The sequence below is a fragment of the Candidatus Thiodiazotropha sp. AKAK2 genome (assembly GCF_058244685.1).
Window position 1 is genome coordinate 230,685 of the sequence record NZ_JBSYOP010000033.1, and the last position, 115,343, is coordinate 346,027.

Below are 115,343 nucleotides of genomic sequence, written 5' to 3' on the forward strand. Positions count from 1 at the left end.
TAAAACCATTCTGGAGATGAGTCTACGACCGGTTTTTCTTCAGGATGACGTTTACAGTATCAAGGTCTTTGATGCCTCAGGTGCACTGCTCTCCCATATGAATAAGAAGGTGGTTGAAAAGAGTAGCAACTTAACCCAGTTCAGCGCACCAGCAATCTATATCATTGAAAATATTGAAATCACCGATTACCCAGACCAACTGCAGGAGACCAATACTGAAAATACCAAGAGTATGGGCAATGTGATTTTAACCCTAAGTAAAACCAGGCTTAATCAAAACAAAACCAGCATCATAAGAAATACCATTATCATGCTGGTAGTGGGTCTGGTTATAACCGCTTTTTTCTCACTTGCACTCAGTCGCTCGGTAATCAATCCGATTGCACGATTGACCCAGGCTGTTTCACGCATGCGTGACGGCGACCTGTCTGCGCGTGTACCTGAGATATCAAAAGGTGAAATCCGCAGCCTTGAGGAAGGCTTCAATGCGATGACCAGCCGGATTCTGCATTCTCACGAAACCATGCAGCAACAGATCAATCAGGCCACAGCAGAGCTTACTGAGACCATGGAGGCTATTGAGATACAGAATGTGGAACTGGATCTGGCAAAAAAACGCGCCCTATCCGCCAGCAAGGCAAAATCAGAATTCCTGGCAAACATGAGTCATGAAATCCGTACACCGATGAATGGCGTACTGGGTTTTACCAATCTTTTGTTGAAAACAGACTTATCTCAACAGCAACGTGACCTGGTCAGCACAATATCCAAATCCGCCATCAACCTGCTCGATATCATCAATGAAATCCTCGACTACTCAAAACTGGAATATGGCAAGCTTGAGCCGGAAACCGCTCCCTTCAATGTAAGAGAGTGCTTTGAGGATCCTACTGTTCTGCTATCACCATCGGCTCATGACAAAGGACTTGAACTGGTATTGTTAGTCTATTCGGACGTACCGAAAACACTGATTGGAGACGAGCCAAGAATACGGCAAATTCTGGTCAATCTGATCAGTAATGCCATTAAGTTCACTCATCAAGGTGAAGTTGTCATACGCGTAATGATTGATGCTGAAACCAACAGTCGATGTGTTTTGAAGTTTTCCATTACCGATACCGGTATAGGGATCGATAATAAAGCACAAAACATGCTGTTCGAATCATTCCAACAGGCTGACTCATCCACCAGTAGAATGTATGGAGGAACAGGACTTGGCCTGAGTATCTGTAAAAAACTGGCTCAATCAATGAATGGTGACATTGAACTATTCAGTAGTATTGGTAAAGGTGCCAACTTCATCGTCTCAATCCCCTTGCCAAAACCCGCCAACAGCAGCCTGAATAAGGAACAAGCATTTGGCTTTCATAAACGCGCCATACTGATCGACAACCATCGACTCTCTTATCTGGCCCTCAAACACACCTTGGAGTCCTATCAGATAGAGGTGATCGACGGGCAGTTTCCTATAGATTGCACGGCTGACATTCAATTGATTGTGCTTGGCTTCTCACATACGGAAATCACCTCAGGTATTGCAGAATTTGAAATTCAACGCCTGAAATCCCGCTGCAAGATACCGTTACTTACATTTCTCAGTGCTTCGGAACGAACCGTGATCGAACAGTTTCAGTCATTGAGTAATGACACCTACCTATCAAAACCCTTCAGCACCAGTAAACTTGAAGAGAACCTGAGGACCATTTTTGCCACCAAAGCGCAGCAACCGGACTTTCTCACTAAACAGAGTGCCGACACCGCTCAACCAAGCCTGGAAAACTATAATATTCTTGTAGTCGATGATAACGATATCAACCTTAAACTGATCAGTACATTAATGAGAGGCAAAGGCGCAATTGTTACAGAGGCCTATGATGGTTTAAGCGCCATTTCAAAAACACAAAACAACCGCTACGATTTGATACTGATGGATATTCATATGCCGAAGATGAAAGGCACAGAGGCCGCAGAGATCATTCGGCGAAATGAACAGGGCTCGAACCACACCCCGATCATTGCATTGACTGCAGACGCTGTACCGGCGACTCGAAATCAGATAGCGGAGTCCGGCATGGATGGTTATCTGCTGAAACCGATTGATGAACCCCAAATGTGGTCCGTAATCAATAATATATTTTCACAGGATTCCACAGATTCAATGATCGTATCTCAGCAGCAAATGTCTGAGTCTGTTATGTCGTTCGGTGAGCTGCCGGTCAGGGATATGGATAAACTGCTGGCAATAACCGGTGGTGATCAAAAACTTGCCGATGAGATGTTCAAGCAACTCTGCCTGGAACTGCCTCAACAGCTTTTAGCTATCAAAAAACTCATCGATCTATCTGACTGGAATAATCTCAAAGAGCTTTCCCATAAAATTCATGGTTCCACCTCTTCATGTGGCGTGCCGGCACTTGACTATAGAGTCAAAGCGTTTGAAAAGGTGTGTAAACAGGAGGACACCGATCAGCTCCTTGTCAGTTATATACAGTTGGAGCATGAGATTGAAAGGCTACTGAAATTTGAGGTTGGTGATGCCGTCTGAAGCAGCGATTGGGATTTTCGATTCAGGCATCGGCGGTTTATCAGTTCTGCAACATGTCCGCTCTCTGCTACCGAATGAGAATCTGGTCTATGTCTCAGATCGGGCTCACCTGCCCTATGGCGAGAAAGACAAGCACTACATTCTTCGACGAAGCCGGGTAATCACACAATTTCTGATTTCACAAAATGTTAAAGCGGTTGTTATCGCCTGCAATACCGCAACGGCTGCAGCCGTCAAGGATCTGCGTGAGACTTACAGGTTACCGATTATCGGCATGGAACCAGGCGTGAAACCGGCAATATCGCTGAGCCAAAGTGGGATGGTGGGTGTATTGGCCACCCATGGCACACTTAACAGCCATAAGTTTAAAGCCCTGCTGCAGCAGCATGCGGATGGTTCGGAAATCATCATCTGTCCCTGTCATGGCTGGGTAGAGGCCATTGAACGAAATGGGCATGATCACCAGACAACCCGGCGAATTGTCTCTCAACAGTTACAACCGATTCTCGAGCGTGGTGTTGATACCCTGGTGCTGGGCTGTACCCACTATCCATTTGTGAAACAGATGATTGCCGAAGAAGCCGGAGCCGGTATATCCATCATCGATACCGGACCTGCCGTAGCTAAACAACTCCAACGGCAACTGTCCACACACGATCTGTTGACTGAGGCAGCTGAGCCCGGTCGTGAGGAGTTCTGGTGCAGCGCGCCTCCCGAGCAGACTCAGAAACGGATCGAGCGCCTGCTAAAGGTTCCCGTTGACGTGCAATTACTGCCCGAACTGGACTAGGATCTCTCAATCCGGCCGCTGCAAGTGAATGACCCGCCCTTCAGGCCGGTTGCGTCGTTTCAAAGCACCCGTTCGTAGAGCCGCGATCCACGCTCCACAATCGTTCTGAATTCCCGGGGTATAGGCAGCTCTTCAGGCTCCACTGCCGCCAGCATATTCTTCAGATGAACACCCAAACCGGTATCCCCATCCATCACCAGATGGCGTTGAAAAAACAGTGTATCGGGATCCTCCCTGCCTGCGATCAACAACAGATAGTCGTAAACAGAGCCGGTAATCGTCAAATCGGCCGGCTGGCCTCCCGCTTCTGCGAGTCTGCCATTCCGCATGGTCAACGCATAATTCAGCGCTGCATCACTGACCTTGATCTGCACGACCTTTGCTTCGAGAAAATCAAGCTCACCCTCTGCGAGCTGTGCGCGGAATACCCGGTTGAGTAAGGTACTCAATATCAAACCATGGGCTTTAACGGGCAAAATCTTCAACGGCAGTGTCAAAGCTTTTGGCATCAATGGGCGTCTGGATACGGCATACATGGCAAAGAGCCTCATCAGTAAAAATTGATCTTTTCCTTAAACAGGCCAATGAGATTGGTATTAGCAGGCACGGCCTAACCGCAGTATCATATCAGCAGTTCATTGAATGTGCGAAAATCCGGACCATGCCAAGCCAAGCATTATCACCCTTTAATCCCGACAATTCAGACAGTTATGCAGCCTGGCGGGATGCAAAACTGAAGCACTATCCAAGCTCATTGGAGTCGTTGATCGTGGAGATCGGTGACCCACGGAATATCACCCAGGCGGAGCATGACAGACTCCAGCAGCTTTGCCGCAAGTCGAATATGGCAATCTGGGCAGGACTTTCCGGGCATGATGCGGACAAACAGATCATTCGGCAGCTGGGCAGTCGTTTCGGCCTGCAGCGACTGGATCACAATATGTGTGCCGACAATGACGCCATCACCTCATTGACCGTGCAGTCTGATGCCCTTCATAGAGGCTACATCCCCTACTCAGATCGACCGATCGCCTGGCACACTGATGGCTACTACAACGACCTGCAACACCAGATCCACGGACTGCTGCTGCATTGTGTAAATCCTGCCACAAAGGGCGGAGAGAACGACCTGCTGGATCATGAGATCGTGTTCATTCGTATCATGGATGAAAACCCGGACTACATCCGGGCATTGATGCATCCGCAGGCGATGACGATACCAGCCAATGTGGTTGATGATGAAGAGATCAGGCCAGCCCGCAGTGGCCCTGTCTTCGCCATCTATCCCGATGGTCATCTGCACATGCGCTATACGGATCGAAGTCGCAGTATCGCCTGGCGTGAGGATGCCTGTTTGAGTGAAGCGGTCAGCTTCCTGAAATCGATCCTGCACACCCCATCGGAGTGGCACTTCAGGGGTAAACTGATGGCGGGTCAGGGATTGATCTGTAATAACGTCTTACATACCAGAAGCGGGTTCGAAGATGGGGACGCTCCCCGGTTGATCTACCGGGCACGCTATTTCGACCGACTTCATGGCTGTGAACCCAGGCTGAGTAACAGCGCACAACCGAGTGTCACTGCCGGCTAAACCCATCAAGCGTGCAATATTGAAGGTAATTTGATCGGGACTCAGCTATCGTTGTGCAGATCGATGACACTTCTGTCCGCCATCTCACTCTGGGATTTGGCGCCATCGTTACGCAACAGTTCCAGCTGCTCCAGATAGGTGTCACTCACATCCCCGGTGACATAATCGCCACTGAATACCGACGTATCAAATCGATCGATATCGGTTTTGCCTTTCTTCATCACCGCATCGATCAGATCCTGTAGATCCTGATAAATCATGCGATCGGCACCTATGATCTCCTGCACCTCTTCAATGGTACGGTTGTGTGCAACCAGTTCACTCGCAGAGGGCATATCGATGCCATATACATTGGGGTAGATCACCGGTGGTGCGGCAGAGGCAAAATAGACCTTTCTGGCCCCGGCGTCCCTTGCCATCTGCACAATCTGTTGAGAGGTGGTGCCACGCACCACGGAATCATCCACCAGCAGAACATTCTTACCTTTGAATTCCAGATCGATGGCATTCAGTTTCTGCCTGACCGACTTTTTACGCACAGTCTGACCAGGCATGATAAAGGTACGACCGATATAGCGGTTTTTGATGAAACCTTCCGTATAGCGCACCTTCAGCTCATTGGCCAGGGTCAATGCCGCCGTTCGGCTGGTATCGGGTATTGGAATCACCACATCCACATCGTGATCCGGCCACTCCCTGAGTATTTTCTTGGCCAATTTTTTGCCCATTCTGGAACGGGCTTTGTGTACAAACACATTGTCGATAATGGAGTCGGGACGGGCAAAGTAGACAAATTCAAAGATACAGGGGGATTTGACCGTATTGGCAGCACACTGCTGGGCGTAGAACTGCCCCTCTTTGCTGATGAAAATCGCCTCACCCGGCTCCAGATCCCGTACCCGTTCAAATCCCAAGGCATCCAGGGCAACGCTTTCAGAAGCGATCATGTACTCCGTACCCTGATCCGTTTCCCGCTTGCCATAGACAATCGGACGTATGGCGTAGGGATCACGAAAGCCGATCAAACCGACACCAGGGATCATCGCAACCGCCGCATAACCACCCCGACAGCGACGATGCACACCGGCAACCGCCTTGAAGATATCTTCAGGCGCGATACGCAGTTTGTTCTGCATCTGCAGTTCATGAGCGAAGATGTTGAGCAGGATCTCGGAATCTGACGAGGTATTGATATGACGCAGATCCTCGACGAACAGATCCCTTGTCAGTTCTTTGGCATTGGTGAGATTGCCATTGTGCGCCAGGGTAATGCCATAGGGTGAGTTGACGTAGAAGGGCTGGGCTTCTGCTGATGAACTACACCCGGCGGTGGGGTATCGGGCATGCCCAAGTCCCATATTGCCTTTCAGCCGCAGCATATGACGGGTATGAAACACGTCACGGGCGAGTCCATTTGCCTTGCGCAAATAGAGCTTGCCCTTATGGCAGGTCACGATACCTGCAGCATCCTGACCTCTATGTTGTAGCACCAATAATGCATCATAAAGGGATTGATTGACCGGTGTCTTACCGACAATACCCACGATACCGCACATGTTCAGTTCTCCAGGGTCTGCATGGGAGCCAACATTGGCCGGGACAGATTATTGAGTCCTTGGCCAGCGTAATTTCCCAAACCATTCATTTCGACCAATCCCTGTCACTCAATAGTGGAAGTTATCAGCAATGTCGCTGGGCAGAAAGCCTTTCAACCAAAGCGCCATCTCCTGAAAATAGGGAATCAGGCGCGATTCACTCCACCACGGATCATTCGGAAACGGTGTCAGACCGGCCAACAGGACCAGAATTGCCACCATGACCGCACCACGGGCCACTCCAAAGAAAATACCGATCATCCGATCGGTACCGCTCAATCCGGTAGAAGCAACCAATACTTTCATGAAGTGGTTGATAATCGCACCGAGGATCAGGATACCGATCAGAATAAGCCCGAAGGCCACACCAAGCCGTATCGAGGGCACATCGATCCAGGGAGTCAGTTCCACGGCGAGGGGACGAAAGAAGAGCCAGGCGATTGTGAATGCAGCGATCCAGGTGGCGAGAGACAACGCCTCCTGCACAAAACCTCTGATCAGGCTGATGATAGCCGAGAGCGCAATGATGGCGATAATCAGAATGTCGATCCAGAGCATACCGCTACCCCGTCGGGCAATCGAGTGATGACCTTGAGAGGCCAGCATAACCCTGAAAAAGATAGCCCGGAATAAATCCGGGCCAATCTTAATCAAATTTGGTGGAGCCAGGCGGGATCGAACCGCCGACCTCAACACTGCCAGTGTTGCGCTCTCCCAGCTGAGCTATGGCCCCAGAAAGGCGGGCATGTTAGGGGATAATCTCCCGCTTGTCCACTGATTTTTTTCACATCTTCAGCAGATTTTTCGATGCAAACCCCAGCCAATTAACTGACAGAGGTTTTTGCAGCTTCTCCCGCTGTGATCAGCCCCTTGGCACAGGGCAAAATCTCTCGACAAACCAATTTTAATCAGAACCTGCCTGAAGCCACAATTGTGAGCGATCTGGTCATACAACTATTTACCGCCGCCTTTCTCAATTTTTGCCCAGGAGTCCCGCAGGGTGATCACCCGGTTGAAGACCATCGGCTGGCGACCCGCTTCAACACTGTCGAGTATGAAATAGCCTTCCCGCTCAAACTGATAGGCCTGTTCAACCTCTGCATCGGCGAGCACAGGCTCGAAATAGCACTCAGTCAGGGTGCGCAATGAGTCCGGATTCAGGTTATCGGTAAAGCGGCCACCCTCTTCAACCTTATCGGCATTCGCCTGCTTGAAAAGTCTGTCGTAAAGTCGAACCTCACCCTTCACGCCATGCTTGGCGGAGACCCAGTGTATGACCCCGCGAACCTTACGCCCTTCGGGATTTTTCCCAAGAGTATCAGGATCATAGCTACAGCGAAGCTCAACAATGTCACCCTGATTGTTTTTTACCACCTCTTCGCATTTGATCACATAGGCATTTCTCAACCGCACCTCGCCGCCGGTTACCAGACGCTTGAACTTCTTGTTCGCCTGCTCACGGAAATCGGCCTGATCGATAATGATCTCCCGACTGAAGGGGATCTGGCGAACCCCCATCGACTCATCCTTGGGATGGTTGGCCGCTTCCAGCATCTCCTGCTGATCTTGCGGATAGTTCTCGATCACCAGTTTCAGTGGATGCATCACGGCCATACGCCTGGGCGCACGGGCATCCAGGTCCTCACGGATACAGGTCTCCAGCATGCCAATCTCGACCAGTCCGTCGGATTTGGTGATGCCGATGCGTCGACAGAACTCACGGACTGAGGCAGCGCTGTACCCTCGACGCTTCATCCCGGCAATTGTCGGCATGCGTGGGTCATCCCAGCCTTCCACAAAGCCCTCATCCACCAGCTGGGTCAGCTTTCGCTTACTCAATACCGTGTATTCAAGATTGAGTCGTGAGAACTCGATCTGCTGGGGATGAGATGGAATGGTGATGTTATCCAGCACCCAGTCATACAGGGGACGATGATCCTCAAATTCCAGGGTACAAAGGGAGTGGGTAATCCCCTCAAGGGCATCTGAAACCGGATGGGTGTAGTCATACATGGGATAGATGCACCAGGCTTCACCTGTCTGGTGATGAATCACCCCATGACGGATCCGGTAGAGGGTCGGATCCCGCATATTCATATTCGGCGAAGCCATGTCGATTTTAGCCCGCAGCACCCGCTCTCCATCAGCAAAATCACCGGCTTTCATGCGCGCAAACAGATCCAGGTTCTCCTCCACGGAGCGGCTCCGATAGGGACTCTCCTGGCCTGGCTCTTTCAAGGAGCCCCGGTAGGCGCGCATCTGCTCCCCGTCCAGGTCACAAACATAGGCCTTGCCAGCCTTGATCAGCTCTACCGCGAAATCGTAGAGTTGTTGAAAATAGTCTGAGGCATAGAAGAGACGGTCCTGCCAGTCGTATCCCAGCCAGCGTACATCCTGCTGAATACTTTCGACAAACTCCATATTCTCCTTATGCGGATTGGTGTCATCGAAGCGCAGATTGCAATGCCCCTGGTAATCCCTGGCAATGCCGAAATTGAGCACAATCGACTTGGCATGGCCGATGTGCAGATAGCCGTTGGGCTCCGGTGGAAAACGGGTGTGCACCCGACCATCGTGCTTGCCCTGCTCGATATCCTGGTCGATGATCTGTCGAATGAAGTTCGTCGGTGTGTTGTCGCTCTGATCCAGTTCGCTCATTACTTTGGCTTCTTGCAAGTGTTTTCTCTACGAAATATCGCTCTGGTAGTGCCTTTGCCTAACCGGCAGCCGCTTCACGCTGAGTGATATAGTCCAGGGCTTTATCGATGCGTCTCAGACAGGCCTCTTTGCCAACCAGGTAGAGGGTTGTGTCGATGCCTGGCGATGCCGCCCGGCCCACCACGGCCACCCGGAGTGGCTGGGCAACCTTCCCCATCTTCAATTCCAACGCCTCTGAGACCTGCTCCACGACCCCATGCAGCGCCGCTTCCTGCCAATCTTCCAACTCGGACAGGGCATCGCGCATCCGTTGCAGCGGCTCTCTGGCCACACCCCGCAGATGCTTTTTCGCAGCCTTCTCTTCGAACTCATCGTAATCCTGATAGCAGAATGCACTCATCTCCGCCATCTCTACCAGAGTACGGGCCCGCTCCTGGTGCGCCTCTGCGACCTTTGTCAGGTCAGGGCCCTGGGCGGGATCGATGCCCAGATCCCCCATATGGGGACTCAGTAGATGGGCGATGCGTTTCGCATCATCCTGCTTGATGTAGTGCTGATTCAACCACAGCAACTTTTCGGTATTGAAACTGGATGCCGCCTTGTTGACCCCATCGATATCAAACAACTCTATCATCTCGTCGATGGAAAAGATCTCCTGATCCCCATGGGACCACCCCAGGCGCACCAGATAATTGAGCAATGCCTCAGGCAGGTAACCATCCTCCCGATACTGCATCACGCTGACAGCGCCATGGCGTTTCGAGAGCCGCGCGCCGTCATCCCCCAATATCATCGGTACATGCCCATATTTGGGGGGCTCAGCATTCAGCGCCTTGAGGATATTGATCTGTCTGGGGGTATTGTTCAGGTGGTCGTCACCGCGGATCACATGGCTGATCTGCATATCGAGATCGTCAACCACTACCGTCAGATTGTAGGTGGGGGAGCCATCGGTTCGACGGATGATGAGATCGTCCAGCTCCTCATTGTTGAAACTGACCCGACCGCGTACCAGGTCATCAACCAACACCACACCACTATCCGGATTGCGGAAGCGGATTACATGGGGTTCATCGGGACTGACATCATGATTCCGGCAATGGCCATCGTATCTGGGTTTCTCCTTACGATTCATCGCCGCTTCCCGCAAATCATCGAGACGCTCACGGCTGCAGTTACAGCGATAGGCCAATCCCTTCGACAGCAGCTGTTCAATCACCTCATGATAGCGGTCGAACCGTTTGGTCTGATAAAAAGGGCCTTCGTCGTACTCCAGCCCCAGCCAGGTCATCCCTTCCAAAATGGCATTCACCGACTCGGCGGTGGAGCGCTCAAGGTCTGTGTCCTCAATACGCAGGACGAATTTACCCCCATGCTTACGTGCATAGAGCCAGGAAAACAGTGCGGTACGAGCACCGCCCACATGTAGATAGCCGGTTGGGCTGGGAGCAAAACGGGTACGAACAGTCATGATCCGGTGGTTTCATCCAGTTGCAGCAAATCGGAAATTCTAACAGACCAGGACTGAATCGTAAGCTTAAACCGTGGAGAATGCCGAATTTGTATAATTTTTGGACAATTGACGTCAAGTGGCTGTAGATCTAGAATGCGTCACCACGTCGGGCGCATAGCTCAGCTGGGAGAGCGCTGCAGTCACATTGCAGAGGTCACAGGTTCGATCCCTGTTGCGCCCACCAACTATTTCCAAAGTGAATTCAGCCTGGCTTACAGATACAACATCAGGCCAGTCGTGTGTTTATTCAGCAGACGCCTTCAATAATCGGCTGCAATTTCCTTCAAAATCTCAGCCGCACTCCAACGTACCCTTTCATCAGTATCATTCAGCTGGTTCTCAAGGTAGTGTATTGATGCTGTGTCACCAATTTCACCCAGTGCTGCCACGACGTTAATTCGAATCTCCGCACTGCTGTCAGACAACAGTGGCGCCAACAGATAAATACCTTGTTCATTTTCAACATCTGCGATGGCCCATACAGCCGTTATTCTCACATGATTGTCAGAATCATAGAGTGCAGGCTCCAGATAGCCAATCTCAGTGTCATGACTCAGCATCGCGAGTGACTCAACAGCGGCCACTCTGACGCGCGGGTCAGGATCATATAGGGCTTGCATAAGATCTGTGATGGCATCATGACTCTTATATTCGCCAATTGCATAAACTGAAGCAAGACGCCGGGTTGGATCACTATGGCTTAATAAGCGTTTTAACTCTTCAATCGTATTATCATCAGGTGTCTTTTCTTCTACCAGTATCTCTATCGATTCATAATCAACGCCAATCATTTCTTCTGTAGGATACCGGCTGACGATAGCCGATGAGTCAGATGCTTCAGGAGTGGAAGCAGTTTGCAATTGAGTTATTTCTGATAAAACAGTTTTCTCTACAGTGGTCTTAAAAATTTCTTGTTCTGTAGCCTGATCAGTCCCAACTTCTATTTTGTTACTCTGAGAATTGTAAAACCAAGAAGCAGCACCAAGTGAAAACAGTATCAATAGGAGAGTTTGAGTTACGTTCATTGTGGTTTTGTTCACCTAGCAACACCCTCCCTGACGGGAGGGGTTCGGGTTAATAATAACTATTCAACAATAAAGCAGCTTTCAACAGCGGATTTATTCCCACTCTCCGCCCTGACAAGAATCTCAAACTTATATTCACCCTCCTCTGACAGTGTGAAAAAATTCATATCGGATACGGTCCACTGTGTCAGATTACCAGGAATGATACTGGTTGATTTGTAATCGGTATCATCGATCTCGACAACAACCTCGTAGTAACGCACCTCAACATTACCACCCTTTCCCAGCCAGGCATGTGAATCAACTACAGGTGCCCAGGCGAGGGTTACAGGCGCAGTCACAACAGGTAGCAGCTCTACGTCACAATCCTCAGCCGCCGGCACACCATTAATGGTCACGTTATTTGGTGCAGCGGGAATGACATGTGACAGAAAGACCTCGTTTTCTCGTTCCTCCCCATCCAGAGTGACACCCTCTATCTCATAGATACCTTCCGGGAATCTTTTAAAGAAATTCGTAGGGTCCAACTCATCAAATGTCGGTTCAGCACTCTCGAAAAAGAGCTCTGTGATTCCCTGTCGTTTGAGGCGCCCGTTAGCCCGTACCGACATCATGCGACGATCATATGGATCCTCAATTTGAAGGCGTTTCCACTCATCACCGTCAACCTTGCCGTGAATACCCAAATCACCATCGGTGTCGTTTAGCTCGAAAAAAAGCTCAGCTTCATCAAATGGCACATCGTCACCGGCAATGGTGTGAGTTGACGCTAGAATAAAGCCTGCAGTAACAAGGTATAGGGGTAGTGTTACTTGCTTCATCTGATATTCTCCTCTGTTGTTAATTGATATTTTCATGCTCCATGCATAAGATATTTTCTACTCTCGATCTGAAGTTAGGCTGATGGAAAACTGAAATTTGACTGAATTTAATTAACTTTCGCTCCTCTGTTGTCGAAAACTTTTATTAGGAAGCCACATATGAAAATCACCCTCCTGCTCCTCATCGGACTTTCAATTTTTACAAGTCACGCTCTAGCAATCAGTAAAAGTGATGTAAGAAAGATCGTCGAGGGAGCCTATCCTGGTGCGAGAATTACTGAAGTTGAAAAAGAAACCTATAAGGGAGAGAAGGTCTATGAAGTCGACTTTGTGCACGAAGGGAAGAGACTTGAAGCCATCATTGAGCTTGATGGCACGATACTCAAAGTCGACATCGACGATTGAAAAGCTATTGAGCCGGCGACTATGCATGCCATTTCAATAATGATAGAGAATAGCTGGCCAAACCACTGATTAATGCGTCGATCAGCGGCGCTTTTTGTTTTTATAAAAGATTGTTTTTGTTATGCTCTATCTATTCGAATAACACCCCCATACAATAAGAATCGGACAACTGCTGATCCAATACCAGCTAGAGACACAGGCCTACCAGCCACATAGTTCCTGGAGAGTTTATTTCATCTATCTGAAGATAACCTGAGGAATGAGCATTGCGGCGACTACTTCCGTACACGATTTTTACCTGCCTTTTCCATCTATCACCGGCTACTGCCGAAAATAGTGGCCAGCTTTACAGTGACATTGAAATTGGCATCGAATTCAACGTATTAGATGGATTAAGCCTTGGCACAGACGACCTGAACAATAAACTTTTAGAGCAGGACAGGGAAATCGAGTTTGACTTGGAATACCGCCATGATGATCAGTTCAGTCTATTCTTCACTGGCGCGCTGATTGATGAAAGCGAAATTATAAAAAACGCAGACATTAAAACCAACCACTCAGGATTGGAGTTCAGAGAGATCGGCATTGCCTACTTGTTCGGTGATGTCATTGATTCTGAATTAAAACTCGGTCGTGTCGAATATGAGAGTATCAGCCACTGGTGGTCCTGGTGGGATGACGAATTGGATCTCATCAGTCTCCAGATGTGGTATGAAGACCTCGAGGCATTTGTTGCCATAGCTGAGCAGCAGGTGGTGGAATCCACCGATGAAGATTTTATCGATCCTGAAATGGATGAGATTCAACGACTGGTCCTTAGTATGAGTTGGGAGCTCTTCGATGGACAGATTCTTAACTTTTATTACCTCAAACAGAATGATAACTCATCAACACATCACATCGGTGACTCTGAGGAGTTTTCAAGAATTGATGAAGAGGACGCAGACCTGACCTGGCAGGGACTCAGTTATGTTGCAGATATCGAAATTGAGTTGATTGGAGAGATTGATTTAGAGCTGCACTACGCTGAGATACACGGCAGATCGACACTTTATGAGTTTGAAGAGCTCTCCGCAGATGTTATCGAGGTCAGCGAACTGAAGCGTGAAGATGTTGATGCATCCGCCAGCGGCTACTTGCTACGCTGGACGCCCTACGTATATGACCAGTTATCGTTGATCATTGCCGGCGCCCGAGGCTCTGGCGATGCAAACCTGGACGATCGAGACAACAAATCATACCGCCAGACAGGATTGCAAGGTGACTTTGAATCCTATGGTGAACTGTTTCAGCCGGAATTATCCAACCTTAAAGTTGACATGATCGGCCTACAATGGCGGTTTGCTGAGGATATGGCAGTAGATTTAATGCGATTTGACTACAAGCAGGAGGTGTTGTCCGATGAGATACGCAATGCCAGTATTGAAGTGGAGCCTTCCGGTAACAGTCGACATCTAGGTACAGAGCTGGATCTTATCCTCAGCATAGAGCATGAAGAAACCCTCGAACTGTTTTTCACTTACGCCAAATTCAAGCCTGGCAGAGCATTTGCCGAGTACCCTGAAAAACACCTTGATTTTATTGGCATCGACTTTGTCTATAAATTTCACTAATTACTGTCAATACGTTTATCTATCAGCTGCTGAAGTTTACCAGCGAGCCGTTATTCCACTACCAGCGGTACGCCAGAGATCGTAATCATAAAAATACTCTGGTTATCAAGATCCAGGCTAATATCAAGTTTCAGAATTCTGGCCAATGCATAGACCAATGTCAGCCCCAGGCCAGAATGACTGGTTTCACCTTGTGATTTATTCTTACGCCAGAAACGATCTTTCATGTGTACGATATCCTCTGGCCTCAAGTCTGTCGCCATATTCTTGACCTTGATAACCAAGTTCTCACTGTGAATTTCCACGCTCAATTCGATCTCCGCCTCTTCTGGACTGTAGCTGATCGCATTGACAAAAATATTGCTGAGTATCATCGAAAATTTTTCGCGATCTGTGGAGATGATCAGACCATCAGGAATATGTTTGACCAGCTTCTTGCCAAAACCATAATCATTAATCGCCATCTGCCAAACTGAGTCGCAAATGGCCGACAGTTTGATCTCTTCGGGATCACTATGTAATAGGCCAGCGTCCGATCTTGCCAATTCGAGCATTGTGATAACAACCTTCTCCATCTGGTTGGATATCTCTCCCACATCCTTGAAGAACTTGATGAGTTGCTGCCTGTCTTCCGGCATCATCTGTGCAACTTCTGAAAGAGTCCTCAGTTCAGAGAGTGGGGTACGTAACTCATGAGCAACATTGGATGAAAAACGCTTTTCCCGCTCAAAAGCAGATTGCAGTCTCTGCAGAAGATGATTTAACTGGTCAACAATTGGTGTAATCTCAAGACTCTGATTACCTGGTTGACGCAGTCGCGCACTCAAGCTCGATTCATCGATTTCACTCACCTGCCTGGCCAATGTCGAGAGTGGCAACAGCCCTCTACCTACCAGATGCCAAACCAGCAGTGCAGTTGCCAGAAGTACAATAACGACAATACTGAAAATGGTCACTCCAATTGCGAATAGTGTGTCGTCAAGTTTTTTTCGTTCACGGGCATAGACCATGGAGATCGGTTTCGGCTGCGGAATTTCAACAATTTCCTCTTCATCATCCATCTCGACACGAGGCACAAAATTGATCTCTATCAGACGGCCTGCACGGCCGTCCGGCAGAGTAAGATCAGCAAAATGGTGTTTTCCCAGGGCAATTCCTGTCAATGGCAGATCTGAGTCCATAAGCGACGGGGATTTAATCAATAAATCACGGCCAAGTTCCCAAAGCTGATAGTAGTGTGCATGCTCCCCCAGTTCGAACTCACTCATCACACCATCTTCGGAAAAATCGAATTCCAGACCCTCTTCATCGAGCTCGGTCAGGGAAATCAACGCATTGGCTTTGTCATACAAGGCACTGTCATAAACCTTGATCACATGTTGTGAGATACGAAAATAGAGAAATACCGCGGTTAGCGACAAAATCAACACCAAGGTGCTGATAATTGTAAGATTTAGCCTGCTGCGGATCGATTTCACGGGAATCTATTCAACCAAATAACCAAAACCGCGTCTTGTTTTCACAAGCCCTGGCGCACCGGATTCCTTCAGACGTTTTCGTAACGAACTGATATGGGCTTCAACAGCATTGCGTGTTACGTAGCTGGCCGCATCGTATAGCTGATCAATGAGTTGATCATGAGAAAATACACGCCCTCTCCTGTGGGCAAGATAGTCCAGTAATTTAAACTCATGCGGCGTAAGATTGACTACCTGTTCGTTGAAGCTTACCAGGCGCGACACTGTATCTATTTTAACACCTGATATATCAAGAACAGGATTCTTTATGCCGGAGTGACGCCTGTTCAATGCCCGAAGACGGGAAACCAGTTCATCGAATGAAAAAGGCTTAACCATATAGTCATCCGCACCAAGATCCAAACCGCGTATCCGATCTTCCGTTTGGTCATTAGCTGACAGGATCAGCACTTGGTCATTATTGCCCTCATTACGCAGGGTTGACAGCACATTCAAACCATCGATCTTAGGTAACACTAAATCGAGTAGAATCGTGTCATATCGATTATGTCTTATGTAGCTCAGCGCCTGTTCACCATCAAATGCCTGATCCACAGAAAATCCATGCCTTTTGAGGCCGGCAGATAGTGAACGCTGCAGACGTACGGAATCTTCTACCAATAGTATTTTCACAATCGTGATCTTGGGTCAGATTTATAACACTAGCTGCTTTTGACTCTGAATACTCAGATAGGTAAGCACCCTGTATCTGAGTCTAGCGTAACAAACTGATATTTTGCTGAATATTGCGGAGAATCGATGAAATGTCCAGATGGCCAGAATGAAATCCGGCTGAGTTCCGAGCTTAGTCGATTCTCATTACATCAGGACAGTTCTCAGTACAGTAACAGAGAAGTTCCTGTATGAGCTACAGACCAGACGATTTACTTCATCTGTTTCCAATGCGATAACTAAGATTGCAACTGGGCCAAGAAGAGCAAATCCAGGCCAGTAAGATCAACCTTTATGCATGAACTGCCCCACCAGATGGCTGAGCTGTTCAATGGTGCCCAGGGTCTCACGGGTCTTTTCATCAACCTGTTTTGCATCAACCGCCGTACTGTCGGCCACATGACTGATATTGAGCACATTCTTGTTCATCTCTTCAGCTACGGTGCTCTGCTCTTCCGAGGCGGTTTCAATCTGCGTGTTCATCTCGGTGATCGTATCGATTGCACCGGAGATCGCTTCCAGGGCCTCCCCCGCCTTGGCAGCCAGATCGACACTCGATTCCGCTTTCTCACGATTCTTGTCCATCGCGCCGACCGCCTCTTTACTGCCATTCTGCAACAGCTCAATCATCTCCTCGATCTCTCTGGCGGATTCCGTGGTGCGGCTCGCCAGGGTTCGGACCTCATCGGCCACAACAGCAAAGCCTCGACCATTCTCACCAGCTCTTGCAGCCTCGATGGCGGCATTCAGGGCAAGCAGATTGGTCTGTTCCGCAATACCCTTGATCACTTCCAGAATCTTGGCGATCTCTTCACTGTGGGTGGACAGTTTCTGGATCACTTCTGAGGTATGCTGAATATCCACTGCCAGGACATTGATGGCATTGATCGTCTTTTCCACAACCTCCTTGCCGCTACCCGCCTGTTTCTGCCCGATACGGGTTGAGTCGGCCGCCGCCGAGGCATTGGCAGCAATCTCCTGTACCGTGGCAGCCATCTCGGTCATGGCGGTCGCAACCTGAGTCAGCTCATTCTGTTGAGCATCCATCCCCTGCCGGGTTTGTTGTGAGGTTTGCACATTGATATCGGCCACAATATGCATTTTCTGGGTGGCATCGGTCATCCGCCCGACAATTGCATTGATCTGGGATTCATACATCTTCAATGCCAGTTCCACCTGAGCGGTCTGATCGTCCGATCCGGTGTAGATATGTCGCATCACCGGTTGATCAACAATCTCCTGGGATCGTTGCACCAGTTTCCTGAAGGCACCAAGCAAAGACCAGTTGATTGCAATCGAGAGCAATGCAGTAACCAGCAGCCCCAGTGGACTGAAGGCGCTCAAGCCCGGCACCAACATGGTCAACAGCACCGGAATCAATGCCAATAGATTTCCAGAAATCAGTTTGTTGGTCAAAGAAAGGCGGGAGAACAAACCCTGTTTAAAGGCTTTTCCATCGAGCAGTGCTTTGTAGATCGGTTTGGCCCGATTGATCCAATCGGATTTTGCCCGGTAACGCACCGACTGATACTCCACCACGGCACCATCCTTGAGAATTGGCATGACAAAGGCGTCGATCCAATAATGGTCCCCGTTCTTACAACGGTTCTTGACAATTCCCATCCACGGCTTGCCCGCTTTGATCTTTGTCCACAGCTCCTCGAATGCGGCGGGCGGCATGTCCGGATGCCGGATGATGTTGTGATTTTTACCAATCAGTTCATCATTCTGAAATCCACTGATATCAACAAAATCCTGATTGATATAGGTGATACTGCCCTTGAGATCCGTGGTCGATAAAATGATTTGATCATTACGGACATCAACGTTTCGATCGGTGACTGGAGTATTGATTTTCATGGCACGCTAGTTCTTGATGTTATGAATTAGAACCCAAATAAATCATTTCAGCTCTACTCATTAACATAACGGCGGAATTGATTGAAACTTAACCTCCAAAGAGCCTAAAAACATTAGATAAACCAGGGTCTATTAACACGAATCCAATACGCCCTGTTGTGCCTGATAAAGTGCCAATCAAGGCGCGAGGAGTGTAGTTTGGTTATTCCAAATGAACGACGAGCGGCGCTTTGTCAGGCGCAACCCGAAGGGCTGGGCCTGATGGATTAGTCTTAACAGGCCCTAGTGAAATAGCGTTCAGATATACGGCAATCTCCTACCGACCCAAGGCGCTGCAGCAAGGTAACTTTGCCAAAGGTCGATATCCGCAGGATTCTGCAACCCTACACCCTGCATCAAGGGAAACTTCATCCAGGGCGAGCGGCGCTGGCGGCATCAATGGTCAGTTTTTCAATACCACACTGAAACCACCAGACAAGCCCGGCGTCAGTACATGTGTTGCCCACCGTTTATCGACAATGTGGATCCGGTTATGAAGCCCGCCTCATCGGCAACCAAAAACAGTACTGAGCGGGCAATATCTTCCGGTTCACCCAGTCGGCCTACCGGGATGGTCTTGATGATCTTAGCCACAACGTCTTCCGGCACCGCTCTGACCATATCGGTTGAGACGTAACCTGGCGCCACCGCATTGACGGTGATGCCTTTGGCGGCCCCCTCTTTAGCCAGTGCCTTGGTAAAACCATGAATGCCGGACTTGGCTGCAGCATAGTTCACCTGACCGTATTGTCCGGCCTGACCGTTCACCGAACCCACATTGACAATACGTCCGAAACCTCTTTCACGCATGCCATTGATCACCGCACGGCAGGTGTTGAAACAGGAGGCAAGATTGGTCTGAATCACCTTGTCCCAGTTTTCAAAGGACATTTTGTGCATGGTTGCATCACGGGTAATGCCCGCATTGTTGATCAGCACATCGACCGGCCCGAGGTCCTGTTCGATCTGTTGGATTCCCTTTTCTACCGCCTCAAAGTCACTGACATCAAACTTAAAGGCCTGAATACCGGTAGCTTGGGTGAAGGCCTCTGCCGCTTTATCATTACCCCCATAATTTGCAGCCACAGTATAACCAGCCTCTTTCAGTGCCAGGCTGATCGCCTCGCCAATACCCCGGGTACCACCAGTCACGAGCGCAACACGTGCCATAAGTCTGTCTCCTCAAGTTTTGTGATTATCGTTGTTCAGATATATAGGTCACCCTGCACATGGTGTGCCGGAAGCATCAATACTCCCCTCATCAGGTTATTAATTGTTTGAACAAGCCTGTTTGGGCCTGCTAAAACGAATCCATTTGACCCTGCCGCCCCTGAAAATGCGCAAGTCAAAGCGCGAGGATAAAAGTTTGGGTATGTAAGGTGGGCGGCAAGCATTGCTGAGCTGTGCTATTTCGGGCACAACCCTGAGGGCTGAATGGATTCGTATCAACTGACCCTAGCCATGATTCTAGTCAAGAAGCATGACCAAAGCTACGCAGTACCGATTTGGTTTGAATTAACCTGGAAAGAATCAAGGTTGAAGGATCAGACTCCTCTGATCACCTGTCACCACGGCTGAGACTGATTTTTGCACGCCTGTTGGCTGCCCTCGCCCGCTCACTCCGTTTTGGGATCGCCGGCCTGGATTCACCATAATGGCGCTTGCGGATAATAGCTGCATCGACACCTTTGGAGACCAGATAGTTGGAGACTGTTGCCGCTCTTCTGGCAGAGAGCTTCTTGTTGTAGCGACGACTCCCCTGATCATCCGCATGGCCAGCTACGGTGATACCCGCCAGTTTTTCGTCCGCCAGGATATAGTTAACCAAGCGATCCAGCCGCTGCTTTGCCTCTTTATCCAGATCGTGGACATCCAGGGCAAACAGTACAGTTGACTCCTTCAATGTCTCGAAGCCATCGGTTGAGAGTTGGCTGAGGCACTGTTTAAACTCACGATAAGGTTTCTGAAACTTCACTGGTGACAACCGCACATGCACCTGCCTGCGACTGTCGTCCCAATCGAGAAAGTCAAAACTGCCGACCTGCCCCTTGGAGAGTGAAGTCAACAACCAACCGGCCGGTTTGCGTCCCAATTGGATGGGTCGCATGCCAGTGTGGATCACCAGATGCTGTTGCAGATCATCCGGTAAGCGATGCTCCCAGGCGGGAGAGACTTCCCTTAAGGTCGCTTCCAGTTTTTCGGGAATCGGCTGGAAACTGTTGATTCGAAAAAACAGGTCATCACCGGCAATACGGCGGAAGATGGCCTGACCGAACTGAGGTACTTTGTGGCGCAGTTCACAGCTGATATCAGACCCGGCAAATACCCACTCTGATTCATGCAGTCCTGCCATATAGATCTGCGACTCCAATGACATGGCGCCAGACAGGGTCAAATCGGGCCTACCAAGCATCAGCAAGATACCTAGTAGAAAAAACCCCCGTCCTTTTGATTGTAGAGAAGCCAACATCGTCCGACCAACGTAGATATGGATTGAAATTTGCCGATCAAAAATAATCCGCTATTTGAGTTACCTATCGGCCAACCCGTCTGGATCCTTTACTGTGGAAAGCCACAACCCCGGCACTCTTCCTGATCAATCAGGTAGAATTAATCCAATCAGCCCTTTGGGTTTCCCCTATGGCATTGAAACGGAAGCTATGCCGGAGCTATTCGGCTGAAACCCTCCATTGGCTACTGATTCGGATTGCTACTCATCCTCATGGGCCTTCAGATAGTCGATCAGACTGCGAAAGCGATTGAAATCCTGCCGATGGAATACCGGATCTTCACCATGGGTGATCTCCGATTCCAGCTTTTGCCACTCTTTCTCATTCAGGGCCTGATCAATCAGAGGAAATACCTCCTCCTCTTCCAGGTCGATATGCTGACGTTGCAAGGCTACAAATTCCCGTCCCTGTGTCTCCACTTCATCACGAAGCAACACTTCACCTTGCATCGCCCCCTCCAGTGTGGTTCGGAAACGATTGGCCAGCCCCAGCAGGCTGACATGTTCACGACAGACCCGATCATAGAGAGCCGCATGGGACTGCATCGATTTTTTCTTGAAGGCGACTGCATTGATCTGATCTTCGGTAGGATGATGCGACTGTTCGGCATAATGCTCGATGTAATCCAACATCTCTATCTTCAGATCGAAATTCGATTCGTGACCAGCGGCCAATGCGTCCAGTTCTGCAGAGAGCAGGTCGAGTAGACGAGCGAGATTGATGTGGTCCCGATGCAGTTTTTCCAGTAGTTGACTCATGTCACCTCTCTTTTTTGCAGTCTACGCCAGATCCAGCCCTGTGGTCTGGTCTCACCCGTTAGAATATAGTTCAAGGCGTTTTCATTTTGCAGGGTCCATTCCATCCTGTGCTTAGCCGACACCCTACCACAGAAGAGTAAATGGTCATCTTTTTGTACAACCAGATCCTCATCTGGCAGCAAGGTAAAATCATTGTGCCTCAATAACATCAGAGGAATACAGGGTAATGGACTGGTTCGATCCCGGGGGTCGGTGGTCAGCTCTCCCAGGGTCAGGTTCCGTCCCTCCCGGACATACTGACATACTGCATGGGTATCCTGTTCAGTGAAAGCAACTTCCCAGACATCCGGGGCATGCTCGGTAACCAGTGCTGAGATACGACTGATCAGCTGACAGGCCCACTCGTCATCCTGGTGCATCGCCAACTTGACGAACTGATGCTGCATCGGGACACCCAGCAACACTCGGATTCTGTTGGCGATGATCTCACTCGGCAACATCACCATATCAGCTCCAACCGCCTGGATCACCGGATCGTTATATTTACGATTCTGCCGCAGGATCACAAACAGGTCCGGGTTCATCTCCCGGGCTGTCATGATAATCGACAAATTGTTGGCATCGTTGTCGGTGCCGGCCACCAGTCCTGCGGCACGCTCGATACTTGCTTCCATCAAGGTATCGGCCTCTGTTCCCCTGCCGACCACCAGTTGCGTCTGCGGGGTACCGGTCTGACTGGGTTCAGCCTCGATCACCACCACCTCGAGATCCTCTTTCACCAGTTTATCGTATACCGCTTTACCGAAACGACCATATCCGCAAATCACCCATAAGCCTTTTTTTGGTGGATGAATCGGATCACTGAGCAGGTCATTAAATCCCAACGAGAGCCAGTCCTGCATCAGGCTGAGACAGGGCGCCTGGATTGCTGTCGCCAGATAGAGGGCGAACGCATCGTAGGGATCGATGATGTAGTCGGTGCCGAATGAGGCCATATTCTTTTCGATATCGTGGGAGTCGGCCCGGCAGATCACCTCAATATCGGGATGCAGAAGTTTGGCGGTAATCGCGATCTTCAGATTGGTCTCATTAGAGTTGGTCAATGCCACCACACCCTCACACAGAGGGTGTTTCAGACCAGCCTCCAGCAGATGCGCCGGCAGACGCGCATCCGCACACAAACCGGGTACATACTCACGCAGGTTTTCCAGCTTCAGCAGATTCACTCTTTCCTGCAGAATATCGATGACGACCGCATGCTGACTACGATCGGTCAAGGCTTTAACCAGCGCCTCCCCGGTTTGCCCATAACCAGATACCAGATAAAAAGGCTCTCTCAATTTGCTGATTTTTCTAGCAAATCTGCGTTCTGTTAATGCCTTCTGGAAGGTTTCATCCTTGAGCAGAGCCAACACGGTACCGATGGAATAGAGCCAGACAACCACCGTGAAAAAGATCGACAGAGTGACCCACAAGCGCTGAGCTGCCGTAAATGGATAGGGCAATTCGCCAAATCCGATGGTACTGGACATATAACTGACAAAATAGAAGGCGTGCAGAAAATCCATGTAGTAGACATTGCCATCACCATCCCGGCCGGGAATCAGTACCAGGCCCAGCACCGCCACTGAATAAGCCAGTACCAGAGTCAGCAGTGGCGCCCGCATGCGCCGAAAGATCAGAAAGATGATGTTGTTCATCGTTTGCCGGCGTCAGCGTCGTAACATCACCGTTTCAATGATCAACAGAACCACTGAAACCACGTTAGCCAGCATGGCGCCACCGGAGAGGGAAACGATACTGGCCATGGTTACGGTTGTCAGTCCGGTTTCAGTGATATGCACGGCGACAGTCCACACCAAAGCCGCTGCGAAAAGCTGTAACAGCGCAACCAGGCTGGTGGCCAACAGCACGGCGCCCATCTGAGTGCGGTCGCCGAATTTGAGAACAGTGGCGACCAGGTTTACCACGACCACAGCAAACAGCTCATAGACATGGTGATGGTCCGGATTGTCCAAATCACCGACAAAAAAACCGAAATTGAGGGTCAGGGCAAGTACAATAAAAAAACCAAACAGTACCTTTTCCGGATTCACACGCATTCTCCTCTAAATAGCTGATTGCCGGTTTGCAATCGGGCCAGACCCTGGAATCATCAATGCATCTTGATCCCAAACCCGAAAAACAGCTGCATTCGCTGATCTTGGGGTAAAATATAGCCTTTTTCCAGTTATTTATCTTCAGTTATTAACCGAAATCATAAGAATTTTCCAAGCGGTCACATTGGAAATTGAGATTCTCTCATGCAGACACAACCCTGAGCTCACCAGGATTGGCCTGAGGAAGGAGCAGCGACTAAAGCTTTGGCCAAATCGACCGCTACAAACATCAGTCGGGAAGAGTCATTATGTCGTGCTCAAATTACCCACAATCCTGAAATGCGACAAAATTCTGAGTAACTAAAAATGTCCAATTTTATTAAATCTGTAGACGACCGCACACGACTTGCCGGTACCAATCGTTTAGAGGTTCTCCTTTTCAGCCTCGGAAAGGATGTCAGAACAGGTCGTGAAGAGACCTACGGTGTGAATGTTTTCAAGGTGCGTGAAGTGATGCTCGTGCCGGAGATTACCCACGCGCCGGACATGCCGGCTTCGGTAGAAGGCATGGTCAGTTTGCGCGGTAATATGATTCCAGTCATCAACCTGCCTGACTTCTGCGGAATACAGACTGAAGAGAAGCCGGGTATTCTGATCGTCACTGAATACAACAAAAATGTTCAGGGCTTTCTGGTGCATGCGGTGGATACCATCGAACGTCTGGCCTGGGAGGATGTTAAAGTTCCCCCACCAATGATGGCCCAGCAGCATGGTGGCCTGGTTACCGCAGTGACAGAACTGAAAGATAGTCGCCTGGTGATGATCATGGATGTGGAGATGGTGCTGAGCCAGACCTCAGGGTTTGGTCAGGGTTCGGATATCTTCGACGGCATCAAACAGGTCGAGGACAGCGATGTCACCCTGCTGTTTGCAGATGATTCAGCGGTGGCCCGGGATCAGATCATCCGTACCCTCGATCATATGGGTATGAAATACATCAGCACCTCAAATGGTGCTGAAGCCTGGAATAAGCTCAAGGAGATTGCCGAACGAGCCAGCGCAACGGATCACAGGCCGAGTGACTTTGTACAGATCATCCTCACCGATGTTGAAATGCCTGAAATGGACGGTTATGTACTGACCAAAAAAATCAAGGAGGATGCCCGCTTCAGCGACATTCCAATTATCATGCACTCCTCACTCTCAGCCGATGCCAATATGGCCTTGGGCAAAGGGGTTGGCGCCGATGCCTATGTGCCTAAATTTGAACCCACGGAGCTGTCTGCAAAACTCCACGAAATGGTCACTAACATCAACGGTCAAAAATAGTCCTACTCGGGGGACGCCTTGTGTGTGGCGTCCCTCTGTTTCCGCCTGAATCACCATTTAAGAGTCCCCCTGTGCAGAAGATAGTTGTTACCTTAAGTAACAACTGCTAGGCTTCTTTAATGTCTGAGACACCCCCGGACCGACAGATTGACAGAACCCTGGCGCTTGTTCTGCTGATCATTTTGCTTTTCTCCACTCCAGTAATGATGTGGTGGACCTCACCTGGTCGTCACTGGTACCTGCCCTACCTGCTCTGGCTGGCTGTCATTTTTTTCATCGCCTGGGTAAATCGACGACGCCATGAACCATGAACTCTGGCTACTGTTCGGCATCAGTGTTGTCTATCTGGCAATACTGTTTCTCATCGCGTTTGCCGCGGACAGTGGCAGAATACCTGAAAGGTTTATCAGGCACCCCAGCATCTACGTGCTTTCACTCGGTGTCTACGCGACGTCCTGGACCTACTATGGCAGCGTCAGTTTTGCAGAGACTCAGGGCTATCTGTTTTTAACCATCTATCTCGGCGTGACGCTGGCATTCGCCCTCACCCCGATTCTGTTTCAGCCGATTCTTCGTCTGACTCGAGAGTATCAGCTGACCTCGCTGGCGGATCTGTTCGCTTTCCGCTATCGCTCCCAACTCGCCGGTATACTGGTCACCCTGTTCATGCTGTTGGGCACCCTGCCCTACATCGCGCTGCAGATCCGTGCGGTCACCGATTCACTTCAGGTTGCCAGTCAGACCGTCGCGCCGCGAATTCTGGCTCTGATCTTCTGCAGTACACTGGTACTGTTCGCCATACTGTTCGGTGCAAGACACAGCACCAGCCGGGAGAAACATCGGGGACTTGTGCTGGCCATCGCCTTTGAATCGATGGTCAAATTGGTCGCCATGCTGGTGATTGGAGCGACCGCCCTGTTTGGCGTATTCGGCGGTTTTGGTGGATTGGAACAGTGGCTGGCCGACCATCCGGAAGCTCTGGAGAAACTCTATGCGCCGGTGAGAGAGGGTCCTTGGGCAACCCTCATACTGCTGGCATTCGCCGCAGCATTTCTGTTGCCGCGCCAATTTCATATGCTGTTCACCGAGAACCTTGAACCCAAAGCATTGCGCACAGCCAGCTGGGCATTCCCACTGTTTCTGCTGCTGATCAACCTGCCGATTCCGATCATTCTCTGGGCTGGAAAGGCGATTGAGCTACCGATCCATCCGGACTTTTTCGCCCTTGGCATCAGTCTGGAACAGGGACCAAGCTGGTTACCGGTACTGGCCTTCATCGGCGGGGTCTCATCGGCCAGTGCGATGATGATCATCACCACCCTGGCCCTCTCATCGATGACCCTGAATCACATTTTGTTGCCGACCAATTTCCCTGACCCGGCGGTCAATCTATACCGCTGGCTGCTGCTTGGCCGGCGCTTGTTGATCGCACTGATCATCATGGCCGGATACGGTTTTTATATCCTGCTGGAAAAACATCAAGGCCTGGTGCAACTCGGCCTGATCTCCTTTGTTGCGGTCGCCCAATTCCTGCCCGGTGTTGTGGGTCTACTCTACTGGCGCCGGGCTACCCGGATGGGTTTCATCCTTGGGTTGTTGGCCGGAATTGCTGTCTGGTCTGCCACCCTGCTTCTCCCCCTGCTGGAAAACTCCGGTTTCATACGTACCGAATTCGATATACCCGGATTGAGACTCGCATCGGGTATGGATCAATGGGAGTTTGCCACCTTCTGGTCTCTGGCCTTGAATACCCTGTTGTTCGTCTTCGGCTCTCTGCTCAGTAATCAGACACTCGGCGAGAAAGAGGCTGCCAACGCCTGCTGCAGTGAATCCCTGGTACCCATGGGTGGTATGGTAAGCGCCGGATCAACCGCCCAATTCACCAAGCAGCTTGCCCAGATGCTGGGACACGAAGCCGCCCAACGGGAGGTGGAGCAGGCCCTGCGCGATCTTAGTCTTACCCACGCGGAGACTCGCCCTTCCCAATTACGGCGCCTACGCGAGAGAATCGAACGAAACCTCTCCGGACTACTCGGTCCTCAGCTGGCACACATGATCATCAACCGCCGGTTGCAACTCGATATCCATACCCAAACCGCATTGGCAGATTCAATGCGTTTCATCGAGGATCAACTTGAGCACTCCCGCACCCGGCTTCGCGGTCTGAGTGCGGATCTGGATAACTTGCGCCGCTACCACAGACAGATCCTGCTCGATCTGCCCCTTGGGGTCTGCACCATCGACAGGCTGCGGACGGTCACCATCTGGAATCTGGCGATGGAAGTAATGACTGGAGTGAATGCCCGGGATGCAATCGGTGTCTCACTGCACCGTCTGCCTGAACCCTGGGGACATCTGCTGGGTGGATTCGCCTCAGCAGCGGATGAGCATATTCACCACCTGGAAGTGACCCATAGCAACAAGAGCCGCTGGTTCAATCTGCATAAAGCCGCCATCCCGGCGCCGCTACCGATGGACCATCCGGTAGAGGATGCTCGCACCAGCCAGGTCATGCTGATGGAGGATCTGACCGACCTGGAGACCCTGGAAGCGGAACTGGCACACAGTGAACGACTCGCCTCCATCGGCCGTCTGGCTGCCGGGGTGGCGCATGAGATCGGCAATCCGGTAACCGGTATCGCTTCATTGGCACAAAATCTTCGTCATGAAGATGATCCCAAGTTAATCAAAGAGAGTATCAACGAGATTCTCAACCAAACCCAACGAATTACCGACATCGTTAAAACCCTGATGAACTTCAGCCGCAGCGGTGGGCTTGGTGCGGACACTCAAAACTTCATTGTGCACGATGTTGTCGAGGAGGCGATCAGGCTGGTCAAACTCACTCATGATGGCCGTCAGATCCGCTTTATCAATAGTTGCGACTCAGCATGGTCAATCGAGGGGGACCGCCAGGCAATCTCCCAGGTATTGGTTAACCTGCTGACCAATGCCTGCCATGCCTCCAATCCAGGATCACCGGTGGAGATCAAAGCCGATGAGATTGGAGACCTGATCAGACTGCAGGTCGTCGATCAAGGTGAAGGCATATCGGAGCAGAATCTGGGCTATCTGTTCGAGCCCTTTTTTACCACCAAGGCGCCAGGTGAAGGAACCGGTCTCGGATTGGCGATCGCCTATAAAATCGTCTCTGATCATAAAGGTGCAATCACCATCGATTCAGAACAGGGAGAGGGTACCCGGGTGATTATGGACCTGCCCAGGAACTTTCATGACAAAGTGGTTTAGGGCCTGTTAACACGAATCCAATGCGCCCTGTTGCGGCTGAAAAAGTGCCAATCAAGGCACGAGGAGTGTAGTTTGGTTATTCCAAATGAACGACGAGCAACGCTGAGTGGCGCTTTTTCAGGCGCAACCCGAAGGGCTGGGGCTGTTTTTGCGCCCAGCGGCGTTATCATTCGCTCATGTAAAATGACGACACGACGCTCATTCTGCCTTGCTGGGCACAAAAACAGACCCAGCAGGGCGTATTTAGCCCTAACACAACAGGCAGCAGAGCTCGGATGATCCCATGAACCAAATATTGATTGTTGAAGATGAATCCGTTATCCGCCGGGCCGTGAAACGCTTGCTGGAACGCAACGACTATGTGGTGGTCGAGGCCGGATCGGTAGAGGAAGCCAGTAAACTGCCACTGAAGAACTTTGACCTGATCATCAGCGATGTCCGCTTACCGGGTGCCCCCGGTACGGAAATCATCGATATCGCCACACCGACACCGGTATTGATCATGACCAGTTATGCCAGTATCCGCTCAGCGGTGGATGCCATGAAGCTGGGCGCCATCGACTATATCGCCAAACCTTTCGATCACGATGAACTGTTGATGGTGGTTGAGCGAGTGATCAAACAAGACCGCCAGCTTCGGCAACAGGAAGTACTCAAATCGGAAGTGGAGAAGAGCTATCCGGTTCGTGGGATGATCGGAGAGTGCTCGGCGATGGTCGATGTATTCCGACGCATAGACAAAGTGGCGCCAACCGACGCCACGGTATTGATTCTCGGTGAATCGGGAACCGGCAAGGAGCTGGTTGCCCGGGCACTGCACGAGCGCAGCCACCGCAGCCAATCTCCGTTTGTGGTATTCAACTGCGCCGCATTGCCGGAAAATCAGGTGGAGGCGGAGCTGTTCGGCCAGCAGGACGAGCGACACAACGGACGCGGTGGCCTGCTGGCAAAGGCCCAGGGCGGCACCCTGTTCATGGATCAGGTTGGCGAATTGTCGATGGCCGCTCAGGCCAGACTGTTAAGGGTACTTCAAGGAGATGAATACGCCCCCCGCCAGGAGAGCGACCAAAACAGTTCGGATATACGCATCATTGCCGCCACCCATCAGGATGTCAGGAAACTTGTGCAGCAACAGAGTTTTCGCAGTGATCTCTATTTTCGCCTGCGGGTAGTGGAGATGGCCCTACCCCCCCTTCGTGAACGGGGTAATGACATCAAGGCGCTGGCAAAATACCTGTTGAGTAAATCCTCCAAGCAGCTCAATCGCCCTGCCTTGAGCATGAGTCGCAGTGCCCTGGAAGCGATTCGACGCTATCACTGGCCCGGCAATGTCAGGGAACTGGCCAATACCATCGAAAGAGCCGTCATTCTCTGTGAAGGCGAGAGTATCACCCCGGAACTGCTGGCAATCGATCATCACATCACCAGTGGTCAGCATAAACTGGAGAACGTAAACGATAATCTCTCTCTCGAAGAGTACTTCAGACACTTCGTGCTGGATAACCAGGATCATATGACAGAGACGGAACTGGCGAAAAAACTGGGTATCAGCCGCAAAGCCCTGTGGGAAAGGCGTCAGCGTTTCGGTATACCCAGAGAGAAGAAAGGCAAGAAAAACTGAGTCGCCAGATAGCCGACCCATACGCTCTATGAGGTCAGGACTGGTTCTTGATCAACTTGATCCAGTTCGAGCTCTGCATCAGGTGTCGCTGTTTACTCTGCAGATTGATGCCATGATTTGCCTGCGCAAATCTCAGCAGCTCATCACTATCCTCCGCATCCTTGGGATATACGGAGGATCCGATGCTGAGCTGAGGTGACAGGTTGTGACCATTGACCACCAGGGATTTGCTAAGGCCTGCGCGAATCTTCTCAGAGATATGGATGGCAGATTTTTCCTGCTTGATATGTGAGAGCAGCACAACAAATTCACTGCCATCGACACGCGCCAGAATATCCCCTTTGCGAATCAGTTTTTTGAGTCTGGTTGCCATATTCTGCAGGTAGTTGTCCCCTACCGAGTGTCCATAGACCTCATTTACCTGTTTCAAGTCCACAACCACAATATTCAGCAGACAGAGCATACCTGCCTCCTGCTTGGCCTGTGTCAGTGCAAAACTGAGATAATCATCGAACAGTACCCGATTGGGTAATCCGGTCAGGTTGTCATGGAATTCCTGATACTTGTTCAGCTCTTCCAGCTTGTTGTACTGAGTGATATCCCTGGCAACCCCGTAGGTACCGAAAAAGACCTTTTTCTCACCGCTGCGCGAGTAGAGTCTTTTCGATTGCAGTGCCACCAGAATGCTCTTTGACTTGGCCTCACTCTGCCCGTCCGGATGGCCATAGCAACGCAATCTCAATTCAACCTCGGGAAAGCGATCGGGACTGCTGCGCCGCTCCTCGAACACATGGTGGATACGGTCCACCTGATCCGATTCCACCAGCGAACTCCAGTGTTGGCCTAGAATCTTCTCTTTTGGATAACCGGTAACCTTGGTGAAAACGCTGTTCACCATACGAAACTTACCCTTGGTGTCGAGCAGAAACTGTATATTCGGGGCAACATCGAACATCATCCGATGTAATGTGGACTGAATTTCAGCCTTCTTCTTCACCCGATTGAGCTTTTCGTCTTTAACCTGTTTGCGCAGACTCTCATCAATCGCCTTCAGCAGATCAACCGGAGTTACCGGTTTGCGGATGAAGTGATCGGCACCCTTTTTCAGGGAATTGATGGCGTCATCAAGGGAGGGGTCACCGGAAATGGTGATGATACGGGTATGCAGGCTACGCTTGCGGACAAACTCCATCACCCGAAAACCATCGGCAACCGGCATATGCAGATCGAGCAGAACCAGATCGAAGCGACGCGTCACCAGCAGTCCGGCCGCTTTGGCGCCGTCCGATGCCGTTGCGACCTCGTAGCCCCAGCTTTCAACCAAGGTGGCTAGGCTTTCGGCATGCCGTGCCTCATCATCGACAATCAACACACACCCTTTTTTGGTGGATGTCCCCTTTTGACCGCCGCTTTCACTCAGAGTAGACATAGCTTCGCATCTTCAGTGTGTTCTAATTTCATAAGGAATATACCATGAACTGGCGCGATTGATGGGAAAGGGAGTCACCAAACAGCCAGGAACTGAAGATAAAAAGCCCATCACCCAGATATCACCCGATGTTTTGCTGAAATAAAGTCTCTGTGTGAGACATGGATTAAATCGGCCAGACGCCGGATCACATGCTCCTCATAATGGTGCAGCTGCAGGTCGGCGAAAGCGACCCGCCATAAGCTCTCAATGACCTGGATCTTCTGTTCATAGCTGTAGTTTTTATTGATCAGGGTAGTGAATTGAAAATAGTCAGTTGAGTGACGATGCTCCTGTTCAGCGAGATCCATCAGAGTCTGAGCCGCTTCAGACTCAAGCCCGAATTGAGTTTTGATGCTATTGAGAATGGCCGACTTCTCTTCCGGAGCCCGTTCAAAATCGGACTCGGCAATCTCAATCAGCAGAACCGCCACCGCCAATCTGAGCTGTGCCTGAGTCTCCTCGGCAGCGGCTTCCGCCTCCGGCAGCAGATGTAAATTAAAATATTCTAAAACACTTTTCAGCATCGACTTTCACCTGGGACTGCCTATCGACGCGGTTATGCAGGCAGTAGGGATTATTATCAGCAGGAACAATTAGATATCTCATCCATCTTGATTGTTTACCAGGACTTTTTCGAGACCGGAACTTAATTGGGCTGTGTAGCTTGCTACATGGCGCCGAAAAAACGCTAAAAAAAGCGGGTTATCCAGGCAAAAAAATATTTTTTCTTACCAATGGAAACGTAACACGATCCTATCGGTAACGCACACCCTCAACAATGCTACCTATGGTAACACTTGTGCTGCACTGCAGCACAGCTAAACAAGAGTTAACCTATTGTTTTGTTTGACTTAATAGGCACCAGCGCCACAAAATAGTGCAATGTGTAACCCTTTTTCTGCGGTAACACACAAGTGGGTGTCAATCCCACCGTCTCGCTTCAGATAGTTGGTTAAGCGTACAACGGTACGACAGGACGTCGAGTGGGATCACAGACACTTCATTAAATGACAAATACTTGATTAATTACGGCGGAGTGATCATGACATGAACAAAACTGCTGAACAGTATTGGAAAGCCAATATTCGCCTGGTATCCATATTATTGGTGATTTGGTTTGCCTGCTCGTTTCTTTTCGGCATCATTTTGGTTGAGCCTCTCAATACCATCAAAATCGGTGGTGTAGGGTTGGGTTTCTGGTTTGCCCAGAACGGCTCGATTTATACCTTCCTGGTGCTGATCTATGTCTATACAAAGCGTATGAACGCTCTGGATGTCGAATTCGACGTCCATGAGGATTAACGGGGGTAACTAATTCATGGATCTGCAAACATTAACTTATATCGTAGTGGGCTTTACCTTTGCCCTCTACATCGGCATCGCCTTCTGGGCACGTGCCGGAACAACCGGTGAATTCTATGCGGCTGGTCGTGGTGTACATCCCGTTGCCAACGGTATGGCCACCGCGGCTGACTGGATGTCCGCTGCGTCATTCATCTCCATGGCCGGCCTGATTGCTTTCAACGGCTATGGTGCCTCCGTCTTCCTTATGGGTTGGACAGGTGGTTACGTACTGCTGGCACTGCTGCTGGCACCCTACCTGCGTAAGTTTGGTAAGTTCACCGTGCCTGAGTTCATCGGTGATCGTTACTACTCACGTACTGCCCGAATCGTGGCGGTTATCTGCTTGATTCTGGCATCGGTAACCTACGTAATCGGTCAGATGAAGGGTATCGGTGTAGCCTTCTCCCGCTTTCTGGAGACTGATTACGACACCGGTCTGTTCATCGGCATGGGTATCGTATTCATCTATGCGGTAATGGGTGGTATGAAAGGTATCACCTACACTCAGATCGCACAGTACTGCGTACTGATCTTCGCCTACACTGTACCGGCCGTGTTCGTCTCTCTGAACATCACCGGCAACCCAATCCCTCAGATGGGTATTGGTAGCACCATGGCAGACGGCTCCGGCACCTTCATGCTGGATAAGCTGGATCAGGTGGTAACCGACCTAGGCTTTAAGGAGTACACGACCCAGGTAATGGGTAGCAAACTCAACATGTTTGTCTACACCCTCTCCCTGATGATCGGTACGGCTGGCCTGCCTCACGTTATCATCCGTTTCTTCACCGTACCCAAGGTTAAGGACGCTCGTTCTTCAGCCGGTTGGGCGCTGGTCTTCATCGCCATTCTCTACACCACTGCACCTGCAGTCGGTTCCATGGCTCGTCTGAACCTGATGAATACCATCCAGACTGGTGAGGTCGGTACCGTCGAAGGCAACATTGAAATCGCCAATGTTCCTCAGTGGATGCTGAACTGGGAGAAGACCGGTCTGTTGCAGTGGGAAGACAAGAACGGCGACGGCCGTATCCAGTACTACAACGACAAGAATGCCGAGTTTGTGGCCAAGGCTGAAGCCTGGGGCTGGAAAGGCAACGAGATGACCAAGGTTGACCGTGACATCATGGTACTGGCCAACCCGGAAATCGCGAAACTGCCTAACTGGGTTATCGCTCTGGTTGTTGCCGGTGGTCTGGCGGCTGCGCTCTCTACCGCTGCCGGTCTGCTGCTGGCGATCGCCTCCTCCATCTCTCATGACCTTCTGAAGGGTGTTTTCATGCCCGATATCTCAGAAAAGAACGAGCTGATGGCTGGACGTATCGCCATGGCAGGTGCCATCGGTCTGGCGGGTTACTTCGGTCTTCATCCACCGGATTTCGCAGCCGGCACCGTGGCCATCGCCTTCGGTCTCGCGGCCAGCTCCATCTTCCCTGTGCTGATGATGGGTATCTTCTATAAGAAGATGAACCGCGCAGGTGCGATCTGGGGCATGATCTCCGGTATCGGTGTCACCATGCTCTATGTGTTCCAGCACAAAGGCATCATGTTCGTACCAGGGACTTCCTTCCTGGGTGACATGGGCCCCAACTGGTTCCTGGGCATCTCCCCGAACGCCTTTGGTGCGGTAGGTGCTTTGGTCAACTTTGCGGTTGCCACCGTGGTATCCAAGGTCACTGCTCCCCCACCGGATCACATCCAGCATCTGGTTGAGGACATTCGTGTACCTAAAGGCGCAGGCGCCGCTTCTGATCACTAAGATCTAAAGCCAAGTCTGCAAATCGGCCCCGCTTCGGCGGGGCCTTTTCATCATCAAGGTAAAGAATCTCAACGTATTGGCTTCTGATTCTCTGCGGGCCTGTTAATATAGCCCCAATACGTTGATATTTTTTTAATGTAAACAAAACTATTTGAGTCAAAGCCATGGAAATCGAACTGATCGAGATACGTGACTTTCTGGCTGAACGCCCACCCTTCAATGCCCTCACCGAGGAACAGCTCGACCTGCTGCCAAAACAGCTCGAGATCCGCTACCTTCGCCGCAACAGCAGCTTTCCACCCGAAGGCACGACCAGCAACCATCTCTATATCCTGCGCAGCGGTGCGGTGGAACTGCACGATGAAGATGACAACCTGGTTGAGAAACTGGGTGAAGGCGGTATCTACACAACCCAGTGCCAGTTAATCGATATCAGCCGGGCCTCCCAGGGTGTTGCGACAGAGGATACCCTGCTCTACGTGATGACCTGCAAGACCTTGCAGGCACTGCGGGATGCCGAGCCATCCTTTAACGAACACTTCAGCGAATCGATGCGCGATCGCCTGAAACAGGCGGTCAACACCCTGAAGGTCAGTAACAACAACAATCCTCTGGAGATACTGACCGCTGAGATTCAGGGTCTGCTGAAAAAAGCGCCGGTCACTGCCGATGTGGAGAGCAGCATTCGTGAAATCGCTCTGGTGATGAGTGCAAAGAATATCTCCTCCATGATGCTGATGCAGGATGAACAGCTTGTTGGCATGATCACTGACCGGGATCTGCGTAAACGCTGTGTCGCCGCCGGCGTCTCCCCGGATGTCCCAGTCAGCGATATTATGACTACCGATCTTAAAACGGTTCAGGAAGACACCCTGATCATCCAGGCTCTGATGATCATGACCAAATTGCGAGTACACCATCTCCCCGTAATGCGCGGAGACAAGGTGGTGGGCATGGTGACCGCAACAGATCTGGCCAGACACCAGTCGACCAACTCGGCCTTCTTCGCAGCCGATATACGCAAGGCGGAATCCCTGGATAATCTGGCGAGCATCAGTGAACGTCTGCCGGAACTTCAGTACCAGTTGGCCTCCTCCAGCGCTACCGCCCTGCATATCGGTGATGCCATCTCCTCCCTGACCGATTCGATAACCAGCAGGTTGATTGAACTGGCGCAACTGGAACTCGGACCTGCACCCGTACCCTACGTCTGGCTAAGTGGCGGCTCTCAGGCCCGCAGGGAGCAGACGTCACACTCAGATCAGGACAACGCCCTGTTGATCTCCGATGAGATGAAACCGGAGCATGCAGACTATTTCGGACAATTGGCCAAGCGGGTATGCGATGGCTTGAACGCCTGCGGATATATCTACTGTCCGGGTGATGCCATGGCAATGAACCCGAAATGGCGTCAGACACTGCAGATCTGGAAGAAGTATTTCAATACCTGGATCAACAAACCTGAACCGATGGCACTGATGCTTTCAAGTATCTTCTTCGATCTCCGTCCGGTACATGGGGAATTCGAACTTTTTGAAGAGCTGCAGTCTGAGATATTGGGCAAAACCCGGGGTAACGGCATATTTACCGCCTATATGGCCGCGAATGCCTTGCAGCATCGTCCACCCCTTGGTTTTTTTCGTACTTTCGTATTGATCCATGGCGGCGATCACGATGACACCTTCGATATCAAACACAGGGGGATTGTCCCGATCACCGATATCGCCCGTGTGTTTGCCCTCGACCGGGGGCTGCCTCAGGTCAACACAACCAATCGGCTGCGGGCCGCAGCCGAAACCTCGATTCTCAGCCAGGAGATGGGTGAGAACCTGATTGATGCACTGGAGTTCATCGCCAGCATGCGAATCAATCATCAGGCGGAACAGATCGGCAATGGAATAACCGCTGACAACTACATGTCTCCGGACGAGCTTTCAGACCTGGAGCGCAGGCATCTCAAAGACGCCTTCCGGGTCATACAGGATATGCAGGAGACCCTGGAGAACCGCTACCAGGGGGGTCGATTCCGATAGTCATGTTAAGTCGATTCCTCAGCAAAGAGTCTCAACGCAAACGGGCCTTGAAGAAGGTCGAACAGGGCGTGTTGCATGACTATCTGTCAACACCGATGGTCAACAAGGATACGGTTTGTGAAGATCTGATTATCGTTTCACTCGATCTTGAAACCACAGGACTCGATCCGAAAAAGGATAAGATCCTCAGCTATGGATTTGTCGAAGTCAGCCACATGACCGTCAGGCTGGCCCACTCAAGCCATCAGCTGATCTCCATCGAAGAGGAGATTCCTGAAGAGTCGGCGGTGATACACCAGATTACCGATGACCAGGCAGCCACCGGCATCCCTCTGGAAGAGGCGATGCCAATCTTACTCCGTCAATTGGCGGGTAAGGTGATGCTGGTCCACTACGCCTCGATTGAACAGAATTTTCTCGATGCGGCCTGCCGTAAACTCTATGGCGCCCCATTCGTGATCCCGATCATTGACACACTTGTACTGGCACGACGCCTTTTTGAACGACGAAACCACACCTTTCAACCAGGCAACCTTCGTCTGTTCAACCTGAGGCCTCAGTACAATTTACCGAACTACAAGGCACACAATGCCTTAAGTGATGCTGTCGCCACCGCAGAGCTGTTTCTTGCGATGGCGACAGATATGTTTCCTAATCCCAGTCAATGCCAATTGAGACGTTTTATAACGCAATGACAAGGAATAGAATGAGGGGTTGAGCAAAAAGCAGTTAATAGGGTTTTTGACGATCTTTTGTGAATCCTAGCAGGCTTGATATAAAGCAATGCCGAGCAATCACATGCATTGGTTAAATAGCAAGCTGAAGCCCAACCCGGCAGTTGATAACGAAAAACCACCATTGAGGAGAATTCAATGTCTGAACACAAGGTCTACCCCGTCCCGGCTGATTTTGCAGCCCAGGCCAACGTTAACGATGCCCAGTATCAAGAGATGTACCAACGCTCCATCAGCGATCCGGAAGGGTTCTGGTCTGAACAGGCTGATCAATACATCAGCTGGTTCAAGAAGTGGGATAAAGCGCTGGACTGGAGCTTTGGCAAAGACGATTTGCATATTGAGTGGTTCAAAGGTGCAAAACTCAACGTCTCATACAACTGTCTAGATCGCCACCTGGAGAGCCGGGGGGACCAGGTTGCGATCATCTGGGAGGGCGACAACCCGGATGAGTCCCGCAACATCACCTACCGTGAGTTGCACCAGGAAGTTTGTAAGTTCGCCAACGTCCTGAAGTCGCGCGGCGTCAATAGGGGAGACCGGGTCTCTCTCTATCTGCCGATGATTCCGGAAGCGGCGGTAGCCATGCTGGCTTGTACCCGTATCGGTGCTGTGCACTCGATTGTCTTCGGTGGTTTCTCTCCCGATGCGCTGCGTGACCGGATCCTCGACTCCGACTGTAAGGTGGTGATCACTTCCGATCAATCCATGCGTGGCGGCAAAAAGGTGCCATTGAAGGCGAATGCAGATAAATCGATTGCCCAATGCCCCAATGTTCACACCAGTATCGTTGTACAGCGTGGTGGCGATCCGGTTGAATGGGATAGTGAGCGTGATGTCTGGTATCACGAGGCGATGGCGGATGCCTCGGATGACTGCCCGGCTGAAGAGATGGATGCTGATGACCCATTGTTCATCCTCTACACTTCAGGCTCCACCGGCAAGCCCAAAGGCGTGCTGCACACCACCGGTGGCTATCTGCTGCAGGCAGCGATGACCCACAAACTGGTTTTCGACTATAAAGATGGCGAGGTCTACTGGTGTACCGCCGATGTGGGCTGGGTTACCGGACATACCTACATCGTCTATGGTCCACTGACCAATGGCGCCATCACCCTGATGTTTGAAGGTATCCCGACCTATCCGGATATCTCACGCTTCTGGCAGGTTTGTGACAAACACAACGTATCCACCTTCTATACTGCACCGACCGCCATCCGCTCCCTGATGGGTGCCGGTGAAGAACCGGTAAAAAAGACCAGTCGCTCGAGCCTGCGTCTGCTCGGCACCGTTGGTGAGCCGATCAATCCTGAAGCCTGGGAGTGGTACTACCGGGTAGTCGGAGATGAGCGCTGTCCAATCGTCGACACCTGGTGGCAGACTGAAACCGGTGCCCATATGCTGACCCCCCTGCCCGGCGCAACACCGCTGAAACCAGGATCAGCCACACGTGCATTCTTTGGTGTCGATCCCGTATTGCTGGATGACCAGGGCAATGAAATCGATGGCAATCCTGCCGAGGGTAACCTGGCGATCAAGCAACCATGGCCTTCCATGATGCGCACCGTTTATGGTGACCACAAGCGTTTCTTCGAAACCTACTTCGCCATGTATCCGGGATACTACTTTACTGGTGACGGCGCCCGCCGTGATGAAGACGGCTACTACTGGATCACCGGGCGTGTGGATGATGTTCTCAACGTATCCGGCCACCGTTTGGGTACTGCAGAAATTGAATCTGCACTGGTATTGCATGATTCTGTCGCTGAAGCAGCGGTTGTCGGTTATCCCCATGACCTGACTGGCCAGGGCATCTATGCCTATGTCACCCTGATGGCTGGCATAGAGGGTACAGATGATCTGAAAACCGAGTTGGTGAAGCTGGTCCGCTCTGAAATCGGCCCGATTGCCAAGGTCAACCTGATTCAGTGGTCACCAGGTCTGCCGAAAACCCGCTCCGGTAAAATCATGCGTCGTATTCTGCGCAAGATTGCCGCCAATGAACTGGATACCCTGGGTGATACTTCAACCCTGGCCGATCCAAGTGTCGTCGATAATCTGATCGACAACCGAGAGAACCGATAGTCCAGCAACCCTGACTAAGGGCGGTGTTGATCACCGCCCTTTTCACTCATCACATATCAACGATCGCGGAAACAGCAATCAGATGAATTTTAAAGTGCCGACTCTTTATAAACGCCTGCTGGCATTCGTAGCAGTGATCGGACCGATTTTCTGGTTGGTTTTCACCGAAGACGGTCAACGCCGAACCGACACGGTGGTGTTGACCCTGTGGGGCGAGGATGAGATCAAACTGAATCTTCAGGCCCTCGATAACCAGGTCACTGAAGAGGAGTTCATGAAAGTCTTTCCCGACATCGAGTGGCAGTGTCAGGATCAGATAAGCCCATTTGGCAATCGCCTCTGTGCTTCAAAAATCGGTGTCTTCAACGGTATCCCGGCCCACTACGTGACTGTCTTCTTCCATGATAAATGGGTCAATGGCGTAAAAATCGGCTATCGCAAAAACTACCACACCCAGCTCAAGACCCAGCTCTGGCAACAGATGGGCAGCCCGATTGCGGAAGGTTCGGATCAACCACAAGTCAAAAGAGGGCCGGACAGCGTGCTGCACTGGTCGACCAATACGGGTCATGTGATCCTAAAAGAGGAGTTGGCAGAGAAAGAGGAACCATCGCTGATGTGGCTACCCTTCTCAATGCTACCCAACAGCTCTTGAGCGCTCTTATCGCTCGACTTCCTCCCGCACCGTTTACAAAACGTGAGCATTGTATTGGCCCCGACTGGACGCCAATTCGCGCAAAATCCTGCAAAATAAATCAGTCCACAAAGGAACGTGAATCTGCTGATTTGTTAGCGGGACCCGTGATTCATTCACCCAGGGAGTAGTGAGCCCATGCTGGGATGAAAATAGGGAATTTAACGCACCAGGTTGATCTGGATAACAACATACCATTAGCGTTTATTCGCGTTCCTTTGTGGATTGATTCATTTACACGGCTTGATCGAGCCATCAGCCTCCCGCAAACTCCAATGCGATTTGCCGTGCGGCACTGAAATCACTCTTACCACTGCCCAGCTTAGGTATCTGAACGACCTTGATCAGCTTTGCAGGCAGCATAAGCGGTTTGAGTCCCACCGAGTGAATAAGAGATTTCAGCTCGATGTTATCCATCTCACCGCTGAACAGTAAAACCACCTGCTCACCCTTCATGCTATCGGGCAGTGTGGTGGCCAAAACCTCCACATCGTCTGACAAGCGTTGTGAAATGGCACTCTCCACTGCACCCAGACTCACCATTTCGCCACCGATTTTGGCAAATCGTGAATAGCGATCCACAATGGTCAGAAAGCCATCTTTATCCAGGTGACCTTTGTCGCCAGTCTTATACCAGCGAATCCCATCCAGCTGGACAATGACCTCATCGGTCTTCGTCGGATCATTCAAATAACCAAGCATCACTTGCGAGCCACCGAACAGAATCAGCCCATCCTCTCCTGCCGGCAAAGGGCTCAGCGTGTCCGGGTCGACCACCCGAAAACTTCCTCCTGGAAGCGGCTGACCGACGGTACCGGGTTTATTCCCCACCTCCGCCTGAATGCTATTGGGATGGAGACGATTGGGAATATTGACACTCGCGACCGGTGTTGTCTCTGTCGCGCCATAACCTTCATAGATCGGTTTATTGAACTTAAGACTAAAGGCGTCGCGAATCTCCGGTTGGAGTTTTTCAGCACCGGCAACCACCACTCTTAACGACGCCAGCATCACACTGTCGATCTTGCGATTGCGATTGAACAGGCGCAGAAAGGTGGATGTGGCGCACATCACTGTCGCCTTATGCCTGGCCACGGCTTTGGCGATGTTGAGCACATCGGTTGGATCAGCATGGGTGATTGCCGGCAGACCTTCCACCAGTGGCATCAGTGCGGTGACCGTCAAACCGAAAGCGTGAAACAGGGGCAGACTGGCAACCACCCGATCCTCCAGACGGGTATCCAGCAGATCGGAGACCTGGCGACTGTTCGCCATGATATTACGATGGCTGAGCATGACCCCTTTGGGCAGGCCTTCGCTGCCGCTTGAAAACAGAATTGCCGCAGTGCTTTCAGCATCGATGCCTCGACTGAAGAGTCGACGAATCATCCAGGCGGGTAAAATCCTTACCGCGAACAGCGTCATCAGCTTATTCAGGCTGCTGATCTCATCTTTCAGATCTTCCAGATAGTAGACCTTGACCCGATCCAGTATCGGCTGCAGATCAATGCCTCGTTGTTCGAGTTTGCGTAAAAAACGGCGAGAGGTATAGATGCTGCGGAGCCCCGCCTGATCAACCGCACCATTGAGTGCGACCAGATTGGCTGTGTAGTTGAGGTTGACCAGAGTCTTACCCTGCAACAGCACAGCCATGTTGGTAATGATTCCTGCACTGCTGGTGGGCAAAAGCAAACCAATATTCTGCTCAGGACTGCGTTGCCCGATTAGACGGGAGAAAGCGATTGCTCCGGTCAGCGCCTTGTAGCCGCTCAATTCGGTATCCCCTACAGCATCTGCCAGGCAGAGCCGGCGACCCTGCCTCTTCACCCGATCGATCCAGGCATGATGGATGGGTTGCAGCTTTTCTGTATAGCGCTGCCAGGTGGTAATCGAGAGATCGAAGACCCGCTGCTTCACTTCATGGGCCTTGCTCTCTATTGGCATTGGCTTGCCAAAGGCAAGAATGATCTCACGACGAGCCCAGTGATTGTGCAACCGTTTCAGTCCCTCATTGGCGCGGGAAAAACGGCTGCCCCAGAGCCCACGCAGATAAAACGGCAGGATTGTCGCTTCCACACCTTCGACGGCTTTTTCAAATCCCCTCTTAAAGCGTCCCAACTGACCACTGCTGCTGATGGCCCCCTCTGGAAACAGACAGACCACCTCGCCCGCTGACAACAGTTGATTGATCTTCTGCAGAGCCTTGTGGCTGGAGGTTCCACCTGCAATCGGTATTACACCGGCCATGTCCATGAGTGGTTTCAGGTACCAGCGTTTATAGATGCCACGATGCATTACAAATCGAACCGGGCGCGGAGAGGCAATCTGGATAATCGCCCAGTCGAGCCAGCTGATGTGATTGCCGAGCATCAACACACCACCCTCCGCCGGCAGATGTTCGAAACCTTCGATCACGATCCGGTAACGTCCTGCGAACAGGCGCGCGATGGTAAAACGTACCAGTGAATGGGGCAATTGATAGACAGTGTAGAGAGTCCCGACAAGGGCAACAATGGTAAGCAGATGAAACAGCCCAACACTGTCACCTCCCTGCTGGGCGAACATAACGGTCAGAATCAGAAAGGCCAGCATCACCAGATTGTGTACCCAGTTATTGCCGGCGAGAATGGTTCCCAAACGCTGTTGTGGAGCATGAAACTGAATCAAGGCATTCAGCGGTACGATAAACAGTCCACCTGCGGTACCTATAAAAATGAAATCCAGGGCAAGAGCCAGATTCGTCTGCAACAGCGGGATCAGGGCCACACCGACGACCACACCTAATGCACCCAGAGGTATCAGGCCGGTTTCGATATGTCGGCGTGAAAGTCGGGCGGCAAGTATCGACCCCAAGGCGATACCGATACCGGAACAGGCCAGGATTCCCTGGATAATAACGGTATTATCCTGAGCCAATGCCTCTTTGGCATAGGCAGGAAACGCCGCCAGCAATACCTGTGAGATACCCCAAAAGGTAGCCAGACCAACGATCGAAAGGCGAATTCCCCGTTTCTCTGTCAGCGCCTTTAAGTTTTCCCTTAAATAACGCCCTTTGCCATACCGCTTCCAGTCGAACTCTGTCTCGACAGGCTTTGTTGTTGCCGGCAATCGAAAGGTCAGCCAAAGTTCAACCAGCGAACAGGCCACCAGCAGCCAGCCCAGCGGAGCGATCTGCTGCAGAATCTCACGGCCACCCTGATACTCTACCCCCTTCAAACCGGTCTCAAACAACCAGGAGAAGATAAACACACCCATCAAAATGGCTGCTATGGTTACGGCCTGAACCGCGCCATTGGCTGTGGCCAATTGAGACTTACCGGCCAACTCTTTGATATAGCCATATTTGGCTGGTGAATAGAAGGCACTCTGCACAGCCAGCAGGAAGGTCATGAAAAAGGCGACTTCGAACCAACCTGCATAGTAACTGGCCGTGATCACCAAGGTTAGTAATACTGCGGCCACTGCGCTCACCCTCATCACCTTGGGTTTCCGATAGCGATCGGATATAAATCCAGCCGGTGTAAAGAGCATCAGGGCCGGTAACAGAATGAGTCCATTCACGATTGCGGTCAAAATGATCTGAAGCTCTCCATCATAGATCTTGAACACACTGTTCTGAATGATGATCTTATGCCCCAGATCAACAAAAGCATTGATGAAAGCGACCAACAGATAGGGGATGAACCCGTTGATTCGACTGAGTTTGTCCATGTCATACTCCCTGGTATTAATTTTTTCCATAAATTAGCCATTTGTCTCTCAATAAGATACTCTTTAAACAATCGAAGCATTTTTTAGGCCTGGCAGTATCCTTTTTTAATACCCATCGAATCATGGCACAGACTCTACAACTCATTGACACCCTTAAGCGAATCCTCAAGGCTCACGGACTGACCTATGCGGATGTGGCTCAACATCTGGATCTATCCGAAGCGAACGTCAAAAGGCTATTTGCCAAACGCCGTTTCACCCTGGAGCGTCTGGATCAGGTCTGCCAACTGATGGAGTTGGAAATCTCCGATCTGGTGCAGGAGATGAATGAGCGGACAGGCGCTATGGCGATCTCGGAACTCAGCCTGGATCAGGAGGCGGAGATCGCGGGTAATCTGGAGTTGTTGCTGGTTACGGTTTGTGTGTTGAATCGTTGGACACTGGATGAAATCATTGCCCGATTTCACATCACAGAACACAGATGCATTCAGCATCTGGCCAAACTCGATCGCTTGAGGTTGATCGAGATGCTACCGAAAAACCGGGTGAAGCTGCTCATCGCACGGAATTTTAAATGGCAGGAAAACGGACCGATTCAACGCTTCTTCCAGGAGAAGATCGAAGCTGAGTTTTTTGCCTCCCGATTTGATCATGCCAATGAAAGACTGATCGTAATGAATGGCATGCTGGCCGAAAGCTCAAATCAGGTATTCCAGCGTAAAATGGAGCACTTGGCGAGAGAGTTCGATGAGCTAAATGATGACGATGCAAAGCTGCCGCTGGATGATCGGGATGGCACAACACTGGTGATTGCAATGCGTCCCTGGTCTTATGGACTCTTCGATGATTTACGCAAGGCGGAGGCAAAAAATCCAAGAAACAGGCGAAACAGCAGTTGACAGTTTCAGGCTGATACAACCCACGTCGTATCAACATTTGTCAGGCCAGTTAACAAACCTAAGGGCCTGTTAACACTAATTCAATGCGCTTGCCACCATATTTATGGACTGAGTCATGGGCACGAATGGTCACAGTTTTTACATCAACGGGAATAACAACCCCAGATAGAACCCGGGTAAACGGTTGTTCCTTAACATGGGGATGGTGCAGTGTCCTTGTGCCAATAACCCCGCCTTTCTCATCCAATACTTCCCATCTGTTTGCATAGTGATCCCAACCACTATCCTGATGTTGTACAGTCACTGAAAAATCATAGAGGTTAGAGCCCCGCTTACGTACCTCCGCATTGACTACATCCGCCTCTCCGGCATAGGCTGATGAAAATGCAAACATAAAAAGCATTAAAAGGAACAAGCTGTTCTTCATAGTAAGTACCATACTGTTTTCCAAGCTGCTTTCAAACTTAAGAACTCCCTGTACGATTCTCTATTCGCCATCCCGATGAATAGCAGATTGATCAGTTTAAATGAATCAGTTGTCGATGCTGAATAGTAACAAATTCTAGAAAATTCGCCCTGCACCAATCAATCGTTTGCTCCAATAGGTTTCATCAAGTTTAGCCGCTGCAACCCGCCTTTTGGAGGTGGAAGCGTGGATAAATCGTCCATTACCCGCATACAATCCGACATGTGACAGTTTCCTGGAGCTAATTTTGAAAAACAGCAGATCACCTGGTTGTAGATCCTCAGTGGCTATTCGTTTTGAGGCTCGGTATTGATCCTGTGTTGTTCTGGGAATCGATAGTCCGACTTGTTGAAAGACGTAGTGCATAAGACCGCTGCAATCGAACCCCTCAGGTGAGACACCGCCATAACGATAGGGTTTACCTTTGAGCTTCTCTGCGATAGCCACAACGGGGTGCCTCGATACAAACACTATCCGCTCTGTATCTACCATTGATTGTTGTCTGCGGCTTGATTCTGTCGCCGCTACCGTTGCACAACCAGTAAACAATAGCGCAATTGTCACCATCGAGAATAAGCGTGAACCCGACAAGTAGCCGATCTCAATGTAGCCGCTGAAGGAACAGTAAATCCGGGAAAACAGCACTCTATCCAAATCCACACACCTCGATTTATTTATCGATGATAGAAAACATAGGGTTAAATATAGCCAGATTTTATTCATCTACAGGAATACCCTTTAAACCTTAGCGCCATAAAACTGAACCTCAGCTTAAGACACGGTTTTAAGCTGTTACTTCCCTACCCTCTCCCACCGATACCAGGCAATGACCACCTATAGCTGTAGTGGACGCTGGATGGAATAGAAGGCGTTGAAGCGCGTACCCTTTTATCGATAAAGTGGCTGTTAGTCACGGATGGTATTAATTATTTATACTATTGGTTATATTTTTCTTATCTTTTCAAGTTTCATTAGATCAAAGTATCATTTTAATTAATCCTTGTAACACCAAAAACACTTTACAGGGAGAAAGACAATGAGTCTGTTTAAACGTCTTTCACTCACGATTCGCTCACAATTGGATGATGCGGTTAGTCGAATCGAGAATCACGACGCCATTATCGATGCGGCGCTTCAGGAGAGCCGTGATGCGATCGCTCGGCTGAAGTTGCAACAGTCCCGTATGAACAGAAAACTGGATGGCATTGATAGCCAAATAGATACCTTACACAAGGATGAACAGCGCTGGGTAGAGCGGGCCAAATCATTGACCAAGCATGATGAAGCACAGGCCATTACCTGCCTTGAACAGCGGGACCGCTGCAGCGACAAGCTAAAGCAGTTGCAACAACAGCGTGATCAGTGCACTGAGATGACCTTTCGTCTGTCAAAAAACCTGCTCAAGCTGGAACAGAAACTCATCAATGATGAGCAGCGTTTGCAGGAGTTTCGCGGTCGGGATCTTACCACTAAGGCAGAAAGCGCCGTGCAGGATGTGATCTGTTCGGATGCCTCCAATCTTGAACAGACTTTTGATCGTTGGGAGCTCTCCATTACGCGCAACGAGATGAAACAGCAGGGTGCAGATCCCCTTATCAGCGAAACCGATGCCCTGGAGGAACGATTTCAACGGGAAGAGCGTTTAGCGGCGCACAAGGCTGAACTGAAGGCACTGATGGAGGGGGACTCGCAATGAGATCAGAACAGCTCACACCAACCAACAGTGACATGGATTCAGATGCAACTGAAGCCAGTGGTTGGCGTTCACAACTCATGCAAAAGTTCGAGATTTCCACCCTGATGCGTCTATTGGGTGGTGGAATTACCTTTGTGGCGATTGTCATGTTCCTCTTTCAACGCTGGGATGATGCAACTGACCTGCTTCGTTACAGCATGATCATGGGTGAAACCATACTCCTGACCATCCTGGGGCTTGCCACCAGCATCTGGCTCAAGGAGCAGAAGAGTGCTCGTGTGTTTCTTGGCTTGAGCCTGGTTTCAACCAGTGCGGTATTCACCATACTGGGGGCCATGATCTATTCTCAGATACAGTGGCTTCCGGTGGATGCCCATCTACCTGACTATGCACGCTGGGTAGCAGACTCCTCCCAATCTCTCTTTTGGCTACTCTCAGGCAGTCTGGTTATTCTTGTTGCCCAATCAATGTTCAGCTTCAGCGTACTGGCCAGACCCGCTGCCCGGCGTCTGACCCTACTGATGATGCTGAATGTTATCTTGTTGATACTGCCGACCCGCGAGATGTGGATTACCACCCTGCTGCTCTTGCCGGCACTCATGTTCGGTCATCGCTACCTGACGAAGCTTCGTGCATCGATGCCGGCGATGAGGACCACGGAAGGCGTCATGGCCAGCCTATTGGTAATGCTGCCGCTGATAATCATGATTGGACGAGGCGCCTACCTCTACGCCGCGGATGCGTTTACCTTTACGACACTGGCACTGCTTGGCTACCTGATATTGAGACAACTGGCTCTCTCTTTGAAGGTCATGATCCGTTTCAGACAGTCACTTGAGGTGTTGTCACTACTGCCTGCCCTGTTGGCGGCATTCAGTTTTACCTTTCTGCTCTATGACATTGCCCCAGAGACTGGTAACTGGCTGGTGGTTGCATTCGGCATGACCTTGAGTGGTTTTCTGTTTGATTTGAGCAAACGGGCCATATCGGGCCGCAACCACTATTTCACTTCAATCTTCTACAGTGGATTGATCATTGCAGTTATCGAAATCGCTTTCTGGCCGGGACTTTCAACCGCCCTGTTCGCAACCCTGTTGTCAGGTCTGATTTTATTGTACAGCTACAGTGCAAAGGAGAATAACTTACTCCGTTTCTCGCTACTCACTTTAATTGGTAGTGTTATCCTGCTGGTCAATACACTTTTTGTCTCTTTTGACATGAGTATCTGGATCACCCTGGCACTGCTCGGTATGTCGATCATCGTTATGGCGGCTGTTGTAGAGCACTATGGGAATCAGATCATGACACTCATTCAGAGATTGAAAGCATAATCCCATGCAATCCCATCGGCAGGATAACTGCCGTTGGGATTGCTGTAAGATCGACACATCCCCTCGAATCCACTCAATTCCTACCACCCCCCCTATTCAGACGTTTGATGGTATCTCTGGTCAGCCAGATAAAAAAGCCGACGCAGACGACACTCAACATGGCATACAGCCAGAACTGAACCTCAAACCGATGATAGTGAGGCTCGAGTTGTTCAAAAGCTGTCTGCCAGGCATTGAAAAGGGATAACTGTGCAAAATAGATTCCCAGAGCCAGTGAGCCCATGGCCATGATGACCCTCAAAAAGAATCGGGGATGTTGAGCGGGCCCAGTTGACATACGGTTGTTACTTCATGGGTATTTGAGGATCGGTCCGGCAACGGTTGACCACACTGTAAGCATAACTCTGACAATTATTGTGTAAGCCGAAACCACCTTGTGATTTGTTAAGCTCGTCATCGAGAATTCCGTTCACACAGGATTCATTGACGTACAATTCTCTGGAGTATCCTGTGAGTGGTCGATCACATAGGTTTCTGTGGCGTAGGGACTCTCATAGGCTTCACCGGGCACCATATCGGGATTCCCCCAAGCCCCACATCCTTGGTTTCTGTCCGCACCCAACAGTGCTCCACCAGGCCCATGGCAATCTGAGCAGGACGACAACAGATCTGCACATTGTCCTGCTTCGGAGTCTGTTTAACAGAGCTACACACTTCCTCCGCCACCACCATAGTGTCTGAAGGTCGCCCGAGTGCGCGATCCAATTCGGTTGGGGTGGATTTCAAATGATCTTCGGTCGTCATACTATTGAGTGCTTGGGTAGATTGAGACGACTCTGAACTACGACTGTTTCCATCGCCTGACTGTCCGATTCCACCGCTGGAACCTGATACACCTTCCGTCATAATCGTTTACCTTTCCCTGATTTATGAATACTTACTGCACTCAATATCCCTGTCAATCAAAAAACTAACACTTACAAGACGATTTCGCTACTAGGGAATTCCCAGTTTGTTGAGAATGGCTTTAGATGAATAATGCATTTCATGTTTTGATCATCAAATACAAAGGAGTGTAAGCATGTCGTCTTCACCACCAATGAATGGACTCGCCAGCGCCGGGCTAAGCGCACTATCGAACAAGCAGGGCTCTATGAACTTCTCTCTGCCCTCGTTATTTAAAATACGTTGCGGCAGAATCCCCTTGCCCAATCCCCATATGCCGCAACTGCCGGGTGGCATGCCAGGACCAAAGTTACCCTGCCCTCCCGGTGGACAACTGCCTTTTCCACCGATGCCTGGACCACCCATACCACCCTCTTTCATACCCTGCCCACCTGAGCCAGGTCCGGCACCCTGTCCACCCGAACCGGCCCCGCCGGAGCCAGGTCCAGCACCTTGTCCTATAGAGCCGGCCCCACCGGAACCTCCCTGTCCACCTGAGCCGGCTCCTCCAGAACCTGGTCCTGAGCCGTGTCCTCCTGAGCCATGTCCCGTCGACCAGGAGTGGACAGTGACCCAACAGTGTGACGGTAAGGCCACCATCGACCTTGGCGATCAATATGAGCTGGTACTGAATGAGAACAAATCACAGATCATTGTTCGCAACAAGGAGACCGGGGAAGAGACCAACATCTGGGGTGATCCCCATGTGGATTGGAATGGTGACGGCAAAACCGACGTGAATTTCTGGGAAAAGACCACCTTTCAACTGGAGGATGGCACCAAGATCACCATCGACACAGAGAAATTCAAAAACAATGAGATGTATGTTGCCAATGACATTACCATCACCAAAGGCGACAAAGTGATCCAGGTTACCGGCCTGAGTCAGAATGAAAAGGGTGATATGCAGATTCACCAGAGTGACCGGGGTGGGCAGTTGATGGACCTGTTAGTCACGGATGGTTTTGTGGTTCAAGAGAATGCCGACGGAGAAGGATGGATCAATCCGGAAACCGGCGAGATGGCCACTCAAGAGGATTTCAATGTCACCAAACCGGGGGCTGAGAAACCCTATGAGTTTTGCCAGGATTTTGGCCGTGCCCTGGGGCTGTTTCTGACCACTGGTCTTATAAACTGGAACTGGGATCGTTGATCTCTTGCAATCTGTAGACGTAATTTCCCCCTGCTACGGCAGGGGGGTGCAGAGAGTCTTCCACCGCTTAACCATCCAGAACCGATACTCACAATAGAGTTTTCAAAAACCTCCAGGGAGATTGTGATTTCAACACCGGCTTGTATGACATACATCGGTTGGAAGTTCCCCGCACCGGACTGATACGAGTGACTACAAGTCTACTCCTCATACCCCAACTTGCCATTGGCGCCGTTTGCTGTGATTGGCCGCCTTTATGGCCAATAGCACGCTGATCTGCAGAAACGATAAGGTGGAATTCCACGACAGCCGGGAAAGCTCAGGACATTAGGGCCAGTTATTCAGGGGTAGCTTAAACAAGATGTCTGGTGTCGAGAGAGTTTTCAAATCCGTTCAGCGATTCAGCTAGAAACAGTTTGAAATGTCTCATGATCTGTTTCGGTATACGTTGCTCTGCGGTTAATCTCAGATCATGCAGTTCCTGCATGATTCTGGTATCGCATTGGGTTCTGGCTCTGTCTATGGTGTTGTGCACGACCTGATCGAAGATCAAACCTGGGCGATCCTTGACCACGCCGTAAATTGCAATCAGCGTAATCTGCTCTTCCAAACCCAACTTGCTGTGATTATCAAGAATTGCCAGCATCTGCGCTGTGACACAATCGATCTGCAGCGGGTTCAGTGAGACATTCTCAACCCACAGTGCAGCTGGATGGGGGGCATCCAGGCCCGCAATAGCGTTCTTCGATAGCATAGTTTTACCCGTCTACCTAAAATCCTTTGTAATCTGCATCGAAACGCTCAGGCCCCAATCACTGTTCGGGGTCGATATGAGGTTTATGAGCCCATCAAACACAGTGCTTCCTTGTCCTGCAATTATCCTAAACTCACACGCTTTACGCAACTGCCAACCCGGTGATGAAACGTGAATTATTGTATTGCCGGGTTAATAACCGAACCGCTACTTATGACGAAGTACATTCAAATTGATCTCCTGCCATCCCTGTTTTTTATAGAAATCGAGGGCTAATCGATTATCCCGGTCAGCAACCAGTTGAACTCTTTTTATCCCTCGGTTCTCCAGCCACCGTTTGATATGGGATAACAGTAACGCTCCAACACCCTGACCACGATGGTCGGCGTCGACGACAACATCCTCCATCCAGGCAACCAACCCTCCCTCTGCAGTGGATACGACCAACTGCAGGGTAGCCATCGCGACAATCTCCTGGCCATCACTCCTGACAACAAAGATCTCTGCTGTTTCAGACGCCTGAAGCAGTTCCAAACCCCGTCTTTGTTTATCCGGATCCACATTGAAATCCGCTTCAATTGAAAACAGTTGTCTCAGTAGATCGACCATTTTGTCAAAGTCACTCCTCTCTACGGAAGAGATGGTAAAACGGCTGTTACTGCTCATATGTCACGCCCCTTTGCTCAGCTGTTTGTATTGAAAGCTATTCCTGATATCAGATACAACGTGACTTGATCAATCCGTCACTCCGAACAATCTCAATCCATTCATCTCTCATCGCTGGATTGGTCAACAGAACTGGAAGATCATAAAGAGAATTCATCAGAGCTTCTGTACTCCTATTGACAGTAGACCAATAGTCACAATTGGGCATTCATCAATGCGAGCTTACAAGCCAGGCTGGGATCGCCCTGACTCTTGAAGAAGAATCCATTTATTTCCGGTTAAAAATGGATAATCTGCAGGTATCTGCGGGAAAAGCAGAAGCGGTGTAAGTAATCGGTAGCGGGGAGTGAAAACCATCAAGCATTTATCGACCCGGTAAAAGAGAGATTACCGGGTCGATAAGCTGTCAGCTTGATGTCAGCATCAATGGCTGTTTGATAAGTTCAGTTTATCGCGCTAAGGCAGATCCAGGCTGTGTTTCAGATTACCCTCTTCATCAACCACGGCCAGACGAGTGTAATCACCTTTGGCGATTTTCAGGTAGAGACATGGAAAGGTGATCATCTGCACCTGAGCCATACCAGGCTCCGGCTTACTCCACTGCAGTGCCAAAGTCGCCGTCTGCTCCTCAATGGCCAACTTGTCTGAGAGCAGTTTCAATCCATAGCCCCCACTCGGCTGCTGCCCCATGTCGACTCGGACCAGCCAACTATCATCCGTGTCAGATTTGCCTGCCTCGCCGGCTTTGAGGGACTTGTCACTCATTACCACGCCGCCACCAACGTTTTTGATGACGCCCTTTTTGACCAGATGCATGCCGGCTGCCTGGTTATTGGAACAGGCAACACCGTCTTTGACGACAGAAACTGAATTATCCTGGACATTACAAGCGGTCATAGTGATACACAGGGCTGACAGCCCCAGCCATTTCAATGTGTTAAATACTTTCATCTGTTATCCCCTCAGTCCTGACGTGGGTAGACCATCAGCTCTTGAACGCTCTCTTCCGCAGAGAGTGCATTGGAAGTCGGAGTCTGATACTCGTAGGTTGCTGAAAAATCCAGCCCATTGACTGCGCCAGACCCAACCGTTATGACATTGGGCTGAGAGAGGGTGGGATAGGCGCCACAGGACTCGCCGTTATCGCAGATCAGGTTATCCATGTCCATGTCTGAACCGGCAACAACGTAGTAGTCGCCTGAGCTGACATTACTGAAACTGTAACTGCCGCTACCGGAATTGGTATTTACCTCATCCTGTTGTACAGGCTGACTGGTTGCATTGTCGACCAGCAGTACATAGTGACGACCGGCATCACCGGAAATCGAACTATCCAGCACCTGCATAATCACATTCACATCGACACTGGAGGTTCCTGCACTCACCTGAATGGTACCTGTATAGGTTGCCGGTGAAAGTCCACTACGGTCGACACTGACGGTGTAACTGCCGATACCCGAGCCATTCACCTGATTTGCCGCAACCGACAACCAGGAGATGTTTTCACTGATCTGAACGGTACCGACAGATCCGCCGATCTCTTCCACAAACAGCGAGGTGGACTGCAGTGAATTCGAGAAGTTGAGGCTCTGCGGATTGACACTCAATGAGGGATCAGTTGGTGTGTTACCACCACCCCGCTGTTGTGCGGCCACCACGGCTTTGTAGGCATCGATCAGACCGTGCCCGTAGAGGTCGTCCCGGCCACTGTTACCGATGTCGTTGGTCAGCTCCCCGGAGGAGAGCATGCTGTCGAACTCGGCCGGCGTCAGACCAGCGTAGACAGATTTCATCAATGCAGCCACACCCGCCACATGAGGCGCCGCCATCGAGGTGCCCTGGTAGAAGTTATAGGTAAAGCTGGTACCGCCCTGAGAGTCATCACCCAGGGTACTGAGTACACCGTCAGCTCGACCGTCACCGTCCACGTCGGCCTGAGTGTTACCGCCAGGTGCAGCCACATCGATCTCGGTACCATAATTCGAATAGGGTGCCCTGGTACGGCTTTGATCGACCGAACTTACCGAGACCACACCGGTATAGGATGCGGGATAGGCAAGTTGTGAGGTGTTTTCATTACCCGCTGCGGCAATCACGATAACCCCGGCGTTACGCGCTGCGGTGATCGCATCAAAACTGGCCTGGTCGGGAGAAGCACCACCCAGACTCATGTTGATGACATCCGCTCTCTGTGCAGGCGTGGTACCGGATGCGTTGGACAAACCAGCCGAGAAGAGAATGCCGTCGATGATGTCGCTACTGAAACCACCCTGCTTGCCGAGTACACGGATCGGCATGATCCGTACATTCCAGGCCACACCGGCAACACCTGTGGAGTTGTTACTGCTGGCGGCTACGGTTCCGGCTACATGGGTACCGTGAAAACTGGAGACTCCGTTCTGAATCTCATCACCGGCATCGTCCGGATTGGCATCGATGCCGTCCCCGTCGTTTGCATTGCCGGCATCGGAGATAAAGTCATAACCGTTCACCAGCTGACCGCTCAGGTCAGGATGGTTCAACAGCACACCGGTATCGATTACCGATACGATGACACTGGTATCACCGGTGGTGATATCCCAGGCCTGAGGCAGATTGATCTGATTGTAGTGCCATTGCAGATTGTAATACTCGTCATTCGGAATTGCAGAGGCTTGATAAATATAGTTGGGTTGAGCATAGACCACGTCACTGCGCTGGTTGAGCTCTTTGATCGCCATGATGGTATCCAGCTTCAGCTGGGCCTCGCTGTCCATTTGCGCATAGATCCCTGGGCGAGCGGCGGCATTGCTGACGTACTGATCATTCAGAGTCAGCCGTTGAACACCGATTTCATTCTCTGGAGAACCACTGAAGCTATAGTGGCTTAGTCCGGTATTCAGGGATTTGGCTTGGCTTGAATCAGTATCAAATTTGACCAGCACCTCACCTGGCACAAAGTCATCATTGACACTCATACCGCCTTGTGGAACCAGAGAGGAAGCAGTCAAACCAATGGAAAGAAGGTAGTTTGAAGCACCACTGTAGGCATGCACGATGACATAATATTGACCATCGGATGGCACCACGATGGTCTCGAATTTTGATGTACCGATCGAACTGGCGACCGGATTGCTCAGATTGTTCACATCAAACAGGTAGAGATCCAGATCGACACCACCCACATCGATGTCACCGATATTCAGCACCAGGGTCTGCCCCGATGTCAGATTGACCAGGTAGTAATCATCCGGATCACCGGAAGCCCTCAGATTACCGGCAGCGCCTGTCCCGGCCACATTGACATAACCACCGATATTGACAGGGTTGGGTACGGACTGTGCATTGTTCGCCGGTTGATTGGCGACCGGTGTGGTTTGATCATCATTGACGTCACTGTCAGTAACCACATAGCCAGGAACTGATATCAGACCGCTGATACTGCCGCTGGTACTACCACCATCGCCACTATCACCTCCGTCGTCATCATCCGAACCACCGCCACCACCGCCACCACACGCTGCGATGATCCCGGAAACCAGAAGGGTAAGAAGTATTTTTGACAGTTTTTCTGAAAGTTTTATCTTTGCCACGCCAAATGTCCCCTTTTTTATAAATCCGATATGATTAGTATCTGCCTGATTTTAGAGTATTCAAACATCATTTCAATGGTGAATATGTCACCTTGATCCCATGTAATGGTGATTGTGCAATACTAGTATTTGTTAACAGCATTCCAAGTAAGGATGATTGGTTCCGTATTAACAGGCCCTGAATGGAGTTAATTTAAAGAATTGGATTCTTATACTTAAGCCAGTAACAAATTCTTAACAGTCACCCGCTCATTTAAACACGCCATGGGAAGATACAGACCGCCTGCGCCACCGAAATCACCCTATATCACACTACAGGGATATGAAAGCCTGAAAACTGAGCAGCAGGGATTGTGGCTGCGACGACGGGATGTAACCAAAGCCTTGGCGGCGGCTGCAGCCGAAGGTGACCGGTCAGAAAACGCAGAATACATCTACCGTAAGAAGGAGCTTCGTGAGATCGACCGCAGAATCCGCTACCTGCAAAAACGCCTGCCCAGTCTAAAAGTTGTCAATCAGCCCCCGGCCAATTCAGAGCAGGTCTTCTTTGCCGCCTGGGTTCTGCTCGAATCAGAAGGTGGTGATGAGCAGGAGTACCGGATCGTCGGACCGGATGAAATCGATAGTCACCCCAGTTACATCAGTCTCGACTCGCCGCTGGCACAAGCGCTTTTGAAACGCAATCTTGACGATCAGGTCATTGTAGAGACACCAGCTGGGGTAACCAAATACTGGATCACCGATGTACGATATGAGACGCCTGACTAGGACCTGATAGCACGCCTTGGGGCCTGGGTTCTCCGGGATATAGAGAAGGGTCTTAATAAACCTACACAAATGCTGAGGATCGTGCCGGGTAGGAAACTTCATGCGATTCAAGCATGCTGTACCGGCCGCATTGAAGCAGAAAATTTGAGCGGCACTCAATATCCAGACTGTAATGATTCGATGAGTTCAATCAAAGCCGGCTGGTCCCATTCACGTTCACCAACCACCTGGTAGATGATCAGTCCCCGTTTGTTCAGCACCAATGTGGTGGGCAGAGCTTTGACTCGCCATCGCTGACTAATGCGCCCCCGTTCGTCCATCAGCACTTCAAAATCGATGGGATAGTCGCGCAGGAATGCGCTGACGGCCTCCCTGTTCTCCCCCAGATTGATTGCCAGCATCGCCATGCCACTGGATTTTAAACGATCCCAGGCCCGGTTCATGGAGGGCAGCTCGGCCCGGCATGGGGTACACCAGCTGGCCCAGAAGTTGACCAGCACCACCTGGCCCCGGTAGTCCCGGAGCTGTTTATACTCACCATCAAGGTTCGGTAGCCTGAACGGTAGCGCCGGTATTGGCGCTACCGGTGCAAGCCGATATTCAGCGGCCTCCACGCGAGTCTGGGAGGATGAGATCAGCAGTAATAAAAACAGGATCAACCAGGTTAAAGCGGATAGAGCGCTGCTGTGGAGATGTACCGGATTCATCGGGTAGATCCAGTGTTTAAAAAACGCTCAACCTGACTGGTCGAATTTTCAGAGAAAATGGAACAAATATTCATTTTTTTAAGTCGCGGGGATACAGCATCTTGATCAACCATCCACCGACAACATGCCCCGCACCACATCCACGATGTGTTCAACCGGCATACCGTAGGGAATTACCACGACCAATTCACCCATCTGATCAATCAGATAGAGATTGGCTGAGTGATCGATACTGTACCCTCCCCCAGCCTTGTCATTGCGCTGATACTTTACCCGGTATTGTCGCGCCACCTGATCAACCGCCTTTTCACTGCCGGTCAAACCAACAATTTCACTGTTGAAATAACCCACATAATCACTCAGAACAGCCGGGGTATCGCGATCCGGATCCAGAGAGACGAAAAGTCCCTGAAGATCATCCGATTCGCCCTTCAGCGTATCGAATACCACGGCTAATTTGGCCAATTCTGTGGGGCAGATATCAGGACAATAGGTATAGCCGAAAGAGAGCAGTACCAGTTTGCCCTGCAGCTGACTCAGTCGAAAGGTGTCGTTGTTGTGATCGGTGAGCGTGAAATCCCCACCGATCTCTTCCGTACCGGCAGATGCCATGGTCACAGACAGAATGGTGAACAGCAGCACCAGCCAGAGCTTTTTGTCGGCCCGTGTCATTCAGCGTACCTCCACTTCGCTGCCATGCACCCAGCTGGGATCCCCTTCCCCCACATCCCCTATGGGAGCGTTAAAGGCATCCGCAACCAGGGTGTCCACATTGCTGCCGGTCAGGGATCGCATAAAATCAACCAGATCCGATCTCTCCTGCGACGAAAGACCGAGCGGTCGGATCAGCGGATCGAGTAGCTCATTAGGCACCCCACCCTGATCATAGAAATCGACTACCTCGTGCAGAGTGCTAAGTGAACCGTTATGCATATAGGGTGCGGTGAGATCCACGTTGCGTAGACTGGGGGTCTTGTATTTCCAGCGATCATGAGGATTCTGAGTCACCTCATAACGACCTACATCTGTGGGCGGTTTCTCGCCCACCTGATCGATAATCGCACGATCGATTTCGATGCTAATCCCTGGGGCAACTGTCACCGGCTGCTTGTCCGGAGAAAACCCCATCGACTCCCGGTAACCGATTCCTGTGTTGTGCAGTTGATCATCCATGAACAGGGCACTCCGTTCTCCGATTGAGTGACAAGCAACACATCCTGCCTTACCGGTAAAGATCTCAAACCCCCGCTTTGCCGATTCGGAGAGTGCTGTCTCATCACCGGCATACCGCCAACGGTCAAATGGGGAGTCAGCTGAAACCAGAGCACGCTGGTAACTGGCCAGCGCCATGCCCAGTGTCTCCATCGATACGCTTCTACCATCGAAAGCCGCTTCAAACAGACCACGGTAGTCATCGATCTGACGGATTTTGTTGAGCACATAGCCGATCGATGGATTGCCCATTTCGTTGTTTGCCAGCAAAGGCCCCCAGACCTGCTGTTCCAGATTCTCCTCCCGGCCATCATGGAACAGCAGCTTACTGTAGGCTGAGTTGTAGACCGAGGGGGAGTTGCGTCGTACCGAACGCCCTTCGATGCCCACTGCCATGGCCAGTTCATTACTGGTAAATCCCTGTTCCGGCACATGGCACATGGCGCAGGAGAAAGTATCGTTGAGCGAAAGTCTGCGATCGTAAAACAGCTTTCGGCCCAACTCGATCTTCTCCCGGGACAACGGATTGTCAACAGGCACCGGGATCGCCGGCAATCCCAATGGGGGGTTGTTGGCAATTGACAGCAGGTCCGCCTTCTCACCCTTTCTCAACTCCAAATCCTGCGAATCGGTGACGTAATCGCTGAGTTCATATCCCAGTTTATTATCCCCCGGTTTCGAAAGCCGGGATGTTTGCTGTGATGCCGTTGCCAGCTTGATGGTCTCACCGCTTCTCTGCGCTTGTTGAAGAATTGTTTTCAGATCATTGATGATCAGATCTTGATGCAGGAAATCGACACTGTATATATTACGAATGTTCTTTTCCGGATCGATGAGGAATACCCTGAGCACATGACTGTATCCCACATGGGTCCTGCCACTGCTATCGGTCTCACGTAAGATCACCTGATTGTAGGACTTCAGAATCGGATCCAGGCTCTGCTGCGAGGCGGTGGTGACGAACTGCCACTCACCAGCACTCCCTGCGTAGCGAAAGTTATTGCCATACAGCCCCATTACCGAAGGGGTGTCGACTTCCGGATCGAAACTGAGACTGATCAATTTCAGCCTGCTGGCCAGCACTTGATCCCGTTGCATTGCCGATTTGATTTTGTAAAAGACATGAGAAGTCAGTGGACAGCCGTTAACATCGCTGCAAGTGCTGTAGATAAATGCCAGCAACACATACTTGCCATTGAAAAGCTCATACAATGTTCGCTGTTCACCCTCGGCAATCAGAACCTCACCATTCGATGCCTCACCCAAGGGTGGCAACTGGTAACTGCCGATCTCAGGCAGCTTGTAAGCCAATTCACCATAACCAGGCGCCGAGATGACCGAAGGGTTGATCGAATTGGCATCAACCGTTGTTACGAATATTGCCGCAATCAGAAATGGTTGGAAAAATCGAAAAACCATAAATGCTCCCAGGTGCTGACAAACCCGGCTCCCAGAGACCCAGCCGGGATTGTCATTTGCGGATCCCAGTCAGAGATCCGCATCGGATAGACACTACTTGCCTGTGGTATCCAGACCGGCTATGGAGGTCTGCCGATCCTCAGGTCTGACCTGACCATACAGGGAGTAAGCACCAAACCGCATCTGATGTGCCCGACCAAGTTTGAGCGCCTTGAAATCGATGGCAAACTTCTCAACCAGTTGCTCTCCATTCCAGACGTAACTCTTGAAGTACTGCTCATTGTCCTCACCCTTCTTGTCCCAGTTGGCCAGCAGTGAAGAGGTGTAGTAGATACGGGTGCTGTCCCAGCTGGATGAGGCCATGTTGACCTGTCGGCCGATCACCTTCTCATAGACCTGTTTCGGTTTATGCGGATTGGTCATATCGAACAGCCGGGTCTTACCATCCATAAATGTATTGACCCAGAGGCGACTGTCATCAGAACTGATGGAGATATCCACCGGCAGAGGCACTTTCGAGGCATCACCGACATCGGCAACCGCTTCAGCCTGCCATTCCCCCTGTTGATCTTCATAGATCAGCCAGATCTTGGAGGTCAAAGCTGTCGTGGTAACACACCAGTTGTGGTCGGGCTGCCAGGCACAGCGGATCTCCAGAGGTGCGCCGGGCACATCAAAAACCTTTGTAGGCTTTTTACTGTGCAGATCCCAAAGCACCACGGTATTGCCGAAGCGCTTCATCGCCTGCTTATCCTGTAACATTTTGCCGAAATCCATCATGTAGTTGGACCAGCCGGTAAAGGAGGAAGTAAGCATGATGTTACGGCGAGGCAAAACCCGAACATCGTAGCTGTAGCCATCGGCATACTTACCGGTTTTCTCCGCACCGCGCAGATTCTGGTCGGTGGGCATCCAATGGGTGGCGATATACTCGCCTTCATTGGTGTACTCAACCAACGCAGTACGACCACCATGATCCTTATTGTTTGAAAGACCTGTGATCATGATACGACCAGGCAATGCATAGGTCGTGTGGGGTCCGACCACACCACCACTCTTCTCGACAAAGTCGGTGACGACTTTATGCAGCGTGGGTTTCGCCGGATCGCTGTGTACATCGAAGATGAAAAGTTTGTTGGTATCGAGACCGCCAGCCCAGAGGTAGCGACGATCGTCGGTAAAACCTGAATGGTGCGCTTCATTACGCCCACCAATGGAAAGTGAATCGACCACTTTACCGTAGTTTGCCGATTTGGGATTGACATCGACGGTCACTAGTTTGTCCTGGCCGTCTCCCATGCCTTCAATACCCAGCGTCCAGACATAGACAAAATCTTCCTGGCCGACAATCTTGGCCATGTAGGGTGACTGGCAGGTCTCATCGGCCTGCAGGGAAAGTGTGGCACCGAACAGGGTGGCGCCAATGGCCAGGGCGGATGCCAGGGCAATGGATTTGGCAGGCTTTTTTTTGAATAGCCTCATGATTAAAACCTCCTAGTGGTAAATTTTTTACTGCTATTCAGCCTTACCTCAGCCCTGCCAATGCAGATGGCCAAACCCGGAATGACTGAAAATCCAATCCGGGTGGGTACAACTCATCATGCTTGATTGCCAAAGATCCCTAGGCACAGGAGCCGTTCGACCCTCCATAGTCCTGCTGCGATACAGCTGGCAGTGAGGTAAGCGGCTATAATGAAATTAGAACGAATATTCATTCTAGTCAAATTTTTTTACTATGCTAGGGTGGTGTACGGATGAAAATGGACGCTTGCCGCTTGGCCGCTAACCCGGGGAAACACACGGGGTATAAGGCTTGGCCGGAAAGGAACGGAATTCCTATTTCGGGTATCGCACCATTGCAGTCGAGGCCCAATTGTGGTGACCGGAGGTAGGCTCAGACCCAGCCAATCCGGAGCGATATCGCTGGTTAATGGCCGGCGCAGCATGACCGGACACCTCGGAGCAATCTATTCGAGACCCTACGATGAGTAGATTTATACGTTAGGCAACACTGTATATAATTGATCACAATATAGAAATTGACAGGATCAGAGAAGACGACTCCAATTTGGCCTGTTAAGAATAGAAAACGCCAATCAAGGTGTGAGGAGAGAAGTTTGGCTGTACTGTATGAACGACGAGCGATCCGGTCTGGTACTTTTTCAGGTGGCTCTCCGCTACCTTCAGGGGATGGGAAAGTTCAATGCCGCAGTCTCGCTACCGTTCGCTCAGTTTTTGTCACGACACTTCGCTCACTCCACCTTGCTGAAGAAAACCATCGTTTCATCAGGGCTGATTGGATTCACGTTAATCGGCCGTACCAGGTATTCACATGCTCCATTTGAAAAAAACCGCGACGGAAGATCTACCGGTCTACGACCGCATCCTCAGTACAGCCCTCGACCTGTTTGTCGAACGCGGATATCACAACGTATCGATTCATGACATCCAGAAGCTGGCGAATGTCAGTATCGGCTCGATCTACAACCATTTCGGGGGAAAGGAAGGGGTCGCGAAAGCCCTCTACTACCACTTAATCAGAGAGATGGAAGAGCTGGTTGCGGATGTGATTGACGAAAATCTGAGTTTTCGTGAGAGCTGTAACCGGATTATCTCACTGCTGTTTGAGTATACCGAGAGCAAGCGCAATATCGTCGCCTATGTACTACATGCCAAACACCAGGAGTTTCTGCCGGATGAGCCGCCGATTTGTAGCTCCACCCCGTTTAAGACCATGCGCAAACTTGTACAACGGGGAATGGAATCCGGCGAGATCCGCATGGGTGACCCCTGGGTAGTCGCCTCAGGTGTCTTTGGCGGTGCCATTCGCTTGATTCATCTTCGGCTGGACGGGGTGCTGAATATCCCTCTGCCTGATCTTTACGATGAGTTGATCGATTGTATGTGGCATGGCATGGAGCCCATATCCATACAAGAAAGCGTGGCTTGAGTCAGCGATCAATCGACTCGACGGTCAAATCCGGAAAATGCCGACCGGCACCTGCTCTGTTGCCCTGTCAGCTGTAGACGAGTGGCGGTTCATCCATTTTCGCAAGTTGTTCTCGAAGCGTGAGGATATGGTCTTCCCAGAATCTCACTGAATCAAACCAGGGAAAGGCCGCCGGAAATGCCGGATCGTCCCAGCGTTTGCCAAGCCAGCCTGCATAGTGGACAAGCCTCAGGCTGCGTAACGCCTCCAACAGATGGAGCTCGGCTGGATTGAAATCATAGAACTGGGTGTAACCGTCCAGTAAATCGGCCAGACGCTCGGTCATATAGCGCCGATCTCCAGAGAGAAACATCCACAAATCCTGCATGGCGGGCCCAGTCCTGGCGTCATCAAAATCGACGATCTGCGGTCCATCATCCCGCCAGAGGATATTTCCGGGATGACAATCCCCATGCAGTCGTATCGTGTTGAAGGCGCCTGCCCGGCCATAGCAGGTTTCGATTCGCTGTTGCAGATCATCGACAATCGTCTGGTAGGCGCTCAGCAGGTGTTGCGGCAGAAAATCGTGCTCCAGCAGATAGTGACTGGGTCGCAACAGATAGTGCTCGATGTCGAGCTCGGGGCGATGGCTGAATGACTCAGTTGCGCCCAGACTATGAATCCTGCCGATGAAACGCCCCAGTTGTTCGAGGTGTGACGGGTCATCCAGTTCCGGTGGGCGTCCCCCTCGACAGGGATAGAGGGTGAATCTGAGCCCTTGATGGTGGTGAAGCGACTCCCCGCTTTCATCAACTGCCGGTGCGATGACTGGAATCTCCTGATCAGCCAGCGCCAGGGTGAATCCATGCTCTTCAAGGATGGCCTCATCACTCCAGCGATTGGGGCGATAGAACTTCGCTACCAGCGCTGGCCCCTCTTCCATACCGACCTGATAAACCCGATTTTCATAACTGTTCAGTGCTAAAAATTGTCCACTACAGACAACCCCGGTCGACTCGATGGCATCGAGCATGGTATCCGGCGTCAAGGAGGCAAACGCGTGTTGAAATTCGGGCTCACTCATCTACTTGGAGATCAGCCTGATAGACCATGGTCGCAAAATGCCCTCAGGGTGAGTTATCACTGACCAATCAACCCTGTTGTTAGCGTTTACGCGCCAGAATATAGCGAATCGGCATGCCAACCTCATCCAGCTCCAAGTCAAAACCATGTTTGTCGAACAGCCCCTGTAAATCACAATTGTGCCAGGTGTTGAGAAAAGGTTCGTGAATCGATTTGGCAAACCAGCTGAAATAGAGCCCTTTCAGACCAAAGCGGCGGATCATCTCCCAATATCCGCTATAGGCCTGGACCGGCGATGGCTCTCCGATGGCCAGCAGACTGCCCGGCTCGAGTATCCGGTTAATCTCCTTCAGACTCAGCTCGAAGTACTTGATCGGCATTTCATGGAACAGAAAACCCGCGGTAGCCCCCTCAAAGCGTCGGTCAGGAAATCCCGTCTCTTCAATTATGCCCTGAACAAACTTGATGTTGGGGTACTCATCAGCGCCATGTTTGAGCAGATAGGGTGAAGGGTCTATGCCCCAGACATCTTCAACACCCAGAGCTTCCAACTCAGCCGCGACACCGCCACCGGAACAGCCGATATCGAGAACCCGACTGGCACCGTTGAATTCCGCAGCCAGACGTTTTCTGAGTTTTTTGATTTCACCCAACATGAAACGGTCGAAATTATTGATATACCGCCGTGTCATCGCCTTCGAGTAGTTGCCGTTGGGAAAATTGTGGAATTCCCGCAGCACATACTTGGGTATCATTTCCCGTCCGGGCATACCTTCAGGAAGTTCAACCGTGGGACGCTTTTTAGCGGCGATCAGCTTGAGCAGGGACCAGAACCCCCCCAAACTACTGAAATTAGATAGATCAGGCCAGGCATCCGGTATCTCCATGCTCCGCCAATCCGGAACTACTGGATCCTGATTGCCCCCGGGGCCCAAGTCACCAAATGATTTATCAACAGTCATGCCCATCTTCAAAGATCTCCCTATCTCTATTCTCCGCAACCCTGTGGCTTTCACATCGTGTGAGCCAAACCCTAAAAACTCACAGCATTATACCAAGCTGGATCGATTTCATGCAATTTCCCTGGCTATTTTTTTATCAAAAAAGGTAAATCAGATAACAAGTTAGCATACTCTGACCCCGGTTTTGCGGAATCTGTCAGATTGATTGTGCTTGCCAACTTGTGCAAACAAAAACATACTCCCAGGCAAGCAAGGTGACGATCAGCAGGACGATAGATGAGCAAATCCACCACTGAACTCAGAGCGCCCAACGAGAACTGGCTGCAACGCTGGGAAGATAACAATATCGGTTGGCACCATGTGGAGTTCAATCAACATCTACTGAATTACTGGCACACGCTCTATCTCCCCGCAGGCTCCCTGGTGCTGGCACCGCTCTGCGGCAAGAGCAGAGATATGTTCTGGCTGGCTGAACAGGGTTACCGCATTCGTGGGATTGAGCTAAGCCGATTGGCGATAAGCCAATTCTTCGATGAACACAATCTTCAGCCTACTGTAGAGAAGAGTGACAATTTTGAGCAGTGGCGCCAGGGACCGTTTGAGCTTTTATGTGGTGATATCTTCGACCTGGCGCAGCATGATACTTCGGATGTTGATGCGGTCTACGACAGGGCCTCATTAATTGCACTCAACCCTCAACAACGACAACAGTTTGCTCGCCTGATCATTGAACTGCTACCCAGTCATGCAAAAATCCTCCTGGTCACCCTGGAGTACCCCCAGGACGAGATGGCCGGTCCACCCTACAGTGTGGGCGAAGCGGAGATCCGGGAGCTGTTCGAACAACACTTCACCATCAACCTGCTGCATCGCCTTGATCTACTGCAGAACACAGACCGCTACCAACACCACGGGGTCAGCCAGATGGTGGAAAAGATCTATCTGTTGAAGCCTGCAGGGAACCCCGGTTAACCAACACCCCTCTTCTTCTCGCAATCTCCTACTGCCACTGTTGCAGCTCGATCAGCAAAGTCATTTGATCGTTACCAAGCCAGAGCTGGCCCTCCTGTATGGTAGAGTGCAGCTGCATATTTCGCGCAACGAGATTATCCAGCTGATCCATATCCTCAAGAATTAGATTGATCACACTCAAATTCGCGAAGCGACTGACTGTCTGCTGCATCTGTTCCCACCAGATCGAAGCACTACGCTCAGCATATGGATAGACCAGCACACGCTTGGACCTGCCGCAGGCCCGCCTCAAACGCTTTTCATCCGGCTGACCCAACTCAATCCAGAGCTCAATCTCATCACTCAAACTCTTCAGCCAAAGATCCGGTTCGTCATCGGTGCTAATCCCCTTGGTAAAGCTGAGTTGCTGATTCGCATTCAAAGCGAAAACCGCCAGACGCAACATCATACGTTGATTGGTTTCCGATGGGTGTCTCGCCAGTGTCAGGCTATAGGTTTCATAGTGCTGTTCATCCATATTCGATACTTGCAGTTCCGTTTTATAGACTGTTGATTTAAGTGCCACTTTGACCGCCGTGCTATCTCTGGAGAGGTTGTTTTCTGTTAAAGCCGCAACAATCTGCAATGTTACCAGCTCTGGAGACAAACTTTTGAATTGAAACAGTGATATTGCTGATTTGACAGACTAGGGCCTGTCAACACGAATCCAATGCATCCTGCTGGGGCTGTTTTGAGCTCAGCAAGGCAGAGAGGGATTGATTCTTAATCCGTCACCTTTCGTCGCAACGCCTTCTGCTTGCCACGCTTGTTTTTAGCATCCAAGCGACGTCGTACTGACGCCTTTGTTGGCCGGGTTTTGAAGCGTTTTTTTGGCGAAACCATCGCACTGCTGATCATAGCGTGCAGCCGTTGCAGAGCATCCCGACGGTTCTTCTCCTGATCCCGGTAACGTTGAGCCTTGATCACCACTACCCCATCGCGATTGATCCGGCTATCGGCGCGGGCCAGCAGACGCTGCTTTATCCGTAGAGGCAGGGAAGAGGCTTTGATATCGAAACGCAGATGGATTGCAGAGGCGACTTTATTGACATTCTGACCACCCGATCCCTGGGCATGGATCGCACTCCACTGAATCTCAGTGTGCGGAATTTCTATCTTGTCGCTGACTGAAAATGCCATTGAATTATCAAGCTAATGGTTGATGGTTACTGTATAACCATCTTAAATCTATTTCATGGGATCCACAATTTTGCGCTATCGACGACTCAACAGATGATTGGCAAACCCATGTTTGGATTGAATCGGTGCTATTTACACACGATCGATCCGCACAGCTCCACACATAATAAAAAACAGGCACTAAACTAAATCAAATAAGCAGACTCGAAGTTAATACCCGACAACGATGGTACTCAAGGCAAGGTCTGATATTAGGCCATTACACCAGAACCCGGGATTGATTTGCTGAATCCTGGTATACCCCGGGCCGATGAAAATAGGATTATTCATAAGTATTTAAGGTGCATCATATGAACGTTGCAATGGTAGGCTCAATCTCTATTCTGTTATTCGCTTGTACGGCTCAGCCCCTTTTCGCAAACAGGCCCATCGAGACAGAAAAACAGGCCATTGGCTATGAGATCGTGACAGACCAACTATCCCACCCCTGGGCGATGGTGTTCCTGCCGGATGGTGCCATGCTGATCACAGAGAAAAACGGCAAACTGCGTTACCTGGATGCAGCAGGCAACCTCGACCCCATGCCAATTCAGGGACTCCCTGATATCCGTTCCCATGGCCAGGGAGGATTGCTGGATGTAACCCTTCACCCGGAATTCGAAAGCAATCGCTATATCTACATATCTTACGCCGAGCGTACCGGCAACCGGTACGGCACCACCGTGATGCGGGGAAAGCTGAAAAACCACGCGTTAGAAGAGTCAGAAGTGATTTTTAGATTGTCAAGGAAAACCAAATCCCGCCAGCACTTCGGCTCCCGGCTGGTGTTCGACAAGCAGGGTTTTCTGTTCATCACGCTAGGCGATCGGGGGGACAGCTCACGAGCACAAGATCTGGCCGATCATGCAGGATCCCTGATCAGGCTGCATGATGATGGCCGTATCCCCAAGGATAATCCATTTCTCGTTAACGCTAAGGCGAAACCCGAGATCTACAGTTATGGACATAGAAATATCCAAGGCGCTGCATTGCACCCTGTTAGCGGATCGCTTTGGACACACGAGCATGGACCCCAGGGTGGGGATGAGATCAACATCCCTGCAGCTGGCCGCAACTATGGATGGCCGATCATCACTTATGGTGTCAACTATGTGATCGGCACAAAAATTGGTGAAGGCACTCATAAGGCCGGCATGGAACAGCCGCTGCACACCTGGATCCCATCCATCGCCCCGTCAGGCATGACCTTCTACACCGGTGAACAGTTTCCGCAGTGGAAAGGTAATCTGTTTGTTGGTTCTTTGAAATTCCAGCAGCTGGTGAGATTAGAGATCGACAACAACAAAATCACTCATGAAGAGCGTCTGTTGTCCAATAAGCTGGGCAGAATAAGAGATGTACGCCAGGGACCGGACGGTATGCTCTATCTGCTGACAGATGAACGAAATGGAAAACTGGTGAGAATCTTGCCCAAGGGCGAACCTAATCCTGTTACCCGATAGTTCTGATTTAGAGCCGAAATTCTGTCTCTACAACTCGATTTTATCCGAGTCAACCCATGTTTCTGTAAAACCATGCTACAGACCCTGATAAAGAGTAACCTAATGACAGAAAAGCCAATATCTGTTCATCAGATTTCACAATAAGAAGTTAATTCCCTTCGCGGTCAGTTAACATAAGGGTAAACTCTCGATAACGAACGAAATTTCTAAGTTAACAGAGCATTTCCACAAAAATACTCTGAATGCGGCATAATTTAAAATTTAAACTGAAATAATGACGATCTGCCATGACTTTTATACAGTCATCTACAGAATACCCCAAGCCTAATAACGGACTAAAGCATCTAACTGAAAATGAGTGAAAAGCCTGAGGCCTATCGCCCGAATCAACCTAAGCCACAGCGTGAAGCGGGATCAGACGATATAATCCGTCATGAGTTTCACCAGGGGCTTGTTCGCCTGTTGTTTATCAGTCTCTTCACTTCCTACATGTTTGCGGTAGATTTCTACAACCCGGAGAGTGGCAAAGTAATTCAACTCCACCTCTACATGGGCCTGGGTTATACACTCTTCTCCCTACTCCATCTGCTGAGCTTGCGGATCAAAACAAAACCCTCCGCGATGCGCAGAGGCATAACGCTGCTCGGAGATAATGGGATCGTTTTTTACGGTCTGCTGACTATGGGAGAGTACAGCCCGCCACTGTTTGCCATCATGCTCTTGATAACCATTGGCTATGGTGTACGATTTGGCCTCAGATACCTCTATGCCGCGACGATTCTTTCCAATATCGGATTTCTGCTTGCTATCCAGACTGCCGATTACTGGTCAGCCGCTCCCCTGTTGAGTTACAGCTTGCTGATTACCAACATCTTAATACCGGTTTTTGTATCCTATCTGCTGAAGCACTTGACAACTGCCAAACTGGAGGCTCAATCAGCCAATGAGGCCAAATCGAGATTTTTGGCCAACATGAGTCACGAGATACGAACGCCATTAACCGGCATTATTGGCTTGAGCGATCTGATGCTGAGAGAGGAACATAGTGCAACCACGCATAAGAATATCAATGCAATTCACAGTGCTTCCAACCACCTTTTGTCGATAGTGAACGATGTTTTGGATTTCTCCAAAATTGAAGCTGGTTTTTTGAACATTGATAGAAAAGCCTTTGACCTGCATGCCCTGATCAATCAGGTCAGTAACCACTATCGGCCTTCTGCCATGGGAAAAGGTCTGGATTTCCGTATCGACCTCTCTCCCAGCGTTCCCTTCTATCTACTCGGTGATGAAACCAGGCTACGTCAGGTTCTGATGAATCTCTTGAGTAATGCGGTGAAATTCACCGATCAGGGTGAGATTGCGCTGCAGATTAGTCTGGAGAAGCGAAAACAGAACAGTGTCAGTATCCTGTTTGAAGTCTTGGATACGGGAATCGGCATCACTCCGGACAAGCAGAAACAGGTCTTTAACCGCTTCTCCCAACTCGATAACTCGGATGCCAGAAATGTCAGTGGAACCGGCCTGGGAACGACCATTGCCTATGACCTGGTCAAGCTGATGGGAGGCGAGCTCGCGTTTTACAGCATGCCTGATAAGGGCAGTCGGTTCTTTTTCAAACTTCAGCATGAGGTGATGCCCTATTCAGACCAAGAGCAGTTCAAAGAGCGTGAGGTTATCTCCATCACTCAAAGCAGTGAAATACCAAAGCTGGTGGAAGAGATTTTGTTTGATTGGAATATCTCCCACCGCCTGATTGACGAGAAACCGGATATCATTCATGTGCTTTACCACAAACCGGTAAAGTATCAACCGCTGCTGGTTATTCTGGACGAGAGCTGTCTTCTTCACCGTGGTCAGGATTTCTATCAGCAGTTACTCTCTGACCCGGGAATCTGCAGTAATACCATCGTCATTCGTACAAAAGCACATCAGGCAGACGAAATCATCAGGCAGAATCCTGTCGGCGCAGTTATCGATACCCCTTTTGATTCCGACGCACTACGCAATACAATTCACTACATGTTGACCAGGTCAAACTACATCAATGTTGGTGGTACATTAACCATTCCCTATCAGGATGCGGGTAAAAACAAACACATTTTGATTGGTGAAGACACGTCCATTAACAGATATCTGCTTGAAGAAATATTGGTACGTAGTGGATATAGGGTAACCATGTGTGAAACCGGCGAATATGCATTGCGTCAGTTACGCCAAAATCCTTTTGACCTGGCGATACTCGACATGCAAATGCCATCAGTCACCGGGGTGGATATCATACAATATATTCGCAATGAAAATGGACAGAACCAAGCCATTCCCATCATGATTCTCACGGCCAACGCAACAGATGAAGCAAGGCAGCAATGCCTTGAAGCCGGTGCCGATCTGTTTATGACCAAACCTTTCGAAACCTTGGAACTGTTGAGAAACGTTGAGATGTATCTGGCGCCACCATCCAATGAAATCAACCGTGAAGCGAGTGACTACATCCAGGAGATGGAAAATCCAGCAGCCAACTAGTTAACACCAGCACTCAATCATCGCACTAGGGTGATAGGGTTAGCGATCAAAGGTCGGTCCAGCACTGATTAATTGTAAACGCGAAGCAAAATGTATCACTCACTTCGCTGCCACTTCCCCGTGCTGTTCTGATACCAATACCCCTTTGGAGCCTCTTCAATCCACACACGAGCAAAAATATCACGAATGCTCTGCTCCCACTCCGGATGACCATTGGCACGGGCAATCTCTGCATAGAGTGAATTCCGATCCCCGTTTTCATCTGCCGTCAGCTTCTTCACCCGGTTTCTATCCTTCAAGGGAATCTTTTTCAAATCTCGTATTTTAATCAAACCTTTATTGGTAAAACCCAAAGCACCGGATCGATAAAAACCGGTCAGTCTGGCCTGCCGTTTTGACATGGAAGCACGCAACTTGCGGATCGAGGGAGATGAGATATCGATGTTGGGTTGTTCCGCATGAGCAGGTGGTATGACAAAATTCACAATCGCTTCTGCCGCAGATGTCAGTTTTGTGCTGTTGAACTGATAGAAGGATTGGTCATCATCCTGTTTCGTTTCGGGTTGGCTCTCCTGAGGTTGATCAGGATTGGCTTCATCACCCAAGACATCCCGAACAATTACCCTGGCGGCCTCTTCAGCCGCTGCGGCTGGAAAATAGATATTGATGGTTACACAGGCTGCCAGGCTCAATGCGATCAATACATAGCCAAAAAAAGATCGCAACATAATTGTTCGCTTTATCATAAGTCTGTAGTTCCTCATCACATAGTTTATTCTGACTATTCAGACATTCCGGTACCTGTCGAAACTGGTCTGCTGGCGTTCCTGTATTCTGACATTTGATGGCGCGACGAAAAGTGACTCAATCAGGGATTGCTTGAGGCAAAAAGCAGGTTACTGCACCTTCATCCCTTCGACACGGATATTTTTCAGACGTTCCACCAGGGTCTTCCAGGCTACACGCCGATTGCGCGCTATCACATCGATTCTTGGTAAACCGGCCCCTTTCACCAGATAGTAGCCCCCGTTAGGATGGTCGATACCACCCAACTCGGCAAGGTCCCCATCAAGACTGGCTTGCAACTCTATTCGATTGTAGCGAAACTCTTTGAAAATACCCAAGAAGGTATTCTGTAAACTGCCGCCCATTCCATTCCCAATGGATGTAAGATTATCCACGGCTCGTTGACTGATCCGATGTGGCAGATCGTCATCCTCTGGCGAGTTGAACTGAGCCTGAAACGCCACAGGCTCCCAACTCAACAGATGTAACCCGTTAATCCACCCCTCCAGGCCTCCCTCGATATGACCAAACGAGAAGGTACGGGTTATCTGTTCCAGATCCAGTCCAGTCATCTCAGCTGACGCAAAAAGTTCCGGAACCCGACCCAAAGGCTGTTTGATTTTCAATTGTTCAACCTTGATCTGACCGCCAAACACATCCACTTGTAACGCACCATCAAAATCAAGGGATTCATCAAGATAGTGCATCCTGGGCAGTTTACCATTCAGCTCACCACTCAGGCTTGGCCAATCGAAAGCTGTAGAGAGATCCTGCAACGAGAGATTGATAACTTCAGCGCCAGTCTCCCATTCGGGGCTACCGTGAAACAAATTCTTCGCCTCCAGTCGATCTATGATGATATGGCCACCGAGCAGTTGGATATCGAGAGGTTTCTGTAAACTGATACCATTCGGCAAAGCTTGCAGATTGACACTAAGTGGGCCATGGGGAATCTGGTACAGATGTCCCGTTTTTACATGGAATTGGCTGATTTGTGCGTTTTCACGATTTGACCAGGCCAAGAAACCTTGCAGATCATTCAGGGCAAACACACCCCGTAAATCGTCCACATCGATCGACTTAAGCTGAGATCTGAATTGCGCCACCTCACCATCGACAAGTTCAATCTCTCCTTGTATTCCACCAGTAATCTCCAGCTCATCGGCCATACTGCCGATCACCATCGGTTGGATGATGGTTTGATAGAGCTGATCCAGATGGTCGGTTCCAAACTGGATGTTTGCGTGCTGGACAGCCAAATCTGTCAGGTCAATCTGAGCACTCCCCTTCAAATCGACAGTAGGCAGCCATTGTAAATCGGCTTGCTTCAATTGCAGATGGTTCAGCGCTGTTGTCCAATCCCCCTTGAGGTTCAGATGAAGGGGAGCATCAGTTAGGTCAATATAGAAAGGATCAGAGTAATACTGACCCTGATCGAGCAGCAATCGGGCGGATCCAGCCCATCCCCTATCACGCTTCTCGGCTTGAATATGCAGTTTTCCTGAGCCTTCCTCCGCCACTTGAAGGCCTTCCTCATCCGCATAATTGAGTTTTTTGATTTCAGCACTGACATCAGCCTGTTTTAGTACCGATGTGGAACCGGATAATTTAGCCTTGATCGATATACTGGCTGAAACATCCCACGACGGCGGGACTATTTCCCTTGGGAGTAGCGCCCTGAGCTTATCAACATTCAATTCCGACCCATTCAGATTCAACTGCCAGTTGGGTTTTGTCATCTTCAGATCAAAACTCACCCCTCCTTGCGCAACAGTCAATCCATCCAGTTTGATCTCAACATGCTCTGAGTCGATATAGTTCAATTCCACATTCGCCTGTTGACCACCATAAGGGGATTCGGCAATCGATAAACTTCCTTGTGGGCAGAAATAACTGTGATTAACCTGAAGCACTTCTGCACAACGCAAATCAATCCCCTTGATCGATCCAGCCAGTGCCTGATGATTGAACTCAGAGAGAGTCAACTGTAAACCAAGCCCCTCTGCAGTCTGATACAGATTAAGATGTATCCCCTCTGCGGACCATTCATCGGATCTTAAATTATCAGTCTGTATAGAAAAATCACTCAATGAAACAGCTGTCCGGGAGATGCACAGCAGATTCAACCAAAACACCAGATAGGCCAGATTTTTTAAGGTATATAAACCTGCCTGCCGAGATGACCGACGGCTGATACTGAGCCTCACTTTATGAAACTGGAATTTACCCACAGGTTGTATCCTGTATTTATCAGAGGTTCCTTTATAATACGCGATATGTTTACCCCAAAATCTGTCTCGATCCTATTGATACTGTTATTCATTGTTGGGATTGCCTCTTGGTCAAAACTCAGATTTGTCGACCCGGAAGATCACCAGGAACAGCGCTGGCGTGTCGACCAGTATCCTGGCTTCAAGAAAAGCCAAACCCATAATCCTGGGCCTCATTCTCGAATGTTAGGAATCAATCGGGGATAACGCTCCCGCAATCTGTTTCGACCTCTCAAAATTACAAAATAATATTTCCTTTATTAACAATATGTTAGTATTTTTTTTATGGTCTAATGGGAAGCTATAAAGAAAACTAATTATATTTGTATATTACTATTTGCTAATTTTGTCGCCTTAGGGGATTCTTATTCTTATAAAATGCGCTAGTACGCCCCACGCGCATCGCAATTCGAGGGCTAAACCATGTCCAAATCAAAACACGCTATTGAATCATCTAACGTGGCTGACGATTCACCGGACACGACTTCCCAGAAAAAACTCATACCGCTGGAATCCGGTAACAATACCGCATCACTTCCCAATGAACTCAACCAAAAAATCGGCAGGATAGATGCCGATCTCGATGATCTAAGAAGTGAATTGAGCAGTGCCAATAAAGGCGTGAAATCGAAACTTCTTGATCTGAGTGAAAAAGGCAGTGATCTGACGAGCAAAGTGTCGGAAGCCTATCAACAGCTCGGCGAACTGGATGATGCCTACAAGTCACTCTCCGGCAAGTCGACCCAAATCAGTCGAGAGATCAGATCGGTTACCAAGCAACTGGCACAGGTCAGTGAGAAAACTGAATCAGGAATGGGGACATTGAATGAAGGTCTCCTGACGCTGATCGAGCGGACAGATGAGCTCTCGGAAAAATCCAAATCAACTACCAAAGCGCTCAATAAGAGTATTAAAGACAATGCAAAATTGTTGCATGAACTTGAAGGAGAGCTGCTCAACGAAATCAATACCCTGGCAACAGATACTCAGCAACGGGATGATGCACTCGATAACAAAACCGATGTAATCAGCCAGGATCTGGTTAAGGCTGAAGAGGAGATCAAAGCCAGTCAGGCCCGCCTGTTAAAGATGCAGGAAGTGGATCAGGCCTTGGAAAAACGGATCTCTCACCTCGATACTACAGCACAAGAACTGACAAACAAGAGTCGAGAACTCACCCGTTCCACAACGATTCTGAACAACAGAACCTCCGAACTTGCCACTGCCATCGAAGAACTCAGAGATCAGACCACAGAGCACACTGAGCAAATATCAGATCTGCAGGACCGTGTGGGACAGACGGCCAGGGCACTCTACAGCCTGATCATGGTTGAGAAAAAGCATTTCCGTATCCTTGGCAGTGCCATTGCCTTGTTGTTGGTCACTCTGTTGGGCTTCTATCTCTACAACCAGTCAAACTGGTCAGCCGAACAGCAGCACAACCTGCAACTGCAGAGTGGTGTTACTGAGAATAGCCAGCAGTTGGCGGTGAATGAGGACCTGTTGCTCCAGCTTGGCGATAAATCTCTGCAGAATGATAAAATCATGCAGCAGGAGATTGAAACACTCAACCAGCAGATCTCCCACATTGGTGATCAGGTTGATACGCTCGATGGCCGAGTCAACAACATCCGGCCGAACAGATCCGTCGGTAAAGACGGGGTCATCCACAGCGGCCAGTGGCTTGCACAACAGCCCGCTGAAAACTACACCATTCACATCGCGACTGTGACTGATAAACAACAACTCTACAAACTGGCGGAACGCTACAGCAAACAGCTTCAGGATGAGCTTGCCTACATTCCTGTTACTGTTAACCAATCCAAGCAGTTTGCCCTGGTTTACGGTAACTTCGCCAGTCGTCAGGAGGCTGAAAGCAGATTGAACGGATTACCGAGATACATTGAGCGGAAAAACCCCTCTCTGCATACCATGAAGCAGGTTCAGTCTTATCTAAACAACTAGTCAGTAACGACAGATGGGCCCGGATAGCGGGCCCATCATCCCGCTTTCCACTTCCACTTCTCATACGGTCAATCCGGCGGCTGAAAATCTATTTCCAGGCTGCACCGATACGCTCGCCTTAAAAAATCTCGCTAATGTCTGGTAATAGATCCCGAGATCACCCAATGTGATTGAATAAACTGGTATTTCAGCTAAAGTATTGTGATCAACAATCATAATAAATTGGGTTGAACAAACCGATATAAAATCAATACCTTTGAGTGATGCGATGAAACGATCTTTACTGTTCTCTCTGTTATTTCTGTTCACAACCAGTGTTTTGGCCGAAGCTGAATTTCTGGTGGACTCGGATTGGTTATCCGAGCATATCGACGATGACAATCTGGTCATTCTCGAAGTCCGCTATCATCCACACCGCTACCATACAGTGGGGCATATTCCTGGTGCGATTCAGGTACAACGATTCAAGGATCTCGGCGACAATCAGGGCTATCCATTGATGCGTTTTCCATCCAGAGATCAGTTCCAGTCCACTTTACGCCAGTGGGGCGTTAATGATGACTCCACCCTACTCCTCTACGACGACTCAAACACGGCTCTGACATCACGCCTCTTCTACCTGCTCGATCTCTACGGTTTCAATACTGAACAGGTCAAGATTCTCAATGGTGGCACTGTGGATTGGAGTGCCTTCGAGGAGATGACAACAGACCCCACGCCACAACCAAAGCCCGGTAGCGTAACCCTGAAAGCGGCCAATCCTAAGCTGTTTGTCGAATGGACAGATGTCTATGACAATATCGTATCGAGTCGTGATCCGAATTTTGTCCTGCTCGATGCCAGACCACGGGACATGTATAGCGGGAAGGTGGTCAAACACTCGATCTCCGCCGGACATATTCCTGGCGCAATCAACATCGTCAGTCTGGATGGCACAAGTGCACAAAAGTGGCGTGACGATGAAGCCATTGCCTCACTCTATAAAGAGATCGCCAAAGACAAAACAATTTATGTCTACTGTCACGACGGCTTTCGTATGAGCCTCACCTATTTGCAACTCAAACGCCTCGGATATACCGATGTGCGACTCTATAATGGCGGATGGTCTCACTGGGGCAACCGCTTGACATTGCCTGTTGTTGAAGGTGAAGAACCATACAGCGGTGATTTTGCCCTGTAGGAGGTAGGGATTACCGAGCGCCTGACAATCAACTGCAAAGCTCAATCCAGGTCATCTCGATAGTTTTTTCACCACCGTTCCTGTTGCCTGTAAATTCCAGGGCCATGATGATTGCCAGGAGAGATAAGTAATGGCCCATGAGGATTGTCATTGAGCCTGACCAGCAGGATTCAATATGCTGTCGATTTTCAGGAGCAACACCATGAGTCTTGATCGCGGCACCCGGATCTATGCCGGCATATTGGGCAGTCTGGTAGGTGTGAGCCTGTTGGCCTGGCTGTTAACCCTAGACTTCAGACTTGGGGAGATCGATGAGATGCTCAAGCAGGATAAGCAAATTGCAGCCTATCCTTATACCTTCAAGGCATTGGAGATCAAAGGAACGACAGCGATACTCTCCACCCCCAGAACCAGTGCTGTACCGGCGGTGAAATTTCTCAGTATGATTTTTCCCCGTCTAAGCCGTAAAAGCGAACAGGACCCTGCAGTAATAGCGGCACAACAGCAGCTGGGGAAAATCCAGGGGAAAGTGCGTGAACTGGTTCTCAGCAGACAAGATATCGAGCGGGTCAGCTGGCGTATAGACAAAGCCTGGTATGCCCAAAAAGGGGTTATGATCGATTGAGAATGGTTATTCGAAGAGACGCAGCATGGCGTTTGTAATTGAGACAGACCATCAGTTACCAACGCGATGGCTGAGCATTGGGATATCCATGGCCTGATCTGTCACTCAATCTTCCCGGTTACGCATAAAATCCGCTGTTTTAGAAAAAGCCTGAAGCAACTCCTCCTGCAGTGACTCATCCAGAGACATCTGCTGCATGGCCGTTTGCATACACTGCATCCATTGGTCCCGCTCTTCGATGCCGATGCTGAAGGGAAGATGACGCGCTCTGAGCCTTGGATGACCATACTTATCAGTATACAGAGATGGTCCACCCAACCAGCCTGAGAGAAACATAAACAACTTCTCCCGAGAGACCTTGAGACTCTTGGCATGCAGCTGGCGTAATTCAGTCAGTTCGTCCTGATCATCCATCAGGTCATAGAAGCGATCGACCAGTTCACGTACCGATTTTTCGCCCCCGAGTCTTTCATAATGTGTTGCCGCAGGTTGCATGATCTTCGATACCCGATAATAAAGCCGAACAGTGAATATCAATCTGATCGATTGAGTCGGCAAATAAAACAGAATTGGTACCCTGCCTCAAGCAGAATAATCAATCGATGAAAATATTATTTCCTCTTTTAACACCTTTACCACATTGATTTCACAAAAAAACTCAGCCATTTTCAGCACTATTACCGAACTTGCCCTGGAGCTCTGACTGGAGCTGAATGGCAATAAAAGCCACTCAATCACAGGGTAATTCTTAAAGTACAAATTTCTGAATATTATTGTACACTATGTATAAGTTTTAACTTTTCGATCAGGTTCATGAAAGAACAACCCTCAAATAAAAACGGTTTTTACCCGATTCGCAAGGTCTCCGAGCTGACCGGCATCAATCCAGTAACGCTGCGTGCCTGGGAAAGACGCTATGGTCTGATTAAACCGGAGAGAACACCCAAGGGACATCGTCTCTATACCGATGAACATATCCAGCTGATCCGGCGGATCATGGACTTTATCGATCAGGGTATCTCGATTGGTCAGGTCAAGAACCGGCTCTCAGGCAATGGCGCCCACCTGCAAGGTGTGGATTCAACCCAGGTGGAAGAGAGTGATGTATGGGAAACCTATCGCAGCAGGATGCTGCAGGCGATTGCCGAATTCGATGAGAACGCCCTTGATGGCAACTACAATGAGGCGCTCTCTCTCTATCCAATCGAGCTGGTAACCCGTCTGCTGTTACAACCCATGCTCCACGAGCTGCACCAAAGGCGTAGCAGTCAGCCTTTGGCAGAGGTGGAAAGCCGCTTCTTTCATACCTACCTGCGCAACAAACTCGGCGCACGCTTTCATCACCAGTCCACTCAAACCCGGGGCAGACGACTGCTGGGGGCCTGTCTGCCGAACGAATACAGTGAAGTGGAACTTCTGCTGTTCAGCCTGAAAGCGATGACCCAGGGATACAGACCTGTTTTATTGGGTCCGGATTTGAGTCTGGAACTTCTGCCAATGACCATCAACCGCTCCCACAGTGAAGCCTTGCTCCTTTTCGGCAGCTTGGAACCACCGATGGCTCTGTTGCAGAGTCACCTGCCTGCTTTGGTGCAGAAGGTGAACGAGCCGGTATTTGTCGGCGGTGCCATCACACAGACCCATCAAGCGGAGATTTTACAAGCGGGCGCAATACCACTGGCGGTGGACTTGGCTGCGGCAGTGGTTCAAATAGATGACAGATTGACAATAGGTCGCTGATCATGACCCGGTCCATCCTCTGGTTCAGACGGGATCTGAGGTTGACCGACCACCCTGCTCTGCTGGCTGCTATCCGTGATGCGAAACATCTACTGCCGATCTATATCCATGCACCAGACGAGGATCAACCCTGGCGTCCTGGTGCAGCATCCAACTGGTGGCTGCATAACAGCCTGATAGCCCTGGATAGGGATCTACGCAAGCTGGGATCCGGATTGATCATCGCCAAAGGATCGAGCCGTCTGGTGATACGCAAGTTGGCAATGAAACATCGATGCCAACATCTGTTTTTCACCCATATACCCGAGCCTGCATCGATAGAACGGGATGCCCGGGTCTGCCGCGATCTAACCAAAGCCGGTGTCAGCTGTCATCAGTTTCACGCCTCACAGCTGTCGGACGGTAACTCGATCCGACGACTCGATGGAGGCAGTTACCGGGTCTTTACACCCTTCTGGCGGGCGCTGCAGAAACAGGGCATGTTAAACCGGTCTCCCCATCCAGCACCAAAATCCCTGCCTCCGCAACCTGATCAGGTAGACTCCCTGGACATAGACAGACTGAAACTCCTGCCAAGCACCCCCTGGCATCGAGGGTTTGACGATCACTGGCAGCCCGGTGAAGTGGGGGCATTGAAGAAGCTGCATGGATTTCTGCAAAAGAGGGTCAGTGGTTATCATACCGGCAGGGACAGGCCTGACCTATCTGAGACATCCCGTCTATCTGCCCATCTTCATTTCGGCGAGATCAGCCCGGTACAGATAGCCAACGGCATAACGGCACGATTTGGCGGTACACCGGTACATGCCAACAATGACGGAGCCAGTCAATATCTCCGCCAATTGGCTTGGCGTGAATTTGCCATCGATCTATTGAAAAACAACCCCAACACAGACCGATTACCCTTCGATTCCCGGTTTACTGACTACCCTTGGCGCTCAGACAAGCAAGCCAAAAACCTGCTTCAACAATGGCAGCGGGGACAAACCGGTATACCCATTGTGGATGCGGGTATGCGGGAACTGTGGCAAACCGGCTGGATGCACAACCGGGTGCGCATGATTGTCGCTTCCCTACTGAGTAAAAATATGGGCATACACTGGTTAGAAGGTGCACGTTGGTTTTGGGATACGCTGATTGATGCAGACCTGGCCAATAACAGCCTGGGATGGCAATGGAGTGCTGGCTGTGGTGCAGACGCAGCACCCTACTTCCGCATTTTCAACCCGGTAAGACAGGCAGAACGCTTCGATCCCAGTGGTGACTACATCAAACATTGGTTGCCGGAATTGTCAGCTTTGCCCACTAAGCGTCTGTATGCACCCTGGACGGCAAAAACGAGCGAGCTGTTCAAGGCGGGGATAAAGCTGGGCAATACCTATCCAATTCCCATAGTCGACTTGCAGAGTTCGAGAAAAGAGGCACTGAAACGCTGGGAGATTGTCAAGCGTCACTCCAACAAAGCTGGTACTAAGTGATGAACCAATCTGATACAACAAAACCGATCATCGGTCTCAGTGCCTGTCTGTTGGGACACCAGGTGCGCTATGACGGTGGCCACAAACGAGATCGATTTATTGCCGAGATACTTCAGGAACATGTCGAGTATCATCCACTCTGCCCGGAGACCGGCATTGGCCTGGGAGTACCCCGCCCGACGATCAGACTGATCGGTGATCCAGACAAACCCCGCCTGGTTGGAGTCGCGGATCCAAGTCAGGATTTTACCCGGCAGATGCAGAGATACACCCTGCAGCAAACCGAAAGGCTGGACCATTTGAGTGGCTATATTCTGAAAAAGAACTCCCCGAGCTGCGGCATGTCTCGGGTTAAGGTGTTTTCAGAACAGGGCACCCACGCAGAGCGTAAAGGCAGCGGGATCTTCGCCAAGCTTTTAATGGAAAAACTTCCCTACTTGCCGGTAGAAGAAGAGGGCCGACTCAACGATCCGGTACTGCGGGAGAACTTCATCAACCGCATCTTTGTCTACCATCGCTGGCAACTACTTCGACAGCAGGGCTTATCTGCCGCAAAACTGATCGATTTTCACACCAACCATAAATATCTGGTGATGGCACACTCTCAAGCCGCTTACCAGAGACTGGGACGACTGCTCTCAAATCTTGCCGATGAGGAGCTGGATCAGATCGCTGCCACCTACATTGAAGCCTTGATGCAGACCCTAAAACGTCGGGTCACCCGCAGCCGTCATGTCAATGTGCTGCAACATATTATGGGTTACTTAAAAAAACGCATCAACACGGATGACAAGAGTGAGCTTGTCTCCTGTATAGAGGCCTATCGACGCATGGAAACCCCATTGGTGGTGCCAATGACACTGCTGAAACACTATTTTCGATTACACCCGGACAACTACATGTCCAGACAGATCTATCTGCAACCCCACCCTGAGAAACTTGGTCTGCGTAATTTGATCTAGGATCCCAGTTTGTGATTTGCCATGAAGTGAGAGTGATAGGTCAGAATTGGAAGCCAATCACCACAGTTCTCGCTAGGGCCTGTTAACACAAATCAAATTAATCGATAGAAGGCGATCTATTCTGCTCATCACGGGATCACGAAAAGTGAACGAATCACTGCTTCTCATGGGCCATTTCACGATCAGAGCTGATAACCATTGAGGATCGAAAGCGTCGGGATACTTTACACAGCGTTAGTATTATCTAAGCACTTAAATCTCAGGTGATTGATTATAAGAGAATTATTTTAATGGCATTCTAATTGCACAATGATACTGGGGCATTCCAATCAAAAATCTTTCGCGTTGCCAAGCAGTTTCAGATGAACCGCTTTATAAAATTACTGCTATTGATTGTTTTTATCAGCTCTACTGCAATTCATGCGGAGTATTCTGGTTTATTGCCTGTAGATGGTTCATCTCAACTCTCCAGGGTGCTGCTTGAAGAGAGCCTCTCTCTGACTGCGTCTGACACAGTTTTGCTCACAAGCGAAGTGACAAATCCTTGTTCAAGCCCCTATCAGATGGAGAACGGTTGTATGACCTTTTTCCGTTACGAGAGTAATAACCAGTTGCTCCAGCCACTCTCTCTACTGTTGATGGCACTGGGCCTGATCGGCTTGGCCTTGGTCACCCGCATCAAGTGAAAAACGGTTTATGAACAGGCGGTGATCCGCCTCACTTAACCGTCGACAGACCTCGCGTCCAAGATTCATATAGATCATCAGATACTGCTCATGATCGAGACCGTAGAGTTCTGCCAGTTGCGCCGCCTTGATCTGGATCGCCTGACAACTCTCCAGTGCCTGAACTGCGGCACTGCGGGGCTTGCAATCCATCAGGGCCATTTCACCAAAGCAGTCACCTGTTTCCAGGGTTCTGAGCATATAGAGCCGCTCCTGCCAGGTTCGGTAAACCGCCACCCTTCCCTGCTCCAGGATATAGATTGAGTTATCCAGGTCTCCCTCCTGAAAAAAATATTGCTCTTTTTCTACCTCTATGATGGAAGCCTTGTTGATTAACAGATCCAAGGTGCTCTCACTGACACCACCAAAGATCGGCATACCCTGTAGCATGGAAACTCTTGATTGGTGCATTGGCCGCCCCACTGGTCTTCAGGATTATTGTTGGCACTGTTTTAATTCTAGTTGGAATTGATCAAACTATAAGTACCAATCCCCCTCCCGTTTAAACGGCCTGCAGGTAGCGCTTACGAATCCAACTCAGCAAGCCACCAAGCAGCGGGAGTTTTTCATAGATATATTCAGCTGAATCCCAATAGTCGATATGTTCAATTACCTCACCCAGAGGATTGAATCTAACCTGACTGATACCAACGATGATACGGCTCTTACTGCTACCCTTCATGGTGTAGTGAAACTTCCAGTGCATAAAACCCTGATATCCACTGCCGCAACGGTCACCGACTTCAAACTGACAGGAGTCGCAAACATTGAACATATGCCGGAATACCCGCTTTACTGATTCGATGCCCGTAACATCATTAAACGGATCCTTGAAATGAACCTGATGATTGAACACTTGATCAAACTGTTCAAGCTTGGCTTTGTCCAGCGTTTCAAAAAGATCGCTGTATCGAGACAACCATTGTCCAATCTCACTCATTTGAGCAATCTCCGCATCAGTGCAAAATAGACTCTGTAAGGCATCCAACTGAGTACTTTCATAATCCATGAAAATGTGGCAGGAAAGCGGATTTCAAAACGGTTTGACATAAGCTGATCTTTAATCTCATTGGCAGCCATTGCCGGGGTAATCAAAAACGGCATTTTGAAATCGTTCTTATGCGTAAGATCTGTAGCCACAAATCCAGGGTTGATCAAGCGGATACGAATTCCCAACTGTGACAGCTCCGGCTGTAAAGACTCAGCCAGATTGATCAATGCAGCCTTAGTGGCGCTGTAGGGCGCAGCACCAGGCAATCCACAATATCCGGATAGACTGGCTGTTATCAGAATCTGTCCCTGAGCACGTTCTTTCATACCAGGTAACAGCGCTGCCAGACAGTTGACCACACCGAGATAGTTGACATCGTTGAGCCTGTGGAACAGCAGTGGGTCGAAATCATTCAATCTCATTGGTGAGTAATCACCCGCATTCAGAAATGCATAATCTATTCTTCCGTACTCTCGCTCGATCTCGCCAATCGCACCGCTGACGGATTGAGCATCGGTTACATCCAGCGCTATCTGCCGTATCGGCTGTTTACCTCCGGATTCTAAGGTTTTGATCAACTTCTCCCGATTACGGCCGGAAATCACTACAGTCCAATCCATGTCACTCAAAGCGTGAGCGAGAGATCTACCGATACCGCTACCACCCCCGGTGATCCAGGCTACGGGAGCTGTACTCTGTTCATCGTTTAAGGGATGCACCATAAATCATACCTTTTGTATCAGTTTTGACAGCCACATCTTAAATTCCCACCTAAGTTCTATCGTATTGTTTTTTATTACTTTATCTACTTATCACATGAATAAACCTAAAATATACATTGTCATTGTACAATTATTATAGTTGTTTTTTGTACATCTTTGTACAAATATTACAGATAAATCGATCTGTGGGAATTTACTGTGAAACAAAACGATATAAAACGAATCGGGATTGTGGGAAGTGGTATAGCAGGCTTGAGTGCAGCCTGGCTGCTTAAAAACAGATATCAGGTGGATCTGTATGAACAGAACGATTATGTAGGCGGTCACACGCACACGATCGAGGTGTTGGAAGGGAGTGGCATGATTCCAATTGACACAGGTTTCATTGTCTACAACGAACCCAACTACCCCCTGCTTACAGCGTTGCTGGATTACCTCGATGTTGAAACCCAAAACACTGATATGTCGTTTGCCGTTTCAATCGATTCCGGCTCTCTGGAATATGCCGGTGACAACCTGAAGAAGCTGTTTGCCCAGAGACAAAATCTGTTTGATTTTCAGTTTTTATCAATGATCAAAGAGATAGTACGTTTCAATAACCAGTGTCAGAACCACCTTCACCAAGGTGACTACAGTATCAGTCTTGGGGATTTTCTCGACCTGAATGGTTACAACCATCAGTTTCGCTATAACTACCTGCTGCCAATGGCTGCCGCAATATGGTCATGCCCGACCAGTACGATGCTCTCATTTCCATTCAGCAGCTTCGCTCAGTTTTTCAAAAATCATGGTTTGGTCAAACTCAAGAATCGACCACAGTGGAAAACATTGGTAGGCGGTAGCTGGCAGTATGTAAAGGTAATGGCTGACTCATTGGGTAGCCGCATTAAAATCAATCAATCTGTGGCTTCGGTAAGACGTACATCCAGTGGTGTGGAAATCACTACGAAATCGGGTCACAAAGAAAGCTACGACGCTCTGATTATCGCCAGCCATGCCGACCAGGCCGTTGCACTGATCGAGAATCCTAATCCACTCGAAGCGGATTGTTTGGGTAAATTCAGATATCAGGACAACACAGTCTATCTGCATACCGATAGAGGACTGATGCCCAGATTACGTGATGTCTGGTCCTCCTGGAACTATATCGCTGATGATGAGCTTGAAACACAAGAGCGAGCTGTCTCTGTCAGTTACTGGATGAACCGATTGCAACGCCTGAAAGCTGAAAAAGACTATTTTGTCTCATTGAATCCGCTTCAGCCTCCCCAGGAAGAGCAACTGATCGAGAAGATGGTCTATCAACATCCTGTATTCGATCATGGCGCCATGTGGGCACAACAGCAGCTGAATGAGATTCAAGGAAAACAGAGAATTTGGTATTGCGGTAGTTACCTTGGCTACGGTTTTCATGAAGATGCCTTGAGATCCTCTGTTGAAGTCGCTGCCAGTCTGGGAGTTGAGGTGCCATGGTTGAAGCAGACTCAGGCAATCACTCTGCAACCCGACATGGATCAGCTCGCATCGTTGGCCAGAAGCGTGGGAGTCTGATCTGATGTGTGACCGACAGAGTAGAATCTACTTAACCCAAGTGATGCATCAACGGCTTTTTCCTGTGAACTACCGTTTTTCATACCCGGTATTCAGTCTGCTTATCGACCTCAACCGGATTGATGAGGAGTGCCGGAGTTTGTCACTGCTCTCACTCGACCGTTTCAATCTTCTCTCCTTTAATCGAAAGGATCATGGACCGAGGGATGGCAGTTGTTTAAAGAATTGGGCAACACAACTGCTGGTTTCCCAGAATATCGATATCGGAAATGGCTCCATTAAGCTGCTCTGTTTTCCACGCATATTGGGTTATGCATTCAATCCAATCTCCATATGGTACTGCTACCACAGTGACGGCAGCTTGAAAGCGCTGATTTGTGAAGTCAACAATACCTTTAAGGAGCACCATTTTTATCTGATTCATAATCAGGGAGACAAACTCAGCTGGCCGGTGAATGCCACCAAAAAGAAGCAGTTTCACGTATCCCCTCTGATCAGTATGAACGGTGAATACCATTTTTCTTTTCATAAACCGGGCAAACGTATTGGTGTGGTAATTCGTGAATATCAAAATGATCGCTTGATGCTTACCGCAAGCCAGGCTGGCTACTCATACCCCTTGATAGACAGTCGATTGCTATATGCATTGGTTAGAACCCCACTGATGACCTTTAAAGTCGTGCTTGCCATCCACTGGCAGGCATTGAAGATTTGGCTTCGTGGAGCAAAATTTTTTCCAAAGCCCAAACCGCCGAAGGAGCAAATATCCATATGAGCACACTTCAGACTCAAAGCATAGAGCGCTTAAATCTCTACAAAGGCATACTCGATGATTTTCTCAGTCGACTGGATTGCCTCGAACAGGGAACATTGGAAATTGAGACCAACGGGCATCTGTTTATCCTGAATGGCAAAGTGCCAGGCAATACCGCACGGATCAATATTCGGAGTTTTACCGCGTTTATCAAACGACTCTACACCAAAGGGGATCTTGGTTTTGCGGAATCCTATATGGCTGAAGAGTGGGATACGCCGGATCTGACCACGCTGTTGGTGCTACTGGGTGAAAACAGACATCGTTTCACCAGGCTGCGCAGAGCCTCACGACTCTCCAATCTGGCAAACCGGATCCATCACTGGTCAAACCGTAATACCCGCCAGGGAAGCAGCAGGAACATCGAGGCTCATTATGATCTGGGTAATGAGTTCTACCGGCTCTGGCTTGATACGGGGATGACCTACTCCTGTGGTCTGTTTCACAGTGAACAAGATACACTTGAGCAGGCACAACAGCATAAATACCAAAGGATACTGGATCTTATACAACCTAAAGTCGGCGCCTCTGTGCTGGAGATCGGTTGCGGCTGGGGTGGATTTGCCGAAATGGCAGCGGCAAACCAGATCAAAGTGGATGGTGTCAGTCTTTCACCAGCGCAACTTGAATGGGCCAATCGTCGTATCCAGCGTCAGGGTCTTGCTGAATCAGTTGAATTGAAACTGACAGACTATCGTGACCTCAGCGGTCAATATGACCATGTCGTATCAATCGAAATGTTCGAAGCGGTTGGCGAAGCTTACTGGGACGAGTACTTCGGCAAACTCAGTACGCTCCTGAAGACAAACGGAACTGCTGCTTTACAAGTCATTACCATTAGTGAAGAGGCTTACACCAGTTACCGAAAGAAACCTGACTTCATACAGCGATACATCTTTCCAGGCGGTATGTTACCAGCGGTCTCGCGATTAAAATCACTTGCGGAGAAACACCGGTTCGAATTGGTAGAAGATGACAGTTTTGGACTCGACTATGCGAAAACCCTGGAAAAATGGCAGCTCAACTTCAATCAGGCTAAAGATAAAGTGTTCGCTCAAGGTTTTGATCCACAATTCATCAGAATGTGGCAATACTACCTAAGTTACTGTGAAGCGGGTTTTTTAATAAAACGACTAAACCTGCACCAGATTTTACTACGCAAACTCCTCTAATGCGATGAAGTTCAGAGGCAAGCAAATATACCTGTATGGCCTACCTGGATTGCCGCTGGCATTTCTCGGATTGCCTCTGGTTGTATTTCTGCCACCGATTTACGCAGAAGAGTTCGGTCTTGGACTGACTGCGGTAGGTCTTCTGTTGATGATCTCCCGCTTTTGGGATCTTTTTTCGGATCCGATTGCAGGATATCTCGGTGACAGGATTCTGACCAGGCCGGGACGCAGGCGATTGATGATCTACAGTGGATCCCCAATACTACTGGTTTCATGCTACATGCTGTTCATTCCCAACGCTACACCTGGCGGACTCTATTTGCTGGTTTGGTCGGCTCTACTCTATACAGGATGGTCGTGGGTGGTCATACCTTATAATGCATGGGGCGCAGAACTCTCAACGGACTACCATCGAAGATCACAAATCACATCCGTGCGGGAAATATACGTTCTTGCAGGCACAATTACGGTTGTATCTTTACCCTTTCTACTCAATACCCTGAAGGATAGCGAGATACTCGCATTGATCGGTCTGGGTTTCATCACCTTATTCATAATCTCCATGCCAGGACTTATGTTGGTTCCAGACTTAACATCAACAATGAGAAGAACCGGATTCAAGGAAGGTTACAATCTACTAGCTAAAAACAAACCCTTAAAAAAACTGCTGATTGCCTACCTGTTGAACGGAATTGCCAATGCGATACCGGCATCTCTTTTCTTACTCTATGTCGAGTATGTCCTTCAGGTGGATGAAAGCCGATGGATATTGCTTGGTATCTACTTCGCCTCCGGGGTAATAGGGCTATTGATTTGGTTACCACTTGCCAGGCATGTGCAAAAACATATCGCCTGGTCTGTTGCCATGCTTTTCTCTTGTTCAGTTTTCATATGGGTACCCTGGCTGACACCCGGGGACTTCTACCTTTTTGCATTGATCTGCCTGTTAACCGGACTCAGTTTGGGCATTGATATGTCAATACCAGCCGCGATCCAGGCCGATGTGATCGATATCGACCGGGCTGGTGGAGGCGGTGAACGGGCAGGTCTTTTTTTCGGTCTATGGGGAATGGCAACCAAACTATCTTTGGCTTTGGCCATTGGCCTTGTCTATCCATTGGTTCAGTTAAGTGGTTTTGATCCGGCCCTACCCTCTACAATGGGCATCACAGTCCTCGCCTTGGCTTACGGTCTTCTACCGATACCATTCAAACTTACTGCCGCCTGGCTGGTTTGGCATTTTCCATTAGACAGTCGCCAACTCTCGATCATACAAAGGAGCGAAGCAGGCAATGAATCTGAAAAACGTCTGGCTGGCAAGCCTTATGTTACTAATAACCCTGGGTTGTTCAAACATGAAACCGGTTGATTACGCAGATACACTACCTGAATTCGATCTATTTGACTTTTTCGAGGGAGAACAGCAGGCCTGGGGAGTTTTTATCGATCGTTTCGGCAAGCTTCGCAAACGATTCCAGGTCAAGATTATCGGTACAATAGAAAATGACCAGTTAAAACTTGAGGAGTCATTTAACTATGATGACGGAACCACTGAACATCGAACCTGGATCATAACACGTATCGACAAACACCAGTATACCGGGAGTGCAAATGACATCATTGGCATGGCACATGGAGAGGCTTATGGCAGCGCACTCCAGTGGCAGTACCAGATGGACTTGACAATTGGTAGCAGTGATTGGCGCGTGCACTTCAATGACTGGATGTTCCTGCTCGACCGAAACACGATGATGAATAAAGCGGTAGTAACAAAATTAGGTTTCAAACTTGGTGAAGTCATTCTCTTTTTCAGAAAGGAGTAGATCATGAATCGACGCAACACTTTAACATCAATCTCAATATACACATTGCTGATCTCGGCATTCATCCTCACTGGTAGTGCCAATGCAAAACAAGGCATCCAGATCAAAGATATCTACTTTCCACAGAGTCATACTTTTGAGAACCACCAGTTCGAACTCTCAGGAGCCGGTATATTGACCTGGGGAATCCTGGTTGATCTCTACGCAGCCGCTCTCTATACCTCTCGACAGGAGAAACGAGAGGATCAGAGATTGGTGATTCACTACCTAATACCCATTAAAGCAACTAAGATCAAGCAGGTGGCAGAGTCATTCATCCGTAGACAACAAGGACCAGAGAAACTTGAGCGTATGCGTCCTGCCCTGGATCAACTGCACAATGCAATGCAGAATGTTAAACCGGGTGACCGATACGTTTTGACCCTGAAGGATAACAACCGTCTGGTATTGGAGTTTAATGATTCAGAAGTCATCACACTCAATGACCCACTGCTCGCTGAGGCCTATCTGAACATCTGGCTGGGTAAGGACCCCATTGATAAATCCTTAAAAATTAGCCTGTTAGGACAAACTTGATTCATTAACCCGGTATTCACCGATTATGTCGGGATCCCCGGTAAGAACAAAGGGATTCCGATATGAATGATCTCAGAAATTGAACTAGACCCACATTCTGTAAGACTAAATCAAACGATCCGGTTGCCCTCTATTGGCAACATCTGGTGCCGGCTCCAGTGGTTTGCCTGAAAATAGAGTTTGAATCAAACAACCCCATCAACCAGATACGACCAACAAACTCATATTGGTTCAGACAAATTATTCCCCTGCATGCTGATTAACCCCTTCAATCAACCCAATGGTTGTCGTAGAATCAGATGTAAAGGGCGCTGTATCATACTGATACAGGCTTGAAAACCAGAAAGCATAAGACTGTTGGGATCGAACAATATGAAGCATTTACCAATCAGTTTGCAACTGCTCAAGCAAGCTATAGATACTGCGAATGATGGCTTGGTGATCGCTGAACGCGAGGGTGATGATACCATTCTTCTCTATGTCAATGAGGCTTTTGAAAGACTCACCGGCTATGCAGAAGAGGAGATTCTCTACCAGGATTGCCGTTTCCTTCAGGGCGACGACCGGGACCAACGGGCTCGTCAGTCGATTCGCGAGGCCATAGAGAGCAATCAGCCTTCACGAACAAGGTTGCGAAATTACCACAAAGATGGTTCGCTTTTTTGGAATGAACTGAGCATCACTCCGATCATTAATGAAGAAGACGGCCTGACTTACTATATTGGTGTACAAAAGGATGTTACCCGGGAAGTTGAAATAGAGCTTCAGCTTGAGCAAGCCCAACTAGAGATTCAGAGACTGCGTAATCAACTCTCAGAATAGTAGTGGATCAAAATATGTGATCACGCTGCTGCATCAGTCCAAGCTATTGTATCGCGACAGTTTGGTGCACAATTATGCTTCCCTTGGGAATCGCTGACAGCTGGGTGATCAGCTCCTGGGACACTCTATTCTCATAGACAAAACCATCCAGTTGTCCCGACACTATTTACCAAATCAAATAACACTTCTCAACCGGCAGGTATCGCGTGAATTCATATTTTGGGCTGATAGTGATTGGCGATGAAATTTTGTATGGTGACCGAGCGGATCGTCACCATGCCCATTTTCGCTCATTGCTTAAAAAATATGGCAAATTACTCCACAGGTGCTGGTTCATTCCTGATCAGCGGGAAAGCCTGGTCAAACATTTGCAATTCTCTATATCTGAGCAGTTACCCGTATTCGTCTGCGGTGGCATCGGAGCCACCCCCGATGACCTAACTCGCAGCTGTGCTGCTGAGGCATTCGATACCCCACTTCAACGACACCCTGAAGCGAAACTGTTGATCGAATCCCAGTTTGGCGAGGCGGCCTACCCTACCCGCATCAAAATGGCCGATCTGCCTATGGGCTGTGATCTGATCCCTAATCCATACAATCAAATTCCTGGGTTTTCCATCAGTTATCACCATTTCCTCCCCGGATTCCCGGAGATGGCGTGGCCCATGGCAGAGTGGGTTTTGAGACAAAAATATCCACAACAGGAGAGCCGTTTTAAGCAAAGATCACTGTTGGTACTGAATACGCCGGAAAGTGCTTTAGTTCCGTTGATGGAGCGTATCAACCTTGAATATCAGGATCTCAAAATGTACAGCCTGCCCAAGTTTGGCACTCAGGGCCACATAGAACTCGGCTTGCGCGGAGATGGAGATATCGATGGTGCTTTTGAACAATTACAACAGCAGCTCACCAAGCAGAAAATAACCTTTCAAATATCACCCTAACAGATTATCAATCTGCCATTAATTGCTGAATCTTTTCATGGATAAACCGCCCATGACCTTTGGCTTGTACACTTCTGTAGATTGCTGCAATTTCACCCTGCGGATTGATGATGAAGCTGTCTCTTTTTGCGATTTTGATTGGTCCCAGTCTGACTAGTGATTCATACGCCAATGCAACCCTTCCCTGCTGATCCGATAAAATTGGAAATTTCAATTGATGTTTTTGCGCAAACCTCTGATGACTTCGACTACTGTCCGTGCTGATACCGAAAAGCTTTACCCCTAAAGCAAGTAACCGGTCATATTCGCAATTGAAATCACAGACTTCAGCTGTACACCCCGGGGTATTATCCTTGGGATAAAAAAACAGAACTACCCAGGTACCCAGACTATCACTCAATCGATACAAATTTTCCGATTGATCGTAAAGCTCAAACCCGGGTGCTGACTTGCCAATTTCCACCACACTCATTTTTCTGTTTTCGCTAAGAAGTTAATTGATTGGAGTGTACCATTTTTTTCAAAAGCCAGCTTAATTACAGAGCCGATAGTTACCACATTTTCACCATGTTCTCTTGAGCCGGTCTTTCTATAAAAACCGGGAAATTTCACACCGATCGACTGTCTTATGAATAGGCCGACATTCAACTCCGGAGAGGACAATGAAAATTGCTATTTTGGGTGGCACTGGATTTGTTGGGCAGTATTTGGTGACTGAGCTTTTAAAGCAGGCTGACAGCCCCAGTCTTCTCATCAGAAACGCCACAGACAACCGTCATGAAAACAGTGAAAATATCACCTGGTACGCCGGAAGCCTGGACGATACAAACAGTCTTAAGGCGATGCTTGAGGGTAAGGATGCTGTAATCTACAACATCGGAATTCTCAGGGCATACCCAGCTCAAGGCATCACTTTTGAAAACCTGCAATACAAGGGGGTTGTAACAACCGCCGCATTAGCCCAGGAGATGGGAGTCAAGCGCTTCATACTGATGAGCGCCAATGGCGTGGATCTTAAACTAACCCCCTACCAGTTGAGCAAAGCGGCGGCAGAAGATCACCTCAAACAGTCCGATCTTGACTGGACCATATTCAGACCATCGGTGATTTTCGGCAATCCCCTTGGCCGTACTGAGTTCGCCTCGATGTTGAAACGGGACATCATCGATCCACCATTTCCGGCGCCACTGTTTTTTGAAGGCATCAATCCTCAACATGCCGGAGAATTTCAACTCTCACCTGTGCATGTAGAGGATGTGGCTAAGGCTTTTATTCAGGCCCTGCATTTACCAGAAACAGTAGGCAAAACCTATACCCTGGGAGGGCCGGAGGATTTAAGCTGGCAGGAAATTCTAAAACGGATTGCTCAGGTTAATGGCAAAACAAAGGTCATGCTGCCGGTACCGGCGATTGCTCCAAGCATGGCGGCAATGTTGCTTGATCGATATAGCTGGTTCCCAATCAGCCGGGATCAGATACGCATGCTGACCAAAGGCAATACCTGTCGTGGCGATGAGATATTTAATCTTTGTGGTATCCAGCCCAAATCGTTCAGTCCGGACCATCTTCAATACCTGCTCAATAAACGTAGCACAGGAGAGGATAAAACAGCATCTGCTTACTAGGGGCTGTTAAAACGAGTCATGGCACAAGAATCAAACTACAAAGCCACCCAGAGTCATCTGCCTGAGAGACGAACCAGCCGCCTACTCAAGTTGGGTCAACTTGCGAGTCAGGTTGCTGGCGGCGCAGTGACGGAAGGATTTAAAAGGATTCTATCCGGTCGGGATAAGAGTGCACCAAGTCTTATTCTGACCCCGGAGAATGCCAATCGACTTGCAGAGCATCTCGCGGAACTGCGCGGTGCAGCCATGAAACTGGGACAGATGATCTCCATGGAATCCGGAGACCTGCTGCCTGCAGAGTTCAGTAAAATACTCGAACGTCTGCGCGAGGACGCTCACCATATGCCATTAGGGCAGGTAGCCATGGTGTTGGATAGCAATTGGGGAAAATTATGGGAGCGACAATTCAAACGCTTTCACTTCACCCCCATCGCAGCGGCCTCCATAGGTCAGGTCCATGAAGCAACTACCAAGCAAGGGGAACACCTTGCGATCAAGATTCAATACCCTGGCATTCGAAACAGCATTGACAGCGATGTTGACAATGTCGCTACATTGCTGAGACTGTTTAGATTGATTCCTAAGGAACTGGACCTAAGCACACTGCTAGCGGAAACCAAAATTCAACTGCATAAGGAGGCTGACTACTTAAACGAGGCCGCCAATACAATTGAGTATAAAAAACGGATTAAATCCATAAAAGGTTTTCGAATACCCTCCACCGACCTGGGCCGTTCCACTCACGAAGTATTGGTAATGGAGTACATACCTGGAAGACCTTTGGATCAGCTGGCTTCTGACCCTGAACTGGTACGTAGAAGCGTTGCTGAACGATTGGTGAGGCTGGCACTACACGAGACATTTAGTTGGGGTACAGTCCAAACCGATCCGAATTTCGCCAACTATCGCTATGACAGTCAGAGCGACCTGCTTGGACTGCTCGACTTCGGTGCAATCCAGTTTTATGAACAACATCGTACTCAGGCTTTCAATCACCTGTTGCAGGCAGCACTTGAAGGAGATACCAAACAGATGGAACTGGCTGCCGTGGATGTGGGCTACCTGGACGAACAGGCGCCAGATCGATACAAAACCGCGGTGATTGAATTACTGAAGTGTGTTACCGAGCCTATCAGAATCTCTGGTGAGTATGATTTCGCCAACTCGGATTTGATGAATCGGATGAGCGAACAGGCCATTGAACTGCGATTGAATCAAAAATACTGGCATCTGCCACCCCATGATGTGCTGCTACTGCATCGTAAGCTCGCAGGCCTCTACCTTGCCTGTGTAAGACTCAAAACCAAGCTCAATGTGAGAGCACTGGCAGTTGAACTGACGATCTAGGGCCTGTTAACACTAATCCAATAGGCCCTAGTGGGCCTTAATATTCTTATCAGTTGATGGGTTAAACCATTTGAGAAGCAAAAGCCCAACGACCGCGGACAACCCCGACCCCAACAGAATACCAAGCCTGTCCCCAATGATCAGGGCATCCTCCCCAGTCTGTTCAAATGCCAGGGAAGCGATAAACAGACTCATGGTAAAACCAATACCGCAGAGAACGGAAGTCGCGAACAAACCAAACCAGTTGGCTCTTGTAGGCAGTTTTGCAAAACCCAACAGAATTGCACCGCCGCAAAACAGCATAATACCGAGTGGCTTACCAATAAACAGACCTGCGGCAATGCCCAGGGGGACTGGATCCATCAGATCTCCGATACTCAGGCCGGACAGTGATACACCTGCATTGGCAAAGGCAAAAATCGGCAGGATCAGAAATGCGACCCATTGATGCAAGCCATGCTCCACTTCCCGCAAAGGGGATCGAGTCTCATCTTTCGGATCACTGATCGGAATCATCAATCCCAGAACCACACCGGCCAGGGTGGCATGTACGCCAGACTTCAACACGGCAATCCAAAGTATGATCCCGACAATCACGTAGGCAGACAGGCGTGTTACATGCATGACATTGAGGATTACAAGTGTGGCAATCATTGTGAACGCCAACACCAGACTGTAAAAAGAGAGATCCGCCGTGTAAAAGATTGCGATGATGATGATCGCACCCAGATCATCAAAAATAGCCAACGCCATTAAAAAGACGCGCAAAGAGACCGGCACCCGACTACCCGCCAGGCTGAGAATGCCTAGCGCAAAGGCGATATCGGTAGCAGCCGGGATAGCCCAACCATTCAGTGCCAGCGGATCATCAGCATTCAACGCATAGTAGATAGCAGCCGGTACCAACATACCACCGATCGCACCTAAACCAGGGAGGACGATCTGATCAGCTCTGGACAACTCCCCTTCAAGGAATTCCCGTTTGACCTCCAAGCCGATCAGCATAAAAAAAACAGCCATCAAGCCATCAAGCCATCATTGATCCACAACAGTAACGGCTTAGCCAGTTGCAGCCCACCAATGCGTATCTCTACAGGTGTACTGAGAAGTCCGTCATAGACCCAGCTCAGCGGAGAGTTCACCATCAGTAATGCAAGTAGTGCAGCGAATATCAGAATAATGCCACTGGCAGAATCCTGACGCATAAAATCCTGAATCCACTTGGAAAAATCATCCGCGTATATATATTTATTTTTCATCGTTTTGTATTTCAAATGTATCTCTTGTGGCCAAAGCCTTGGATTCACCGCGATTCCAGTGAAATCCAAGCAGCATCAAATAGCAAAAACCCCATCACAGCTGATCTCAATACTATTCTCAGACATGAATGCCCAGACGGTCTCCACGGAGATTGTCAGGAATACCCAATTTCATTCAATACCCGAAAGCCTTTTTTTAACCTGAGATTCTCTAATGTATTGAATCGGTTGACTTCGCGAATAAGTAATTACTCTGCCCATTATGGACAAAATCTAGGCTGGTGACATCCATTAAACCGGTATACAACTAGACGATGAAATAGTAGGAGAATTTGATGGGATTGGTAATGAGCCAATTAAAGTTTCAGCCACCGGTCTCAATACCCTTGCAAGCCACTACGATTTCATCAAACAGGGCACTCATCTGGTTAAAAGCAAATTCCGGATCAATGCTTTTTTCGAACCACGGGCATGCAATATCCAGTGGCCGAATCCGTGTTAGGAAGCATTTGCCGATCAAACCCTCAAAGGAGATCTTTTATTGCGTTGACCAGTTCCTGGCTTTGCGGCTTTATTCGACTTGGGAAACTACCCACCAACTCGCCTTCACGGTTAAGCAGGTATTTATGAAAATTCCAGGCAGGATACTCACCAGCCTTTCGAGCAAGCACCTCATATAAGGGATCAGCATTGCCCTTACGTACCCTGGTCTTTTCAAACATGGGAAATTCGATACTGTAGGTGTTACGGCAGAAGGATTGAATCTGTTTTTCACTACCAGGTTCCTGTGCACCGAAATCGTTGCTTGGAAAACCCAACACAACCAGCCCCTGCTCCTGATACTCCCTGTAGAGCTTTTCCAATCCCTCATATTGGGGCGTATATCCGCATTTACTTGCACTGTTAACGATCAGAACCACCTGACCAAGATAGGCCTCACAAAGATTTATCCGCTTTTCACCAGCGAGCTGCCGTTTGTTGAAATTCAGTGTCTCCGGGCAGTTGCTTTGTGCTGAAACCTGTGCAGCAAGTACCATCAGACCGATAAAAAGTATCCTGATCATATCAGCAAACCCTGCCTGGTATGGGCAAAACCCTGCTGCAGAGTGATCCAGTCAGGGTACTTTAGTAGAGGCTTGTTGGTCTTGAGCAGCGCGGAAGGCTCTACCCTTTCGAACAACTCGGGACGCAACTGTTGCAGGTAGCTCAGCGCTTGTTTGAGTGACATCACCACACTGCGGGAAGTCACTGTGGCGCCAGTTATCTGATCAAACAAACCACCATCCCGCTTGACACCCCACTGATCCTCAGCGGGTGAATTCAATGAACGCCCTTCAAACTGCTCCAGCCAATCTGAACGTCGTGATTCGATTTTGTCTCCTAAACCAGGCGTCTCGCGATGGCTTACAACTTCCACACCCGACAGGGTTCCGTTGGCAAGTATCCCCAACATCAGGGTGATACTACCGTTATAGCCCTTCTGAGCGTCGATACTGAGGAGAGTTGCAACGGGTTGTCCGTCTCTTTTAGCCGTATAGATGGTGATCGGCTCTCCACCATTGAGCCAATCCACCGCGGCCAGCTGGGTGGGATGATCGAGAGGTCGATTATCGTAAGCCTCTCCCCGCAGCACCCGATCGAAAGCCCGATAGGTCTCCTGAAGCCGGTTATCGATAATCTGCTGGGCGGTCTTTTCATGCACCAGAGTCACCATTGAGACCCCGAAAGCCGCGAAAAGACCCAACACCAGTCCAGCTGCGATCAGTTTGTACCAATTCTGAAATGCACGCTTCATAACAGTTCACCATTTCACCCTGTAACCACTTTACTCAGCCTGACTTGGATGCCTGTCAACACTCGTCGATATGTTCATCCAGGGACCCATGGAAAATTTCATGCAGTTGACGCTCTGGTTACACTGAAGTCAGTATTTCAAGGCTAATAACTTCGATAGCATCCATCTGACGGTCATAAAAAAACAGAGTTCCTAGAACCAGTCAGATAGACACGGAGTCTACGAGCCCTCTTATTTGTACAACTTTTAAATCTTTATCTTGTACTTTATGTACAATTAATAGATTAGCTCTCCAGGGGTGAAAATCCAACTGAGAATGCCATGTAAAAATCAGGGGACATCATATTCAGAGAATCAGATCCACACAGCGCAACCTTACCAGCCACACTTCTGTGAATATCCAGGTAATTTATCTGACTTGTAAATGAGGCAAAAAAAAGGGTGCCTAACGGCACCCCGAAAGAAACCGGTAGAGACTACCGGCGGAGGATCATTTGAATGAAACTATTTTGTGCGCTCATCCAGCCACTTACCGATTGAAGGCGGAACCTCTTTCTGTGCCTTTCCGCTGACATAGATACCAATATGGCCGCCTGGGAAAGAGAGCTCGGTGTAGTCCTTACTGCTGGTCAGGCCACGAAGCGCTCTGGAAGCATCCGGTGGCACCAGATGATCTTGTTCCGCATAGATGTTCAGTACTGGACAGGTGATATTCTTCAGGTCGACCTGACGATCACCGATCTTCACGCCGCCTTCGAGAAAACCATTCTGCTGGTAGAAATCCTTTGTGAACTGACGGAAAGTCTCGCCGGCCTGATCCGGGCTGTCGAAGATCCATTTTTCCATCCGCAGGAAATTCTTCAGTTTGTCTTCATCTTCCAGGACGTCGACCATACTCAGGTATTTCTGACCTGTGAGACTGAAGGGTTTCAGCGAGAGAAATGTCCAGTTGAGCAGCTCGCCAGGCACATTGCCCAGGGTGTCGATGAGCAGATCGACATCCATATGCTGTACCCAGGCAGAGAGCATGTTGTCGGGGGTTTTGAAATCGACCGGGGTCACCATGGTGACCAGGTTTTTCACTTTATCGGGGTGCATTGATGCATAGCAAAGGCTGAATGCACCACCCTGGCAGATACCCAGGATGTTGATTTTATCCAGCTTGTGACGCTTGCGAATCACATCGACACAGCGATCCAGATAACCATTGATATAGTCATCCATGGTCAAGGCGCGATCCGCCTCATCCGGATATCCCCAATCCACCAGATAGACATCCTGACCAGCGGCCAGAAGATTCCTGACGGTTGAGCGATTCTCCTGCAGGTCGGTCATATAGGGACGGTTGACCAACGCATAGACGATCAGCGTGGGGACTGAGCTCTGCACCACATCCGCCGGGGACTCATAACGATAGAGGCGCAGTTTGTCTTCACTGTAGACCTCCACTTTCGGCGTTACACCTGCGTCAATCTTGTCTGCATTCAGCAGGTTTTCAACACCTTTGCCCAGCTTGCGGCTGTAGTCGAGCATCTCTTCGGCCAATTGATCGGGCCGCATGTTAAATGGTTGCACGTCTGTTCTCCTCAATTCCTATCACTTGATGTGTACAGGGATAACCTTAGGATGCATCAGCCTTTGGCTGTGCTTTCTTGGTTGCGGCCTTCTTTTTTGCGCTGGCTTTCTTCTTCACCGTCGCTTTCGGCTTGGCAGCGGTTTCTGCCGCAACCGCCTTCGGCTGGCTAGTGGCCAATGAGCGCATCTCGATCATCTGCTCTTTCAGCAGTTCAATCTCGGCTTTCATCGCTTTAGACTCACGACGGGACTCCTGCAGACGGTCCTGCAAGGTGCGCAGCTCGCGACGGGTAGGCATATTCAGACCACCCAGCGCTTCGTCAACTACATGGCCCAGACGCTGCTTCAAATTCATCAGGCTGTTGACCAGCGATCCATGGATCTTGGCGTATTCAGGGGTCATCACCTGCTCGCCGTAAACCTCTTCACTGCTGCTGACCCAGAGATCGTAGAGCCCGCGGGCACTGTCAATCTGCTTGCCGCTTTCAGCGACATCCTGGATCTTGTCTTTCATGCGATTCGCAGCGAGCAGACCCAGGTTGGAGAAGAACTTCATGTACTCACCCAGGTTGCGCTGGTAATTGACCGTTGCATGGGTCAGTTTTTTATACTGCCCCTCTTCCTCACGCATGTAGCCCAGTCCAGGAGCACTCAGGAATCGCTCCAACCCATCCTGGTGCGGCATATTGCGCAACAGGTCACCAGGCATCAGAGAGAGTGAGGAGACCATGCGTTGCCAGTTGTCCATGGGCATCTCCCAGAACGCCATCATCTTGTGCACGGCGTCGTCACCGGCTGATTCTGTACCGTTGTAAACACCCTCCAGACTGTTGGAAAACATGCTCTGCATGTCACTCACAGTGCGGTTGGCCGCATCCAGCCAGTTATTACTGTCCTGGGCATTACCGAAATACCCCTCAGCCAGACGAAAGTAGCTCTTGCTCTGCTCCATCATCTTGCCCATGAAATCACGTGACATATCACTGGCTGACGGAGAAACGGCCTGCCACCAATGGTCCATGGCACTCTCCAGTGGGGATTTGGGAGGCTCCATGCCCATCGCCTTACGGCTCATATTGTTCCAGTTCTCCCAATAACTCTGCTGGATTTTCATCCAGTCTTCGTTCCAAAAAGCTGATTCACTCATGGTATGGTCTCTTGTTTATGTCTCAATAGTTCTTTAGGTGTTTCGTCAGGGTTGAACTGCATTAATCCAGGCATGGTTGTCGTACTAAAGACAAAAGACTATAAAACCCAGCAGAGAACACTCATGTCCAATAAGCTAGCAATAAAATTTGTGCGCTGCAACATTTTTTGTTAAAACATACACCAAGGTTGGCCAATTCATAGTGCAGTTCGAGTGTTTCAGCCACCAACATCGATCTTTCAAACAGACAGATCTCAATAAACAATATAATGTGAGGATTAACCAACGTGAGCGAAAACATAGTCATCGTAGGGGCGGCCCGCAGTGCCATCGGCACCTTTGGCGGCAGTCTGGCGAAAATTCCTGGACATGAGCTTGGCGCGACTGTCATCAAGGGCCTGTTGGAGCGTGCTGGCGTCCAACCCGACCAGGTTGATGAAGTGATTCTCGGTCAAGTACTAACCGCCGGTACCGGCCAGAATCCAGCTCGTCAGGCCAGTCTCGCTGCCGGCCTGCCAGTCGAAACTCCGGCTCTGACCATCAACAAGGTCTGCGGCAGTGGACTGAAAGCCGTACACCTGGCGATGCAGGCTGTTGCCTGTGGCGATGCGGAAATCGTCGTCGCCGGCGGGCAGGAGAACATGAGCCTGGCGCCCCATGTCCTGCCCAACTCCCGTAATGGCAGTAAAATGGGCGATTGGAAAATGATCGATACCATGATCAAGGATGGCTTGTGGGATGCCTTCAATAACTATCACATGGGAACCACTGCTGAAAATATTGCGCAGAAATTTGGTTTTACCCGTGAGGCTCAGGATCAGTTTGCCGCCGCTTCCCAACAGAAAGCCGAGGCTGCGCTGAACGATCAGATGTTCAGTGACGAAATCGTGCCGATCGAAATTCCCCAGCGCAGAGGTGACCCTGTGGTTTTCGATCGGGATGAATTCCCCCGTGCCGGCACAACCGCAGAATCCCTCGGCAAGCTGCGCCCCGCTTTTTCAAAAGAGGGCTCGGTAACTGCCGGTAATGCATCGGGCCTGAATGACGGTGCCGCTGTTGTTCTGGTGATGTCTGAAAGCCGTGCCAAGGAGCTTGGTCTCACGCCTATGGCCAAAATCGTTGCCTTCTCATCGGCCGGCGTGGATCCGGCAATCATGGGTACAGGCCCAATCCCGGCATCGACCAAGTGTCTGGAAAAGGCCGGCTGGAAAGCCGACGATCTGGACCGCATCGAAGCCAACGAGGCATTCGCCGCTCAGGCGATGTGCGTCAACAAGGAGATGGGCTGGGATACGGACAAGGTCAATGTACACGGCGGTGCGATCGCCCTCGGTCATCCGATCGGTGCTTCCGGTTGTCGGGTGTTGGTAACCCTGCTGCATGAGATGCAGCGAAGCAACAGTCAGAAAGGCTTGGCAACCCTCTGTATCGGTGGTGGACAGGGTGTCGCCATGGCCGTGGAAAAAGCCTAAAAGCCTAGAACCAGCCCACCCCAACCAGGGCAGTGGGTTGATACCACCCCCAGAGGCGCTTCTCTGCCCTCTGGGGGTGCTCATTGCCGGCCGGCATGAGCATTTTCTCTGCGATCATTCACTCTCAACACTACGCCTGTCGATCCTGCCGGTTTCACCGGAAAAAACCACAAATCCACGCTGCACCAATAAGAACAGCCAAAAGGTGGAGATGAAATTCACGAATCGATCTGTTACGGCAGATAATCCAGATCACCTACGGTTTCTAGGTTCAATGGCCTGATTGTTGTAAACTGGTGCAATTGATTAAGCAACAGCGTCAGGAATATGTCAGATCGTCTTATCAAAAAGTATCCCAATCGCCGGTTATACGATACTGAGCAGAGTAAATACATCACCCTTTCACAGCTGCGCCAGCTGATCGTCGGCGGTGAACTCATCAAAGTCATCGACTCAACCACGGAAGACGACATCACCCGCACCATTCTGCTGCAGATCATTCTGGAGAGCGAGTCCGGTGGTAACCCTCTGTTTACGGCCAACATGCTCTCACAGATCATTCGCTTTTACGGCGGCACTCTGCAGGGTATCTTTGGTAACTATCTTGAGCAGAGCCTGGGGATGTTCACCACCCAACAGGAGCAGATCCGCAAGAACATGGGTGAAGACCCCTTTACCGCGATGACAAATCTGGCTCAAAACAATATGAAATTGTGGACCGATATGCAGAAAGATTTTTTTTCCGCAGCCGGTTTTTCCAGCCCCAAGAAGGAGGAGAAGTAACAATTCCCCTCCATTTTCAGCAATAAACGAAAACAGATAATCATCTGTTTTTATTAGATAATTTTCTTTCTTTTCTGATCATCCATCTGAGTGCACAGCGGCTTGTGCGCTACGACAGCAAATATTTTGTGCGCCGCACAATTTTTTTCTTGACACGCCCTCGAATCTGCCTTATGCTGCACCGCAACAATGCTGCAACGCACAACCAACTAGGAGCACATACCATGGCAAACGCAAAAGAGAGTATCGAGATGATCAATGAGTTCAACACGACCGGTTACGACAGTTTCCGTCAGCTGACCGACATCAGCCTGAAAACCTGGAACCAGGTGATGGAAGCTCAGATCAACACGGTCAGTTCCCTGATGAACACCAGCATGGAACAGCTGAAACTGGTTTCTGAAGCGAAAGACTACCATGAAGCCGTTCGTGGCCAGATGGACCTGACCCGCAAGCTGGGTGAAGAGCTGATGACCAAAACCCGTGAGGCTGTTGAAATGAGCCAGAAGACCGGTGAGGAAGTCCGTAGCTGGTACGAGAGCAACCTGGCTACTGCCAACGAGCAGATCAGCAAAGTCGCTGAGAAAGCCGCTTAATCGCAAGCTGACCAGCTGCCGTGAAAACCGGCGCCTCGTGCGCCGGTTTTTTCATAAAAGGCAGGCTGAATGACGATTCCCAATGTTCTGCTCGCGCCCATCACGCGGTGTTTCGACTCAAAAAGTCATCCTGGAACAGCAGAAACAAGTGGTAGGGATTACCGAAAATCGTCATTAAGATGAAATCCGAAATTTCTTAAAGATGAGGACATAGAATAATGAGCTGTAAAGACAAACTCGCTGTTGTCACAGGTGGTCTGGGTGGTATCGGTACCGCTGTCTGCCTGCGTCTCGCCGAAGAAGGTGCCAAGGTTGTTGCTACTTGTCATCCTGCCGAAGCCGATCAAGTTGATGCCTGGAAAAAGGCCCAACAGGAGCAAGGCGCTCAGGTCGAAGTTGTTGCAGGCGATGTTTCCACACCTGAAGGTGGTGAGAGCCTGATGAGTGAGATTGTCGAAAAATTTGGTCAGGTCGATATTCTGGTCAATTGTGCCGGTATCACCCGTGACACCACCATGAAGAAGATGACTTCTGATCAATGGGATGCGGTGATCGACACAAACCTCAACAGCGTATTCTATGTCACCCGCCCAGTCTGGACCGGTATGGTTGAGCAGGGTTTTGGTCGGGTTATCAATATCTCCTCGGTCAACGGTCAGCGCGGCCAGTTTGGACAGACCAACTACTCAGCCGCGAAAGCCGGCATGCATGGCTTCACCATGGCTCTGGCCTACGAAGGTGCAGCCAAAGGCGTTACCGTCAACACCGTTTCACCCGGGTACATCGAAACCGCGATGACTGCGGCGATGCGTGACGATGTTCGCGAGGCCATCATTGGCGGCATTCCAATGCGCCGTATGGGTCAGCCGGAAGAGATCGCCCAGGCTGTTGCCTTTCTTGCGGACGATGCCAGCACCTATGTGACCGGCGCCAATCTGCCCGTCAACGGTGGACTGTTTATTCACTAATCATCACTTCTCCCTCGAAAGTGATTTTTTCTACCCGGCATCCCCTGCCGGGTTTTTTTTGCCGTTTAAATGGGGCACACCCGCTCACCCTCATGGGCAAAACTGTCATTGCTGGTCGTAAGGGAGAGACGAAGATAACCCGAAGAGGGCTTACAACTTGGGTGTTGAGGCAGGTTTATAGCCGGTAGTTAGCCACGTACAAAAATTCCAGATAGGGATATCGGGCTGATCCGTTAGAGGCTGATGTCGTAGGGGTCATCACCAAAAGGATCTGGCCATGCCGGGTCCTCGGGCCATACGTTAAATTGTTGAGTACTGCTTAACATCTTGTCTCTCCGATTGGTTTTCTTACTTCTATACTCGCAATATCGGTGCCACAAGAAATAACCGTTTGATTTATATCAACAAAGCAAACTGAACAATTCACAATTCATGACAGGTGTAAATAAATTCGACGCCGAAAACGCCAAAAAAGCACACCATTTCGGTAATATTCAACAAAAGTTGTCTAGGTGGTTGAATAAACTCAGCCTGAACACCTGAACAAATTGTTAAGAATTCCGACACTTTAGGGCCTGTAGACACGAGTCCATTACGTCTTGATGGGTCTGTTTTTTTGTGCCCAGCATGGCAGAATGAGCTTGGTGTAGCCCGGCTACAACAGACCCACCCCTTGAGGCACAACAGGACGCATTGGATTCGTGTTTATTGGCCCAAGCAGCGGACTACTCACACAATTCGAAAAAGTCGTTCTGCTTCGCCAAGACATCCCGACACTGGGCTGTCGCATAGGTAAAGCCGCCTGGAACCGAGAACTTATCCTGTTTTTCCATGGTTACCAGCTGATTGGCAGCGCCGCATGATTCTCGCTCAGCGCATTGATTCTGTTTACCACAAACCTTGAGTTGCAACGTTTCACAGGGTGTCTTTTCCCCGGAGGATCGCTTACAGGTTTTAAAAAACTCCTCGTTGCCGAGTCCCTCCAGGCAGTGTGTGGAGGATTCCAGCACCATACCCGCCCAGCTCTCGTTCAGCTCTTCCCGTTCCATGGCTAACAGTTGGCGGGCGGGATTACAAGCGGGTTGATCACTGCACTCATTATGTTCACCACAGACCTTTCTCACCAGCTGCATACAGGCCGCGTTGAGCCGGTCGCGCTCCTGTTCACGCTGTGCTTCGATGATTGCCACATCTTTGATCACAACCCCGTTACGTACGATGATCACCGCACCATTGTCCAGGCTGTGCACGCCGTCCCAGAGCGGCGAGCTGATCCCTTCAGCGGTACGGGTGACCTTATTGGTGTTGGGATCGATCGCTATTTGACTGCCATCCTGCAGAGCACCTTGCCAGGCATGACTATCCGCGAATCCCTCGCTGGCAAAAAAGAGCAGCCCAACCAGGGCTAACAAGCGCTGCGGTGCATAGTGGCCATTTACCCGGCGAGATCTCGCTTCAGGCCGGTTCTCTGTCTCTGTCTGGTGCCGTGTTATCAAAAGAACTGTTCTGATCATGCGACGCAACAGCATGGTTTCACCTCATCAGGGTTCTGTCGACGAATCGGGAGCCGACAGAATATCACAGTTCATACGACGTCAGAGAGTACCTTTTCAACCTCTCCGCCAGTCATGAAAGCGCTCCACCCAGGCCAGCAGCCCCTCCGGTTTGTGAGCACGCTTCCATGATCCTGCCACATACTTGTTGGCTTCGAACAGGGTTGGATAGATATGTATGGTGCCAAGTATCTTGTTCAAGCCGAAACCATGCTTCATGGCTGCGGTGAATTCACCGATCAATTCACCCGCATTCTCCCCCACGATGGTGGCACCCAGCACCCGGTCTTTTCCCGGCGGTGTCAAGACCTTGACCATACCGCGGGCCTCTCCTTCAGCAATCGCACGATCCAGTTCAGCAAGATCGAAGCGGGTCACTTCGTAGTCGATGCCCTGTTGCTGAGCCTCCAACTCATTCAGCCCCACCCTGGCAACCTCCGGATCGGTAAAGGTGGCAAACGGGATCACCGAATAGTCCACTTTGAAGCGGCGAAACAAACCGAACAGGCTGTTCACTGCGGCATACCAGGCCTGATGTGCTGCGGTATGGGTGAACTGATAGGGACCAGCCACGTCACCACAAGCGTAGATGGTGGGAATCGAGGTTTGCAGATACTCATCGGTTGCCAGGGTTCCATTGGGGTTGAGAGCAACTCCCAGCTCCTCCAGGCCAAACCCGGTTGTGTTGGGTTTTCGTCCTACTGCAACCAACACCTGATCGAAAGTCACTTCCACTTGCTCCCCATTATGTTCACAGATCAACACCTGCCCCCCATCCTCCTGGAAAAACTCCACCGCCTTATGACCGACCAACAGCTTAATCCCCTCTTCCCGAAAGCGTTCTGCCACCAATTCGGCCACATCCTCATCCTCCCTGATCATCAATCTCGGCATCATCTCGACAATGGTCACCTGACTGCCGAATCTGGCAAACGCCTGCGACAGTTCGCAACCAATCGGACCACCGCCCAAAACCAACAGGCGTTCCGGCTTCTCCCGCAACTGCCAAAGATTGTCGGAAGTCAGATAGTCTGTCCTGTCGATTCCTTTGATCGGTGGCACAAAGGGTCTGGCGCCGGTGGCAACGATGATATTCTGAGTTCTGAATTCGATACCGTTCACTTCGACACTGTAGGGGGAGGTGATCTTTGCATCACCCTCGACTACATCCACACCCAGACCGGTATAGCGATCCACCGAGTCATGCGGCTCCACCTGTTTGACCACCCGCTGCACCCGTTGCATGATCTCACTGAATTCATATTTCACGTCGATTGCATCGAACCCCCACTCCTGTGCACGTCGGGATTGATTAAGTATACGGGAGCTGCGAATCAGCGCCTTCGAGGGCACACAGCCCGTATTGAGACAATCCCCACCCATCTTATGCTTCTCGATCAGGGTAACCTTGGACTTCACGGCGGCTGCGATATAGGCCGAGACCAGACCCGCCGATCCGCCACCGATAACAACCAGATTACGGTCGAAATCCGAGGGTCGCTGCCACCCTTTCAGGGCTTTTCTCTGTTTGATCATGGCAACCGCTTTTTTCGCCAGCAGTGGAAACAGACCAAGTAGCACAAACGAGCCGATCAGTGCCGGAGAGAGTATGCCGGAAGCACTCTCCAGAGAAGCCAACTGGGTGCCTGCATTCACATAAACAATGGTACCGGCCAACATTCCGAGCTGACTGACCCAGTAAAATGTCCAGGTACCGAGTGGCGTCAAGGCCATCAGCAGATTGATCACGAAAAATGGAAATATGGGCACCAGGCGCAGGGTAAACAGATAGAACGCACCATCCTTCTCGACCCCTTCATTGATCGCTTTGAGACGATCGCCATATCTGGATTGAACCGTATCCCGTAGCAGGAACCGGGCAATCAGAAATGCCAGGGTAGCGCCGATGGTGGAGGCAAAGGAGACCAGTATCAGTCCCCAGACAAAACCGAATACCGCACCGACGGCCAGGGTCATGATCGCAGCGCCAGGCAGTGACAGTGCGGTAACCGCAACATAGACGACAAAGAAGCTGACACTGGCCAGAAGTGGCTGTGCATCCTTCCAGGCGATAATCGCATCCCGCTGGGATTTTAAGTATTCGAGGGTCAGGTATTGGTCTAGGTCGAATACGAAAAACAGTATGATGGCAATCGCGATAACCGACAGAAGAACAAGCTTGCGTGAGTTCATGGAATAAATTCCTTATCAAATTTGTTTTTTGTTATTGAACTACGCTCTATCCTAGCAGATGGATTCAGACCCTAACTGAAAGAAGACAATCACAGTGTTCAGACCCACCGTGGATGATGGCTTGCTAACTGGTCAGACTGATTTTAGCCGGGACATGATCACAAAATCTGTTGCGCACGTCTTGCGGTGCTTAGCATTCATTTGTGAAATACATTACTCAACGGGCTGCAGCACTTTCTGGATCCCGGCATTCGCCCGCTATGTCGGGAATAGATACGTTTCATCTGGCTGAAAGCTATGCAGCACTTGATTTTGATGGGTATAAGCCATAGCAATGACTCACAATCAAAGATTCATATTCTGCACAAGGCAATACAAAACAGACTTGAATGGTGCTTACTCAAACCCGATTTGGTGGGGCATGGCCCCACCCCACCACCGATTTCAGGATGTAGGGTGGGGCCATGCCCCACCGAATACGCTGATGCTCAGGCTAGTAATCAGGTGAAGCATCACCATGATCATCGAATAAACACAAACGCACTGATTTTTTCCGCACAGCAGTAGGCAATCTCCGGAACACAGAAATTTTACTGGCGCCGTCAGTTTTGTTTTGTATTGCCTGAACCATTCAACAGACTGGCGTGAGCGGCAGCCAGCCTGGCTACCGGCACACGGGGCGCCGAACAGGAGACATAGTTCAGACCGGCCCGATGACAAAATTCGATGGAGCTGGGATGTCCGCCATGTTCACCGCAGATACCCACACTGAGTTCCTTTTTGTGTTGACGCCCCCACTCCACAGCCAGATGCATCAGTTTGCCGACACCTTTCTCATCCAGCACCTCAAATGGGTTGTCCTTCAGAATGTCATTCTGGTTATACATGGGCAGAAATTTGTTCTCCGCATCCTCCCTGGAGAATGAGAAGGTGGCCTGGGTCAGGTCGTTGGTGCCAAATGAGAAAAACTCCGCCTCTTCCGCCAGTGAGTCGGCCCGCATACAGGCCCGCACCACCTCGATCATGGTGCCGAAACGGAAGTTGATCTTATGTCCGGATTTCTCCTCCACATCGGCGCGAATCTCATCCACCATCTCTCGCACCTTCTTCAACTCTTCAACGGTACACACCTGGGGCACCATCATTTGCGGATGTACTTCCAGATCCTTGGCGGCACACTCGGCAGCCGCTTCCAGAATGGCGCGGATCTGCATGGAATAGATCTCAGGAAAGGTAATACCCAGCCTCACCCCTCGATGCCCAAGCATCGGGTTGGTCTCGGTCAGGGTTCTGACCTTACGCAGCATGGTCTCCTTTTTCTCGATCGCCTGCTCAACCAGACTCTCATCCACCAAATGACGCAGTGAGTCAGCCTCCTGCTTGGCATTCTCCGGATCCTGCAGCAACATCATGCTGCCGGCCAGTACATTCATTCCCCGCACGGAGTTTCGCAGATGCTGCAACTCCTCCAGATCGAGCAGCAACTGCTGCTCTGTCGGCAGAAACTCATGAATGGGTGGGTCCAGCAGACGGATGGTCACCGGCATGGGTGACATCACCTCGAGGATCGACTTGAAATCACCCCGCTGCATGGGTAGCAGTTTATCCAGGGCCGCCTGGCGCTGTTCCGGAGACTCCGCGACGATCATCTCGATCACCACCGGCAGTCTGTCCACTGCATTGAACATGCGCTCGGTACGACAGAGTCCGATCCCCATGGCGCCATATTTGAGCGCCCGCTTGGCATCGGTTGGGGTATCCGCATTGGTCATCACCCGCAGGTAGGCAACCTCATCGGCCCAGCGTAACAGGCGATTCAACTCCTCGGTAAAATCGGGTTCCACCATGGGAAGCTTGCCCAGATAGACATTACCGCTGCTGCCGTCGATGGTGATCATGTCACCTTCCCGAATCACCGTGCCTTTGGCAATCGCCTCCCGCCGCTGCACATCCACACTGATGCCTTCGGCACCCGCCACACAGGGCTTACCCATACCCCGGGCGACAACTGCGGCATGGGAGGTCTTGCCACCACGACTGGTGAGAATACCCTCTGAGGCAAAAAAGCCATGGATATCTTCCGGCTTGGTCTCCTCTCTCAACAGGATCACCTGCCGCCCCTGATCCTTACCCATCATCTCGGCCCGATCCGCGTCGAATACCGCCACACCACTGGCAGCACCCGGCGATGCGGGCAGCCCCTGGGCGATCGGCTCGGCTTTCACCACATTGTTTAAACGGGGATAGAGCATCTGTTCCAGATAGGCAGGATCAATGCGTAACAGGGCTTGTTCGCGGCTGATCAGCTCCTCTTCCACCATCTCCACTGAGGTGCGCACCATTGCCATGGCATTCATCTTGCCGTTGCGGGTCTGCAGACAGTAGAGCGTGCCCTGTTCGATGGTGAATTCGAAATCCTGTATCTCCTTGTAGTGCGCCTCAAGCTTCTGCCGCAGAGTCTCCAGTTGAGTGGCCATCTCCGGCATCTCATCTGTCAGGCGGGCAATCGGCTTGGGTGTGCGGATACCGGCCACCACATCCTCTCCCTGGGCGTTGACCAGATATTCACCGAACAGTTTGTTCTCACCGGTACCCGGATTACGGGTGAAGGCGACACCGGTAGCTGAATCGTTACCCCGGTTGCCGAACACCATGGTGCAGACATTGACGGCCGTGCCGTTAGCCATATCGGGCGTGATGTTGAACTGGCGGCGATAGTCCACCGCCCGTTTGCCCATCCAGGAGCCGAAAACCGCCTTGATGGCGATCTCCAACTGCTCATAGGGATCTTCCGGAAAGGGACGCCCGGTCTGCTGTTCGAACACGGTCAGAAAACGCTCACTGATCTCCTGAAGATCTTCAGCGGAGAGCCCTACATCCTCGTTCACATGGGCATTCTGCTTGACCGCTTCGAACTCCTCATCGAAGGCCTCATCAGGAACCCCCAGGGCGACCTTGCCAAACAGCTGGATGAAGCGACGATAGGCATCGTAACCAAAGCGAGGGTCGCCGGTCTGTTCGATGACCCCCTGCAGGGTTTTACTGTTGAGTCCAAGATTGAGGATGGTATCCATCATTCCGGGCATCGACATGGCGGATCCGGAACGCACCGAGACCAGCAGCGGATTGGCCGGATCACCGAAACCCTTGCCGGTGGACGCCTCTACCTGCTGCATGTGAGTACGCACATCTTCCATCAATTCGGTGGGCAACACTTTGTTTTCGTTTGCCAGATAGTCGAGACAGGCTTCCGTACTGATGACGAAACCCGGTGGCACATTCAAGCCGAACTGGGTCATTTCACAAAGGTTTGCACCTTTGCCTCCGAGCAGTTTCTTGTTTTTTCCGTCACCCTTATCGAATGCAAAGACATGTCGTGAATTACTCATGGTGTCGCTTCTCCCTTGGTTTTTATAGTCGCCCAATAGTGTTCAGGTCTGTTGTGAAGCTATGATCAGCGCGAAGAAAAAGACCACCCTCCCCAGTCCTTGTCTTCACAGCAAGATTGCAATATCTGCCGTGGGGGCTGTTATCGCTGATCCAATCGGTGCTGTTGGCCTATTTATCCGGGACAACACAAACAGTTTGGAATAGTGTTAACAGACCCGTGTTCAAGCAGGTTATAATACTCCTTTTTTGTTGCTAGACCATTAATAGATCCATGGAAAAAACCTACAACCCACACGCCATTGAGCAAAGCTGGTATCAGACTTGGGAGGAGCGCGGTTATTTCGCACCAACCAAAACAGACGGTGACAGTTACTGCATCATGATTCCCCCACCCAATGTCACCGGCAACCTGCACATGGGACATGGGTTCAATAACACCATCATGGACACACTGATCCGCTATCACCGGATGAAAGGTGACCAGACACTCTGGCAGCCCGGTACCGACCATGCCGGTATCGCCACCCAGATGGTGGTGGAGCGCCAGCTTGAGGCGGAACAGAAAAAGCGCCACGACCTGGGACGGGAGAAGTTCATCGAAAGGATCTGGGAGTGGAAACAGGAGTCCGGCGGCAACATCACCCGGCAATTGCGCCGGCTGGGCTCCTCCCTCGACTGGCAACACGAACGCTTCACCATGGATGACGGGCTCTCCGATGCGGTCAAAGAGGTATTTGTCCGACTCTACGAGGAGGGACTGATCTATCGGGGTAAGCGCCTGGTCAACTGGGATCCCAAACTGCACACCGCGGTCTCCGATCTGGAGGTACTCTCCGAAGAGGAGAATGGCTACATGTGGCATATGCGCTACCCTCTGACCAACGGCCAGGGCCATCTGATTGTCGCCACAACCCGCCCGGAGACCATGCTGGGTGACTGCGCGGTTGCGGTGAATCCGAGCGACGAACGCTACAAGCATATGATCGGTGAGTTGCTGGAGCTGCCGCTGACCGGCCGCCGGATCCCGATCATCGCCGACGAGGAGCATGTCGACCCTGAATTCGGTACCGGCTGCGTGAAGATCACACCGGCCCACGACTTCAACGACTATGCGGTCTGGCAGCGTCACCGGGATGAGATCAATATCAGTGAACAGATCCACGGCGGTCTAATCAACATCTTCACCATCGATGCGGCGATCCGCGACAATGAGACGGAAGAAGGTAGCCTGCTGCCCCAGAAATATGTGGGCCTGGACCGCTATGAAGCGAGAAAACTGATGGTGGCCGACCTGCAGGAGCAGGGATTGCTGGAGAAGATCGAGGATCACAAACTGATGGTTCCCCGGGGGGACCGTTCCGGCGCGGTCATTGAACCATTCCTTACCGATCAGTGGTATGTGAAGATCGCCCCCCTGGCCAAACCGGCCATTGAGGCGGTAGAGAGCGGTAAAATCCGTTTTGTCCCGGACAACTGGAAAAACACCTACTACGAGTGGATGCGCAATATCCAGGACTGGTGCATCAGTCGTCAGATCTGGTGGGGACACCGGATACCCGCCTGGTATGACGATGAGGGCAATGTCTATGTGGGTCGCTCCGAAGCGGAGGTGAGAAGCAAGCACAATCTTGCGGATGACTATCTGTTGCGACAGGACGAGGATGTGCTCGATACCTGGTTCAGCTCCGCCCTGTGGCCCTTCTCTACCCTGGGATGGCCGGAGCAGACCGAGCGTCTGAAAGATTTCTACCCAACCAATGTGCTGGTCACCGGTTTCGATATCATCTTCTTCTGGGTGGCCCGGATGATCATGATGGGTCTGAAGTTCATGGACGATGTGCCCTTCAAGGAGGTCTATGTGCATGGCCTGGTGAGGGATGGCGAAGGCAATAAAATGTCCAAGTCCAAAGGTAATGTGCTCGATCCCATTGATGTCATCGACGGCATCGACCTGGAGTCCCTGGTCAGCAAGCGCACCAGTGGCATGATGCAGCCCCATCTGGCGCAAAAGATCGAAAAGATGACCCGCCGAAGTCTGCCGGACGGCATCCCCGCCTTCGGCACTGACGCGATGCGTTTCACCTTTGCCGCACTGGCCGCCACCGGCCGTGACATCAAGCTCGATATGGGACGTATCGAGGGCTATCGCAACTTCTGCAACAAGCTCTGGAACGCCGCCCGTTATGTGATGATGAACGTGGAAGGCCAGGATTGCGCAATCGGCGAAATCAAGACCGGACACTCAGCCGCAGCCAGCAGGCTGCAGCGCTCCCTGGCTGACCGTTGGATCCTGTCGCGCCTGCAGAAGACCAAGCAGGCAGTGGCCGATGCCATCGACGGCTACCGTTTCGATCATGCCGCCCAGGCGATCTATGAGTTCACCTGGAACGAGTATTGCGACTGGTATCTGGAACTCTGTAAACCGGTGCTCAACAACGAGCAGGCCAGTGACGAGGCGAAACGGGGTACCCGACGTACCCTGGTGCGGGTACTGGAAAATCTGTTGCGACTCACCCATCCGGTGATGCCTTTCATCACCGAAGAGATCTGGCAGCGTGTTGCCCCCATAGCCGGTGTCGTTGCGGCCACTGCGGGAGACATGCCAGCGGAATCCAGCGCAACGATCATGAATCAACCCTACCCTAAAGCACGTCAGTCTCTGATCGATGAAGCGGCTGAAAGTGAGATGGCCTGGGTGATGCAGTTCATCCTTGGCATTCGAAAGATCAAAGGTGAGATGAATATTGCCCCCGGCAAGCCGGTGCCTGTGCTGCTGGCCAATACCAGCGAGAGTGACAAGCAGTATGCGGAACGGCATCGCCCGTTTCTCGATTTTCTGGCGAAGACCGAATCGATTGAGATCCTGGCCCCGGAGGATAAGGAACCGGAATCCGCTACTGCCCTGGTGGGTGAGATGAAAGTGCTGATCCCCCTCGCCGGCCTGATCGACAAGGCCGCTGAAATCAAGCGACTGGAAAAAGAGATCAACCGCCTGCAATCTGATGCGGAGCGTACTGACAAAAAACTCTCCAACCCCAACTTTGTCGACAAGGCGCCTGAAGCAGTTGTTCAGAAAGAGCGAGACAAACTGGCGGAAAGCCGCAAAGCGTTGGAAAGCCTGCAGGCTCAGTTGGAGAAGATTCAGCAGTTGTAGTCTGCGAGTAAGACTTTTAGGCCGCGAATGAACGCAAATCACCGCTAATGGCCGCAAACACTATTTTATTTTGCGACTCTTATTTGCTTTCAACTGCGGCCTAAATTGTCTTTTCCAATAGCAGGTTTTTAGCGGCGAATCGATCACTCACCGCACCGGCGTCATACTATAGCGACGCAGAAAAGCTGCGAACTCCTGCAGTGCCTCCACCCCGCTGGTCTCTGCCTGGGCACACCATTGACTGAGTGCTTCGAGACGCTTCTCATGGCTCGATGCCTGCTGCTCCCAGATCTTCTGCAGTCGCAGTTTAAACTGATAGACATTGTCCAGCGCACTGTTGTGATCAAGAATATCCCGCAGTTGCTGGCGATCATTGTCAGTCAACAACATCGCATCCCGACGAACCAGACGCTGTGCATTACGGTAGAGCCGTCGCAAGGGCTTGTCCGCCTGACGAATCTCGGCACGAAATACCGGTTTCAGAACCCGACGGCGATAGTCACTGAAAAGCTGCAACCGATTCACGGTCAAGGCTTTGATCGCATCCAGGTCAAGTTG

At 50.2% G+C, this 115,343-nt stretch carries 97 protein-coding genes and 2 tRNA genes (2 of these 99 cut by a window edge); 47 read left to right on the top strand and 52 right to left on the bottom strand.

Annotated features, from left to right (window positions below):
• Positions 1 to 2,545: the 3' portion of a response regulator gene (locus tag AC4IE8_RS16305; protein WP_490791477.1), read on the top strand. 158 nt of this gene lie to the left of the window's left edge; 2,545 of the gene's 2,703 nt are visible here — the last part of the coding sequence; its start codon lies beyond the left edge, outside the window; its stop codon occupies positions 2,543 to 2,545.
• Complete coding sequence (gene murI, locus AC4IE8_RS16310) at positions 2,535 to 3,335, top strand: glutamate racemase (RefSeq protein ID WP_068995545.1); 801 nt, start codon at positions 2,535 to 2,537, stop codon at positions 3,333 to 3,335. Before AC4IE8_RS16305 ends, murI begins: the two co-directional genes overlap by 11 nt.
• A 59-nt stretch (positions 3,336 to 3,394) precedes the next feature.
• On the opposite strand, the gene ubiT is transcribed toward murI, so the two are convergent.
• Positions 3,395 to 3,886, bottom strand: a complete 492-nt coding sequence (gene ubiT / locus AC4IE8_RS16315) for a ubiquinone anaerobic biosynthesis accessory factor UbiT (protein WP_068995544.1) — start codon at positions 3,884 to 3,886, stop codon at positions 3,395 to 3,397.
• Positions 3,887 to 3,996: 110 nt separating this feature from the next.
• Between ubiT and AC4IE8_RS16320 the strand changes: the two genes are divergently transcribed.
• Positions 3,997 to 4,926 carry a TauD/TfdA family dioxygenase gene (locus tag AC4IE8_RS16320; protein ID WP_068995543.1) on the top strand — a complete coding sequence of 310 codons (930 nt, stop codon included), beginning with the start codon at positions 3,997 to 3,999 and terminating at the stop codon, positions 4,924 to 4,926.
• Positions 4,927 to 4,967: 41 nt separating this feature from the next.
• On the opposite strand, the gene purF is transcribed toward AC4IE8_RS16320, so the two are convergent.
• The 5 genes from purF to gltX all read right to left on the bottom strand — a co-directional run bounded on the left by purF (position 4,968) and on the right by gltX (position 10,650).
• A complete protein-coding gene (gene purF, locus AC4IE8_RS16325) occupies positions 4,968 to 6,482 on the bottom strand; it encodes an amidophosphoribosyltransferase (protein WP_068995542.1) in 1,515 nt (504 codons plus the stop codon).
• A gap of 108 nt (positions 6,483 to 6,590) precedes the next feature.
• On the bottom strand, positions 6,591 to 7,127 hold the full coding sequence (locus AC4IE8_RS16330; protein ID WP_490791478.1) for a CvpA family protein: 537 nt from the start codon (positions 7,125 to 7,127) through the stop codon (positions 6,591 to 6,593).
• Positions 7,128 to 7,178: 51 nt separating this feature from the next.
• A tRNA-Ala gene (locus AC4IE8_RS16335) sits at positions 7,179 to 7,254 on the bottom strand.
• Between the two features lie 221 nt (positions 7,255 to 7,475).
• On the bottom strand, positions 7,476 to 9,179 hold the full coding sequence (locus tag AC4IE8_RS16340) for a glutamine--tRNA ligase/YqeY domain fusion protein (protein WP_068995541.1): 1,704 nt from the start codon (positions 9,177 to 9,179) through the stop codon (positions 7,476 to 7,478).
• Positions 9,180 to 9,237: 58 nt separating this feature from the next.
• Positions 9,238 to 10,650: a glutamate--tRNA ligase gene (gltX, locus tag AC4IE8_RS16345; protein WP_068995540.1), complete on the bottom strand. Its 1,413-nt coding sequence runs from the start codon at positions 10,648 to 10,650 to the stop codon at positions 9,238 to 9,240.
• 150 nt (positions 10,651 to 10,800) lie between these two features.
• Between gltX and AC4IE8_RS16350 the strand changes: the two genes are divergently transcribed.
• Positions 10,801 to 10,876: transfer RNA gene (locus AC4IE8_RS16350), tRNA-Val, on the top strand.
• 76 nt (positions 10,877 to 10,952) lie between these two features.
• Here AC4IE8_RS16350 and AC4IE8_RS16355 read toward each other — a convergent pair.
• The gene (locus AC4IE8_RS16355) at positions 10,953 to 11,732 is read right to left on the bottom strand and encodes a HEAT repeat domain-containing protein (RefSeq protein WP_490791479.1); all 780 of its coding nucleotides are present in this window, start codon (positions 11,730 to 11,732) and stop codon (positions 10,953 to 10,955) included.
• A gap of 44 nt (positions 11,733 to 11,776) precedes the next feature.
• Entirely contained in the window at positions 11,777 to 12,538 is a 762-nt protein-coding gene (locus AC4IE8_RS16360; RefSeq protein ID WP_068995538.1) for a hypothetical protein, read from the bottom strand.
• 159 nt (positions 12,539 to 12,697) lie between these two features.
• Here AC4IE8_RS16360 and AC4IE8_RS16365 point away from each other — a divergent pair, with 159 nt between their 5' ends.
• Positions 12,698 to 12,943 carry a PepSY domain-containing protein gene (locus tag AC4IE8_RS16365; protein WP_068995537.1) on the top strand — a complete coding sequence of 82 codons (246 nt, stop codon included), beginning with the start codon at positions 12,698 to 12,700 and terminating at the stop codon, positions 12,941 to 12,943.
• Between the two features lie 266 nt (positions 12,944 to 13,209).
• Positions 13,210 to 14,556: an alginate export family protein gene (locus AC4IE8_RS16370; protein ID WP_490791480.1), complete on the top strand. Its 1,347-nt coding sequence runs from the start codon at positions 13,210 to 13,212 to the stop codon at positions 14,554 to 14,556.
• A 50-nt stretch (positions 14,557 to 14,606) separates the two neighbouring features.
• Here AC4IE8_RS16370 and AC4IE8_RS16375 read toward each other — a convergent pair whose 3' ends face one another.
• From AC4IE8_RS16375 to AC4IE8_RS16410, 8 genes are all read right to left on the bottom strand, one after another.
• Positions 14,607 to 15,977, bottom strand: a complete 1,371-nt coding sequence (locus AC4IE8_RS16375) for an ATP-binding protein (RefSeq protein ID WP_490791481.1) — start codon at positions 15,975 to 15,977, stop codon at positions 14,607 to 14,609.
• 63 nt (positions 15,978 to 16,040) lie between these two features.
• The gene (locus AC4IE8_RS16380) at positions 16,041 to 16,706 is read right to left on the bottom strand and encodes a response regulator transcription factor (protein WP_068995534.1); all 666 of its coding nucleotides are present in this window, start codon (positions 16,704 to 16,706) and stop codon (positions 16,041 to 16,043) included.
• Between the two features lie 324 nt (positions 16,707 to 17,030).
• Positions 17,031 to 18,605, bottom strand: a complete 1,575-nt coding sequence (locus tag AC4IE8_RS16385) for a methyl-accepting chemotaxis protein (protein ID WP_068995533.1) — start codon at positions 18,603 to 18,605, stop codon at positions 17,031 to 17,033.
• Positions 18,606 to 19,091: 486 nt separating this feature from the next.
• On the bottom strand, positions 19,092 to 19,814 hold the full coding sequence (gene phbB, locus AC4IE8_RS16390) for an acetoacetyl-CoA reductase (RefSeq protein WP_490791482.1): 723 nt from the start codon (positions 19,812 to 19,814) through the stop codon (positions 19,092 to 19,094).
• A gap of 388 nt (positions 19,815 to 20,202) precedes the next feature.
• On the bottom strand, positions 20,203 to 21,057 hold the full coding sequence (locus AC4IE8_RS16395; RefSeq protein ID WP_490791483.1) for a flagellar protein MotY: 855 nt from the start codon (positions 21,055 to 21,057) through the stop codon (positions 20,203 to 20,205).
• A 297-nt stretch (positions 21,058 to 21,354) separates the two neighbouring features.
• The gene (locus tag AC4IE8_RS16400; RefSeq protein WP_068995530.1) at positions 21,355 to 21,912 is read right to left on the bottom strand and encodes a hemerythrin domain-containing protein; all 558 of its coding nucleotides are present in this window, start codon (positions 21,910 to 21,912) and stop codon (positions 21,355 to 21,357) included.
• Positions 21,909 to 23,612: a potassium channel family protein gene (locus tag AC4IE8_RS16405; RefSeq protein ID WP_068995529.1), complete on the bottom strand. Its 1,704-nt coding sequence runs from the start codon at positions 23,610 to 23,612 to the stop codon at positions 21,909 to 21,911. The genes AC4IE8_RS16400 and AC4IE8_RS16405 overlap by 4 nt, the downstream gene beginning before the upstream one ends.
• 12 nt (positions 23,613 to 23,624) lie before the next feature.
• Positions 23,625 to 24,008 carry a DUF6394 family protein gene (locus AC4IE8_RS16410; protein ID WP_068995638.1) on the bottom strand — a complete coding sequence of 128 codons (384 nt, stop codon included), beginning with the start codon at positions 24,006 to 24,008 and terminating at the stop codon, positions 23,625 to 23,627.
• A gap of 369 nt (positions 24,009 to 24,377) precedes the next feature.
• Between AC4IE8_RS16410 and AC4IE8_RS16415 the strand changes: the two genes are divergently transcribed.
• The 4 genes from AC4IE8_RS16415 (at position 24,378) to AC4IE8_RS16430 (ending at position 30,210) form a co-directional block, all read left to right on the top strand.
• Entirely contained in the window at positions 24,378 to 25,340 is a 963-nt protein-coding gene (locus AC4IE8_RS16415; RefSeq protein ID WP_068995528.1) for a chemotaxis protein, read from the top strand.
• A 119-nt stretch (positions 25,341 to 25,459) separates the two neighbouring features.
• On the top strand, positions 25,460 to 25,651 hold the full coding sequence (locus tag AC4IE8_RS16420; protein ID WP_068995527.1) for a hypothetical protein: 192 nt from the start codon (positions 25,460 to 25,462) through the stop codon (positions 25,649 to 25,651).
• Positions 25,641 to 28,589: an ATP-binding protein gene (locus tag AC4IE8_RS16425; protein WP_068995526.1), complete on the top strand. Its 2,949-nt coding sequence runs from the start codon at positions 25,641 to 25,643 to the stop codon at positions 28,587 to 28,589. Before AC4IE8_RS16420 ends, AC4IE8_RS16425 begins: the two co-directional genes overlap by 11 nt.
• 283 nt (positions 28,590 to 28,872) lie before the next feature.
• Positions 28,873 to 30,210: a sigma-54-dependent transcriptional regulator gene (locus tag AC4IE8_RS16430; protein ID WP_068995525.1), complete on the top strand. Its 1,338-nt coding sequence runs from the start codon at positions 28,873 to 28,875 to the stop codon at positions 30,208 to 30,210.
• Positions 30,211 to 30,244: 34 nt separating this feature from the next.
• Here AC4IE8_RS16430 and AC4IE8_RS16435 read toward each other — a convergent pair whose 3' ends face one another.
• Both AC4IE8_RS16435 and AC4IE8_RS16440 read right to left on the bottom strand, forming a co-directional pair.
• Positions 30,245 to 31,639, bottom strand: coding sequence for a diguanylate cyclase (locus AC4IE8_RS16435; protein ID WP_068995524.1), 1,395 nt, complete (start codon positions 31,637 to 31,639; stop codon positions 30,245 to 30,247).
• Between the two features lie 110 nt (positions 31,640 to 31,749).
• Complete coding sequence (locus tag AC4IE8_RS16440) at positions 31,750 to 32,205, bottom strand: tellurite resistance TerB family protein (RefSeq protein WP_490791484.1); 456 nt, start codon at positions 32,203 to 32,205, stop codon at positions 31,750 to 31,752.
• Positions 32,206 to 32,728: 523 nt separating this feature from the next.
• On the opposite strand from AC4IE8_RS16440, the gene AC4IE8_RS16445 reads away from it, so the two are divergent.
• From AC4IE8_RS16445 to AC4IE8_RS16470, 6 genes are all read left to right on the top strand, one after another.
• Positions 32,729 to 32,983: a DUF4212 domain-containing protein gene (locus AC4IE8_RS16445; protein WP_068995522.1), complete on the top strand. Its 255-nt coding sequence runs from the start codon at positions 32,729 to 32,731 to the stop codon at positions 32,981 to 32,983.
• Between the two features lie 16 nt (positions 32,984 to 32,999).
• Positions 33,000 to 34,784, top strand: coding sequence for a sodium:solute symporter family protein (locus AC4IE8_RS16450; RefSeq protein ID WP_068995521.1), 1,785 nt, complete (start codon positions 33,000 to 33,002; stop codon positions 34,782 to 34,784).
• Between the two features lie 164 nt (positions 34,785 to 34,948).
• Entirely contained in the window at positions 34,949 to 36,817 is a 1,869-nt protein-coding gene (locus tag AC4IE8_RS16455) for a putative nucleotidyltransferase substrate binding domain-containing protein (RefSeq protein WP_068995519.1), read from the top strand.
• 2 nt (positions 36,818 to 36,819) lie between these two features.
• On the top strand, positions 36,820 to 37,512 hold the full coding sequence (locus AC4IE8_RS16460; RefSeq protein ID WP_068995518.1) for an exonuclease domain-containing protein: 693 nt from the start codon (positions 36,820 to 36,822) through the stop codon (positions 37,510 to 37,512).
• A 177-nt stretch (positions 37,513 to 37,689) separates the two neighbouring features.
• Complete coding sequence (acs, locus tag AC4IE8_RS16465) at positions 37,690 to 39,636, top strand: acetate--CoA ligase (protein WP_068995517.1); 1,947 nt, start codon at positions 37,690 to 37,692, stop codon at positions 39,634 to 39,636.
• Between the two features lie 82 nt (positions 39,637 to 39,718).
• On the top strand, positions 39,719 to 40,291 hold the full coding sequence (locus AC4IE8_RS16470) for a hypothetical protein (RefSeq protein ID WP_068995516.1): 573 nt from the start codon (positions 39,719 to 39,721) through the stop codon (positions 40,289 to 40,291).
• 294 nt (positions 40,292 to 40,585) lie between these two features.
• Here the strand turns inward: AC4IE8_RS16470 and AC4IE8_RS16475 are convergent, their stop codons facing one another.
• The gene (locus tag AC4IE8_RS16475; protein ID WP_068995637.1) at positions 40,586 to 44,041 is read right to left on the bottom strand and encodes an acyl-[ACP]--phospholipid O-acyltransferase; all 3,456 of its coding nucleotides are present in this window, start codon (positions 44,039 to 44,041) and stop codon (positions 40,586 to 40,588) included.
• A gap of 122 nt (positions 44,042 to 44,163) precedes the next feature.
• Here AC4IE8_RS16475 and AC4IE8_RS16480 point away from each other — a divergent pair, with 122 nt between their 5' ends.
• Complete coding sequence (locus tag AC4IE8_RS16480; RefSeq protein WP_068995515.1) at positions 44,164 to 44,940, top strand: helix-turn-helix domain-containing protein; 777 nt, start codon at positions 44,164 to 44,166, stop codon at positions 44,938 to 44,940.
• Between the two features lie 58 nt (positions 44,941 to 44,998).
• On the opposite strand, the gene AC4IE8_RS16485 is transcribed toward AC4IE8_RS16480, so the two are convergent.
• Positions 44,999 to 45,367, bottom strand: a complete 369-nt coding sequence (locus tag AC4IE8_RS16485) for a hypothetical protein (protein ID WP_490791485.1) — start codon at positions 45,365 to 45,367, stop codon at positions 44,999 to 45,001.
• A 135-nt stretch (positions 45,368 to 45,502) separates the two neighbouring features.
• The gene (locus AC4IE8_RS16490; protein ID WP_490791513.1) at positions 45,503 to 46,051 is read right to left on the bottom strand and encodes a C40 family peptidase; all 549 of its coding nucleotides are present in this window, start codon (positions 46,049 to 46,051) and stop codon (positions 45,503 to 45,505) included.
• 391 nt (positions 46,052 to 46,442) lie between these two features.
• On the opposite strand from AC4IE8_RS16490, the gene AC4IE8_RS16495 reads away from it, so the two are divergent.
• Complete coding sequence (locus AC4IE8_RS16495) at positions 46,443 to 47,102, top strand: PspA/IM30 family protein (RefSeq protein ID WP_068995512.1); 660 nt, start codon at positions 46,443 to 46,445, stop codon at positions 47,100 to 47,102.
• Complete coding sequence (locus AC4IE8_RS16500; RefSeq protein ID WP_490791486.1) at positions 47,099 to 48,433, top strand: hypothetical protein; 1,335 nt, start codon at positions 47,099 to 47,101, stop codon at positions 48,431 to 48,433. The genes AC4IE8_RS16495 and AC4IE8_RS16500 overlap by 4 nt, the downstream gene beginning before the upstream one ends.
• 73 nt (positions 48,434 to 48,506) lie before the next feature.
• Here AC4IE8_RS16500 and AC4IE8_RS16505 read toward each other — a convergent pair whose 3' ends face one another.
• Both AC4IE8_RS16505 and AC4IE8_RS16510 read right to left on the bottom strand, forming a co-directional pair.
• Positions 48,507 to 48,722 (bottom strand): hypothetical protein, encoded by a 216-nt coding sequence (locus AC4IE8_RS16505; protein WP_068995510.1) that lies wholly within the window; start codon positions 48,720 to 48,722, stop codon positions 48,507 to 48,509.
• Positions 48,723 to 49,492: 770 nt separating this feature from the next.
• Positions 49,493 to 49,759: a hypothetical protein gene (locus AC4IE8_RS16510; protein WP_490791487.1), complete on the bottom strand. Its 267-nt coding sequence runs from the start codon at positions 49,757 to 49,759 to the stop codon at positions 49,493 to 49,495.
• 187 nt (positions 49,760 to 49,946) lie between these two features.
• Here AC4IE8_RS16510 and AC4IE8_RS16515 point away from each other — a divergent pair, with 187 nt between their 5' ends.
• Positions 49,947 to 50,531 (top strand): DUF1521 domain-containing protein, encoded by a 585-nt coding sequence (locus AC4IE8_RS16515; protein WP_068995507.1) that lies wholly within the window; start codon positions 49,947 to 49,949, stop codon positions 50,529 to 50,531.
• A 352-nt stretch (positions 50,532 to 50,883) separates the two neighbouring features.
• On the opposite strand, the gene AC4IE8_RS16520 is transcribed toward AC4IE8_RS16515, so the two are convergent.
• From AC4IE8_RS16520 to AC4IE8_RS16535, 4 genes are all read right to left on the bottom strand, one after another.
• On the bottom strand, positions 50,884 to 51,285 hold the full coding sequence (locus AC4IE8_RS16520) for a hypothetical protein (RefSeq protein ID WP_490791488.1): 402 nt from the start codon (positions 51,283 to 51,285) through the stop codon (positions 50,884 to 50,886).
• A 207-nt stretch (positions 51,286 to 51,492) separates the two neighbouring features.
• Positions 51,493 to 51,951: a GNAT family N-acetyltransferase gene (locus AC4IE8_RS16525; RefSeq protein ID WP_071892905.1), complete on the bottom strand. Its 459-nt coding sequence runs from the start codon at positions 51,949 to 51,951 to the stop codon at positions 51,493 to 51,495.
• Between the two features lie 456 nt (positions 51,952 to 52,407).
• Entirely contained in the window at positions 52,408 to 52,902 is a 495-nt protein-coding gene (locus tag AC4IE8_RS16530) for a protease complex subunit PrcB family protein (protein ID WP_068995505.1), read from the bottom strand.
• Between the two features lie 11 nt (positions 52,903 to 52,913).
• On the bottom strand, positions 52,914 to 55,523 hold the full coding sequence (locus AC4IE8_RS16535; RefSeq protein WP_490791489.1) for a S8 family serine peptidase: 2,610 nt from the start codon (positions 55,521 to 55,523) through the stop codon (positions 52,914 to 52,916).
• A 264-nt stretch (positions 55,524 to 55,787) separates the two neighbouring features.
• On the opposite strand from AC4IE8_RS16535, the gene greB reads away from it, so the two are divergent.
• Complete coding sequence (gene greB, locus AC4IE8_RS16540; RefSeq protein ID WP_068995503.1) at positions 55,788 to 56,291, top strand: transcription elongation factor GreB; 504 nt, start codon at positions 55,788 to 55,790, stop codon at positions 56,289 to 56,291.
• Between the two features lie 155 nt (positions 56,292 to 56,446).
• Here greB and AC4IE8_RS16545 read toward each other — a convergent pair whose 3' ends face one another.
• From AC4IE8_RS16545 to mtoX, 4 genes are all read right to left on the bottom strand, one after another.
• Entirely contained in the window at positions 56,447 to 56,998 is a 552-nt protein-coding gene (locus AC4IE8_RS16545; protein ID WP_068995502.1) for a TlpA disulfide reductase family protein, read from the bottom strand.
• A 105-nt stretch (positions 56,999 to 57,103) separates the two neighbouring features.
• On the bottom strand, positions 57,104 to 57,670 hold the full coding sequence (locus AC4IE8_RS16550) for an SCO family protein (protein ID WP_068995501.1): 567 nt from the start codon (positions 57,668 to 57,670) through the stop codon (positions 57,104 to 57,106).
• Positions 57,671 to 59,629, bottom strand: a complete 1,959-nt coding sequence (locus AC4IE8_RS16555) for a cytochrome c peroxidase (RefSeq protein ID WP_490791490.1) — start codon at positions 59,627 to 59,629, stop codon at positions 57,671 to 57,673.
• Between the two features lie 93 nt (positions 59,630 to 59,722).
• Positions 59,723 to 61,111, bottom strand: coding sequence for a methanethiol oxidase (gene mtoX / locus AC4IE8_RS16560; protein ID WP_068995499.1), 1,389 nt, complete (start codon positions 61,109 to 61,111; stop codon positions 59,723 to 59,725).
• 850 nt (positions 61,112 to 61,961) lie between these two features.
• On the opposite strand from mtoX, the gene AC4IE8_RS16565 reads away from it, so the two are divergent.
• Positions 61,962 to 62,579: a TetR/AcrR family transcriptional regulator gene (locus tag AC4IE8_RS16565; protein WP_068995498.1), complete on the top strand. Its 618-nt coding sequence runs from the start codon at positions 61,962 to 61,964 to the stop codon at positions 62,577 to 62,579.
• Between the two features lie 67 nt (positions 62,580 to 62,646).
• Here the strand turns inward: AC4IE8_RS16565 and AC4IE8_RS16570 are convergent, their stop codons facing one another.
• Both AC4IE8_RS16570 and AC4IE8_RS16575 read right to left on the bottom strand, forming a co-directional pair.
• Positions 62,647 to 63,642, bottom strand: a complete 996-nt coding sequence (locus AC4IE8_RS16570; RefSeq protein ID WP_068995497.1) for a serine/threonine protein kinase — start codon at positions 63,640 to 63,642, stop codon at positions 62,647 to 62,649.
• A 79-nt stretch (positions 63,643 to 63,721) separates the two neighbouring features.
• Complete coding sequence (locus AC4IE8_RS16575; RefSeq protein WP_068995635.1) at positions 63,722 to 64,603, bottom strand: class I SAM-dependent methyltransferase; 882 nt, start codon at positions 64,601 to 64,603, stop codon at positions 63,722 to 63,724.
• Between the two features lie 276 nt (positions 64,604 to 64,879).
• On the opposite strand from AC4IE8_RS16575, the gene AC4IE8_RS16580 reads away from it, so the two are divergent.
• The gene (locus AC4IE8_RS16580; protein WP_068995496.1) at positions 64,880 to 65,575 is read left to right on the top strand and encodes a thiopurine S-methyltransferase; all 696 of its coding nucleotides are present in this window, start codon (positions 64,880 to 64,882) and stop codon (positions 65,573 to 65,575) included.
• 28 nt (positions 65,576 to 65,603) lie between these two features.
• Here the strand turns inward: AC4IE8_RS16580 and AC4IE8_RS16585 are convergent, their stop codons facing one another.
• Together AC4IE8_RS16585 and arfB are read right to left on the bottom strand one after the other, a co-directional pair.
• A complete protein-coding gene (locus AC4IE8_RS16585) occupies positions 65,604 to 66,200 on the bottom strand; it encodes a YaeQ family protein (RefSeq protein WP_490791491.1) in 597 nt (198 codons plus the stop codon).
• Between the two features lie 137 nt (positions 66,201 to 66,337).
• Positions 66,338 to 66,754 (bottom strand): alternative ribosome rescue aminoacyl-tRNA hydrolase ArfB, encoded by a 417-nt coding sequence (arfB, locus tag AC4IE8_RS16590; protein WP_068995495.1) that lies wholly within the window; start codon positions 66,752 to 66,754, stop codon positions 66,338 to 66,340.
• 350 nt (positions 66,755 to 67,104) lie between these two features.
• On the opposite strand from arfB, the gene AC4IE8_RS16595 reads away from it, so the two are divergent.
• Positions 67,105 to 68,256, top strand: a complete 1,152-nt coding sequence (locus AC4IE8_RS16595; protein WP_490791492.1) for a PQQ-dependent sugar dehydrogenase — start codon at positions 67,105 to 67,107, stop codon at positions 68,254 to 68,256.
• 354 nt (positions 68,257 to 68,610) lie between these two features.
• Positions 68,611 to 70,782 (top strand): ATP-binding protein, encoded by a 2,172-nt coding sequence (locus AC4IE8_RS16600; protein WP_068995494.1) that lies wholly within the window; start codon positions 68,611 to 68,613, stop codon positions 70,780 to 70,782.
• 95 nt (positions 70,783 to 70,877) lie between these two features.
• Here the strand turns inward: AC4IE8_RS16600 and AC4IE8_RS16605 are convergent, their stop codons facing one another.
• Together AC4IE8_RS16605 and AC4IE8_RS16610 are read right to left on the bottom strand one after the other, a co-directional pair.
• Entirely contained in the window at positions 70,878 to 71,510 is a 633-nt protein-coding gene (locus AC4IE8_RS16605) for a YdbL family probable chaperone protein (RefSeq protein WP_068995493.1), read from the bottom strand.
• Between the two features lie 168 nt (positions 71,511 to 71,678).
• Positions 71,679 to 73,658 carry a hypothetical protein gene (locus AC4IE8_RS16610; RefSeq protein WP_490791493.1) on the bottom strand — a complete coding sequence of 660 codons (1,980 nt, stop codon included), beginning with the start codon at positions 73,656 to 73,658 and terminating at the stop codon, positions 71,679 to 71,681.
• A 603-nt stretch (positions 73,659 to 74,261) separates the two neighbouring features.
• Here AC4IE8_RS16610 and AC4IE8_RS16615 point away from each other — a divergent pair.
• The 3 genes from AC4IE8_RS16615 (at position 74,262) to AC4IE8_RS16625 (ending at position 77,608) form a co-directional block, all read left to right on the top strand.
• A complete protein-coding gene (locus AC4IE8_RS16615) occupies positions 74,262 to 75,803 on the top strand; it encodes an SPOR domain-containing protein (protein WP_068995491.1) in 1,542 nt (513 codons plus the stop codon).
• Between the two features lie 268 nt (positions 75,804 to 76,071).
• Complete coding sequence (locus AC4IE8_RS16620) at positions 76,072 to 76,983, top strand: sulfurtransferase (RefSeq protein WP_068995490.1); 912 nt, start codon at positions 76,072 to 76,074, stop codon at positions 76,981 to 76,983.
• Between the two features lie 202 nt (positions 76,984 to 77,185).
• Positions 77,186 to 77,608: a hypothetical protein gene (locus tag AC4IE8_RS16625; protein ID WP_068995632.1), complete on the top strand. Its 423-nt coding sequence runs from the start codon at positions 77,186 to 77,188 to the stop codon at positions 77,606 to 77,608.
• Positions 77,609 to 77,713: 105 nt separating this feature from the next.
• On the opposite strand, the gene AC4IE8_RS16630 is transcribed toward AC4IE8_RS16625, so the two are convergent.
• A complete protein-coding gene (locus AC4IE8_RS16630) occupies positions 77,714 to 78,103 on the bottom strand; it encodes a group II truncated hemoglobin (RefSeq protein ID WP_068995489.1) in 390 nt (129 codons plus the stop codon).
• A gap of 318 nt (positions 78,104 to 78,421) precedes the next feature.
• Between AC4IE8_RS16630 and AC4IE8_RS16635 the strand changes: the two genes are divergently transcribed.
• From AC4IE8_RS16635 to AC4IE8_RS16650, 4 genes are all read left to right on the top strand, one after another.
• Positions 78,422 to 79,348, top strand: coding sequence for a MerR family transcriptional regulator (locus tag AC4IE8_RS16635; RefSeq protein WP_068995488.1), 927 nt, complete (start codon positions 78,422 to 78,424; stop codon positions 79,346 to 79,348).
• 2 nt (positions 79,349 to 79,350) lie between these two features.
• Positions 79,351 to 80,826: a cryptochrome/photolyase family protein gene (locus AC4IE8_RS16640; protein ID WP_068995487.1), complete on the top strand. Its 1,476-nt coding sequence runs from the start codon at positions 79,351 to 79,353 to the stop codon at positions 80,824 to 80,826.
• On the top strand, positions 80,826 to 81,788 hold the full coding sequence (locus AC4IE8_RS16645; RefSeq protein WP_068995486.1) for a YbgA family protein: 963 nt from the start codon (positions 80,826 to 80,828) through the stop codon (positions 81,786 to 81,788). Before AC4IE8_RS16640 ends, AC4IE8_RS16645 begins: the two co-directional genes overlap by 1 nt.
• Before the next feature lie 362 nt (positions 81,789 to 82,150).
• The gene (locus AC4IE8_RS16650; RefSeq protein ID WP_490791494.1) at positions 82,151 to 82,474 is read left to right on the top strand and encodes a hypothetical protein; all 324 of its coding nucleotides are present in this window, start codon (positions 82,151 to 82,153) and stop codon (positions 82,472 to 82,474) included.
• On the opposite strand, the gene AC4IE8_RS16655 is transcribed toward AC4IE8_RS16650, so the two are convergent.
• The 3 genes from AC4IE8_RS16655 to AC4IE8_RS16665 all read right to left on the bottom strand — a co-directional run bounded on the left by AC4IE8_RS16655 (position 82,418) and on the right by AC4IE8_RS16665 (position 84,226).
• Positions 82,418 to 82,924, bottom strand: a complete 507-nt coding sequence (locus tag AC4IE8_RS16655; RefSeq protein ID WP_069005131.1) for a Crp/Fnr family transcriptional regulator — start codon at positions 82,922 to 82,924, stop codon at positions 82,418 to 82,420. The two genes, AC4IE8_RS16650 and AC4IE8_RS16655, sit on opposite strands and share 57 nt — an antisense overlap.
• Before the next feature lie 91 nt (positions 82,925 to 83,015).
• Positions 83,016 to 83,453, bottom strand: coding sequence for a nuclear transport factor 2 family protein (locus tag AC4IE8_RS16660; protein ID WP_069005130.1), 438 nt, complete (start codon positions 83,451 to 83,453; stop codon positions 83,016 to 83,018).
• A complete protein-coding gene (locus AC4IE8_RS16665; protein ID WP_490791495.1) occupies positions 83,450 to 84,226 on the bottom strand; it encodes an SDR family NAD(P)-dependent oxidoreductase in 777 nt (258 codons plus the stop codon). Before AC4IE8_RS16665 ends, AC4IE8_RS16660 begins: the two co-directional genes overlap by 4 nt.
• Positions 84,227 to 84,424: 198 nt before the next feature.
• Here AC4IE8_RS16665 and AC4IE8_RS16670 point away from each other — a divergent pair, with 198 nt between their 5' ends.
• The 8 genes from AC4IE8_RS16670 to AC4IE8_RS16705 all read left to right on the top strand — a co-directional run bounded on the left by AC4IE8_RS16670 (position 84,425) and on the right by AC4IE8_RS16705 (position 91,928).
• A complete protein-coding gene (locus AC4IE8_RS16670; protein WP_490791496.1) occupies positions 84,425 to 85,777 on the top strand; it encodes an NAD(P)/FAD-dependent oxidoreductase in 1,353 nt (450 codons plus the stop codon).
• A 4-nt stretch (positions 85,778 to 85,781) separates the two neighbouring features.
• The gene (locus AC4IE8_RS16675) at positions 85,782 to 86,552 is read left to right on the top strand and encodes a DUF1365 domain-containing protein (protein WP_069019891.1); all 771 of its coding nucleotides are present in this window, start codon (positions 85,782 to 85,784) and stop codon (positions 86,550 to 86,552) included.
• Positions 86,549 to 87,763, top strand: coding sequence for a class I SAM-dependent methyltransferase (locus AC4IE8_RS16680; RefSeq protein WP_490791497.1), 1,215 nt, complete (start codon positions 86,549 to 86,551; stop codon positions 87,761 to 87,763). The genes AC4IE8_RS16675 and AC4IE8_RS16680 overlap by 4 nt, the downstream gene beginning before the upstream one ends.
• 4 nt (positions 87,764 to 87,767) lie before the next feature.
• On the top strand, positions 87,768 to 89,132 hold the full coding sequence (locus AC4IE8_RS16685) for an MFS transporter (RefSeq protein WP_490791498.1): 1,365 nt from the start codon (positions 87,768 to 87,770) through the stop codon (positions 89,130 to 89,132).
• Complete coding sequence (locus AC4IE8_RS16690; RefSeq protein WP_490791499.1) at positions 89,119 to 89,586, top strand: DUF3833 domain-containing protein; 468 nt, start codon at positions 89,119 to 89,121, stop codon at positions 89,584 to 89,586. Before AC4IE8_RS16685 ends, AC4IE8_RS16690 begins: the two co-directional genes overlap by 14 nt.
• A 3-nt stretch (positions 89,587 to 89,589) precedes the next feature.
• Complete coding sequence (locus AC4IE8_RS16695; protein ID WP_490791500.1) at positions 89,590 to 90,162, top strand: chalcone isomerase family protein; 573 nt, start codon at positions 89,590 to 89,592, stop codon at positions 90,160 to 90,162.
• A 372-nt stretch (positions 90,163 to 90,534) separates the two neighbouring features.
• Complete coding sequence (locus tag AC4IE8_RS16700; protein ID WP_069014247.1) at positions 90,535 to 90,984, top strand: PAS domain-containing protein; 450 nt, start codon at positions 90,535 to 90,537, stop codon at positions 90,982 to 90,984.
• Positions 90,985 to 91,190: 206 nt separating this feature from the next.
• On the top strand, positions 91,191 to 91,928 hold the full coding sequence (locus AC4IE8_RS16705) for a competence/damage-inducible protein A (protein ID WP_490791501.1): 738 nt from the start codon (positions 91,191 to 91,193) through the stop codon (positions 91,926 to 91,928).
• Positions 91,929 to 91,935: 7 nt separating this feature from the next.
• On the opposite strand, the gene AC4IE8_RS16710 is transcribed toward AC4IE8_RS16705, so the two are convergent.
• Positions 91,936 to 92,400: a peroxiredoxin gene (locus AC4IE8_RS16710; RefSeq protein WP_490791502.1), complete on the bottom strand. Its 465-nt coding sequence runs from the start codon at positions 92,398 to 92,400 to the stop codon at positions 91,936 to 91,938.
• A gap of 190 nt (positions 92,401 to 92,590) precedes the next feature.
• On the opposite strand from AC4IE8_RS16710, the gene AC4IE8_RS16715 reads away from it, so the two are divergent.
• Positions 92,591 to 93,553 (top strand): NAD(P)H-binding protein, encoded by a 963-nt coding sequence (locus AC4IE8_RS16715; RefSeq protein ID WP_490791503.1) that lies wholly within the window; start codon positions 92,591 to 92,593, stop codon positions 93,551 to 93,553.
• Positions 93,554 to 93,571: 18 nt separating this feature from the next.
• Positions 93,572 to 94,900: an ABC1 kinase family protein gene (locus AC4IE8_RS16720; RefSeq protein ID WP_490791504.1), complete on the top strand. Its 1,329-nt coding sequence runs from the start codon at positions 93,572 to 93,574 to the stop codon at positions 94,898 to 94,900.
• A 27-nt stretch (positions 94,901 to 94,927) separates the two neighbouring features.
• On the opposite strand, the gene nhaA is transcribed toward AC4IE8_RS16720, so the two are convergent.
• The 6 genes from nhaA to phaE form a co-directional block, all read right to left on the bottom strand.
• Positions 94,928 to 95,920, bottom strand: coding sequence for a Na+/H+ antiporter NhaA (gene nhaA, locus AC4IE8_RS16725; RefSeq protein WP_490791505.1), 993 nt, complete (start codon positions 95,918 to 95,920; stop codon positions 94,928 to 94,930).
• A complete protein-coding gene (locus tag AC4IE8_RS16730; RefSeq protein WP_490791506.1) occupies positions 95,920 to 96,159 on the bottom strand; it encodes a Na+/H+ antiporter NhaA in 240 nt (79 codons plus the stop codon). Before AC4IE8_RS16730 ends, nhaA begins: the two co-directional genes overlap by 1 nt.
• A gap of 524 nt (positions 96,160 to 96,683) precedes the next feature.
• The gene (locus AC4IE8_RS16735) at positions 96,684 to 97,223 is read right to left on the bottom strand and encodes a glutathione peroxidase (RefSeq protein WP_068987179.1); all 540 of its coding nucleotides are present in this window, start codon (positions 97,221 to 97,223) and stop codon (positions 96,684 to 96,686) included.
• Entirely contained in the window at positions 97,220 to 97,954 is a 735-nt protein-coding gene (rsxG, locus tag AC4IE8_RS16740; protein ID WP_068987180.1) for an electron transport complex subunit RsxG, read from the bottom strand. Before rsxG ends, AC4IE8_RS16735 begins: the two co-directional genes overlap by 4 nt.
• Before the next feature lie 504 nt (positions 97,955 to 98,458).
• Positions 98,459 to 99,514 (bottom strand): class III poly(R)-hydroxyalkanoic acid synthase subunit PhaC, encoded by a 1,056-nt coding sequence (locus AC4IE8_RS16745; protein ID WP_490791514.1) that lies wholly within the window; start codon positions 99,512 to 99,514, stop codon positions 98,459 to 98,461.
• A gap of 61 nt (positions 99,515 to 99,575) precedes the next feature.
• A complete protein-coding gene (gene phaE, locus AC4IE8_RS16750) occupies positions 99,576 to 100,676 on the bottom strand; it encodes a class III poly(R)-hydroxyalkanoic acid synthase subunit PhaE (RefSeq protein ID WP_068987182.1) in 1,101 nt (366 codons plus the stop codon).
• A gap of 287 nt (positions 100,677 to 100,963) precedes the next feature.
• On the opposite strand from phaE, the gene AC4IE8_RS16755 reads away from it, so the two are divergent.
• The 4 genes from AC4IE8_RS16755 to phbB (AC4IE8_RS16770) all read left to right on the top strand — a co-directional run bounded on the left by AC4IE8_RS16755 (position 100,964) and on the right by phbB (AC4IE8_RS16770) (position 104,495).
• The gene (locus AC4IE8_RS16755; protein WP_068987183.1) at positions 100,964 to 102,148 is read left to right on the top strand and encodes an acetyl-CoA C-acetyltransferase; all 1,185 of its coding nucleotides are present in this window, start codon (positions 100,964 to 100,966) and stop codon (positions 102,146 to 102,148) included.
• Between the two features lie 327 nt (positions 102,149 to 102,475).
• Entirely contained in the window at positions 102,476 to 102,931 is a 456-nt protein-coding gene (phaR, locus tag AC4IE8_RS16760) for a polyhydroxyalkanoate synthesis repressor PhaR (protein WP_068987184.1), read from the top strand.
• A 224-nt stretch (positions 102,932 to 103,155) separates the two neighbouring features.
• The gene (locus AC4IE8_RS16765) at positions 103,156 to 103,527 is read left to right on the top strand and encodes a phasin family protein (protein ID WP_068987185.1); all 372 of its coding nucleotides are present in this window, start codon (positions 103,156 to 103,158) and stop codon (positions 103,525 to 103,527) included.
• A gap of 218 nt (positions 103,528 to 103,745) precedes the next feature.
• Positions 103,746 to 104,495 carry an acetoacetyl-CoA reductase gene (gene phbB, locus AC4IE8_RS16770; RefSeq protein WP_068987186.1) on the top strand — a complete coding sequence of 250 codons (750 nt, stop codon included), beginning with the start codon at positions 103,746 to 103,748 and terminating at the stop codon, positions 104,493 to 104,495.
• A 725-nt stretch (positions 104,496 to 105,220) separates the two neighbouring features.
• Here the strand turns inward: phbB (AC4IE8_RS16770) and AC4IE8_RS16775 are convergent.
• The 3 genes from AC4IE8_RS16775 to ppdK all read right to left on the bottom strand — a co-directional run bounded on the left by AC4IE8_RS16775 (position 105,221) and on the right by ppdK (position 111,630).
• On the bottom strand, positions 105,221 to 106,024 hold the full coding sequence (locus AC4IE8_RS16775; protein WP_490791507.1) for a hypothetical protein: 804 nt from the start codon (positions 106,022 to 106,024) through the stop codon (positions 105,221 to 105,223).
• An 81-nt stretch (positions 106,025 to 106,105) separates the two neighbouring features.
• Positions 106,106 to 108,241 (bottom strand): dihydrolipoyl dehydrogenase, encoded by a 2,136-nt coding sequence (gene lpdA, locus AC4IE8_RS16780; RefSeq protein ID WP_068987187.1) that lies wholly within the window; start codon positions 108,239 to 108,241, stop codon positions 106,106 to 106,108.
• 602 nt (positions 108,242 to 108,843) lie between these two features.
• On the bottom strand, positions 108,844 to 111,630 hold the full coding sequence (gene ppdK / locus AC4IE8_RS16785; RefSeq protein WP_068987188.1) for a pyruvate, phosphate dikinase: 2,787 nt from the start codon (positions 111,628 to 111,630) through the stop codon (positions 108,844 to 108,846).
• 272 nt (positions 111,631 to 111,902) lie between these two features.
• On the opposite strand from ppdK, the gene AC4IE8_RS16790 reads away from it, so the two are divergent.
• Complete coding sequence (locus tag AC4IE8_RS16790; protein WP_068987189.1) at positions 111,903 to 114,785, top strand: valine--tRNA ligase; 2,883 nt, start codon at positions 111,903 to 111,905, stop codon at positions 114,783 to 114,785.
• 147 nt (positions 114,786 to 114,932) lie between these two features.
• Here AC4IE8_RS16790 and AC4IE8_RS16795 read toward each other — a convergent pair whose 3' ends face one another.
• Positions 114,933 to 115,343, bottom strand: partial view of a DesA family fatty acid desaturase gene (locus AC4IE8_RS16795; protein ID WP_490791515.1) — the final stretch only. The gene runs 768 nt beyond the window's last position; the window shows 411 of its 1,179 coding nt (coding positions 769–1,179); the start codon falls outside the window, past its right edge; its stop codon occupies positions 114,933 to 114,935.

What these genes read in the sequence shown, in the direction of transcription:
- murI (WP_068995545.1), top strand. Translation starts at nt 2,535, where the DNA reads ATGCCGTCTGAAGCAGCGATTGGGATTTTCGATTCAGGCATCGGCGGT.
- ubiT (WP_068995544.1), bottom strand. Translation starts at nt 3,886, where the DNA reads ATGAGGCTCTTTGCCATGTATGCCGTATCCAGACGCCCATTGATGCCA.
- AC4IE8_RS16320 (WP_068995543.1), top strand. Translation starts at nt 3,997, where the DNA reads ATGCCAAGCCAAGCATTATCACCCTTTAATCCCGACAATTCAGACAGT.
- purF (WP_068995542.1), bottom strand. Translation starts at nt 6,482, where the DNA reads ATGTGCGGTATCGTGGGTATTGTCGGTAAGACACCGGTCAATCAATCC.
- AC4IE8_RS16330 (WP_490791478.1), bottom strand. Translation starts at nt 7,127, where the DNA reads ATGCTGGCCTCTCAAGGTCATCACTCGATTGCCCGACGGGGTAGCGGT.
- AC4IE8_RS16340 (WP_068995541.1), bottom strand. Translation starts at nt 9,179, where the DNA reads ATGAGCGAACTGGATCAGAGCGACAACACACCGACGAACTTCATTCGA.
- gltX (WP_068995540.1), bottom strand. Translation starts at nt 10,650, where the DNA reads ATGACTGTTCGTACCCGTTTTGCTCCCAGCCCAACCGGCTATCTACAT.
- AC4IE8_RS16360 (WP_068995538.1), bottom strand. Translation starts at nt 12,538, where the DNA reads ATGAAGCAAGTAACACTACCCCTATACCTTGTTACTGCAGGCTTTATT.
- AC4IE8_RS16365 (WP_068995537.1), top strand. Translation starts at nt 12,698, where the DNA reads ATGAAAATCACCCTCCTGCTCCTCATCGGACTTTCAATTTTTACAAGT.
- AC4IE8_RS16385 (WP_068995533.1), bottom strand. Translation starts at nt 18,605, where the DNA reads ATGAAAATCAATACTCCAGTCACCGATCGAAACGTTGATGTCCGTAAT.
- phbB (WP_490791482.1), bottom strand. Translation starts at nt 19,814, where the DNA reads ATGGCACGTGTTGCGCTCGTGACTGGTGGTACCCGGGGTATTGGCGAG.
- AC4IE8_RS16395 (WP_490791483.1), bottom strand. Translation starts at nt 21,057, where the DNA reads ATGCTTGGTAGGCCCGATTTGACCCTGTCTGGCGCCATGTCATTGGAG.
- AC4IE8_RS16400 (WP_068995530.1), bottom strand. Translation starts at nt 21,912, where the DNA reads ATGAGTCAACTACTGGAAAAACTGCATCGGGACCACATCAATCTCGCT.
- AC4IE8_RS16405 (WP_068995529.1), bottom strand. Translation starts at nt 23,612, where the DNA reads ATGAACAACATCATCTTTCTGATCTTTCGGCGCATGCGGGCGCCACTG.
- AC4IE8_RS16415 (WP_068995528.1), top strand. Translation starts at nt 24,378, where the DNA reads ATGTCCAATTTTATTAAATCTGTAGACGACCGCACACGACTTGCCGGT.
- AC4IE8_RS16420 (WP_068995527.1), top strand. Translation starts at nt 25,460, where the DNA reads ATGTCTGAGACACCCCCGGACCGACAGATTGACAGAACCCTGGCGCTT.
- AC4IE8_RS16425 (WP_068995526.1), top strand. Translation starts at nt 25,641, where the DNA reads ATGAACCATGAACTCTGGCTACTGTTCGGCATCAGTGTTGTCTATCTG.
- AC4IE8_RS16430 (WP_068995525.1), top strand. Translation starts at nt 28,873, where the DNA reads ATGAACCAAATATTGATTGTTGAAGATGAATCCGTTATCCGCCGGGCC.
- AC4IE8_RS16435 (WP_068995524.1), bottom strand. Translation starts at nt 31,639, where the DNA reads ATGTCTACTCTGAGTGAAAGCGGCGGTCAAAAGGGGACATCCACCAAA.
- AC4IE8_RS16440 (WP_490791484.1), bottom strand. Translation starts at nt 32,205, where the DNA reads ATGCTGAAAAGTGTTTTAGAATATTTTAATTTACATCTGCTGCCGGAG.
- AC4IE8_RS16445 (WP_068995522.1), top strand. Translation starts at nt 32,729, where the DNA reads ATGAACAAAACTGCTGAACAGTATTGGAAAGCCAATATTCGCCTGGTA.
- AC4IE8_RS16450 (WP_068995521.1), top strand. Translation starts at nt 33,000, where the DNA reads ATGGATCTGCAAACATTAACTTATATCGTAGTGGGCTTTACCTTTGCC.
- AC4IE8_RS16455 (WP_068995519.1), top strand. Translation starts at nt 34,949, where the DNA reads ATGGAAATCGAACTGATCGAGATACGTGACTTTCTGGCTGAACGCCCA.
- AC4IE8_RS16460 (WP_068995518.1), top strand. Translation starts at nt 36,820, where the DNA reads ATGTTAAGTCGATTCCTCAGCAAAGAGTCTCAACGCAAACGGGCCTTG.
- acs (WP_068995517.1), top strand. Translation starts at nt 37,690, where the DNA reads ATGTCTGAACACAAGGTCTACCCCGTCCCGGCTGATTTTGCAGCCCAG.
- AC4IE8_RS16470 (WP_068995516.1), top strand. Translation starts at nt 39,719, where the DNA reads ATGAATTTTAAAGTGCCGACTCTTTATAAACGCCTGCTGGCATTCGTA.
- AC4IE8_RS16475 (WP_068995637.1), bottom strand. Translation starts at nt 44,041, where the DNA reads ATGGACAAACTCAGTCGAATCAACGGGTTCATCCCCTATCTGTTGGTC.
- AC4IE8_RS16480 (WP_068995515.1), top strand. Translation starts at nt 44,164, where the DNA reads ATGGCACAGACTCTACAACTCATTGACACCCTTAAGCGAATCCTCAAG.
- AC4IE8_RS16485 (WP_490791485.1), bottom strand. Translation starts at nt 45,367, where the DNA reads ATGAAGAACAGCTTGTTCCTTTTAATGCTTTTTATGTTTGCATTTTCA.
- AC4IE8_RS16495 (WP_068995512.1), top strand. Translation starts at nt 46,443, where the DNA reads ATGAGTCTGTTTAAACGTCTTTCACTCACGATTCGCTCACAATTGGAT.
- AC4IE8_RS16500 (WP_490791486.1), top strand. Translation starts at nt 47,099, where the DNA reads ATGAGATCAGAACAGCTCACACCAACCAACAGTGACATGGATTCAGAT.
- AC4IE8_RS16505 (WP_068995510.1), bottom strand. Translation starts at nt 48,722, where the DNA reads ATGGCCATGGGCTCACTGGCTCTGGGAATCTATTTTGCACAGTTATCC.
- AC4IE8_RS16510 (WP_490791487.1), bottom strand. Translation starts at nt 49,759, where the DNA reads ATGAAAGAGGGTGGTATGGGTGGTCCAGGCATCGGTGGAAAAGGCAGT.
- AC4IE8_RS16520 (WP_490791488.1), bottom strand. Translation starts at nt 51,285, where the DNA reads ATGCTATCGAAGAACGCTATTGCGGGCCTGGATGCCCCCCATCCAGCT.
- AC4IE8_RS16525 (WP_071892905.1), bottom strand. Translation starts at nt 51,951, where the DNA reads ATGAGCAGTAACAGCCGTTTTACCATCTCTTCCGTAGAGAGGAGTGAC.
- AC4IE8_RS16530 (WP_068995505.1), bottom strand. Translation starts at nt 52,902, where the DNA reads ATGAAAGTATTTAACACATTGAAATGGCTGGGGCTGTCAGCCCTGTGT.
- greB (WP_068995503.1), top strand. Translation starts at nt 55,788, where the DNA reads ATGGGAAGATACAGACCGCCTGCGCCACCGAAATCACCCTATATCACA.
- AC4IE8_RS16545 (WP_068995502.1), bottom strand. Translation starts at nt 56,998, where the DNA reads ATGAATCCGGTACATCTCCACAGCAGCGCTCTATCCGCTTTAACCTGG.
- AC4IE8_RS16550 (WP_068995501.1), bottom strand. Translation starts at nt 57,670, where the DNA reads ATGACACGGGCCGACAAAAAGCTCTGGCTGGTGCTGCTGTTCACCATT.
- AC4IE8_RS16555 (WP_490791490.1), bottom strand. Translation starts at nt 59,629, where the DNA reads ATGGTTTTTCGATTTTTCCAACCATTTCTGATTGCGGCAATATTCGTA.
- mtoX (WP_068995499.1), bottom strand. Translation starts at nt 61,111, where the DNA reads ATGAGGCTATTCAAAAAAAAGCCTGCCAAATCCATTGCCCTGGCATCC.
- AC4IE8_RS16565 (WP_068995498.1), top strand. Translation starts at nt 61,962, where the DNA reads ATGCTCCATTTGAAAAAAACCGCGACGGAAGATCTACCGGTCTACGAC.
- AC4IE8_RS16570 (WP_068995497.1), bottom strand. Translation starts at nt 63,642, where the DNA reads ATGAGTGAGCCCGAATTTCAACACGCGTTTGCCTCCTTGACGCCGGAT.
- AC4IE8_RS16575 (WP_068995635.1), bottom strand. Translation starts at nt 64,603, where the DNA reads ATGACTGTTGATAAATCATTTGGTGACTTGGGCCCCGGGGGCAATCAG.
- AC4IE8_RS16580 (WP_068995496.1), top strand. Translation starts at nt 64,880, where the DNA reads ATGAGCAAATCCACCACTGAACTCAGAGCGCCCAACGAGAACTGGCTG.
- arfB (WP_068995495.1), bottom strand. Translation starts at nt 66,754, where the DNA reads ATGGCATTTTCAGTCAGCGACAAGATAGAAATTCCGCACACTGAGATT.
- AC4IE8_RS16595 (WP_490791492.1), top strand. Translation starts at nt 67,105, where the DNA reads ATGAACGTTGCAATGGTAGGCTCAATCTCTATTCTGTTATTCGCTTGT.
- AC4IE8_RS16600 (WP_068995494.1), top strand. Translation starts at nt 68,611, where the DNA reads ATGAGTGAAAAGCCTGAGGCCTATCGCCCGAATCAACCTAAGCCACAG.
- AC4IE8_RS16605 (WP_068995493.1), bottom strand. Translation starts at nt 71,510, where the DNA reads ATGTTGCGATCTTTTTTTGGCTATGTATTGATCGCATTGAGCCTGGCA.
- AC4IE8_RS16615 (WP_068995491.1), top strand. Translation starts at nt 74,262, where the DNA reads ATGTCCAAATCAAAACACGCTATTGAATCATCTAACGTGGCTGACGAT.
- AC4IE8_RS16620 (WP_068995490.1), top strand. Translation starts at nt 76,072, where the DNA reads ATGAAACGATCTTTACTGTTCTCTCTGTTATTTCTGTTCACAACCAGT.
- AC4IE8_RS16625 (WP_068995632.1), top strand. Translation starts at nt 77,186, where the DNA reads ATGAGTCTTGATCGCGGCACCCGGATCTATGCCGGCATATTGGGCAGT.
- AC4IE8_RS16630 (WP_068995489.1), bottom strand. Translation starts at nt 78,103, where the DNA reads ATGCAACCTGCGGCAACACATTATGAAAGACTCGGGGGCGAAAAATCG.
- AC4IE8_RS16635 (WP_068995488.1), top strand. Translation starts at nt 78,422, where the DNA reads ATGAAAGAACAACCCTCAAATAAAAACGGTTTTTACCCGATTCGCAAG.
- AC4IE8_RS16640 (WP_068995487.1), top strand. Translation starts at nt 79,351, where the DNA reads ATGACCCGGTCCATCCTCTGGTTCAGACGGGATCTGAGGTTGACCGAC.
- AC4IE8_RS16645 (WP_068995486.1), top strand. Translation starts at nt 80,826, where the DNA reads ATGAACCAATCTGATACAACAAAACCGATCATCGGTCTCAGTGCCTGT.
- AC4IE8_RS16650 (WP_490791494.1), top strand. Translation starts at nt 82,151, where the DNA reads ATGAACCGCTTTATAAAATTACTGCTATTGATTGTTTTTATCAGCTCT.
- AC4IE8_RS16655 (WP_069005131.1), bottom strand. Translation starts at nt 82,924, where the DNA reads ATGCACCAATCAAGAGTTTCCATGCTACAGGGTATGCCGATCTTTGGT.
- AC4IE8_RS16660 (WP_069005130.1), bottom strand. Translation starts at nt 83,453, where the DNA reads ATGAGTGAGATTGGACAATGGTTGTCTCGATACAGCGATCTTTTTGAA.
- AC4IE8_RS16665 (WP_490791495.1), bottom strand. Translation starts at nt 84,226, where the DNA reads ATGGTGCATCCCTTAAACGATGAACAGAGTACAGCTCCCGTAGCCTGG.
- AC4IE8_RS16675 (WP_069019891.1), top strand. Translation starts at nt 85,782, where the DNA reads ATGTGTGACCGACAGAGTAGAATCTACTTAACCCAAGTGATGCATCAA.
- AC4IE8_RS16680 (WP_490791497.1), top strand. Translation starts at nt 86,549, where the DNA reads ATGAGCACACTTCAGACTCAAAGCATAGAGCGCTTAAATCTCTACAAA.
- AC4IE8_RS16685 (WP_490791498.1), top strand. Translation starts at nt 87,768, where the DNA reads ATGAAGTTCAGAGGCAAGCAAATATACCTGTATGGCCTACCTGGATTG.
- AC4IE8_RS16690 (WP_490791499.1), top strand. Translation starts at nt 89,119, where the DNA reads ATGAAACCGGTTGATTACGCAGATACACTACCTGAATTCGATCTATTT.
- AC4IE8_RS16695 (WP_490791500.1), top strand. Translation starts at nt 89,590, where the DNA reads ATGAATCGACGCAACACTTTAACATCAATCTCAATATACACATTGCTG.
- AC4IE8_RS16700 (WP_069014247.1), top strand. Translation starts at nt 90,535, where the DNA reads ATGAAGCATTTACCAATCAGTTTGCAACTGCTCAAGCAAGCTATAGAT.
- AC4IE8_RS16710 (WP_490791502.1), bottom strand. Translation starts at nt 92,400, where the DNA reads ATGAGTGTGGTGGAAATTGGCAAGTCAGCACCCGGGTTTGAGCTTTAC.
- AC4IE8_RS16715 (WP_490791503.1), top strand. Translation starts at nt 92,591, where the DNA reads ATGAAAATTGCTATTTTGGGTGGCACTGGATTTGTTGGGCAGTATTTG.
- AC4IE8_RS16720 (WP_490791504.1), top strand. Translation starts at nt 93,572, where the DNA reads ATGGCACAAGAATCAAACTACAAAGCCACCCAGAGTCATCTGCCTGAG.
- nhaA (WP_490791505.1), bottom strand. Translation starts at nt 95,920, where the DNA reads ATGGCTGTTTTTTTTATGCTGATCGGCTTGGAGGTCAAACGGGAATTC.
- AC4IE8_RS16730 (WP_490791506.1), bottom strand. Translation starts at nt 96,159, where the DNA reads ATGAAAAATAAATATATATACGCGGATGATTTTTCCAAGTGGATTCAG.
- AC4IE8_RS16735 (WP_068987179.1), bottom strand. Translation starts at nt 97,223, where the DNA reads ATGATCAGGATACTTTTTATCGGTCTGATGGTACTTGCTGCACAGGTT.
- rsxG (WP_068987180.1), bottom strand. Translation starts at nt 97,954, where the DNA reads ATGAAGCGTGCATTTCAGAATTGGTACAAACTGATCGCAGCTGGACTG.
- AC4IE8_RS16745 (WP_490791514.1), bottom strand. Translation starts at nt 99,514, where the DNA reads ATGCGGCCCGATCAATTGGCCGAAGAGATGCTCGACTACAGCCGCAAG.
- phaE (WP_068987182.1), bottom strand. Translation starts at nt 100,676, where the DNA reads ATGAGTGAATCAGCTTTTTGGAACGAAGACTGGATGAAAATCCAGCAG.
- phaR (WP_068987184.1), top strand. Translation starts at nt 102,476, where the DNA reads ATGTCAGATCGTCTTATCAAAAAGTATCCCAATCGCCGGTTATACGAT.
- AC4IE8_RS16765 (WP_068987185.1), top strand. Translation starts at nt 103,156, where the DNA reads ATGGCAAACGCAAAAGAGAGTATCGAGATGATCAATGAGTTCAACACG.
- phbB (WP_068987186.1), top strand. Translation starts at nt 103,746, where the DNA reads ATGAGCTGTAAAGACAAACTCGCTGTTGTCACAGGTGGTCTGGGTGGT.
- AC4IE8_RS16775 (WP_490791507.1), bottom strand. Translation starts at nt 106,024, where the DNA reads ATGCTGTTGCGTCGCATGATCAGAACAGTTCTTTTGATAACACGGCAC.
- lpdA (WP_068987187.1), bottom strand. Translation starts at nt 108,241, where the DNA reads ATGAACTCACGCAAGCTTGTTCTTCTGTCGGTTATCGCGATTGCCATC.
- ppdK (WP_068987188.1), bottom strand. Translation starts at nt 111,630, where the DNA reads ATGAGTAATTCACGACATGTCTTTGCATTCGATAAGGGTGACGGAAAA.
- AC4IE8_RS16790 (WP_068987189.1), top strand. Translation starts at nt 111,903, where the DNA reads ATGGAAAAAACCTACAACCCACACGCCATTGAGCAAAGCTGGTATCAG.